At 59.7% G+C, this 114,547-nt stretch carries 100 protein-coding genes and 1 other RNA gene (2 of these 101 cut by a window edge); 41 read left to right on the top strand and 60 right to left on the bottom strand.

Annotation, left to right across the window (positions count from 1 at the left end; translation table 11 throughout):
* From KVG87_RS12965 to prpD, 6 genes are all read left to right on the top strand, one after another.
* Positions 1 to 8, top strand: the final stretch of a protein-coding gene (locus KVG87_RS12965; protein ID WP_177180867.1) for a GntR family transcriptional regulator. 715 nt of this gene lie to the left of the window's left edge; 8 of the gene's 723 nt are visible here — the last part of the coding sequence; the start codon falls outside the window, past its left edge; it ends in the stop codon at positions 6 to 8.
* Positions 5 to 898 carry a methylisocitrate lyase gene (gene prpB, locus KVG87_RS12960; protein WP_024012298.1) on the top strand — a complete coding sequence of 298 codons (894 nt, stop codon included), beginning with the start codon at positions 5 to 7 and terminating at the stop codon, positions 896 to 898. The genes KVG87_RS12965 and prpB overlap by 4 nt, the downstream gene beginning before the upstream one ends.
* Before the next feature lie 51 nt (positions 899 to 949).
* A complete protein-coding gene (gene prpC / locus KVG87_RS12955; RefSeq protein WP_217851015.1) occupies positions 950 to 2,077 on the top strand; it encodes a bifunctional 2-methylcitrate synthase/citrate synthase in 1,128 nt (375 codons plus the stop codon).
* 198 nt (positions 2,078 to 2,275) lie between these two features.
* Positions 2,276 to 4,870 (top strand): Fe/S-dependent 2-methylisocitrate dehydratase AcnD, encoded by a 2,595-nt coding sequence (acnD, locus tag KVG87_RS12950; RefSeq protein ID WP_217851013.1) that lies wholly within the window; start codon positions 2,276 to 2,278, stop codon positions 4,868 to 4,870.
* 52 nt (positions 4,871 to 4,922) lie between these two features.
* Entirely contained in the window at positions 4,923 to 6,113 is a 1,191-nt protein-coding gene (prpF, locus tag KVG87_RS12945) for a 2-methylaconitate cis-trans isomerase PrpF (RefSeq protein ID WP_217851011.1), read from the top strand.
* A gap of 186 nt (positions 6,114 to 6,299) precedes the next feature.
* Entirely contained in the window at positions 6,300 to 7,784 is a 1,485-nt protein-coding gene (prpD, locus tag KVG87_RS12940) for a 2-methylcitrate dehydratase (RefSeq protein ID WP_217851009.1), read from the top strand.
* 133 nt (positions 7,785 to 7,917) lie between these two features.
* On the opposite strand, the gene ppsR is transcribed toward prpD, so the two are convergent.
* Complete coding sequence (gene ppsR / locus KVG87_RS12935; protein WP_016773826.1) at positions 7,918 to 8,736, bottom strand: posphoenolpyruvate synthetase regulatory kinase/phosphorylase PpsR; 819 nt, start codon at positions 8,734 to 8,736, stop codon at positions 7,918 to 7,920.
* Between the two features lie 174 nt (positions 8,737 to 8,910).
* Here ppsR and ppsA point away from each other — a divergent pair, with 174 nt between their 5' ends.
* From ppsA to KVG87_RS12895, 8 genes are all read left to right on the top strand, one after another.
* Entirely contained in the window at positions 8,911 to 11,280 is a 2,370-nt protein-coding gene (ppsA, locus tag KVG87_RS12930) for a phosphoenolpyruvate synthase (RefSeq protein WP_039762994.1), read from the top strand.
* Positions 11,281 to 11,465: 185 nt separating this feature from the next.
* Positions 11,466 to 12,455 carry an alpha/beta fold hydrolase gene (locus tag KVG87_RS12925; RefSeq protein WP_217851007.1) on the top strand — a complete coding sequence of 330 codons (990 nt, stop codon included), beginning with the start codon at positions 11,466 to 11,468 and terminating at the stop codon, positions 12,453 to 12,455.
* A 211-nt stretch (positions 12,456 to 12,666) separates the two neighbouring features.
* Positions 12,667 to 13,158, top strand: a complete 492-nt coding sequence (gene rraA, locus KVG87_RS12920) for a ribonuclease E activity regulator RraA (RefSeq protein WP_039762996.1) — start codon at positions 12,667 to 12,669, stop codon at positions 13,156 to 13,158.
* Between the two features lie 21 nt (positions 13,159 to 13,179).
* Positions 13,180 to 14,175, top strand: coding sequence for a divalent cation transporter CmaX (gene cmaX, locus KVG87_RS12915; RefSeq protein WP_065614908.1), 996 nt, complete (start codon positions 13,180 to 13,182; stop codon positions 14,173 to 14,175).
* A 63-nt stretch (positions 14,176 to 14,238) separates the two neighbouring features.
* Positions 14,239 to 14,487, top strand: coding sequence for a hypothetical protein (locus tag KVG87_RS12910; RefSeq protein WP_003223293.1), 249 nt, complete (start codon positions 14,239 to 14,241; stop codon positions 14,485 to 14,487).
* 2 nt (positions 14,488 to 14,489) lie between these two features.
* Positions 14,490 to 15,314, top strand: coding sequence for a mechanosensitive ion channel family protein (locus KVG87_RS12905; protein ID WP_016773831.1), 825 nt, complete (start codon positions 14,490 to 14,492; stop codon positions 15,312 to 15,314).
* A gap of 90 nt (positions 15,315 to 15,404) precedes the next feature.
* Positions 15,405 to 15,995, top strand: a complete 591-nt coding sequence (gene sigX, locus KVG87_RS12900) for an RNA polymerase sigma factor SigX (RefSeq protein WP_016773832.1) — start codon at positions 15,405 to 15,407, stop codon at positions 15,993 to 15,995.
* 107 nt (positions 15,996 to 16,102) lie between these two features.
* Positions 16,103 to 17,137 (top strand): OmpA family protein, encoded by a 1,035-nt coding sequence (locus KVG87_RS12895; protein WP_016773833.1) that lies wholly within the window; start codon positions 16,103 to 16,105, stop codon positions 17,135 to 17,137.
* Between the two features lie 69 nt (positions 17,138 to 17,206).
* On the opposite strand, the gene cobA is transcribed toward KVG87_RS12895, so the two are convergent.
* From cobA to KVG87_RS12855, 8 genes are all read right to left on the bottom strand, one after another.
* A complete protein-coding gene (gene cobA / locus KVG87_RS12890; protein ID WP_217851006.1) occupies positions 17,207 to 17,977 on the bottom strand; it encodes a uroporphyrinogen-III C-methyltransferase in 771 nt (256 codons plus the stop codon).
* A 13-nt stretch (positions 17,978 to 17,990) separates the two neighbouring features.
* The gene (locus tag KVG87_RS12885; RefSeq protein ID WP_217851005.1) at positions 17,991 to 20,702 is read right to left on the bottom strand and encodes a nitrate reductase; all 2,712 of its coding nucleotides are present in this window, start codon (positions 20,700 to 20,702) and stop codon (positions 17,991 to 17,993) included.
* Positions 20,702 to 21,019, bottom strand: a complete 318-nt coding sequence (gene nirD, locus KVG87_RS12880) for a nitrite reductase small subunit NirD (RefSeq protein WP_016773836.1) — start codon at positions 21,017 to 21,019, stop codon at positions 20,702 to 20,704. The genes KVG87_RS12885 and nirD overlap by 1 nt, the downstream gene beginning before the upstream one ends.
* Positions 21,016 to 23,469, bottom strand: coding sequence for a nitrite reductase large subunit NirB (gene nirB / locus KVG87_RS12875; protein ID WP_016773837.1), 2,454 nt, complete (start codon positions 23,467 to 23,469; stop codon positions 21,016 to 21,018). The genes nirD and nirB overlap by 4 nt, the downstream gene beginning before the upstream one ends.
* A 418-nt stretch (positions 23,470 to 23,887) precedes the next feature.
* A complete protein-coding gene (locus KVG87_RS12870; protein WP_217851004.1) occupies positions 23,888 to 25,558 on the bottom strand; it encodes a bifunctional protein-serine/threonine kinase/phosphatase in 1,671 nt (556 codons plus the stop codon).
* Positions 25,559 to 25,565: 7 nt separating this feature from the next.
* Entirely contained in the window at positions 25,566 to 26,777 is a 1,212-nt protein-coding gene (locus tag KVG87_RS12865; protein WP_016773839.1) for a nitrate/nitrite transporter, read from the bottom strand.
* Between the two features lie 329 nt (positions 26,778 to 27,106).
* Positions 27,107 to 27,682, bottom strand: a complete 576-nt coding sequence (locus tag KVG87_RS12860) for an ANTAR domain-containing response regulator (protein WP_007916390.1) — start codon at positions 27,680 to 27,682, stop codon at positions 27,107 to 27,109.
* A gap of 15 nt (positions 27,683 to 27,697) precedes the next feature.
* Entirely contained in the window at positions 27,698 to 28,909 is a 1,212-nt protein-coding gene (locus KVG87_RS12855; protein ID WP_217851003.1) for a CmpA/NrtA family ABC transporter substrate-binding protein, read from the bottom strand.
* A 218-nt stretch (positions 28,910 to 29,127) separates the two neighbouring features.
* Between KVG87_RS12855 and KVG87_RS12850 the strand changes: the two genes are divergently transcribed.
* Entirely contained in the window at positions 29,128 to 30,147 is a 1,020-nt protein-coding gene (locus tag KVG87_RS12850) for a quinone-dependent dihydroorotate dehydrogenase (RefSeq protein WP_217851002.1), read from the top strand.
* A 299-nt stretch (positions 30,148 to 30,446) separates the two neighbouring features.
* Here the strand turns inward: KVG87_RS12850 and rmf are convergent, their stop codons facing one another.
* Positions 30,447 to 30,662 carry a ribosome modulation factor gene (gene rmf, locus KVG87_RS12845; RefSeq protein WP_003223300.1) on the bottom strand — a complete coding sequence of 72 codons (216 nt, stop codon included), beginning with the start codon at positions 30,660 to 30,662 and terminating at the stop codon, positions 30,447 to 30,449.
* Positions 30,663 to 31,192: 530 nt separating this feature from the next.
* On the opposite strand from rmf, the gene rlmKL reads away from it, so the two are divergent.
* Both rlmKL and KVG87_RS12835 read left to right on the top strand, forming a co-directional pair.
* Complete coding sequence (gene rlmKL, locus KVG87_RS12840) at positions 31,193 to 33,463, top strand: bifunctional 23S rRNA (guanine(2069)-N(7))-methyltransferase RlmK/23S rRNA (guanine(2445)-N(2))-methyltransferase RlmL (protein ID WP_039763005.1); 2,271 nt, start codon at positions 31,193 to 31,195, stop codon at positions 33,461 to 33,463.
* A gap of 144 nt (positions 33,464 to 33,607) precedes the next feature.
* On the top strand, positions 33,608 to 35,992 hold the full coding sequence (locus tag KVG87_RS12835; protein WP_217851000.1) for a sensor domain-containing diguanylate cyclase: 2,385 nt from the start codon (positions 33,608 to 33,610) through the stop codon (positions 35,990 to 35,992).
* A 159-nt stretch (positions 35,993 to 36,151) separates the two neighbouring features.
* On the opposite strand, the gene dacB is transcribed toward KVG87_RS12835, so the two are convergent.
* Positions 36,152 to 37,612: a D-alanyl-D-alanine carboxypeptidase/D-alanyl-D-alanine endopeptidase gene (dacB, locus tag KVG87_RS12830; protein ID WP_217850998.1), complete on the bottom strand. Its 1,461-nt coding sequence runs from the start codon at positions 37,610 to 37,612 to the stop codon at positions 36,152 to 36,154.
* Between the two features lie 234 nt (positions 37,613 to 37,846).
* On the opposite strand from dacB, the gene KVG87_RS12825 reads away from it, so the two are divergent.
* On the top strand, positions 37,847 to 38,191 hold the full coding sequence (locus KVG87_RS12825; protein ID WP_016773843.1) for a YggL family protein: 345 nt from the start codon (positions 37,847 to 37,849) through the stop codon (positions 38,189 to 38,191).
* Positions 38,192 to 38,355: 164 nt separating this feature from the next.
* Here the strand turns inward: KVG87_RS12825 and KVG87_RS12820 are convergent, their stop codons facing one another.
* Positions 38,356 to 39,546 carry a benzoate/H(+) symporter BenE family transporter gene (locus KVG87_RS12820; protein WP_217850997.1) on the bottom strand — a complete coding sequence of 397 codons (1,191 nt, stop codon included), beginning with the start codon at positions 39,544 to 39,546 and terminating at the stop codon, positions 38,356 to 38,358.
* Between the two features lie 273 nt (positions 39,547 to 39,819).
* On the opposite strand from KVG87_RS12820, the gene KVG87_RS12815 reads away from it, so the two are divergent.
* Positions 39,820 to 40,584: a GntR family transcriptional regulator gene (locus KVG87_RS12815; RefSeq protein ID WP_007918375.1), complete on the top strand. Its 765-nt coding sequence runs from the start codon at positions 39,820 to 39,822 to the stop codon at positions 40,582 to 40,584.
* A gap of 249 nt (positions 40,585 to 40,833) precedes the next feature.
* Here the strand turns inward: KVG87_RS12815 and guaD are convergent, their stop codons facing one another.
* From guaD to xdhA, 4 genes are all read right to left on the bottom strand, one after another.
* On the bottom strand, positions 40,834 to 42,138 hold the full coding sequence (gene guaD, locus KVG87_RS12810) for a guanine deaminase (protein WP_217850995.1): 1,305 nt from the start codon (positions 42,136 to 42,138) through the stop codon (positions 40,834 to 40,836).
* 13 nt (positions 42,139 to 42,151) lie between these two features.
* Positions 42,152 to 43,009 (bottom strand): xanthine dehydrogenase accessory protein XdhC, encoded by an 858-nt coding sequence (gene xdhC / locus KVG87_RS12805; protein ID WP_186565761.1) that lies wholly within the window; start codon positions 43,007 to 43,009, stop codon positions 42,152 to 42,154.
* 118 nt (positions 43,010 to 43,127) lie between these two features.
* Positions 43,128 to 45,527, bottom strand: a complete 2,400-nt coding sequence (gene xdhB / locus KVG87_RS12800) for a xanthine dehydrogenase molybdopterin binding subunit (RefSeq protein ID WP_217850993.1) — start codon at positions 45,525 to 45,527, stop codon at positions 43,128 to 43,130.
* Positions 45,520 to 46,974, bottom strand: a complete 1,455-nt coding sequence (gene xdhA / locus KVG87_RS12795; protein ID WP_217850991.1) for a xanthine dehydrogenase small subunit — start codon at positions 46,972 to 46,974, stop codon at positions 45,520 to 45,522. The genes xdhB and xdhA overlap by 8 nt, the downstream gene beginning before the upstream one ends.
* A 268-nt stretch (positions 46,975 to 47,242) precedes the next feature.
* Here xdhA and KVG87_RS12790 point away from each other — a divergent pair, with 268 nt between their 5' ends.
* From KVG87_RS12790 to KVG87_RS12755, 8 genes are all read left to right on the top strand, one after another.
* Positions 47,243 to 47,902, top strand: a complete 660-nt coding sequence (locus KVG87_RS12790) for a GntR family transcriptional regulator (RefSeq protein ID WP_039763015.1) — start codon at positions 47,243 to 47,245, stop codon at positions 47,900 to 47,902.
* Positions 47,903 to 47,904: 2 nt separating this feature from the next.
* Entirely contained in the window at positions 47,905 to 51,393 is a 3,489-nt protein-coding gene (gene smc, locus KVG87_RS12785; RefSeq protein ID WP_217850988.1) for a chromosome segregation protein SMC, read from the top strand.
* A gap of 225 nt (positions 51,394 to 51,618) precedes the next feature.
* On the top strand, positions 51,619 to 52,482 hold the full coding sequence (gene zipA / locus KVG87_RS12780; protein ID WP_016773851.1) for a cell division protein ZipA: 864 nt from the start codon (positions 51,619 to 51,621) through the stop codon (positions 52,480 to 52,482).
* Between the two features lie 86 nt (positions 52,483 to 52,568).
* A complete protein-coding gene (gene ligA, locus KVG87_RS12775; RefSeq protein ID WP_217850987.1) occupies positions 52,569 to 54,926 on the top strand; it encodes an NAD-dependent DNA ligase LigA in 2,358 nt (785 codons plus the stop codon).
* 274 nt (positions 54,927 to 55,200) lie between these two features.
* Positions 55,201 to 56,364: a zinc-binding metallopeptidase family protein gene (locus tag KVG87_RS12770; RefSeq protein WP_217850986.1), complete on the top strand. Its 1,164-nt coding sequence runs from the start codon at positions 55,201 to 55,203 to the stop codon at positions 56,362 to 56,364.
* 131 nt (positions 56,365 to 56,495) lie between these two features.
* Positions 56,496 to 56,592: signal recognition particle sRNA small type (gene ffs / locus KVG87_RS12765), an RNA gene on the top strand.
* A 205-nt stretch (positions 56,593 to 56,797) separates the two neighbouring features.
* Complete coding sequence (locus KVG87_RS12760) at positions 56,798 to 57,286, top strand: hypothetical protein (RefSeq protein WP_217850985.1); 489 nt, start codon at positions 56,798 to 56,800, stop codon at positions 57,284 to 57,286.
* 36 nt (positions 57,287 to 57,322) lie between these two features.
* Positions 57,323 to 59,290, top strand: a complete 1,968-nt coding sequence (locus KVG87_RS12755; RefSeq protein ID WP_217850984.1) for a hypothetical protein — start codon at positions 57,323 to 57,325, stop codon at positions 59,288 to 59,290.
* A 20-nt stretch (positions 59,291 to 59,310) separates the two neighbouring features.
* On the opposite strand, the gene KVG87_RS12750 is transcribed toward KVG87_RS12755, so the two are convergent.
* Positions 59,311 to 60,060, bottom strand: coding sequence for a substrate-binding periplasmic protein (locus KVG87_RS12750; protein WP_217850983.1), 750 nt, complete (start codon positions 60,058 to 60,060; stop codon positions 59,311 to 59,313).
* A gap of 145 nt (positions 60,061 to 60,205) precedes the next feature.
* Here KVG87_RS12750 and dnaX point away from each other — a divergent pair, with 145 nt between their 5' ends.
* The 5 genes from dnaX (at position 60,206) to KVG87_RS12725 (ending at position 66,022) form a co-directional block, all read left to right on the top strand.
* Positions 60,206 to 62,296: a DNA polymerase III subunit gamma/tau gene (gene dnaX / locus KVG87_RS12745; RefSeq protein ID WP_076566949.1), complete on the top strand. Its 2,091-nt coding sequence runs from the start codon at positions 60,206 to 60,208 to the stop codon at positions 62,294 to 62,296.
* A gap of 66 nt (positions 62,297 to 62,362) precedes the next feature.
* Entirely contained in the window at positions 62,363 to 62,701 is a 339-nt protein-coding gene (locus tag KVG87_RS12740) for a YbaB/EbfC family nucleoid-associated protein (RefSeq protein ID WP_003223337.1), read from the top strand.
* 261 nt (positions 62,702 to 62,962) lie between these two features.
* Positions 62,963 to 63,997, top strand: coding sequence for an NADPH-dependent curcumin/dihydrocurcumin reductase (gene curA, locus KVG87_RS12735; RefSeq protein WP_217850982.1), 1,035 nt, complete (start codon positions 62,963 to 62,965; stop codon positions 63,995 to 63,997).
* A gap of 66 nt (positions 63,998 to 64,063) precedes the next feature.
* Positions 64,064 to 64,666 (top strand): recombination mediator RecR, encoded by a 603-nt coding sequence (recR, locus tag KVG87_RS12730; RefSeq protein ID WP_016773861.1) that lies wholly within the window; start codon positions 64,064 to 64,066, stop codon positions 64,664 to 64,666.
* A 207-nt stretch (positions 64,667 to 64,873) separates the two neighbouring features.
* Positions 64,874 to 66,022: an acyl-CoA dehydrogenase family protein gene (locus KVG87_RS12725; protein WP_217850981.1), complete on the top strand. Its 1,149-nt coding sequence runs from the start codon at positions 64,874 to 64,876 to the stop codon at positions 66,020 to 66,022.
* A 110-nt stretch (positions 66,023 to 66,132) separates the two neighbouring features.
* Here the strand turns inward: KVG87_RS12725 and KVG87_RS12720 are convergent, their stop codons facing one another.
* The gene (locus tag KVG87_RS12720; protein ID WP_007918333.1) at positions 66,133 to 66,681 is read right to left on the bottom strand and encodes an adenine phosphoribosyltransferase; all 549 of its coding nucleotides are present in this window, start codon (positions 66,679 to 66,681) and stop codon (positions 66,133 to 66,135) included.
* A 75-nt stretch (positions 66,682 to 66,756) separates the two neighbouring features.
* Positions 66,757 to 67,491: a fumarate/nitrate reduction transcriptional regulator Fnr gene (gene fnr, locus KVG87_RS12715; protein ID WP_016773865.1), complete on the bottom strand. Its 735-nt coding sequence runs from the start codon at positions 67,489 to 67,491 to the stop codon at positions 66,757 to 66,759.
* Between the two features lie 154 nt (positions 67,492 to 67,645).
* Between fnr and KVG87_RS12710 the strand changes: the two genes are divergently transcribed.
* Positions 67,646 to 68,128, top strand: coding sequence for a hypothetical protein (locus KVG87_RS12710; RefSeq protein WP_217850979.1), 483 nt, complete (start codon positions 67,646 to 67,648; stop codon positions 68,126 to 68,128).
* Here KVG87_RS12710 and hemN read toward each other — a convergent pair.
* The 6 genes from hemN to ccoG all read right to left on the bottom strand — a co-directional run bounded on the left by hemN (position 68,125) and on the right by ccoG (position 75,171).
* Positions 68,125 to 69,507: an oxygen-independent coproporphyrinogen III oxidase gene (gene hemN / locus KVG87_RS12705; RefSeq protein WP_217850977.1), complete on the bottom strand. Its 1,383-nt coding sequence runs from the start codon at positions 69,505 to 69,507 to the stop codon at positions 68,125 to 68,127. The genes KVG87_RS12710 and hemN overlap by 4 nt on opposite strands.
* A gap of 197 nt (positions 69,508 to 69,704) precedes the next feature.
* Positions 69,705 to 70,388, bottom strand: coding sequence for a sulfite exporter TauE/SafE family protein (locus KVG87_RS12700; protein ID WP_217850975.1), 684 nt, complete (start codon positions 70,386 to 70,388; stop codon positions 69,705 to 69,707).
* Positions 70,381 to 70,593: a cbb3-type cytochrome oxidase assembly protein CcoS gene (ccoS, locus tag KVG87_RS12695; protein ID WP_039763029.1), complete on the bottom strand. Its 213-nt coding sequence runs from the start codon at positions 70,591 to 70,593 to the stop codon at positions 70,381 to 70,383. The genes KVG87_RS12700 and ccoS overlap by 8 nt, the downstream gene beginning before the upstream one ends.
* 23 nt (positions 70,594 to 70,616) lie before the next feature.
* Complete coding sequence (locus tag KVG87_RS12690) at positions 70,617 to 73,067, bottom strand: heavy metal translocating P-type ATPase (RefSeq protein ID WP_217850972.1); 2,451 nt, start codon at positions 73,065 to 73,067, stop codon at positions 70,617 to 70,619.
* Between the two features lie 135 nt (positions 73,068 to 73,202).
* Positions 73,203 to 73,742, bottom strand: a complete 540-nt coding sequence (locus KVG87_RS12685) for a FixH family protein (RefSeq protein WP_217850970.1) — start codon at positions 73,740 to 73,742, stop codon at positions 73,203 to 73,205.
* A gap of 13 nt (positions 73,743 to 73,755) precedes the next feature.
* Complete coding sequence (gene ccoG / locus KVG87_RS12680; RefSeq protein WP_041479087.1) at positions 73,756 to 75,171, bottom strand: cytochrome c oxidase accessory protein CcoG; 1,416 nt, start codon at positions 75,169 to 75,171, stop codon at positions 73,756 to 73,758.
* Positions 75,172 to 75,654: 483 nt separating this feature from the next.
* Here ccoG and KVG87_RS12675 point away from each other — a divergent pair, with 483 nt between their 5' ends.
* Positions 75,655 to 76,659, top strand: coding sequence for a metallophosphoesterase family protein (locus KVG87_RS12675; RefSeq protein WP_217850968.1), 1,005 nt, complete (start codon positions 75,655 to 75,657; stop codon positions 76,657 to 76,659).
* Between the two features lie 38 nt (positions 76,660 to 76,697).
* Here the strand turns inward: KVG87_RS12675 and KVG87_RS12670 are convergent, their stop codons facing one another.
* The 10 genes from KVG87_RS12670 to ccoN (KVG87_RS12625) all read right to left on the bottom strand — a co-directional run bounded on the left by KVG87_RS12670 (position 76,698) and on the right by ccoN (KVG87_RS12625) (position 84,793).
* On the bottom strand, positions 76,698 to 77,117 hold the full coding sequence (locus KVG87_RS12670; RefSeq protein ID WP_217850966.1) for a type II toxin-antitoxin system VapC family toxin: 420 nt from the start codon (positions 77,115 to 77,117) through the stop codon (positions 76,698 to 76,700).
* A complete protein-coding gene (locus tag KVG87_RS12665) occupies positions 77,117 to 77,371 on the bottom strand; it encodes a type II toxin-antitoxin system Phd/YefM family antitoxin (RefSeq protein ID WP_041479165.1) in 255 nt (84 codons plus the stop codon). The genes KVG87_RS12670 and KVG87_RS12665 overlap by 1 nt, the downstream gene beginning before the upstream one ends.
* Before the next feature lie 524 nt (positions 77,372 to 77,895).
* A complete protein-coding gene (ccoP, locus tag KVG87_RS12660) occupies positions 77,896 to 78,879 on the bottom strand; it encodes a cytochrome-c oxidase, cbb3-type subunit III (protein WP_071171608.1) in 984 nt (327 codons plus the stop codon).
* The gene (locus KVG87_RS12655) at positions 78,876 to 79,061 is read right to left on the bottom strand and encodes a CcoQ/FixQ family Cbb3-type cytochrome c oxidase assembly chaperone (protein WP_016775513.1); all 186 of its coding nucleotides are present in this window, start codon (positions 79,059 to 79,061) and stop codon (positions 78,876 to 78,878) included. Before KVG87_RS12655 ends, ccoP (KVG87_RS12660) begins: the two co-directional genes overlap by 4 nt.
* Before the next feature lie 5 nt (positions 79,062 to 79,066).
* Positions 79,067 to 79,675, bottom strand: coding sequence for a cytochrome-c oxidase, cbb3-type subunit II (ccoO, locus tag KVG87_RS12650; protein WP_007917161.1), 609 nt, complete (start codon positions 79,673 to 79,675; stop codon positions 79,067 to 79,069).
* On the bottom strand, positions 79,675 to 81,117 hold the full coding sequence (gene ccoN / locus KVG87_RS12645) for a cytochrome-c oxidase, cbb3-type subunit I (protein WP_024012334.1): 1,443 nt from the start codon (positions 81,115 to 81,117) through the stop codon (positions 79,675 to 79,677). The genes ccoO (KVG87_RS12650) and ccoN (KVG87_RS12645) overlap by 1 nt, the downstream gene beginning before the upstream one ends.
* Positions 81,118 to 81,598: 481 nt before the next feature.
* Positions 81,599 to 82,552, bottom strand: coding sequence for a cytochrome-c oxidase, cbb3-type subunit III (gene ccoP / locus KVG87_RS12640; RefSeq protein WP_110601384.1), 954 nt, complete (start codon positions 82,550 to 82,552; stop codon positions 81,599 to 81,601).
* A complete protein-coding gene (locus KVG87_RS12635) occupies positions 82,549 to 82,746 on the bottom strand; it encodes a cbb3-type cytochrome oxidase subunit 3 (protein WP_016773878.1) in 198 nt (65 codons plus the stop codon). The genes ccoP (KVG87_RS12640) and KVG87_RS12635 overlap by 4 nt, the downstream gene beginning before the upstream one ends.
* 3 nt (positions 82,747 to 82,749) lie before the next feature.
* On the bottom strand, positions 82,750 to 83,358 hold the full coding sequence (gene ccoO, locus KVG87_RS12630) for a cytochrome-c oxidase, cbb3-type subunit II (protein ID WP_003223389.1): 609 nt from the start codon (positions 83,356 to 83,358) through the stop codon (positions 82,750 to 82,752).
* Positions 83,359 to 83,368: 10 nt separating this feature from the next.
* Positions 83,369 to 84,793, bottom strand: coding sequence for a cytochrome-c oxidase, cbb3-type subunit I (gene ccoN / locus KVG87_RS12625; RefSeq protein WP_217850964.1), 1,425 nt, complete (start codon positions 84,791 to 84,793; stop codon positions 83,369 to 83,371).
* A gap of 90 nt (positions 84,794 to 84,883) precedes the next feature.
* Between ccoN (KVG87_RS12625) and KVG87_RS12620 the strand changes: the two genes are divergently transcribed.
* Positions 84,884 to 85,564, top strand: a complete 681-nt coding sequence (locus tag KVG87_RS12620) for an alpha/beta family hydrolase (protein ID WP_217850963.1) — start codon at positions 84,884 to 84,886, stop codon at positions 85,562 to 85,564.
* A gap of 214 nt (positions 85,565 to 85,778) precedes the next feature.
* Here the strand turns inward: KVG87_RS12620 and KVG87_RS12615 are convergent, their stop codons facing one another.
* The 6 genes from KVG87_RS12615 to KVG87_RS12590 all read right to left on the bottom strand — a co-directional run bounded on the left by KVG87_RS12615 (position 85,779) and on the right by KVG87_RS12590 (position 89,746).
* Positions 85,779 to 86,630, bottom strand: a complete 852-nt coding sequence (locus tag KVG87_RS12615; protein WP_217850962.1) for a DNA cytosine methyltransferase — start codon at positions 86,628 to 86,630, stop codon at positions 85,779 to 85,781.
* Positions 86,591 to 86,791, bottom strand: coding sequence for a Com family DNA-binding transcriptional regulator (locus KVG87_RS12610; protein WP_081932464.1), 201 nt, complete (start codon positions 86,789 to 86,791; stop codon positions 86,591 to 86,593). The genes KVG87_RS12615 and KVG87_RS12610 overlap by 40 nt, the downstream gene beginning before the upstream one ends.
* A 74-nt stretch (positions 86,792 to 86,865) precedes the next feature.
* Positions 86,866 to 87,720, bottom strand: a complete 855-nt coding sequence (locus KVG87_RS12605; protein ID WP_217850961.1) for a glycine-rich domain-containing protein — start codon at positions 87,718 to 87,720, stop codon at positions 86,866 to 86,868.
* The gene (locus tag KVG87_RS12600; RefSeq protein WP_217850960.1) at positions 87,720 to 88,271 is read right to left on the bottom strand and encodes a phage tail protein I; all 552 of its coding nucleotides are present in this window, start codon (positions 88,269 to 88,271) and stop codon (positions 87,720 to 87,722) included. Before KVG87_RS12600 ends, KVG87_RS12605 begins: the two co-directional genes overlap by 1 nt.
* On the bottom strand, positions 88,264 to 89,385 hold the full coding sequence (locus KVG87_RS12595) for a baseplate assembly protein (RefSeq protein ID WP_217850959.1): 1,122 nt from the start codon (positions 89,383 to 89,385) through the stop codon (positions 88,264 to 88,266). Before KVG87_RS12595 ends, KVG87_RS12600 begins: the two co-directional genes overlap by 8 nt.
* On the bottom strand, positions 89,369 to 89,746 hold the full coding sequence (locus KVG87_RS12590; RefSeq protein ID WP_217850958.1) for a GPW/gp25 family protein: 378 nt from the start codon (positions 89,744 to 89,746) through the stop codon (positions 89,369 to 89,371). Before KVG87_RS12590 ends, KVG87_RS12595 begins: the two co-directional genes overlap by 17 nt.
* A gap of 83 nt (positions 89,747 to 89,829) precedes the next feature.
* Between KVG87_RS12590 and KVG87_RS12585 the strand changes: the two genes are divergently transcribed.
* Entirely contained in the window at positions 89,830 to 90,648 is an 819-nt protein-coding gene (locus tag KVG87_RS12585; RefSeq protein WP_217850957.1) for a hypothetical protein, read from the top strand.
* Here KVG87_RS12585 and KVG87_RS12580 read toward each other — a convergent pair.
* From KVG87_RS12580 to KVG87_RS12560, 5 genes are read right to left on the bottom strand one after another with little or no spacing between them, the layout of a single operon-like run.
* The gene (locus KVG87_RS12580; RefSeq protein ID WP_217850956.1) at positions 90,596 to 91,129 is read right to left on the bottom strand and encodes a phage baseplate assembly protein V; all 534 of its coding nucleotides are present in this window, start codon (positions 91,127 to 91,129) and stop codon (positions 90,596 to 90,598) included. The genes KVG87_RS12585 and KVG87_RS12580 overlap by 53 nt on opposite strands.
* 22 nt (positions 91,130 to 91,151) lie before the next feature.
* On the bottom strand, positions 91,152 to 92,186 hold the full coding sequence (locus tag KVG87_RS12575; RefSeq protein WP_217850954.1) for a phage late control D family protein: 1,035 nt from the start codon (positions 92,184 to 92,186) through the stop codon (positions 91,152 to 91,154).
* A complete protein-coding gene (locus tag KVG87_RS12570; protein WP_041478330.1) occupies positions 92,174 to 92,380 on the bottom strand; it encodes a tail protein X in 207 nt (68 codons plus the stop codon). Before KVG87_RS12570 ends, KVG87_RS12575 begins: the two co-directional genes overlap by 13 nt.
* Positions 92,380 to 93,258, bottom strand: a complete 879-nt coding sequence (locus KVG87_RS12565) for a phage tail protein (protein WP_217850953.1) — start codon at positions 93,256 to 93,258, stop codon at positions 92,380 to 92,382. The genes KVG87_RS12570 and KVG87_RS12565 overlap by 1 nt, the downstream gene beginning before the upstream one ends.
* Positions 93,258 to 95,834: a phage tail tape measure protein gene (locus tag KVG87_RS12560; RefSeq protein ID WP_217850952.1), complete on the bottom strand. Its 2,577-nt coding sequence runs from the start codon at positions 95,832 to 95,834 to the stop codon at positions 93,258 to 93,260. The genes KVG87_RS12565 and KVG87_RS12560 overlap by 1 nt, the downstream gene beginning before the upstream one ends.
* Positions 95,835 to 95,852: 18 nt before the next feature.
* On the opposite strand from KVG87_RS12560, the gene KVG87_RS12555 reads away from it, so the two are divergent.
* Positions 95,853 to 96,113, top strand: coding sequence for a hypothetical protein (locus KVG87_RS12555; RefSeq protein WP_217850951.1), 261 nt, complete (start codon positions 95,853 to 95,855; stop codon positions 96,111 to 96,113).
* A gap of 59 nt (positions 96,114 to 96,172) precedes the next feature.
* Here KVG87_RS12555 and KVG87_RS12550 read toward each other — a convergent pair whose 3' ends face one another.
* Positions 96,173 to 96,487, bottom strand: coding sequence for a phage tail assembly protein (locus KVG87_RS12550; protein WP_217850950.1), 315 nt, complete (start codon positions 96,485 to 96,487; stop codon positions 96,173 to 96,175).
* A gap of 166 nt (positions 96,488 to 96,653) precedes the next feature.
* Here KVG87_RS12550 and KVG87_RS12545 point away from each other — a divergent pair, with 166 nt between their 5' ends.
* A complete protein-coding gene (locus KVG87_RS12545; protein WP_041478336.1) occupies positions 96,654 to 96,965 on the top strand; it encodes a hypothetical protein in 312 nt (103 codons plus the stop codon).
* 48 nt (positions 96,966 to 97,013) lie between these two features.
* On the opposite strand, the gene KVG87_RS12540 is transcribed toward KVG87_RS12545, so the two are convergent.
* Both KVG87_RS12540 and KVG87_RS12535 read right to left on the bottom strand, forming a co-directional pair.
* A complete protein-coding gene (locus KVG87_RS12540) occupies positions 97,014 to 97,373 on the bottom strand; it encodes a DUF6124 family protein (protein ID WP_122746585.1) in 360 nt (119 codons plus the stop codon).
* 115 nt (positions 97,374 to 97,488) lie between these two features.
* Entirely contained in the window at positions 97,489 to 97,854 is a 366-nt protein-coding gene (locus KVG87_RS12535; RefSeq protein WP_122692007.1) for a DUF6124 family protein, read from the bottom strand.
* 1,075 nt (positions 97,855 to 98,929) lie between these two features.
* On the opposite strand from KVG87_RS12535, the gene KVG87_RS12530 reads away from it, so the two are divergent.
* On the top strand, positions 98,930 to 99,811 hold the full coding sequence (locus KVG87_RS12530) for a FitA-like ribbon-helix-helix domain-containing protein (RefSeq protein WP_217850949.1): 882 nt from the start codon (positions 98,930 to 98,932) through the stop codon (positions 99,809 to 99,811).
* A gap of 53 nt (positions 99,812 to 99,864) precedes the next feature.
* Here the strand turns inward: KVG87_RS12530 and KVG87_RS12525 are convergent, their stop codons facing one another.
* Positions 99,865 to 100,782, bottom strand: coding sequence for a hypothetical protein (locus KVG87_RS12525; protein WP_217850948.1), 918 nt, complete (start codon positions 100,780 to 100,782; stop codon positions 99,865 to 99,867).
* 190 nt (positions 100,783 to 100,972) lie between these two features.
* Here KVG87_RS12525 and KVG87_RS12520 point away from each other — a divergent pair, with 190 nt between their 5' ends.
* Positions 100,973 to 102,241: a phospholipase D family protein gene (locus KVG87_RS12520; protein WP_217850947.1), complete on the top strand. Its 1,269-nt coding sequence runs from the start codon at positions 100,973 to 100,975 to the stop codon at positions 102,239 to 102,241.
* Positions 102,242 to 102,261: 20 nt separating this feature from the next.
* Here KVG87_RS12520 and KVG87_RS12515 read toward each other — a convergent pair whose 3' ends face one another.
* From KVG87_RS12515 to eruA, 10 genes are all read right to left on the bottom strand, one after another.
* Positions 102,262 to 103,332 (bottom strand): hypothetical protein, encoded by a 1,071-nt coding sequence (locus KVG87_RS12515; protein WP_217850946.1) that lies wholly within the window; start codon positions 103,330 to 103,332, stop codon positions 102,262 to 102,264.
* Positions 103,333 to 103,482: 150 nt separating this feature from the next.
* Entirely contained in the window at positions 103,483 to 104,007 is a 525-nt protein-coding gene (locus tag KVG87_RS12510; protein ID WP_217850945.1) for a phage major tail tube protein, read from the bottom strand.
* A complete protein-coding gene (locus KVG87_RS12505) occupies positions 104,008 to 105,432 on the bottom strand; it encodes a phage tail sheath subtilisin-like domain-containing protein (protein ID WP_217850944.1) in 1,425 nt (474 codons plus the stop codon).
* A gap of 5 nt (positions 105,433 to 105,437) precedes the next feature.
* Positions 105,438 to 105,668, bottom strand: coding sequence for a hypothetical protein (locus tag KVG87_RS12500; protein WP_217850943.1), 231 nt, complete (start codon positions 105,666 to 105,668; stop codon positions 105,438 to 105,440).
* Positions 105,665 to 106,111: a Gp37 family protein gene (locus KVG87_RS12495; RefSeq protein ID WP_217850942.1), complete on the bottom strand. Its 447-nt coding sequence runs from the start codon at positions 106,109 to 106,111 to the stop codon at positions 105,665 to 105,667. The genes KVG87_RS12500 and KVG87_RS12495 overlap by 4 nt, the downstream gene beginning before the upstream one ends.
* On the bottom strand, positions 106,108 to 106,542 hold the full coding sequence (locus KVG87_RS12490) for a gp436 family protein (RefSeq protein ID WP_217850941.1): 435 nt from the start codon (positions 106,540 to 106,542) through the stop codon (positions 106,108 to 106,110). The genes KVG87_RS12495 and KVG87_RS12490 overlap by 4 nt, the downstream gene beginning before the upstream one ends.
* A 3-nt stretch (positions 106,543 to 106,545) precedes the next feature.
* Entirely contained in the window at positions 106,546 to 107,526 is a 981-nt protein-coding gene (locus tag KVG87_RS12485; RefSeq protein WP_122692019.1) for a major capsid protein, read from the bottom strand.
* 12 nt (positions 107,527 to 107,538) lie between these two features.
* Positions 107,539 to 107,907: a head decoration protein gene (locus KVG87_RS12480; protein ID WP_217850940.1), complete on the bottom strand. Its 369-nt coding sequence runs from the start codon at positions 107,905 to 107,907 to the stop codon at positions 107,539 to 107,541.
* Between the two features lie 2 nt (positions 107,908 to 107,909).
* On the bottom strand, positions 107,910 to 108,815 hold the full coding sequence (locus KVG87_RS12475) for a phage protease (RefSeq protein WP_217850939.1): 906 nt from the start codon (positions 108,813 to 108,815) through the stop codon (positions 107,910 to 107,912).
* A gap of 256 nt (positions 108,816 to 109,071) precedes the next feature.
* Complete coding sequence (eruA, locus tag KVG87_RS12470; protein WP_225930863.1) at positions 109,072 to 113,088, bottom strand: NACHT domain-containing antiphage protein EruA; 4,017 nt, start codon at positions 113,086 to 113,088, stop codon at positions 109,072 to 109,074.
* Between the two features lie 950 nt (positions 113,089 to 114,038).
* Here eruA and KVG87_RS12465 point away from each other — a divergent pair.
* Positions 114,039 to 114,547 carry the 5' portion of a HEPN domain-containing protein gene (locus KVG87_RS12465; RefSeq protein ID WP_217850938.1) on the top strand. Its footprint extends 256 nt past the window's final position, so the window shows 509 of its 765 coding nt (coding positions 1–509); it begins with the start codon at positions 114,039 to 114,041; the stop codon falls past the right edge of the window.

Here is a 114,547-nt window from a genome sequence, read left to right as displayed (position 1 = left end):
ATGCATGACTTCCAACCTGAACACGCCGGGCCAGCGCTTCCGCGATGCGGTCGCCAGCGAGCATCCTTTGCAAGTGGTCGGCGCGATCAACGCCAACCACGCGCTGCTGGCCAAGCGCGCCGGTTTCAAGGCGATCTACCTGTCCGGTGGCGGTGTAGCCGCAGGTTCTCTGGGCGTGCCGGACCTGGGCATCACCGGGCTGGACGACGTGCTCACCGACGTACGCCGCATCACCGATGTCTGCGACCTGCCGCTGCTGGTGGACGTGGATACCGGGTTCGGCTCGTCGGCCTTCAACGTCGCGCGCACCGTCAAGTCGATGATCAAGTTCGGCGCGGCGGCGATTCACATCGAGGACCAGGTTGGCGCCAAGCGCTGCGGCCATCGCCCGAATAAAGAAATCGTCAGTCAGCAGGAAATGGTCGATCGCATCAAAGCCGCGGTCGATGCCCGTACCGATGACAGCTTCGTGATCATGGCGCGTACCGACGCACTGGCGGTGGAAGGTCTGGAATCGGCACTTGATCGCGCGGCAGCGTGCATCGAAGCCGGCGCTGACATGATCTTCCCGGAAGCGATTACCGAACTGGACATGTACAAGCTGTTCGCCAATCGTGTGAAAGCACCGATCCTGGCCAACATCACCGAGTTCGGCGCAACGCCGCTGTACACCACCGAACAACTGGCCGGCGCCGACGTCTCGCTGGTGCTGTATCCGCTGTCGGCATTCCGCGCGATGAATAAGGCGGCGGAAAACGTCTACACGGCGATCCGCCGCGATGGCACGCAACAGAATGTCATCGACACCATGCAGACTCGCATGGAGCTCTACGATCGTATCGATTACCACACGTTCGAGCAGAAGCTCGATGCGTTGTTTGCACAGAAGAAAGGCTGAACAAAACCCCACAAGTTTCCCCATACAAATTCAAGAAGATTGGAGAACACAATGGCCGAAGCAAAAGTACTCAGTGGCGCCGGGCTCCGTGGCCAGGTAGCCGGGCAAACCGCACTGTCCACCGTGGGCCAGGCCGGTGCCGGGCTGACCTATCGCGGCTACGACGTGCGTGAACTGGCCGCCGACGCGCAATTTGAAGAAGTCGCCTATCTGCTGCTGTACGGCGAACTGCCGACCAAAGCGCAACTGGCCGACTATCAAAGCAAACTGAGCAAGCTGCGCGACCTGCCGCAAGCGCTCAAGGAAGTGCTTGAGCGCATCCCGGCTGACGCGCATCCGATGGACGTCATGCGTACCGGTTGCTCATTCCTCGGCAACATCGAACCGGAGAAAGACTTCTCCGAACAGCGCGACAAGACCGACCGTCTGCTCGCCGCGTTCCCGGCGATCATGTGCTACTGGTATCGCTTCAGCCACGACGGCAAGCGCATCGACTGCGTCAGCGACGAGCCGACCATTGGCGGCCACTTCCTGCATTTGCTGCACGGCAAGAAACCGAGCGAACTGCACGTCAAAGTCATGAACGTGTCGCTGATCCTCTACGCCGAACACGAATTCAATGCCTCGACCTTCACCGCACGGGTTTGCGCTTCGACCTTGTCGGATCTGTACTCGTGCGTGACGGCGGCGATCGGCTCGCTGCGTGGCCCGTTGCACGGCGGCGCCAACGAAGCGGCGATGGAAATGATCGAGCGCTTCTCGTCGCCGGAAGAGGCGATCAAAGGCACCCTCGGCATGCTCGAGCGCAAGGACAAGATCATGGGCTTCGGCCACGCGATCTATAAGGACAGCGACCCGCGCAACGAGGTGATCAAGGGCTGGGCGAAAAAACTCGCGGACGAGGTCGGCGACAAGGTGCTGTTCCCGGTTTCCGAGGCCATCGACAAGACCATGTGGGAGCAGAAGAAACTGTTCCCGAATGCCGACTTCTATCACGCCTCGGCTTACCACTTCATGGGCATCCCGACCAAGCTGTTCACGCCGATCTTCGTCTGCTCGCGCCTGACCGGCTGGGCCGCGCACGTGTTCGAACAACGCGCCAACAACCGCATCATCCGCCCAAGCGCCGAATACACCGGCGTCGAACAGCGCAAGTTCGTGCCAATCGAACGTCGCTGAAATGGTGGGCTGACCCGGAACCAGAGAACACCGCTAGACCCTGTGGGAGCGAGCCTGCTCGCGAAGACGGACTGACATTCAACATTGATGTCGACTGATATACCGCTTTCGCGAGCAGGCTCGCTCCCACAGTGGACGGTGTGTAACTCAGGTTTCTGGCCCACCCTTTGAAACCACCGTGACCCGAGTCCTGACCCGATGAACACAGAATTCCGCAAGAACCTGCCCGGCACGCCGCTGGATTACTTCGACACCCGCGCGGCGGTCGAGGCGATTGCGCCTGGCAGCTACGACACCCTGCCGTACACCTCCCGCGTGCTGGCGGAAAACCTTGTGCGTCGCTGCGACCCGGCCACGCTGACCGACTCGCTCAAGCAACTGATCGAACGCAAGCGCGACCTCGATTTTCCGTGGTTCCCGGCGCGGGTGGTGTGCCATGACATCCTCGGCCAGACCGCGCTGGTCGACCTCGCTGGCCTGCGCGATGCCATCGCTTTGCAGGGCGGCGACCCGGCGCAGGTCAATCCGGTGGTGCCGACGCAATTGATCGTCGACCACTCGCTGGCCGTCGAGGCGGGCGGTTTCGATGCCCAGGCCTTCGAAAAGAACCGCGCCATCGAAGACCGCCGCAACGAAGACCGTTTCCACTTCATCAACTGGACCAAAAAGGCCTTCAAGAACGTCGATGTGATCCCGCCGGGCAACGGCATCATGCACCAGATCAACCTAGAGAAAATGTCCCCGGTGATTCAGGTGCGCGAAGGCGTGGCGTTCCCCGACACTTGCGTCGGCACCGACAGCCACACGCCGCACGTCGATGCGCTCGGTGTGATTGCCATCGGCGTCGGCGGTCTCGAAGCCGAGAGCGTGATGCTCGGCCGTGCGTCGTGGATGCGTCTGCCGGAAAGCGTTGGCGTCGAACTGACCGGCAAGCTGCAACCGGGCATCACCGCTACCGACATGGTCCTGGCTTTGACCGAGTACCTGCGTAAACAGAAAGTCGTCGGCGCGTGGCTGGAATTCTTCGGTGAAGGTGCAGCAGCGCTGACCCTCGGCGACCGCGCGACCATTTCCAACATGGCCCCGGAATACGGCGCCACGGCGGCGATGTTCTACATCGATCAGCAGACCATCGATTACCTGAAACTGACCGGTCGTGAAGATCAGCAAGTGCAACTGGTCGAGCAATACGCCAAGTTGACCGGCCTGTGGGCTGACAGCCTGAAAGGCGCGCAGTACGAGCGCGGCCTGACCTTCGATTTGTCCTCGGTGGTGCGCAACATGGCCGGCCCGAGCAACCCGCACGCCCGCGTCGCGGTGTCCGATCTGGCAGCCAAAGGCATCTCCGGCCAGTGGGATGACGTGCCGGGGCAAATGCCCGACGGCGCGGTGATCATCGCCGCCATCACCAGTTGCACCAACACCAGCAACCCGCGCAACGTCATCGCCGCTGGCCTGTTGGCGCGCAATGCCAACAAGCTCGGCCTGACGCGCAAGCCATGGGTCAAATCCTCGCTGGCGCCGGGCTCGAAAACCGTGGCGCTGTACCTCGATGAGGCGGGGCTGACCACTGAACTTGAACAGCTCGGTTTCGGCGTCGTGGCGTTTGCCTGCACCACTTGCAACGGCATGTCCGGCGCCCTCGATCCGCTGATCCAGCATGAGATCATCGACCGCGATCTTTATGCGACCGCCGTGCTGTCCGGCAACCGCAACTTCGACGGCCGCATTCACCCGTATGCCAAACAGGCATTCCTTGCTTCGCCGCCGCTGGTGGTTGCCTATGCGATCGCCGGGACCATCCGTTTCGATATCGAGAAGGATGTGCTGGGCGTGGTCGATGGCCGAGAAATCCGCCTCAAGGACATCTGGCCGAGCGACGAAGAAATCGATGCGGTGGTGAAGTCCTCGGTCAAGCCTGAGCAGTTCCGTCAGGTCTACATTCCGATGTTCGCCGTGCATGAAGACACCGGGCCGAAAGTCGCGCCGTTGTACGACTGGCGCGAGATGAGCACCTACATCCGCCGTCCGCCGTACTGGGAAGGCGCGCTGGCCGGCGCTCGTCCGCTGAAGGGCATGCGCCCATTGGCGGTGCTGCCGGACAACATCACTACTGATCACCTGTCGCCGTCGAACGCAATCATGCTCGACAGCGCCGCCGGCGAATACCTGGCAAAAATGGGCCTGCCGGAAGAGGACTTCAACTCCTACGCCACCCACCGTGGCGACCACCTGACTGCCCAGCGCGCGACCTTCGCCAACCCGAAGCTGTTCAACGAAATGGTCGTGGAAAACGGCAAGGTCAAGCAGGGTTCGCTGGCGCGTGTCGAGCCGGAAGGCCAGGTCATGCGCATGTGGGAAGCCATCGAAACCTACATGCAGCGCAAGCAGCCGCTGATCATCATCGCTGGCGCTGACTACGGTCAGGGTTCGTCCCGCGACTGGGCGGCGAAAGGCGTGCGCCTGGCCGGCGTCGAGGCGATTGCCGCTGAAGGGTTCGAGCGCATTCACCGCACCAACCTGGTGGGCATGGGCGTGTTGCCGCTGGAATTCAAACCCGGCACCAACCGCCACACCCTGGCCATTGATGGCAGCGAAACCTACGACGTGATCGGCGAACGCAAGCCGCGTGCGGATCTGACGCTGGTGATTCATCGCAAGAATGGCGAGCGCGTCGAAGTGCCGGTGACCTGCCGTCTCGATACCGCTGAAGAAGTGTCGATCTACGAGGCCGGCGGCGTGTTGCAGCGCTTTGCTCAGGACTTCCTCGAAGGATCGGCGGTCGCCGTTTAAATCAACGTGTGGGCATGGGATTTCAAGTCCCATGCCTTCGGTAAGGAGCACCATGGCTCACGCACCACAAATCAGAATCGCTGCCACCTACATGCGCGGCGGCACCAGCAAAGGCGTGTTCTTCAGCCTCACCGATCTGCCCCAAGCAGCGCAGGTTCCAGGCCCGGCGCGCGACGCTTTGTTGCTGCGAGTGATCGGCAGCCCCGATCCCTACGACAAGCAGATCGACGGCATGGGCGGCGCAACGTCGAGCACCAGCAAAACCGTGATCCTGTCGAAAAGCGCCCGCGCCGATCACGACGTCGATTACCTGTTCGGCCAGGTGTCGATCGACAAGCCGTTCGTCGACTGGAGCGGCAACTGCGGCAACCTCTCGGCGGCGGTCGGTTCGTTCGCCATCAGCAACGGTCTGGTCGACGCCAGCCGCATTCCGCACAACGGCGTGGCGGTGGTGCGCGTGTGGCAGGCCAACATCGGCAAGACCATCATCGCCCACGTGCCGATCACCAACGGCGAAGTGCAGGAAACCGGTGATTTCGAACTCGACGGCGTGACCTTTCCGGCGGCCGAAGTGCAGGTCGAATTCATGGATCCGGCGGCGGAAGAAGAGGGCGGCGGTGGCTCGATGTTCCCCACCGGCAATCTGGTCGATGAGCTTGAGGTCCCGGGTGTCGGCACGTTCAAGGCGACCATGATCAATGCCGGGATCCCGACGATTTTCGTCAACGCCGAAGACATCGGTTACACCGGCACCGAACTCCAGGGCGCGATCAACGGCGATCCAAAAGCGCTGCTGATGTTCGAGACGATTCGTGCTTACGGTGCGTTGCGCATGGGCCTGATCGCCAATCTGGAAGAAGCCGCCAAGCGGCAGCACACGCCGAAAGTCGCATTCGTCGCCAAGCCAGCGGATTACGTAGCGTCGAGTGGTAAAGCGATTGCGGCCAGTGACGTCGATCTGCTGGTGCGCGCGTTGTCGATGGGCAAACTGCACCACGCGATGATGGGCACGGCAGCAGTGGCGATCGGCACGGCGGCGGCTATTTCCGGCACGTTGGTGAATCTTGCTGCCGGCGGCGTCGAGCGCAATGCCGTGCGCTTTGGACATCCGTCCGGGACGTTGCGCGTGGGCGCTGAAGCGACACTGGAGAACGGCGAATGGGTGGTGAAGAAAGCCATCATGAGCCGCAGTGCGCGGGTGCTCATGGAAGGCTATGTCCGCGTGCCCGGCGATTGCTTTTAAGCAACAGCAATATCCTTGTGGGAGCGAGCCTGCTCGCGAAAGCGATGCATCAGACATGCAAATGTTGACTGACGCTCAGCCTTCGCGAGCAGGCTCGCTCCCACAGTGGATTGCATTTCAATCATAAGAAATCGTTAGCCCTGAACCGAGGTCCCATCAACGAACCACTTTACGAGTGAATCGAACATGAGCGCCAACGTCGACCTGAACAACCGTCCCGATTACGACGCAGTCCTGCAGGACATCGCCGACTACGTCCTCACCTTCAAGCCTGAATCCGCCGAGGCGCTGAACACCGCGCGCAACTGCCTGATCGACACGCTGGGCTGCGGTCTGCTGGCCCTGCGTTTCCCCGAATGCACGAAACACCTCGGCCCGATCGTAGAGGGCACGGCGGTGCCGTTCGGCGCACGAGTGCCGGGCACCCGTTACCGCCTCGATCCGGTCAAGGCCGCGTGGGACATCGGCTGTATCGTCCGTTGGCTCGATTACAACGACACCTGGCTTGCCGCCGAATGGGGCCATCCATCGGACAACCTCGGCGCCATCCTCGCCGTTGCCGATCACCTGTCACAGAAACGCGTCGCCCACGGTGAGGCGCCGCTGACGGTTCGTGATGTGCTGGAAGCAATGATCATGGCCCACGAGATTCAAGGCGTGATCGCTCTGGAAAACTCCTTCAACCGGGTTGGACTCGACCACGTCATTCTGGTGAAAGTCGCCTCGACCGCCGTCAGCGCCAGACTGATGGGCGCCAATCGCGAGCAGATGCTGTCGGCGCTGTCCCATGCCTTCGCCGACGGTCAGGCGCTGCGTACCTATCGCCATGCGCCGAACGCTGGCTCGCGCAAATCTTGGGCGGCAGGGGATGCGGCGAGTCGCGGCGTGCGCCTGGCCGACATCGCCATGCGCGGTGAGATGGGCATTCCCGGCGTTTTGAGCGCGAAGCAGTGGGGCTTCTATGACGTTTCGTTCAGCCACACCAACAACGATCTGGCGCTGAAACCCGCGGACAAACGCGCTTTCAGCTTTTCCCGGCCGTTCGGCAGTTACGTGATGGAAAACGTGCTGTTCAAGATCAGTTTCCCCGCCGAATTCCATGCGCAGACGGCGTGCGAGGCGGCGGTGACCTTGCATCCGCAGGTGCGCAATCGCCTGCACGAGATCGACCGCATCGTCATCACCACCCATGAATCGGCGATCCGCATCATTTCCAAGGTCGGCCCGCTGGCCAATGCCGCCGACCGCGACCACTGCCTGCAGTACATGACCGCCGTGCCGCTGGCATTCGGCAATCTGGTGGCGGAGCACTACGAAGACGACTTCCACAAGGCGCATCCGATCATCGATGTGCTGTGCGAAAAAATGCTCATCGTTGAAGAACCGCGCTTCACCCGCGAATACCTTGAGCCTGACAAACGCTCGATTGCCAACGCCGTGCAGGTGTTTTTCAAGGATGGCAGCAGCACCGACAACGTGCTGGTGGAGTACCCGATCGGCCATCGCCGCCGCCGCGCCGAAGGTATTCCGTTGCTGGAGGACAAGTTCAAGGCCAATCTGGCCACGCGGTTTGCCGGGCAGCGTTGCGCGGAGATTTTTGCGCTGTGCGAGGATCAGGCGCGGCTGGAAGCCACAGCGGTGAATCGATTCATCGACCTGTTTGTGATCTGACGGACCGCGTTATCGTTCTTCGCGGGCAAGCCCGCTCCCACAGGGAATGGTGATGAACACAGAAATTGTGAACGCCTTCAGAACCTGTGGGAGCGGGCTTGCCCGCGATAGCGTCAGATCAGGCACCGCAAACCTACTTGAACCGCCGCTCAACCCCTTTTTCCACCAGGATCTTCGCCGAAATCTCCTCGACCGAAAAATGCGTGGAATTGATGTGCGGAATGTTCTCGCGGCGGAACAGGTTTTCCACTTCGCGCACTTCGAATTCGCACTGGGCGTAGCTCGAGTAGCGGCTGTTGGGCTTGCGCTCGTTGCGGATCGCAGTGAGGCGGTCGGGGTCGATGGTCAGGCCGAACAGCTTGTGCTGATGAGCGCGCAGGGCCGTCGGCAGGGTCAGGCGCTCCATGTCGTCTTCGGTCAGCGGATAGTTGGCCGCGCGGATGCCGAACTGCATGGCCATGTACAGACACGTCGGCGTTTTGCCGCATCGCGACACGCCCACTAGTATCAGATCGGCTTTGTCGTAATAGTGAGTGCGCGCGCCGTCATCGTTGTCGAGGGCGAAGTTCACCGCCTCGATGCGCTCCATGTAATTGGAGTTGTGTCCGATGGAATGGGATTTGCCGACGGTGTAGGAAGAATGCTCGGTAAGCTCCTGTTCGAGCGGCGCGAGGAAGGTCGAGAAAATGTCGATCATGAAACCATTGGACGTTGCGAGAATCTCACGGATGTCCTGATTGACGATGGTGTCGAAGATGATCGGCCGAAAGCCGTCGGTTTCAGCGGCTTTGTTGATTTGTTGTACCATGGCCCGCGCTTTTTCCACGCTGTCGATGTAGGGCCGCGTGAATTTGCTGAAGGTAATGTTTTCGAACTGCGCCAACAGGCTTTGACCCAGGGTTTCGGCGGTAATGCCGGTGCCATCGGAGATGAAGAAAGCAGATCGTTTCATTTGCACCTTGGGCCTTAAGCTAGTAACGAATCTTGGATATGATAGGCGCGATTTGCCGGCCGCCATTGGCCCGCATTCTCACTTATTTTCCAGGTCCAGGCCATACAACCGGCCAAGGCTCCCCCGGGCCGCCGGTTTCTGAGCTTTTCCAACACAGTTAGTGGAGAGATCACCTTGGTAGAGTACGTAGTTTCCCTCGATAAGCTCGGCAAACACGATGTTGAGCATGTGGGGGGCAAGAACGCATCCCTGGGCGAGATGATCAGTAACCTGGCAGGCGCCGGTGTTTCGGTCCCCGGCGGCTTCGCCACGACGGCTCAGGCCTATCGTGACTTCCTCGAACTGAGCGGCCTGAACGAGCAGATCCACAAGGCCCTCGACGCGCTCGACGTCGACGACGTCAATGCGCTGGCCAAGACCGGCGCGCAGATCCGCCAATGGATCATGGACGCCGAATTCCCTGAAAAGCTCAACACCGAGATCCGCACCGCGTTCGCCGCGCTGTCCGCCGGCAACCCTGACGTGGCCGTGGCCGTGCGTTCTTCCGCCACCGCCGAAGACCTGCCGGACGCCTCGTTCGCCGGTCAGCAGGAAACCTTCCTGAACATCCGTGGTGTGGAAAACGTAATCCGCGCCGCCAAAGAGGTGTTCGCTTCGCTGTTCAACGACCGTGCGATTTCCTACCGCGTGCACCAGGGCTTCGACCACAAACTGGTCGCCCTGTCGGCTGGCGTGCAGCGCATGGTGCGTTCGGAAACCGGCACCGCCGGCGTGATGTTCACCCTCGATACCGAATCGGGTTTCCGTGACGTGGTGTTCATCACCGGCGCTTACGGCCTGGGTGAAACCGTCGTACAAGGCGCGGTCAACCCGGATGAGTTCTACGTACACAAAGGCACGCTGGAGGCCGGTCGTCCGGCGATCCTGCGTCGCAACCTGGGCAGCAAAGCCATCAAGATGATCTACGGCGACGAGGCCAAGGCCGGTCGTTCGGTCAAGACTGTCGATGTCGACAAGGCCGAGCGCGCGCGTTTCTGCCTGACCGACGCCGAAGTCAGTGAGCTGGCCAAGCAGGCGATGATCATCGAGAAGCACTACGGCTGCCCGATGGACATCGAGTGGGCCAAGGACGGTGACGACGGCAAGCTGTACATCGTTCAGGCGCGTCCGGAAACCGTGAAAAGCCGCACCCAGGCCAACGTCATGGAACGTTACCTGCTGAAAGAGACCGGCACCGTGCTGGTGGAAGGTCGGGCGATCGGCCAGCGCATCGGCGCCGGCAAAGTACGCATCATCAAAGACGTCTCGGAAATGGACAAAGTCCAGCCGGGCGACGTGCTGGTTTCCGACATGACCGACCCGGACTGGGAACCAGTGATGAAGCGCGCCAGCGCCATCGTCACCAACCGTGGCGGGCGTACCTGCCACGCGGCGATCATCGCCCGTGAGCTGGGTATCCCGGCGGTGGTCGGTTGCGGCAACGCCACCCAGCTGCTGAAGGATGGCCAGGGCGTGACCGTATCCTGCGCCGAAGGCGACACCGGTTACATCTTCGAAGGCGAACTGGGCTTCGACATCAAGAAGAACTCCGTCGACGCCATGCCGGAGCTGCCGTTCAAGATCATGATGAACGTCGGCAACCCGGACCGCGCCTTCGACTTCGCGCAATTGCCGAACGCCGGCGTTGGTCTGGCGCGTCTGGAATTCATCATCAACCGCATGATCGGCGTGCACCCGAAAGCGCTGTTGAACTACGACGGCCTGCCGCAGGAAATCAAGGACAGCGTCGACAAGCGTATTGCCGGTTACAGCGACCCTGTCGACTTTTACGTCGACAAACTGGTGGAAGGCATCAGCACCCTGGCTGCAGCGTTCACGCCGAAAAAAGTCATCGTGCGTCTGTCGGACTTCAAGTCCAACGAATACGCCAACCTGATCGGCGGCAAGCTCTACGAGCCGGAAGAAGAAAACCCGATGCTGGGCTTCCGTGGCGCTTCGCGTTACATCAGCGAATCGTTCCGCGACTGCTTCGAACTCGAATGCCGCGCGCTGAAACGTGTGCGCAACGAGATGGGCCTGACCAACGTGGAAATCATGGTGCCGTTCGTCCGTACGCTCGGCGAAGCCAGCCAGGTGGTCGATCTGCTCGCCGAGAACGGCTTGAAGCGCGGCGAGAACGGTCTGCGCGTGATCATGATGTGCGAACTGCCATCCAACGCGATTCTGGCTGAGGAATTCCTCGAATTCTTCGACGGCTTCTCGATCGGCTCCAACGACCTGACCCAGCTCACTTTGGGTCTGGACCGTGACTCCGGGATCATCGCGCACTTGTTCGACGAGCGGAATCCAGCGGTGAAGAAGCTGTTGGCCAACGCCATTCAGGCCTGCAACAAGGCCGGCAAGTACATCGGCATCTGCGGTCAGGGTCCTTCCGACCACCCGGATCTGGCCAAGTGGCTGATGGAACAGGGCATCGAAAGCGTGTCGCTGAACCCGGACACCGTGCTGGAAACCTGGTTCTTCCTCGCCGAAGGTCAGGCTTGATCAGTATGTAATTGGCCCGCACCCCATGTGGGAGCGGGCCTGCTCGCGAAGACGCAGCAACATTCACCATGGATGTTGACTGATACACCGCTTTCGCGAGCAGGCTCGCTCTCACATGGGCCGGGCCTTGAGATTGAAGTAGGGCGGGCTCCATCGGAAGCCGCCCTTTTTTGTGCAAGAGCATTATGCAAAGCAGCAGCAACCTGTTTCCTGTCGCGCTGATCAGCGCCGAGCGGCGCGGCGATCTGAGCGAAGACGTCTATCGATTGAAACCCGGCAACAGCCCGGACTGGTCCGTGGAGATCGCCGTCACCCGTTTGGGCATGGCCGATGACACGGCGCCACGCGGCGTGCCGGTGATTCTGTTGCACGGCAGCTTTTCCAATCGGCGCTTCTGGTTTTCCCCCAAAGGCCTCGGGCTCGGCGCGTATCTGACCCGGCTGGGCTTCGACGTGTGGATTCCGGAAATGCGCGGTCACGGCCTCTCCCAGCGCAACGAAGACTATCGGCGCAACCGCGTGGCCGATTATGCCCGTTACGATCTGCCGGCGATTGCCGCGTTCGTGCGTGAGCAAAGTGGACAGATCCCGCACTGGATCGGCCATTCGCTCGGCGGCATCACCCTGGCGGCGGCGCTCGGTGGCGAATATCTCGGCGAACCGGCCGTGGCCTCGGCGGCGTTTTTCGGCACCCAGGTCAGCCGCACCTACTGGCCGTTGAAAATCCCACCGGTGGAGTGGGGCGGGCGCTTCATTCTCAAGCGTTTCGCGCAGTTGTCTGGCTCACGCCTCAAACGCGGTCCGGAAGACGAACCGATCGGCCTGGCCATCGAAAGCATGCGCTGGTACGGCTTGTTTGGCCGCTTCGGCGACAAGTATAAGGACTGGTGGGCCGGACTTGCCGAGGTGCAGGTGCCGGTGCTGGCGGTGACCGCAGCGGGGGATCATCAGGATCCAGCGTGGGCCTGCCGTAAGCTGTTCGAGCAGATCGGCTCAAAGTGCAAGCAGTTCATCAACCTGGGCCGCGAGCAGGGTTTCTCGGACAATTTCGGCCATGTCGAAATGTTGGTGAGCAAAGCAGCGCAGGCTGAAGTGTGGCCGCTGGTGGCGCGCTGGTTGAACGATCAGCAGACGCCGTTGCTGGCGCAGACGACGGATCTGGCCGCTGCGGTGTGAGGGGCGTTCCGTTCAGCCTGGCTTGCGGCTAAGATATGACGCATTGTGCGGTTCTGGTCATATTTCGTGACTATTTAGCGATAACGTTTCAGCCGCGGTTCAGGTTCGCTCAGCGACCATGGCATGGACTAAGGTAAACAGCGACCGCCGGAACTCGTCTCATCAGAATGCGGCATCCCTTGATCGTCTTCCTTGTTACAGGAGTTTTTCGATGGAACATTACCTTACGCCTGACCTGTGCGACGCCTACCCGGAGCTGGTGCAGGTGCTGGAACCGATGTTCAGCAATTTCGGCGGCCGGGATTCCTTCGGCGGCGAAATCGTGACCATCAAGTGCTTCGAAGACAATTCGCTGGTCAAGGAGCAGGCCGAACTCAACGGCAAAGGCAAAGTGCTGGTGGTTGATGGCGGCGGTTCGCTGCGCCGCGCCCTGCTGGGCGACATGATCGCCGCCAAGGCCGCGCAGAACGGTTGGGAAGGGCTGGTGATCTACGGTTGCATCCGTGACGTCGACGTCATTGCGCAGACCGATCTCGGCGTGCAGGCGCTGGCCAGCCATCCGATGAAAACCGACAAGCGCGGCATTGGCGACCTCAACGTCCCGGTGACTTTCGCCGGCGTGACGTTTCACCCAGGCCAGTACATTTATGCGGACAACAACGGCGTGATCGTTTCGCCGACTCCGCTGAAAATGCCTGAATAAGATTTTCGACAAGGGATGCGGATGTTCGAGGAAGAAAACGCGCAATGGGGGCTGGTGCATGCCCTGGTGCTGGACGGCAAGGGCGGTGCGCGTTCGATAGCCCGGACTGAGCTCGACGATTTGCAGCTGCAGGCCCATGAAAGCCTGTGGCTGCATTGGGATCGCAGCCATCCGCAGACCCGTACCTGGTTGCGCAAGTCCAGCGGGCTCAACGAATTCACCTGCGATCTGCTGCTGGAAGAGAATACCCGCCCGCGTCTGTTGCCATTGCCCGATTCCGAGCTGTTGCTGTTTCTGCGCGGGGTCAATCTCAACCCGGGCGCCGAGCCGGAAGACATGGTCTCGGTGCGGATTTTCGCCTCGGCTCAGCGGGTGATTTCCCTGCGTTTGCGCCCGTTGCGGGCTACGGATGAGTTGCTGGCGCTGCTGGGTGAGGGCAAAGGGCCGAAAACTTCCTCGGAATTGATGCTGTATCTGGCGCAGTTCCTCACCAATAAAGTGCAGGATCTGGTCACGTGCCTGTCGGAAGTGGTGGATGAAGAGGAAGAAAAACTCGACGCCGACGAACGGTATACCCCCGAGCATGGGGCCATTTTGCACATCCGCCGCAGAGCCGCTGGGCTGAAGCGTTTTCTCGCCCCACAGCGGGATATTTTCGGACAGCTGACGCGGATCAAACTGCCGTGGTTCGTCGAAGACGACGCCGACTACTGGAACGAATTGAACAACAGCCTGACCCGTTATCTGGAAGAGCTCGAATTGACCCGAGAGCGCGTGGGGCTTGTGCTGGAGGCCGAAGACCGGCGTTTGAGCGTGCACATGAATCGGACCATGTACCGCTTCGGCATTATTACCTGCATCTTCTTGCCGATGAGTTTCATCACCGGTCTGCTCGGCATCAATGTCGGTGGTATTCCGTTTGCTGAAAGCCCGTATGGTTTCCTGATTGCCTGCTTGACGGTACTCGCCCTGGCGTTCGGTCAGTGGTGGTTGTTCCGTCGATTGCGCTGGGTGTGAACATGGCGCATGTGACCCGAGTAAATCTGCCCGCGTCTTTCACAGACATCACGAGAGGTGCGTATGCACGATCCGTTTGAACAGTCTTTGCGCGACATGCTCAACGCTTCGCCGTCCAGCCGCGACGACGATGCGTGCCTGGGCCGCGTACTCAAAACCGCCAACCGCCAGGTCGGCGCCGGTGATCTGTTCAGCCTGCTGGGCCGCTGGCTGCCCGCGCTGATGATCGCCCTGAACAATGGCTCGGCGCATGTCTCGCCGGTTTCCCGTCTTCGTAAAACTACTGCTCGCACTGCTGATAAGGCTGATTGAATATGGAACTTGATCTCTGGACTCAGAGCCTCGTCACTGCAATGACTGCGTTGTGGACCAAAGTCGCTAATTTCATTCCGAACCTGTTCGGCGCACTGGTTGTGCTGCTGTTGGGTTTCGTCGTGGCCAAGCTGCTCGACACCTTGCTCTCCAAATTGCTCGCCAAACTCGGCCTTGATCGTCTGATGGGCGGCACCGGGCTGACCAAGCTGATGTCGCGGGCCGGGCTGCAGGTGCCGATCTCGACGCTGATCGGTAAAATCGTCTACTGGTTCGTTCTGCTGATTTTTCTGGTTTCCGCGGCAGAATCCCTTGGCCTTGAGCGAGTTTCAGCTACGCTGGACATGCTGGCGTTGTATCTGCCGAAAGTATTCGGCGCCGCGCTGGTGCTGCTGGTCGGTGTCCTGCTGGCGCAACTGGCCAACGGGCTGGTGCGCGGCGCAGCAGAAGGCGTAGGGCTGGACTACGCTTCCGGGTTGGGACGGATCGCGCAGGGGCTGGTGATCATCATCAGCATCTCGGTTGCGATCAGCCAGCTCGAGGTCAAGACCGACCTGCTGAACCATGTGATTGTCATCGTATTGATTACCGTTGGTCTGGCAGTTGCGCTGGCCATGGGTTTGGGAAGCCGGGAAATCGCCGGTCAGATTCTTGCGGGAATCTATGTGCGTGAGCTGTATGAGGTTGGGCAACAAGTGCGTGTTGGCGAGGTCGAAGGCCAGATCGAAGAGATCGGCACGGTTAAAACCACATTGCTGACCGATGAGGGTGAGCTAGTCTCTCTCTCCAATCGGATCCTGCTGGAACAGCATGTGAGTAGCCGCTAAACCGGCAAACCCTGCTAATGTATGCCGCCGCAAAATGCCAGCCGAGGCTGGTTGTGGCGGACATTGACCTGACTGTCGGCACGACTTGTTTTGAATAAAGCCCAACCGCTATCCACGCGCTACGACCCCCGCGAGCTCTCTGATGAGGAGTTGGTCGCGCGCTCGCATACCGAGCTGTTTCACGTAACGCGCGCCTACGAAGAGTTGATGCGGCGTTACCAGCGAACATTATTTAACGTCTGCGCGAGATATCTTGGGAACGATCGCGACGCAGACGATGTCTGTCAGGAAGTGATGCTGAAGGTGCTGTACGGCCTGAAGAACTTCGAGGGGAAATCGAAGTTCAAAACCTGGCTTTACAGCATCACTTACAACGAATGCATCACGCAGTATCGGAAGGAACGGCGTAAGCGTCGCTTGATGGACGCTCTCAGTCTGGACCCTCTTGAAGAAGCGTCTGAAGAAAAGGCGCCGAAGCCGGAGGAGAAGGGTGGGCTTGATCGCTGGCTGGTGTATGTGAATCCGATTGACCGCGAAATTCTGGTGCTACGATTTGTCGCAGAGCTGGAGTTTCAGGAGATCGCAGACATCATGCACATGGGTTTGAGTGCGACAAAAATGCGTTACAAACGCGCTCTAGATAAATTGCGTGAGAAATTTGCAGGCATTGCTGAAACTTAGTTCAGCGCAAATATCTCTTACGTGTAGGCAAGTTCTGATAGACTTGCCGCCGAGTTGTCCCCCGGTTTGCGGGACTGCTTCACAATCACCAGATGGGGATTTAACGGATGAAACTGAAAAACACCTTGGGCTTGGCCATTGGTTCTCTGATTGCCGCCACTTCGTTCGGCGCTCTGGCACAAGGCCAAGGCGCAGTTGAAATCGAAGGCTTCGCTAAGAAAGAACAATTCGACAGCGCTCGTAACTTCAAGAACAACGGCAACCTGTTCGGCGGTTCGATCGGTTACTTCCTGACCGACGACGTTGAACTGCGTCTGGGCTACGACGAAGTGCACAACGTACGTGCCGACGATGGCAAGAACGTCAAAGGCGCTAACACCGCTCTGGACGCTCTGTACCACTTCAACAACCCAGGCGACATGATTCGTCCATACGTTTCGGCCGGTTTCTCTGACCAGAGCATCGACCAGAACGGTTCGAACGGTCGTAACCGTTCCACCTTCGCCAACGTTGGCGGCGGTGCCAAGCTGTACTTCACCGAGAACTTCTACGCCCGTGCCGGCGTTGAAGCTCAGTACAACATCGACCAGGGCGACACCGAGTGGGCTCCTAGCGTCGGTATCGGTGTGAACTTCGGTGGCGGCTCCAAGCCAGCTGCTGCTCCAGTTCCAGCACCTGCTGAAGTCTGCTCCGACAGCGACAACGATGGCGTTTGCGACAACGTTGACAAGTGCCCGGACACCCCAGCCAACGTAACCGTTGACGCTGATGGCTGCCCAGCAGTTGCTGAAGTTGTTCGTGTTGAGCTGGACGTGAAATTCGACTTCGACAAGTCGGTAGTCAAGCCAAACAGCTACGGCGACATCAAGAACCTGGCTGACTTCATGAAGCAGTACCCATCCACCACCACTACTGTTGAAGGTCACACTGACTCCGTCGGTCCTGACGCTTACAACCAGAAACTGTCCGAGCGTCGTGCAAACGCCGTTAAGCAAGTTCTGACCAACCAGTACGGTGTTGAATCGTCCCGCGTTCAGTCTGTTGGCTACGGCGAATCCCGCCCAGTTGCTGACAACAAAACTGACGCTGGCCGCGCTGTAAACCGTCGCGTAGAAGCGCAGGTTGAAGCTCAAGCTAAGTAATTAGCTGCCGCTGATGGAAAAGCCCGGCTCAGGCCGGGCTTTTCTTTGTCTGCGATTTGGCTTTGACGCTTAAAGCGCCTGCACGTTGTACGCCGTCCCGGAGCTGCCGAAGGCTGCGATCTTTTGCTCTTGAGCAACAGCCGCCACCGCACCAATCACCAGAATCGCCGGGCTTTTCAATTCAAACGCCGAGGCATCCTCAGCCATCGCAGTCAGATCACTGCGACATTCACGCTGATGCGCCAAAGAGGCGTTTTCGATCATCGCCACTGGCGTATGCGCCGCCATCCCTCCGGCGAGCAGCTGATCACGAATCTCGCCCAGCTTGGCCACGCCCATGTAAACCACCAGCGTCGTCCCGCCTTGCGCCAACGCCTGCCAGTTCAACTGGCTGTCATCCTGCGTGTGCGCAGTGACCAGCGTCACCCCGCGCGCCACGCCCCGCAACGTCAGCGGAATATCGCATTGCGTCGCCCCGGCCAGCCCGGCAGTGATGCCATTGACCAGTTCCACTTCAACCCCGCGCTCGCGCAACCACTGCGCTTCTTCGCCACCGCGGCCGAAAATGCACGGATCGCCGCCCTTCAGGCGCACCACGCATTTGCCCTGGCGCGCATAACGCAGCATCAGCCGATGGATAAACGCCTGTGGCGTCGAACGGCAGCCGCCGCGTTTGCCGACGGGGATAACCCGCGCAGTCGGGCAGTGTTCCAGCACCGCGTCGTTGACCAGATCATCGATCATCACCACATCGGCCTCGCGCAACGCGCGCACCGCTTTGAGCGTCAGCAACTCCGGATCGCCAGGGCCTGCGCCCACCAGCCAGACTTTCGCATTCATGGTGTTGTCCTCGTTAAATGACCGCGACCGGCCGCGCTTCGGCAGCCAGCAGACGCTTGATTTCCGGCACGCAGGAACCGCATTGCGTACCGCATCGGAGAGTTTTTTTCAGGCCTTGCAGATCCAGGCCCTGGCGAATGCCGGCGCAGACTGCGTTGAGGCTGACGTTTTCGCAATTGCACAAGGTCTTGTCGGTGGCGATCGCTCCGACAGTGCCGGGCGGCGCGCTCATCGGCGCGAGCAGCCAGCGCCGCAGTTGTTGGTCGGCGCGGCCCTCCAGCCACAAGCTCTGCAACCAGTGTTGCGCAAGGGTTTCGCCGGCCAGGCGAATCGCAGTAATACGGCCGTTTTCGATGCGCACCCGCTTGCCAATGGCACGACGCGGATCGTCATAGGCCAGAACCGGGCCATCCAGCAGTGACAGGCATTGGTCGATCTCGCCCAGCAGCTGTGGATCCGGCGCCTGGACGTGTGCAGCGCGTATCAGCAACGCTGGTCGCTCACGCCCGACAAGGCTGAGGCTGACGTAGGAAAACGCCTCGCACAGCGGTCGTAGCGTCTCGAAATGCCGCTGAACATCACCCTCGATCAAAGCGAACAGTTGCCACGGCAGGTTGACTGCCTCCAGACGCACGCCGCTGTGCTTGAGCTCCGGTTGCCTGGACAGCGGATCAAACGCCGGCAAGGTCAGCGTGTTGACGCCGCCCTTGAGATAGCGATCGCCCCAGTGCATCGGCAGGAACGCCTGGCCCGGACGCACGCTGTCGTCGCTGCCGACCGCAACAATCACCGCGCCACGGCGGCTTTTCAGATTGACCAGATCACCGGGCTGCAAGCGGTGCCGACGCATTTCGTCAGGGTGCAGGCTCAGCACGGCTTCGCTGACGTGGCCGAACAATTGCGCGGCGGTGCCGGTGCGGCTCATGCCGTGCCACTGGTCACGCAGGCGACCGGTGATCAAAGTCAGCGGGAAGCGCGCGTCGCGTTGTTCCTTGGCGGCGCGGTACGGATCGGCAATGAACTGCGCGCGGCCATTGGCTGTAGGAAAAATGCCGTCGCTGTACAAGCGTGGCGTGCCTTGGCGGGCGCCGGCAGGGAAGGGCCATTGCTGCGGACCGATCTCGTCGATCAAGGCGTGACTGATTCCGGACAGATCCAGGTCTCGCCCACGGGTCAGCGCTTTGAATTCATCAAACAACTGCGCAGGTTGATCGAAAGCGAACAGGCTCGGCTGCCTGGGGCGCAGACGTTTCTCCAGACGCTGTGCGAAATCCACCGTGATCGCCCAGTCCGGCCGCGCTTCGCCCGGTGCGACAACCGCTTTGCGCACGTGGGAAATGCGCCGCTCGGAGTTGGTCACCGAACCTTCTTTCTCGCCCCAACTGGCGGCGGGTAACAGCAGGTCGGCAAATGCAGCGGTTTCGGTGGTGCGAAAGGCTTCTTGCAATACCACAAAAGGGCAGGCCTCAAGCGCTGCGCGGATTGCGCTCTGATCGGGCATCGATTGCGCCGGGTTGGTACAGGCAATCCACAGTGCTTTGATTTTTCCGCTGCGCAGGTTTTCGAACAGTTCGATGGCGCTCAGGCCCGGCGCCTCGGGCAAGCTCTCGACGCCCCAGTACGCTGCCACCTCGGCGCGATGTTCCGCATTGCCGGCATCACGATGGCCGGGTAGCAGATTGGACAGACTGCCGGTTTCCCGTCCGCCCATGGCGTTTGGCTGACCCGTCAGGGAGAAAGGTCCTGCACCGGGCCGGCCAATTTGCCCGGTGGCCAGGTGCAGATTGATCAGCGCGCTGTTTTTCGCGCTGCCGGCGCTGGACTGATTCAGGCCCATGCACCACAGCGACAGGAAGCTCGGCGCAGTGCCGACCCATTCTGCGCATTGCTGCAGTTGCTCGATGCTGATGCCGCACAGTTGCGAAACCATTTGCGGGGTGTAATCGCGCACCAGGGTTTTGAGTTCGGCGAGGCCTTCGGTGTGCGCCTTGATGAAATCGCGATCGACCCAGTCTTCCCACAGCAGCAGATGCAAAATCCCATGGAACAAGGCGACATCGGTACCCGGAAGAATCGCCAGATGCAGGTCAGCCAAATCGCAGGTGTCGGTGCGACGTGGGTCGATAACGATGACTTTCATCTGCGGGCGACGGGATTTGGCTTCCTCCAGTCGACGGAAAAGTACCGGATGTGCGTAGGCCATGTTACTGCCGACGATCATCACGCAGTCGCTGAACTCCAGATCCTCATAACTGCACGGCGGGGCATCTGCGCCGAGGCTGCGTTTGTAGCCGACCACCGCCGAGGACATGCACAGCCGCGAATTACTGTCGATGTTGTTGGTGCCGACCAGCGCCCGCGCCAGTTTGTTGAAGGCGTAGTAGTCCTCGGTGAGCAACTGCCCGGAGATGTAGAACGCCACGCTGTCCGGGCCGTGTTCGGCGATGGTTTCGGCAAACACGTTGGCGGCGTGTTCCAGTGCCGTATCCCAGTCAGTACGGCTGCGCGCCAGGCCTTTGCCCAGGCGCAGTTCCGGGTACAAGGCGCGGGCGGCGAGGTCGCCGGTCAGGTGCAGCGTCGAGCCTTTGCTGCACAGTTTGCCGAAGTTGGCCGGGTGCGCCGGATCGCCGCTGACGCCGAGGATGCGCTCGCCGTCATGCTCGATCAGTACGCCGCAGCCGACCCCGCAGTAGCAGCAGGTCGAGGCGGTCGTCTGGCGGTTCATCAGATGGCGTCCCGCAGGGCCAGTTGCACCCGGCCATTCTCGACTCGCGCCGGATGGTGATGGGCGCAGCCGATGTCCGGCGCCTGGGCTTCGCCGGTTTCGAGGTCGATCTGCCAGTTGTGCAGCGGGCAGGCGACGCGTTTGCCATAGATCAGACCCTGCGACAGCGGGCCGCCCTTGTGCGGGCAGCGATCATCGAGGGCGAAAACCTCGTCGTCGCTTGTACGAAAAATCGCGATGTCACCTTTCGGCCCGGCAATGATCCGCGAGCCGAGGGCGTTGATCTCTTCCAGCGCACAGATATCGAGCCAGTTCATGCCGGCACCTCCAGGTTTTTCACGGGGATCACGTCGAATTCTTTCTTCAGTTGCGGCTGCGCCAGGCGCTCCTTCCACGGGTCCTGTTCGAACGACAGGGAGAATTGCAGGCGCTCATTCAGGGCCTTGCGCCGCTCGGCGTCTTCGAGCACGTTCTTCTTGATGTGCTCCATGCCGACCCGTTGCAGGTAATGCACGGTGCGTTCGAGGTAGAAGGCTTCCTCGCGGTAGAGCTGCAGGAACGCGCCGTTGTATTCGCGGACTTCCTCGGCAGTTTTCAGTTTGACGAAGAACTCGGCGACTTCGGTCTTGATCCCGCCGTTGCCACCGATGTACATCTCCCAGCCGGAGTCGACGCCGATAATTCCTACGTCCTTGATGCCCGCTTCCGAGCAGTTGCGTGGGCAACCGGACACTGCCAGCTTCACTTTGTGCGGCGACCACATGTTGAACAGGTCGTGCTCGAGTTCGATGCCCAGTTGCGTCGAGTTCTGCGTGCCGAAGCGGCAGAACTCGCTGCCGACGCAGGTTTTCACGGTGCGGATGGATTTGCCGTAGGCGTGGCCGGACGGCATGTCGAGGTCTTTCCACACGCCGGGCAGGTCCTGTTTCTTGATCCCCAGCAAGTCGATGCGCTGACCGCCGGTGACCTTGACCATCGGCACGTTGTACTTGTCGGCCACATCGGCGATCCGCCGCAGTTCCGATGGATTGGTCACGCCGCCCCACATGCGCGGCACCACCGAATAGGTGCCGTCCTTCTGGATGTTGGCGTGGGCGCGTTCGTTGATCAGGCGCGATTGCGGATCGTCCTTGGCCTCGCCCGGCCAGGTGGAAATCAGGTAGTAGTTGAGCGCCGGGCGACAGGTCGCGCAGCCATTGGGTGTGCGCCAGTTCAGGTAACTCATGGTCTCGGCGATGGTCAGCAGGTGTTCCTGACGGATCGCCTGACGAATCTGCCCGTGGTTGAGGTCGCTGCAACCGCAGATGGCTTTTTCGCTTTTCGGTTTGACGTCGGCCGCGCCACCCACCGTATTGATCAGGATCTGTTCAACAAGGCCGGCGCAGGAACCGCAGGAGCTGGCAGCCTTGGTGTGTTTCTTCACTTCATCGACGCTGAACAGACCATGTTCCTGAATGGCCTTGACGATGGTGCCCTTGCACACACCGTTGCAGCCGCAGACTTCGGCGCTGTCGGCCATGACCATGGCTTTGTCCTGGCCCTGATGTCCTACGTCGCCTAGGGCGTTTTCGCCGAACATGAGGTGATCGCGGATCTCGCCGATGGCGTGATTCTCACGAATCTGCCGGAAATACCAACCGCCATCTGCCGTATCGCCGTACAGACAGGCGCCGACCAGCACGTCATCCTTGATCACCAGTTTTTTGTACACGCCGCCAATCGGGTCGGAGAGGGTGATAGTCTCGGTACCTTCGCCGCCCATGAAGTCGCCGGCGGAGAACAGGTCGATGCCGGTGACTTTCAATTTGGTCGAGGTCACTGAACCCTGATAGCGAGCGAAACCCAGTTGCGCGAGGTGATTGGCGCAGACCTTGGCTTGTTCGAACAGCGGCGCAACGAGGCCGTAGGCGATGCCGCGATGGCTGGCGCATTCGCCGATTGCGTAGATGCGCGGGTCGTAGGTTTGCAGGGTGTCGTTGACCAGAATCCCGCGATTGCACGGAATGCCGGCCTTTTCTGCCAGTTCGGTGTTGGGGCGGATGCCGGCGGCCATCACCACCAGATCGGCAGGAATGATGTCGCCGTTCTTGAACTGCACCGAGCCGACCCGGCCATTGCCGGCGTCGTGCAAGGCTTGGGTCTGTTCGCACAGGCGAAAATGCAGGCCACGGGATTCCAGCGCCGATTGCAGAAGCTGGCCGCTGGTCTTGTCCAGTTGGCGCTCCAGCAGCCATTCGCCGAGGTGCACCACGGTGACGTGCATGCCGCGCAGCATCAGGCCGTTGGCCGCTTCGAGGCCGAGCAGGCCGCCGCCGATGACCACGGCGTGCTTGTGGGTCCTGGCGGTGTCGATCATGGCCTGGGTGTCGGCGATGTCGCGATAACCGATCACGCCCTGCAAAGTGTTGCCGGGGATTGGCAGGATGAACGGAGTCGAGCCGGTGGCGATCAGCAGGCGATCGTACTCGGCTTCGGTGCCGTCCTCGGCAATCACTCGGCGTTTGACCCGGTCGATCTCCACCACTTTGCGGTTGAGCAGCAACTTGATGTTGTTTTCCAGGTACCAGTCGAGGTCGTTGAGGACGATCTCTTCGAACGTCTGCTCGCCGGCCAGCACCGGCGACAGCAGGATGCGGTTGTAGTTGGTGTGCGGTTCGGCGCCGAAGACGGTGATGTCGTAGAGCTCGTCGCTCAGCTTGAGCAGTTCTTCCAGGGTACGCACCCCGGCCATGCCATTGCCGATCATCACCAGTTTGAGTTTTTTCATCAGGTTCTCCGGGAGCTGCGGCTGGCCTCTGGTGGGCCGTCGGGCCTTGCTCGACAAATTTTGCGCAAACAAAAAAAGGCGTCCCGCTAGTTGCCTAGCGAGGACGCCTTTGTCCTGGTCCCGTTCTCTCGGGAAGCGCAGCCTTCGTCGTTGAAGGTTGGGCTGTATGTATGGTGAAAAGGGTAATGCAGTGGTTGTGCCAACTCGGGGGGACGCGGATTTATTGGGGATTGGGGTTGTGACAAGAGATTTTTTTGCACCGAATCGAGGCGTGTTGCTCGTTCGTGGCGCGTTAATTCTTGGGGTTATGCGGTGTGAAGCCGAATGCCTTCGCGAGCAGGCTCGCTCCCACAAGGTGTCTGCGAACGACACAAATTCCCTGTGGGAGCGAGCCTGCTCGCGAATGGCGCGGTGCGGTTCAACTGTGAAACAACAAAACCAGCAGCACCACATTCCCGAGCAATGCCAGAAGCGCCATCGTCCGCCAGACCTTCAACGGCTCCCGTTCCAACAAAGGCCGGGGCCGCACACTCAAACTTTGCCGCTCACCCTGTTCCAGCACCAGCAGCCACTCTTCAGCGGTTTCGAAGCGTTGCTGCGGATCGGCGGCAACGCCACGTTCCAGACTTTGCGCCAGCCATTCCGGCAAGTCCGGGCGATAGCGACTGGCACTCACCGGCACGCCGAATCGGGGCCGCTGGAATGCTTCTATTTCGCCGTAGGGAAAATGCCCGGTGAGCAGGTAATAGAGAGTGACGCCGACAGAATACAAATCCTGCTGCGCACTTGGCGACTCGCCGCGAAACGCTTCCGGGGCGATGAAACTAGGCGTTCCCGGCAGGGTCGACGGCGCGTCCTCCGACAATCCCGGGCAATAAGCCAGGCCGAAATCCAGCAGGCGCAGTTCGCCGTCATCCCCCAGCAGCAGGTTTTCCGGTTTGATGTCGCGGTGCAGAATCTGCCGTCGATGCAGCAACCCGACCGCGCGCAACAGCCGCTCGGCGATGTCCTGCCACTGCGCCAAAGGCAACGGGCCGCTGTGTTGAAACACGTCGGCCAGCGTCGTCCCGGCGTATTCGCGCATCACGTAATACAAATGTTGACGCTGAGTGCAGGCATGGATTTGCGGAAAATGCCGGCCGGCCACGCGCTTTAGGAACCATTCTTCCGACAGCAGCGCCTGCCCGGCTTGCGGATCGTCGGCGAGCCGCGTCGGCAAGGTCTTCAACAGCCAAGGCTGGCCCTGACTATCGAGCACGCGATACAGCAATGATTGCTGGCTCTGGCCGATGATGTCTTGCACCTGCCAGCCTTCAAACGCTCGCCCGGGTTTCAGCGCCGGCGGCAGTGGCCATTGCTGCAATTGCACCAGCGCATCGCCGATGCTCGCTTCGCCCAGCGCATCGACGCGCACCAGCAGGGCACTGGCGTTGTCCTGACTGCCGGCCAGATGCGCGGCGTTGACCAAGGTTTGCGCCGCGCTGTGCAGATCCGCTTGATCACGCAGAATCGCCGCGATCGCGGTATCGCCCAAGGTCGACCAGACGCCGTCGCTGAGTAAAACGAAGCTTTCGCCCTCACGCAGTTCGCCGTCGAGGAAATCCAGGACCAGATGCTGATCGAGCCCGAGCGCACGTTTGAGCACGTGTTGCATGCCCGGTTGCTCCCAGACGTGATCCTCGCTGATGCGCTGCAAGCGCTCGGCGTGCCAGCGATAGACCCGGCAATCGCCGACGTGGGCGAGGGTGAAGCGTCGACCGCGCATCACCAGCGCGCTGACCGTGGTCAGCAACGGTTGCCCGCCGCCGTTGGCCTGCAGCCAGCGATTTTGTGCGAGCAGCAGGCGATCCAGCGCCTGGGCCACGCTCCAGGTTTCCGGCGTCGCGTAGTAGTCCAGCGCCAGCGCCTGCAAGGTCGAACGCGCGGCGAGGCCGCCATCGGCGCATTGGCTGACGCCGTCGGCGATGGCGAACAGATAACCCTTGCTCACCGCCAGTGCCGGCGCCGGTGTCACTGAACGCAGGGCGTCCTGATTCTCCGCGCGCGGGCCGGTGGCGCTGGCTTCGGCGAAACTCAGCTGCAGGGCCATTGAGGCCTCAGACCCGCGCCGCCGTTACTGCCGCCGAGCCCCAGGTAGTTCTCCAGCGACGCTTGACGCCGTGCAGGCCAAACCACGCCAACACACCGAGGCTGGCGAACAACCACAGCGCCAATTGATAGCTGCCGGTGCTTTGCTTGATCGCGCCCATACCGGCGGCGAGGGCGAAGCCGCCGATACCGCCGGCCATGCCGATCAGCCCGGTCATCACGCCGATTTCCAGACGAAAACGCTGCGGCACCAATTGGAAAACCGCACCGTTGCCGGCGCCCAAGCCGAGCATGGTGCAGACGAAAAGCGCCAGCGCCGCGTAGGAACTTGGCAGATTGAAGCCCACCGCTGCGATGCAGATCGCAGCGACGGTGTACATCGCCAGCAAGGTGCGGATGCCGCCGAAGCGATCGGCCAGCGCGCCACCCAGCGGCCGCATCAGGCTGCCGCCGAACACGCAGGCAGCGGTGTAATAGCCGGCGGTCACCGGGCTCAGACCGTATTGATCGTTGAAGTAACCGGGCAGGGCGCTGGCCAGGCCGATGAAGCCGCCGAAGGTGACGCTGTAGAAAAACATGAACCACCAGCTGTCGCGATCACCGAGGGCCTTGAAGTAGTCGGCCATCGCTTTCGGTTTTGGCCGCTGCGGGGCGTTTTTTGCCAACAGGGCGAACAGCACCAAGGTCAAAACCAGCGGGATCAGGGCGAAACCGAAGACATTGCTCCAGCCGAACGCGGCGGCAATCACTGGCGCCAGCAGCGCGGCGAACACGGTGCCGGAGTTGCCCGCACCGGCGATGCCCATGGCTTTGCCCTGATGCTCTGGTGGATACCACTGCGAGGCCAGCGGCAGGGCCACAGCAAACGACGCGCCGGCCATGCCGAGGAACAGGCCGAGGATCAGCGCCTGTTCATAACTGTGGATGCCGAGTTTCCACGCACCGAACAGCGCGCAGATGACGATGACCTGGCCGATCAGTCCGGCGGTCTTCGGCGACAAGCGATCGGCGAGCATGCCCATGGCGAAGCGCAACACCGCGCCGGCGAGAATCGGCGTGGCGACGACGAGGCCGCGTTGCTGGGTGGTCAGGTGCAGGTCGGCGGCAATCTGCACCGCCAGCGGGCCGAGCAGGTACCAGACCATGAAGCTCAGGTCGAAATACAGGAAGGCCGCGAACAGGGTCGGGGTATGGCCGGATTTCCAGAAGCTTGAATTCATCGCGCACCTCGGCTGAAAAGAGTCTCGAAAGGAGTCATGCACAGCAGGTGGAGCGCCTCACGGCCGCACCACCGGCCCCGTTCTGTGGGGCCAAAACGCAAAAACGCCGCTACCTGATTCGCCGAGGGGCGAACGGGGTGAGCGACGTCTTTGTCGTAGGTGGGGCAACCGCCGTTGGTTACCTGTGCGGTTTACTTAGCGAGATTTGTGCCAAGAGTTCGTGACCGAGGTGCGGCCATTCGCGAGCAGGCTCGCTCCCACATTGGAATGTATGCCACCTGTGGGAGCGAGCCTGCTCGCGAAGAGGCCCGCACTGACAACACAAAATTTCAGCCCAGCAACTCACTCATGGCAATGATCTGCTCCGCCACTTGAATCAGCTTCTGCTGGCGGCTCATGGCCTGGCGGCGCATCAGCGTATAGGCCTCTTCCTCGTTGCAGTCCTTCATCTTCATCAGCAAACCCTTGGCCAGTTCAATGCGCTTGCGCTCGGCCAGTTGCTGGTCACGGGCCTGCAATTGCGCGCGCAGGGCCTGGTCACTCTCGAAGCGCGCCATCGCCACGTCGAGAATCGGCTGCAACCGTTGTGCGTGAATGCCTTCGACGATGTAGGCACTGACGCCGGACTTGATCGCCTGACGCATCACCCCCGGGTCATGTTCGTCGGTAAACATCACGATCGGCCGGGGCTGGTCGCGGCTGACCAGCACCACTTGCTCCATGACATCGCGGCTCGGTGACTCGGTATCGATCAGGATCACGTCCGGGCGCACCGTTTCGACGCGCGCGGGGAGGTCGATGGTCAGGCCGGACTCGTCGATCACTTCGAAGCCGGCCTCGGTCAGTGCCGCTTTCAGGCGTCCGACTTTTTTCGCGGTGTCGTTGATCAGCAGAATGCGCAACATGTTCGCGGTCTCCTGTCAGCGCTGGGCGAGAAGAGGTGCATCGTCGTTCAACGCGTGCAGTTTGAAACTGCGCGCATAACCCGCCGGGTCGCTGCCGTCCCAGACCTTGCCGTCGAGCAACTGGCTGCTGCGCAGGTCTGCGTACGAAGTCGCAACGCCGACCGCGCTGGCAGCCTCGCGATACAGATCCAGACGCTGAACCTGACGGGCGACGGCCAGATAATCCGGATCCTCGCGCAACAGACCCCAGCGACGAAACTGGGTCATGAACCACATGCCGTCGGAGAGGTACGGCAGATTGACCTCGCCACCGCCGTGAAAACGCAGCGCATGCGGGTCCTGCCAGCGATTGCCGAGGCCGTCGGCGTAGTCGCCCATGAAACGCGGCTCGATGCACGGGGCGGGGGTGTCGAGGTATTCGGCGGCGCTGAGCAATTGCGCGGTGCTGCGGCGGTTTTCCGGGCTTTCTTCGATGAAGCGACTGGCCTCAAGAATGGCCATGACCAGCGCCCGCGCGGTGTTGGGATATTGCTCGACGAATTCCCGGGTGCAGCCGAGGACTTTTTCCGGGTGATCGGGCCAGATGCTCTGGCTGGTCGCCAGGGTGAAACCGAGATTCTGCTGCACGGCGCTGGCCGCCCACGGTTCGCCGACGCAAAAACCGTCGATGCGCCCGGCTTGCAGGTGCGCGACCATTTGCGGCGGCGGCACCACCACACTGTCGACGTCCTGCAACGGATGAATGCCCTGGCTTGCCAGCCAGTAATACAGCCACATCGCGTGAGTGCCGGTGGGAAAGGTCTGGGCGAAGGTCAGTTTTGCGCGGCTTTGGTGCACATGCCGATCGAGCGCTTCAGGACTGTTCACGCCAGCCTGTTGCAAACCATGGGACAGGTTCAGGCTCTGGCCATTCTGGTTCAGGCCCATCAGCACCGCCATGTCGGTCGGGGCGACGCCGCCGATGCCCAGGTGCACCGCATAAATCAGCCCGTACAGGCTGTGCGCGGCATCCAGTTCGCCGCTGACCAGTTTGTCGCGCAAGTTGGCCCATGACGCCTGACGCTTGAGGTTCAGGGTCAGGCCGTAGGGCTGGGCGAAGCCCTGAGTGGCGGCGACCACCACCGAGGCGCAGTCGCTCAGCGCCATGAAGCCGAGATTGATCGCGCTCTTTTCCGGCGCATCGCTGCCATTGACCCAGGCCAGAGGCCCCAAGGACGTTTCGTTCATACGCTACCTCAAAAAAAACGTCGTCCCGGATTCTGCGCAGGCAAAACCCGGGGACGACGCCATTGTCCTGGCCTGCGCGCCGTCATTGGTCGGCAGACTGATGAGCGGGGTGGTGCAAGGCATATGCCAGCGGCTTGTTTTGTCCAGGCGCCTCGCGCCGGGGGACGATGCCCGGCTATAATCGCCGCCTCTTTTCGCCGCCCGAGTCATTGCCGCCCATGTACACCCTGGCCCGTCAGCTGTTGTTCAAACTTTCCCCGGAAACCTCCCACGATCTGTCGCTGGATCTGATCGGCGCGGGTGGACGTTTGGGCCTCAACGGCTTGCTGTGCAAGGCGCCGGCGAAAATGCCGGTGACCGTCATGGGGCTGGAGTTCCCGAACCCGGTGGGGCTGGCGGCAGGTCTGGACAAGAACGGCGCGGCCATCGACGGCTTTGCGCAACTGGGTTTCGGTTTTGTCGAAATCGGCACCGTTACCCCGCGTCCGCAGCCGGGTAACCCGAAACCACGGATCTTCCGCCTGCCGGAAGCCGAGGCGATCATCAACCGCATGGGCTTCAACAACCTCGGTGTCGATAACTTGCTGGCGCGGGTCGCTGCGGCAAAATACCAGGGCGTGCTGGGCATCAATATCGGCAAGAACTTCGATACCCCGGTCGAGCGTGCGGTCGACGATTACCTGATCTGCCTGGACAAGGTTTACGCCCACGCCAGCTACGTCACCGTCAACGTCAGCTCGCCAAACACCCCGGGCCTGCGCAGCCTGCAGTTCGGTGATTCGCTCAAGCAATTGCTCGCTGATCTGGCCACCCGTCGCGCAGAACTGGCCCTGCGTCACGGCAAACATGTGCCGCTGGCGATCAAGATTGCGCCGGACATGACCGACGAAGAAACTGCGCAGGTTGCCCAGGCGTTGATCGAAACCGGCATGGACGCGGTCATCGCCACCAATACGACTTTGAGCCGTGTCGGTGTCGAAGGCATGGAGCATGGCGACGAGGCGGGTGGTCTGTCGGGTGCGCCGGTGCGTGAGAAGAGCACCCATACCGTGAAAGTGCTGGCGGGCGAATTGGCCGGACGCTTGCCGATCATTGCTGCGGGCGGGATTACCGAGGGCAAACACGCGGCGGAGAAAATCACTGCTGGCGCGAGCCTGGTGCAGATCTATTCGGGCTTCATCTACAAAGGCCCGGTGCTGATTCGTGAATCGGTAGACGCCATCGCCGCGTTGCGCTGAGGATTGCCGAAGCCTTGTGGGAGCCTTTGTGGCGAGGGGATTTATCCCCGCTGGGCTGCCCAGCAGTCCCAAACCTTGCACAGTGATATGCCAGGTAGATTGAAGTTCGGACTTCGCGACTGCTGCGCAGCCGAGCGGGGATAAATCCCCTCGCCACGTGGAACCCGGTTAACCCTTTTTGCAGGCAATAAAAAGGGCTCCTCGAAGGAGCCCCTGGGCCGTAGCCCGCCGTCCGGGAAGGACGTGCGTGGTTAATTCATTGCAAATTCAGATTGTCGTGTCGGAATAAATGCCCTGTGTCAGCCGACGGCGTGAAGTTCGTTGAGTCTGTGGATTCCCGCAGTGCCGGTCATACCGTCCCAGTTGTCGCCGCGTCCTTCTCGCCAGCCGTTGATCCAGGCTTGACGTACCGACGGTAGAGTAAATGGGCAAAGCTCACGGGATTTGCCACCAACGCCATATTGATATCCGCGCAAAAATGCTCTTTCCAACGGATCACGCTTAAGTCTTCTCATAGGGTGTTTCCCTCACTTGTTGACTGTAGTGTCGCGTTGACCTCAATTGAGGTCTGGCAGAAAAAACCTGCCATCGTGCGGCTCGCTGCCGGCGTGGCGAGCCAAGGTGTTGACGCCGTTGCGACGTCAACCTGTGCTCAGTTCTAACCAATGAGTCACACCGAGGGAATGATCGTTTTGTCATAAGCACGTAACGTAAAGGATGCTATGGCGATAAGTAACCGCGTATTTATTCAACGTTCAATGCGCAAACCCCGGTATGATCGGCGCCCCGCTGACTCAGGGGGTTAATCCTTTAGTGAGAATGACCCACGTTTGCGCTTGGGTAATATTCGACGAAGGGTCGCTTTCAGTCTTTTTGTTGCACCAACTTTTTTATCTGTCCCGGCATCTAAGCTCTTTTAACCCGAGCAGCGGGGATGGAACGGCACACCTTCGTGCCACGCGGGCGCTCTTTCAGAAAAGCGCCTGATTGAAAACCGGGTCGGCAATGCGTTGTCGGCCCACTAGCCAAAGGCTCTGGAATTACCATGTCCGATCGTTTCGAACTCTTCCTCACTTGCCCCAAAGGCCTTGAAGGCCTGCTCATCGAGGAAGCCGTCGGGCTTGGCCTTGAAGAAGCGCGCGAGCACACCTCCGCCGTGCGTGGCATGGCGACCATGGAAACCGCCTATCGCCTGTGCCTCTGGTCGCGTCTGGCCAACCGCGTGTTGCTGGTGCTCAAGCGTTTCCCGATGAAGGACGCCGAAGACCTTTACCACGGCGTGCTCGACATCGACTGGCAGGATCACATGCTCAGCGACGGCACCCTGGCCGTCGAATTCAGCGGCCACGGCTCGGGCATCGACAACACCCACTTCGGCGCGCTGAAAGTCAAAGACGCCATCGTCGACAAACTGCGCACGCCGCAGGGCGATCGTCCATCCATCGACAAACTCAACCCGGACCTGCGCATTCACCTGCGTCTGGATCGCGGCGAAGCGATTCTGTCCCTCGACCTCTCCGGCCACAGCCTGCACCAGCGCGGCTACCGCCTGCAGCAGGGCGCGGCGCCGCTGAAGGAAAACCTCGCCGCCGCCATCCTGATTCGTTCCGGCTGGCCGCGTATTGCCGCCGAGGGCGGCGCGCTGGCTGACCCGATGTGCGGTGTCGGTACGTTTCTCGTTGAAGCGGCGATGATCGCCGCCGACATGGCGCCGAACCTGCGTCGCGAGCAATGGGGCTTTACCGCGTGGCTCGGTCACGTGCCGGCGCTGTGGAAAAAACTCCATGAAGAAGCCGTTGAACGTGCCGCCGCCGGTCTGGCCAAGCCACCGCTGTGGATTCGTGGTTATGAAGCCGACCCACGTCTGATTCAGCCAGGCCGCAACAACGTTGAACGTGCCGGCCTGAGCGAATGGATCAAGATCTACCAGGGCGAAGTGGCGACATTCGAGCCGCGTCCGGATCAGAACCAGAAAGGTCTGGTGATCTGTAACCCGCCGTACGGCGAGCGTCTCGGTGACGAAGCGAGCCTGCTGTATCTCTACCAGAATCTGGGCGAGCGTCTGCGTCAGGCCTGCCTGAACTGGGAAGCGGCGGTGTTCACCGGCGCGCCGGATCTGGGCAAGCGCATGGGTATCCGCAGCCACAAACAGTATTCGTTCTGGAACGGCGCGCTGCCGTGCAAACTGCTGCTGATCAAGGTTCTGCCCGATCAGTTCGTCACTGGCGAACGTCGCACTCCGGAACAGCGTCAGGCCGAGCGCGAGCAAGCGGCTTACGATCAGACCCCGGACGAGCCGCAAGAGCGCAAGTTCAACAAGAACGGCAACCCGATCAAGCCGACGCCGGCACCGGCGCCAGTGATCGAACAACCGCGCCTGAGCGAAGGCGGGCAGATGTTTGCCAATCGCTTGCAGAAAAATCTCAAGGCGATGGGCAAGTGGGTCAAGCGTGAAGGTATCGATTGCTACCGCGTCTACGATGCCGACATGCCGGAATACGCGATGGCCATCGACCTGTACCACGACTGGGTGCACGTTCAGGAATACGCCGCGCCGAAATCCATCGACCCGGAAAAGGCTTCGGCGCGTATGTTCGACGCCTTGGCGGCAATCCCACAGGCGTTGAATGTCGACAAGAACCGTGTCGTCGTCAAGCGCCGCGAGCGGCAGAGCGGCACCAAGCAGTACGAGCGTCAGGCTGCGCAGGGCAAGTTCGTCGAGGTCAATGAGGGTGGCGTGAAGTTGCTGGTCAACCTCACCGACTATCTCGACACCGGCCTGTTCCTCGATCACCGTCCGATGCGCATGCGCATTCAGAAAGAGGCGGCCGGCAAGCGCTTCCTCAATCTGTTCTGCTACACCGCGACCGCCAGCGTGCACGCGGCCAAGGGCGGCGCGCGCAGCACCACCAGCGTCGATCTGTCGAAAACCTATCTGGACTGGGCGCGGCGTAACCTGTCGCTGAACGGCTTCTCGGACAAGAATCGTCTGGAGCAGGGCGATGTGATGGCGTGGCTGGAAAGCAGCCGCGACGAATACGACCTGATCTTCATCGACCCGCCGACCTTCTCCAACTCCAAGCGCATGGAAGGCATCTTCGATGTGCAGCGCGATCAGGTGCAGTTGATCGACTTGGCGATGGCGCGGCTGGCACCGGGTGGCGTGCTGTATTTCTCCAACAACTTCCGCAAGTTCCAGTTGGAGGAAAACCTCGCCGAGCGTTATGCGGTCGAGGAAATCAGTGCGCAGACCATTGATCCGGATTTCGCCCGCAATACCAAGATCCACCGCGCCTGGAAAATCACGGCTCGTTGACGCTTTAACTGGTTGGATCCACAGAGCCTTGATTTTTAACGGCTCGGTGGATCCAGCGGTGCTAGCTAAATTAGTGGCTAATAGCTATAACTCACACACCGCCAATGGGGTTTTCCCGCAAATCTGGCGGAGTGAGTCGTGCTTATGCCGTTGCACCCCGTGCGCCCGAAAATCCTCGGTTTCATCAGTGAAGACGTCTCAGCCTGGCTGGTCGCTTTGCTGGTGTTGCTTGCCGGCGGGATTCTCACCGGGCTGCTCGCATGGGGCACCTTCAACCAGTTTCAGCAACAATCGCGTCAGCGTTTCCAACTGCTGGCCAACGAACGCTACAGCCGCATCGCCGAACGTTTTCAGGATCAGGAGCAACGTCTCGATGGTCTGCGGCGGTTCTTCGCCAACTCCGAATCTGTGTCCCGCGCCGAATTCGACGGCTACTCCCGCCCTTTATTGCTGCGCACCCAAGCCTATACCTATGCCCCGAGAGTCAGTGGTGCCGAGCGGGCCGCGTTCGAACAGCAGGTGCGTGATGAGGGCCTGAGCAATTTCACCATTCGCGAACTGGACGCCAAGGGCGAGCTGCAACTGGCGGCGCCGCGCGAGGAATACGTGCCGGTGCTGTACACCCAGACCCAAAGCCGATTGGCGCCACCACTGGGTTATGACTTGCTCGCCCAACCCATGCGCCGCGAGACCCTGCAACGCGCCGACCAGCTCGGCAGCATGGCGGTGTCGCAACCGATGCATCTGGTCGGGATTGAGCCGTCCTACGCGCGTGGGGTGTTGCTGCTGGCGCCGGTCAGTCGCGCCGGAGAATCGCAGCCGTTCGGCTATGTGATGGCGGTGATCAGCATGCGCCAGTTGCTCGCCGACGGACTGCCCGATGCCCTGCACGATTATCTGTCGGTGCGCATTCTCGACCTTTCGACCCAAGGTCAGCACGAGGCGCTGTTCGAATCGACCAACGAAGCGGTGCCCGGCGATCTGGCGGCGACGCGCTTGCTACGCATGGCCGATCACGACTATCAGGTCGATATCCTGCCAAGCTACGCCTTCATGCAGGCCAACCATTCGTCGGTGGGCAGCGTGATCATTCTGGGCGGCTTGCTCAGCGCACTGCTCAGCGCCTTGCTTTACGTACTGGTCAGCCAGCGTCAGCGCGCGGTGCGCCTGGTCGAGGTGCGCACCCAGGAACTGCATGAGCGCGAGCAGGAGTTGCGCGGCACCCATGGTCAGTTGCGCGGCGTGCTGAATGCCGCCACTCAGGTCGCGATCATTGCCACCGACCTGCGCGGGGTGATCAACACGTTCAATCCCGGCGCCGAGCAAATGCTCGGCTACAGCAGCGCCGAAGTGGTCGGGCGCATGACCCTGGAGAACCTGCATTTGCCACGGGAACTGGCGGCGCGTTCGGCCGAGTTGAGTGCGCGCTACGGCAAAAACATTCCGACTTGCCACGCGATGCTGGTCGAGGGCGGCGAAGTCGGCGGTCATGAAGCACGCGAATGGACGCTGGTGCGCAGCGATGGCAGTCATCTGCCGGTGAACATGCTCGCCACCCCGGTGCTTGACGAGCAAGGCCTGTGGGTCGGTCATCTGGCGATCTGCATCGATATCACCGAACGCAAACGCGTGCACGAGGTGCTGGCAGCACGCGACACATTGCTGAAGAAGCTCAGCGCCCATGTTCCCGGTGGCATCTACCAATTCAAGATGGAATTCGACGGACGCTTCAGCGTGATCTACGCCAGCGATGGCATCCGCGAAATCTACGAGCTGGAGCCGGATGTGCTGCTGCTCGACTCCGAGGCGATCTTCAGTCGTATCCACCCGCAGGATGCGATTCGCGTGCGCAGCTCGATCCGCGAATCGGCGGAAAACCTCAGTCCTTGGCGCGAGGAGTACCGCGTGCAACTGCCCGAGCGCGGTCTGCGCTGGGTGCGCGGCGAGGCGACACCGGAAGAGCTGCCGGGCGGCGGAGTGCTGTGGCACGGTTATATCTCGGATATCTCCGATCTCAAGCGCGTGGAAGAAGAATTGCGCGCGTTGTCGATCACCGACTCGCTGACCGGCATTCACAACCGCCGCTATTTCCAGGAACGCCTGACCACCGAAATGGCCCGGGTCGAGCGTGGCGGGGGTGAGTTGTCGGTGATCATGCTCGACATCGACCACTTCAAACGCATCAACGATCAGTTCGGCCACGCCGTCGGCGACCGCGTGCTGCAAGCAGTTTGCGAACGGATCGGCCATCGCTTGCGCCGCACCGACGTGTTCTGCCGTCTGGGCGGCGAAGAGTTCATGGTGCTGTGCCCGGACATCGACGGCGAACACGCCTACATGCTGGCGAGGGAATTGTGGGAAGGTTTGCGCGGCGCGCCGGTGGACGTGGTCGGCGTAGTCACCGCCAGTTTCGGCATCGCCAGTTGGCGCCCGGGCGAGGGCGCGGATGCGCTGTTGCTGCGTGCTGACTCAGGGGTTTATGCAGCGAAGCAGAATGGCCGGGACCGGGTTGAGCGGGAGATGAGCTGATTCGAACCTGACACCTGAACCTGTGGGGCAGAGGGGACCTGGCGCTGATTTTCTGTGGGAGCGAGCCTGCTCGCGAAAGCGGTGTGACAGTCACTGAACATGCTGACTAAACCGACGCCTTCGCGAGCAGGCTCGCTCCCACAAATGAATCTGCCGCGCTTACAGCATCGAAGCGGTCTGCGGCAGTTTCGGCTGTTTGTACAGATCCAGCAGCACCTGATCGAGCACCGACGAGGCGCCGAACGGGGCCTTGTCGTTGAGGATTGCCACCACCGCCCAGGTATTGCCATTCACATCACGGCTGAAACCGGCAATCGCGCGCACGGTGTTCAGGGTACCGGTCTTGACGTGGGCTTCGCCGCGCATCGCCGTGGTTTTCAGACGTTTGCGCATGGTGCCGTCGGTACCGGCAATCGGCAGCGAGCTGATGTACTCGGCGGCGTACGGGCTGTGCCAGGCGGCCTGCAGCATGTTGGCCATCTCACGCGCGCTGACCCGCTCGGCCCGCGACAAACCAGAGCCATTCTCCATCACCAGATGCGGCGCGGTGATGCCTTTCTTCGCCAGCCACTGCCGCACTACGCGCTGCGCAGCCCGGGCGTCGTCACCGTCGGCATCGTTGCGGAAACGCTGGCCAAGGCTGAGGAACAGCTGCTGGGCCATGGTGTTGTTACTGTATTTATTTATGTCGCGGATGATCTCGGCCAGATCCGGCGAGTACGCGCGGGCGAGCAGTTTGGCGCTGCTCGGCGTCGGTGCCAGACGATCCTTGCCCTGGATGCTGCCACCCAGTTCCTTCCAGATCGCCCGCACGGCGCCAGCCGTGTAGGTCGCGTGGTCGAGCAGCGACAGGTAAGTCTGCGAGCTGCAGCCTTCGCCCAACTGACCGCCGACGGTTACGGTCACGCTGCCATCGGCTTGCGGCACCGGGTTGTAGCGCACGCCGCCGGTGCATTGCTTGGACGGCAGCGCCTTGACGGTGTTTTCGATGCGGATGCTGGCAATCGGCGGCTCAACCGAAATCAGTACGCGGCCACCGTCATTGCGCGCAACAAAGCGCAGGGCCTTGAGGTTGACCAGCAATGAGTCGGGTTTGACCAGGAACGGCTTGTTGTCGTCGTTGCCGTCATCGTTGAATTCCGGCAATTGCGGCTGCACGAAGAAGTTGCGGTCGAGGATCAGGTCGCCGGTGATCTGCGTGACGCCGTTGGCGCGCAGGTCGCGCATCAACAGCCAGAGTTTCTCCATGTTCAGCTTCGGGTCACCGCCGCCCTTGAGGTAAAGGTTGCCGTTGAGAATGCCGCCGCTCAGGGTGCCATCGGTGTAGAACTCGGTTTTCCACTGATGGTTGGGGCCGAGCATTTCCAGCGCCGCGTAGGTGGTGACCAGTTTCATCGTCGAGGCCGGATTGACCGAGACGTCGGCGTTGAACACCGTCGGCGTACCCGGACCGTCGAGCGGCACCATCACCAGCGACAGCGCAGTGGGCTGCAGCTTGCTGGCCTTGAGGGCTTTTTCGACGTTCGGGGTGAGGGAAGTGTTGATGGTGGCAGCGGAGACAGGCAGGGCCAGAGGCAGAAGAAGGCCGGCGAGAAACAGTGGACGCAACGATTTGATCATATGCAATAAAACCCTGCAAAAGAGGGGGAAAAAGACGAGGACATGGATGAAAAGGCCCTCAGTGGTCATGAAAGTGTCGGCATTATGCCCCAAGCTGTAACAGCTTGTGCCGTGTCAGGCCCGGCCAATTGCTTATTTTTTTACAGGCGGTCGGCCGCAGCGACCAGAGAGTCGGGCAATCGCCGGCTTAAACTGGTAAAGTGCCGGCCGTTATTACTTAAGAGGATTGTTCCAATGGCGACTAACCGTTCCCAGCGTCTGCGCAAAAAACTGTGCGTTGATGAATTTCAAGAGCTGGGTTTCGAACTGAACCTGGACTTCAAAGAAGACTTGTCCGAAGAAGCCATTGACGCTTTCCTCGAAGCATTCATCAAAGAAGCCATGGAAGCCAACGGTCTGGGTTATGTTGGCGGCGACGACTTCGGTCTGGTGTGCCTGCAGAAGCGTGGCTCGGTCAACGAAGAGCAGCGCGCTGCCGTTGAAGCCTGGCTGAAAAACCGCTCCGAGCTGACCAAGTACGAAGTCAGCCCGCTGCTGGACGTGTGGTATCCGGAAAAGCCGATCAACGCGGCCAAGTGATACTGAAAAAAACGGCGACCTGAGGGTCGCCGTTTTTTTTATGCCTGCCTGCCAGGGTTGTCGTCCTGCAGGACGCATTCGCGAGCAGGCTCGCTCCCACACGATTCACCTGAGCGACTCGACTTACCTGTGGGAGCGAGCCTGCTCGCGAAGCTTTTATACCGTCAACGCTTGTTCCAGTTCAAAATCACCAGCGTCACTACCCCCGCCACGATCCCCCAAAACGCCGAACCAATGGAAAACAGCGTCAGCCCCGACGCCGTGACCATAAACGTGATCAACGCCGCCTCACGCTCCTTCACCTCGCTCATGGCGATGCTCAAGCCATTGATGATCGAGCCGAACAGCGCCAGCGCGGCAATCGACAGCACCAGTTCTTTCGGCAACGCGGCAAACAACGCCGCCAACGTGGCACCGAACACCCCGGCAATCCCGTAGAACACCCCGCACCAGACCGCTGCGGTGTAACGCTTGTTGCGATCTTCATGGGCGTGTGGCCCGGTGCAGATTGCCGCGCTGATTGCTGCGAGGTTGATGCCGTGGGAGCCGAACGGCGCCAGCAGCAGTGAGGCGATGCCGGTGGTGGTGATCAGTGGCGAGGCCGGGACGTTGTAGCCATCGGCGCGCAGCACGGCGATGCCGGGCATGTTCTGCGAGGTCATCGCCACCACGAACAGCGGAATGCCGATGCTGATGGTAGCGGCCAGGGAGAAGTGCGGCGTGGTCCAGACCGGGGTGGCCACTTCCAGGTGAAAGCCGCTGAAATCCAGCAGCCCCATGAAGCCCGACAGCGCGGTGCCGATCAGCAGCGCCGCGAGCACCGCATAGCGTGGTGACAGGCGCTTGACCAGCAGATAAGTGAAGAACATCCCCAGCACCAGACCGGTACGGTGTTGCGCGGCGACGAAGATTTCGCTGCCGATCTTGAACAGGATCCCTGCCAGTAAGGCCGCCGCCAGAGAGGCCGGGATCTTTTTCACCAGCCGTTCAAAGCTGCCGGTCAGGCCGCAGATCGTCACCAGTACCGCGCACGTGATGTAGGCGCCGATCGCCTCGCCGTAACTGACGCCGCCCAGGCTGGTGATCAGCAATGCCGCGCCGGGTGTCGACCAGGCGATGGTGATCGGTGTGCGATAGCGCAGCGACAGGCCAATCGAACACACCGCCATGCCGATAGAAATCGCCCAGATCCACGAGGAAATCTGCCCGCTGCTCAGGCCGGCGGCTTGCCCGGCCTGGAACATCAGCACCAGCGAACTGGTGTAGCCGGTCATCATCGCGATGAAACCGGCGACAATGGCGGAAGGCGAGGTGTCGGCCAGAGGGCGCAGGCGAGCGTGGGTGGCGTCGGTCATGACGGCGGTGTTCCTTATAGCAATGGAGATGTCCGCCACAACACAGAACCTCTGTGGGAGGATTGCGGTCATGCAGCGGATTCTGCGATCAAGCCTAAACTCAAACCTGACAAACCGTTGCAATACAGCCGCAGGCGCAAACAGCCGTACAGTCGTGTTGCCACCATTCATTGTGTACAATCGCGCTGTTTTTTACGCGATACTTGCCAGCGACCTACTGTGCCGTATTACAGTCACGGTCTATTCGCCGCAGTTTTCCCGACTCGAGTGCCCATGAACGAACAGTTGCAACCCCTCAAGAAACAACCGCGAGCAGGCAAAGCCGGCCGCAGCGGAACCCAGGACGATATTGTCTACGCGCATATCTTCGAGGCCATCCTCGAACAGCGCCTGGCGCCCGGCACCAAGTTGAGCGAAGAAGCGCTGGGGGAAATCTTCGGGGTCAGCCGCACCATCATTCGCCGCGCGCTGTCGCGTCTGGCCCATGAAGGCGTGGTGCTGTTGCGGCCGAATCGTGGCGCCGTTGTCGCCAGCCCGAGTGTTGAAGAAGCGCGTCAAGTGTTCCTCGCCCGGCGTCTGGTCGAACGCGCGATCACAGAGCTGGCCGTGCAACACGCCACCGCCGAGCAGATCGCCGAATTGCGGCAGATGGTCAACGACGAGCGCGACAGCTTCTCCCGTGGCGATCGCGGTGCTGGTATCCGCCTGTCGGGCGAATTCCACTTGAAACTTGCCGAAGCGGCGATGAACGCTCCGTTGATCAGCTTCCAGCGCAGCCTGGTGTCGCAGACCTCGCTGATCATCGCCCAGTATGAAAGCGGCAACCGCTCGCACTGCTCGTACGATGAACACACGCAGCTGATCGACGCCATCGAAAAGCGCGACGGCGAACTGGCGGTGAACCTGATGATGCATCACATGGATCACATCGACAGCAAGCTCAACCTCGACGAGGAAGGCGCGTCGGATGATCTGCATGCGGTGTTCTCGCATTTGTTGCAGACCAAGAAGCCGGGGCGTCCAGCGGCCAAGCTCTGATCTGAAACCGAGTCGCGGCTTTCGCGAGCAGGCTCGCTCCCACCGGGGAATGCATTTCAAAGGTGGGAGCGAGCCTGCTCGCGAAGACAATCTGACCGGCAACAAAAATCCTCCGTGGTAAACACCACCGGGGATGATCGTTCCCACGCTCTGCGTGGGAACGCCTCTAGGGACGCTCCGCGTCCAGTGACGCGGAGCGTCACGGGCTGCATTCCCACGCAGAGCGTGGGAACGATCAGTGCGAAGAGGTTAGCGCTGATGAACCAGCGTCCCCGCAGCGTAAGTCTGCTGCACCGTCCGGTCATCGCCCAAGGTCATCAACACAAACAGCGTCTCGGCAATGTTATTGGACTGCTTCAAGCGATAGCTCAGCAGCGGCGTGGCGTTGTAATCCAGCACCAGGAAGTCGGCATCGGAGCCCGGTTGCAGGTTGCCGATCTTGTCTTCCAGGCGCAGCGCCCGCGCACCCCCGAGGGTTGCCAGGTACAGCGACTTGAACGGGCTCAACCGCGCGCCTTGCAGTTGCATCACTTTGTACGCTTCGTTCAGCGTCTGCAGCAGGGAGAAACTGGTACCGCCGCCGACGTCGGTGCCGAGGCCGACATTGAGCTTGTGCTTTTCCGCCATCGGCAGGTTGAACAGGCCGCTGCCGAGGAACAGGTTCGAGGTCGGGCAGAACGAGATTGCCGAGCCGGTTTCCGCCAGTCGCGCGCATTCTTCGTCACACAGGTGCACGCCGTGGGCGAATACCGAGCGTTCGCCAAGCAACTGGTAGTGATCGTAGACGTCGAGGTAACCCTTGCGCTCCGGGAACAGCTCTTTGACCCACTCGATTTCCTTGAGGTTTTCGCTGATGTGGGTCTGCATGTACAGATCCGGATATTCCGTCAGCAATTGCCCGGCCAGGGTCAGTTGTTCCGGGGTGCTGGTGGGGGCGAAGCGCGGCGTCACCGCATAGTGCAAGCGACCCTTGCCGTGCCAGCGCTCGATCAGCGCCTTGCTGTCGACGTAGCTGGATTCGGCGGTATCGGCCAGATAGTCCGGGGCGTTGCGGTCCATCATTACCTTGCCGGCGATCATGCGCAGATCAAGCTTTTCCGCCGCTTCGAAAAACGAATTCACCGATTGCGGGTGCACGCTGCCGAACACCAGCGCCGTGGTGGTGCCGTTGCGCAGCAGTTCCTTGATGAAAATATCGGCCACTTCGTCGGCGTGGGCCTTGTCGCCAAACTGGCTTTCGCAGGGGAAGGTGTAGGTGTTCAGCCAGTCGAGCAGTTGCTCGCCATAGGAACCGACCATGCCGGTTTGCGGCAGGTGAATGTGTGTGTCGATAAAGCCCGGTGTGATCAGCGCATCCTGATAATGGTTGATCTCGATATCTGCCGGCAGGGTTGGCAGCAGTTCGCTGGCGTGGCCGAGGGCGCTGATCTTGCCATCGTCGATCACCAGCAGGCCGTCCTCGAAATATTCATAGGAGGCTTCGATGCCGACTTCGGCAGGGTCGGCAATGCTGTGCAGAATGGCGGCGCGGTAGGCTTTGCGAGTCAGAGGCATGAGGGTTCTCTAATCAGTTTGAGGCTTTGAGTTTGGCGGCCTGACTGCGGCGCGAAGCGGGCAGCAGTCGGGCAATCGGTTCGGCGCGGGCGCTGTGCTGGCCGAAATTGGCGTTGTAGGTGGCGATGATTTCGCCGGCGATGGAAATGGCGATTTCCACAGGCAGTTTGCCTTTGACTTCGCCGATGCCCATCGGGCAGCGCATGCGCTGCACCACGCTCGGGTCGAAACCACGATCACGCAGGCGGTGTTCGAATTTGGCGCGTTTGGTTTTCGAGCCGATCAGGCCGAACCAGGTGAAATCGTTGCGCTTGAGAATTGCGGCGGTCAGCTCCAGATCGAGCTGATGGTTGTGGGTCATGACGATGCAGTAGCTGCCGGCGGGCAGATCATCGACTTCGTCCACTGGCTCTTCGCTGACGATTTTACGCACGCCGTGGGGGATGTGTTCAGGAAACTCGGCCTCGCGCGAATCGATCCAGCGCACCCGGCAGGGCAGACTGGCCAGCAGCGGCACGAGGGCGCGACCGACATGGCCGGCACCGAACACGGCAATCTGCGCCTGCACCTGGCCCATCGGTTCGAACAGCAACACCGTAGCGCCACCGCAGCACTGGCCGAGACTGGCGCCGAGGCTGAAGCGCTCCAGATGGGTGTCCTGCTTACCGCTGGCGAGCATCTCGCGGGCGATCTGCATGGCTTTGAATTCCAGATGCCCACCACCGATGGTGTCGAACATCCGGTCGGCACTGACGACCATTTTCGAGCCGGCGTTGCGTGGCGTCGAGCCGAGTTCTTCGATGATCGTCACCAGCACACAGGGCTCGCCCTGATTCTGCAGGTCGGCGAGGGCGTCGATCCAGTTGTACATGTTCACCTCGACATCTTCGTTGTCTGTGCCGGCCTCTTCGCGAGCAGGCTCGCTCCCACATTGGCAATGCATTCCAAATGTGGGAGCGAGCCTGCTCGCGAATGGCCGCGCCTCGGTCCTAGAGCGGAGCCAGCTCGGTTTCAGCTTCGACAGCCTTCACCGCTTTGAGCTGGCGCATCTGCTCACAGCCCCACAACACCCGCTCCGGCGTGGCCGGCGCATCGATCTTCGGCTGATGCTGATAATCACCGAGGCTCGCCACCGCGTCCTTGATCGCGCACCAAGCGGCGATGCCGAGCATGAACGGCGGTTCACCGACGGCTTTGGAATGGAACACCGTGTCTTCCGGGTTCTTGCGGTTTTCCACCAGTTTCACCCGCAGATCCAGCGGCATGTCCGCCACCGCCGGGATCTTGTAGCTGGCCGGGCCGTTGGTCATCAGCTTGCCCTTGTTGTTCCAGACCAGCTCTTCCATGGTCAGCCAGCCCATGCCCTGGACGAAACCGCCCTCGACCTGACCGATGTCGATCGACGGGTTCAGCGAGGCGCCGACGTCGTGCAGGATGTCGGTGCGCAGCATCTTGTACTCGCCGGTCAGGGTGTCGACGATCACTTCGCAGCAGGCTGCGCCGAAAGCGAAGTAATAGAACGGACGCCCACGGGCCTGACTGCGGTCGTAGTAGATTTTCGGGGTCTTGTAGAAGCCAGTGCTCGACAGCGAGACCTGATTGAAATACGCCTGCTGGATCAGCGCTTCGAAGGTCAGGATCTGCTCGCGCACCCGCACGTGGCCGTTGCGGAATTCGACGTCTTCTTCGCTGACTTTGTAGTGCCGCGCGGCGAATTCGACCAGGCGTTGCTTGATGGTCTGTGCTGCGTTCTGCGCGGCTTTGCCGTTCAGGTCGGCGCCGCTGGAAGCAGCGGTCGGAGAGGTGTTCGGTACTTTGTCGGTGTTGGTCGCAGTGATCTGCACACGGTCGATTTCCACCTGGAACACTTCCGCCACGACCTGCGCGACTTTGGTATTCAGGCCCTGACCCATTTCCGTCCCGCCGTGGTTCAAGTGGATGCTGCCGTCGGTGTAGATGTGGATCAGCGCACCGGCCTGATTGAGGAAACTGGCGGTGAAGGAAATACCGAATTTCACCGGGGTCAGCGCCAGGCCTTTTTTCAGGATCGGGCTGTTGGCGTTGTAGCGGCGGATCGCTTCGCGGCGCTCGGCGTACTGGCTGCTTTCTTCCAGCTCGGCGGTCATCTCTTCGAGCATGTTGTGCTCGACGGTCTGGTAGTAGTGGGTGACGTTGCGCTCGGTCTTGCCGTAGTAGTTGGCCTTGCGCACCGCCAGCGGGTCGAGCTTCAGGTGCCGGGCAATCGCGTCCATCACTTCCTCGATGGCGACCATGCCTTGCGGGCCACCGAAGCCACGATAAGCGGTGTTCGACGCGGTGTTGGTCTTGCAGCGGTGACCGTTGATGGTCGCATCGCCGAGATAGTAGGAGTTGTCCGAGTGGAACATCGCCCGGTCAACGATCGAGGCGGACAAGTCCGGCGAGCAGCCGCAGTTGCCGGCCAGCTCCATGTTGATCCCGTGCAGACGGCCGCTGCTGTCGAAGCCGACGTCGTATTCAACGTAGAACGGGTGGCGCTTGCCGGTCATCAGCATGTCTTCGACACGCGGCAGGCGCATCTTGGTCGGTTGGCCGGTGAGGTGCGCGACCACTGCGCACAGGCACGCCGGACTCGCGGCCTGGGTTTCCTTGCCACCAAAACCACCGCCCATGCGGCGCATGTCGACGACGATCTTGTTCATCGACACGTCGAGCACTTCGGCGACCAGTTTTTGCACTTCGGTCGGGTTCTGCGTCGAGCAGTAGACGATCATGCCGCCGTCTTCGGTGGGCATCACCGAGGAGATTTGTGTCTCCAGATAGAAGTGCTCCTGGCCGCCGATGTGCAGCGTGCCCTGAATGCGGTGTTCAGCCGTGGCCAGTGCAGAGGCCGAGTCGCCGCGCTGGTGGGTGTGGCTGTCGAGCACGAAATGGCGCTTGCGCAGGGCTTCGACGACGTCGAGCACCGGTTCCAGGTCTTCGTATTCGATGATCGCTGCCATCGCTGCCTTGCGCGCGGTTTCCAGATCTTTCGCCGCGACTGCCAGCACCGGCTGGCCGACGAACTGCACATCATCGATGGCCAGCAGCGGATCGCCCGGCATCAGCGGGCCGATGTCTTTCAGGCCCGGCACGTCTTCGTGGGTAATGACAATGCGCACGCCTTCGAAGGCGTAGCACGGCGACGTGTCGATGCTGAGGATTTTCGCGTGGGCGCGGTCCGACAGGCGCGCATACAGATGCAACTGGTTGGGGAATTCCAGGCGATCGTCGATGTACTGCGCTTCACCGGACACATGCTTGGCGGCGCTGTCGTGCTTGACGCTGCGGCCGACACCGGTGGTCAGGTCCTGGGCAAACAGTTCGGCCAGTTCAGCCTGGGTCTTCTCTACGGCGTGATGGTTAGACATAAGCGGTCACCCGAGTCTCGATGTGCGGTGTTTGCAGTTCGATGAAGTATTTGCGCAGCAGGTTTTGCGCGCTGAGCAGGCGATATTCCTTGCTGGCGCGGAAGTCCGAGAGCGGTGTGAAATCCTCGGCCAGCGCGGCGCAGGCACGTTCGATCACGGCGTTGTTGAACGGCGCACCTTGCAGCACGGCTTCGCAATGCGCGGCGCGTTTGGGGATTGCCGCCATACCGCCGAAGGCCACCCGGGCGTCGGCGATCACGCCATTTTCCACACGCAGATTGAAGGCAGCGCAGACGGCGGAGATGTCGTCGTCCAGGCGCTTCGACACTTTATAGGCGCGAAACAACTGCTCGGCGCTGGCGCGCGGCACGATGATTTTTTCGATGAATTCGCTTTCCTGGCGCGCGGTGACGCGGTAGTCGATGAAGTAATCTTCCAGGTTCAAGGTGCGGCGGGTTTCGCCTTTGCACAGCACGATCTGCGCGCCAAGGGCGATCAGCAGCGGTGGCGAGTCACCGATCGGCGAGGCGTTGCCGATGTTGCCGCCGAGGGTGCCTTGATTGCGGATCTGCAACGAGGCGAAGCGATGCAGTAATTCGCCGAAGTCCGGGTACTCGGCATTCAACGCCTCGTAGCAGTCGGAGAGGGCAGTGGCGGCGCCGATTTCGATGCGGTCATCGAAGGTTTCGATGCGCTTCATCTCGGCGACGTTGCCGACGTAGATCATCACCGGCAGAGTGCGGTGGAACTGGGTGACTTCCAGCGCCAGATCGGTGCCGCCGGCGAGCAGCCGCGCTTGTGGATAAGCGTCGTAGAGATCGGCCAGGTCAGCGACGGTCAGCGGCACCAGGCAGCGCTTGTCGCCGCTGTTGAGTTCGCCGATATCGGTCGGCGCGATGGCCTTGAGGCGGGCAATGGTCTCGGCTTCGCGGGCGTCGAACTGATCCGCAGGCTTGGCGCAGCAGGATTGTTCGGCAGCGGCCAGAATAGGGCGGTAGCCGGTGCAGCGGCAGAGGTTGCCGGCCAGCGCTTCGTGAGCCTTGGCCTGATCCGGCGCGTCGCTGTTCTTTTGCAGGGCGAACAACGACATGACGAAACCGGGGGTGCAGAAGCCGCACTGCGAACCGTGGCACTCGACCATGGCTTTCTGCACGCTGTGCAGTTCGCCCTTGTGCTTGAGGTCTTCAACGCTGATCAGTTGCTTGCCGTGCAATGACGAAACGAAGGTCAGGCACGAGTTGAGGCTGCGATAGCGAATGTGCTCACGCCCGCTGTCATCGGTCTGCAACTCGCCAACCACCACGGTGCAGGCGCCGCAGTCGCCGCTGGCGCAACCTTCTTTGGTGCCGGGCTTGCCCACATGTTCACGCAGGTAATTGAGCACAGTCAGATTCGGGTCCAGGGCGTGCTCGCTACGGAGTTCCTGGTTAAGTAAAAACTGGATCACGGAAGGCCTCGCAGACTCATTATTGTTGTTAACCGACGTGAACCGAATTTAGCAGGTCTGACTTTTCGGTCAATGGTGTTCTGACTTAAAGGTCAGGAAAATCCGTCTCGTCGATCAACAGCGTGTCTATTCAGTATTGACCTTCATCGGTCACCGCGCTTTTTTGCGGGATTCGTGCCAAAAACCGCTGAGTGGGCACTCCGCCATGACCGTGCATTTGCGCTACACTGCGCCGCTTGTGCAGATCGATAGAGTTTGAAGGACAACCATGACGTTCAAGGCGCCGGACAGCCTCGCCGAGCAAATCGCTCACCACCTCGCCGAACGCATCATTCGTGGCGAAATGAAGCCGGGAGAGCGCATCCAGGAACAGAAGGTCACGCTGGCGCTCAACGTCAGCCGCGGTTCGGTCCGCGAAGCCTTGCTGATCCTCGAGCGCCGTCACCTGATCGCGATCCTGCCGCGTCGTGGCGCCCACGTTACCGAGCTGACGCCGCACAAGGTGCAGAGCCTGTGCACGCTGATGAGCGAGTTGTACATCCTGCTCGGCAATTCGGTGGCCAATGGCTGGCAAGTGCAGTCGGACATGGCGCCGTTCGTGCAGATCCAGCAGCGCCTGACCGCCAATTACGAACGCGGCGATATCCGCAGCTTCGTCGATGACAGCTTCGCGGTGATGCGCGCCGCCTATCCGTTTGCCAACAATCCGTACCTGCAAGAAACCGTCGAGAACCTCCAGCCGGCGATGAGCCGCGCGTATTTCCTCGCCCTCGAACAGCGCAAGGCGGAAATGAGCGAATTCCTCGAACTGTTCGAACGCTTGCTCGCCGCCGTACTCGCCCGTGATTTGCCGCAGATCCGCATCGTGCTCACGGCGTATGCCCAGCGCAGCTGCGATCTGGTGGTGTCTGCGCTGACGGTTGCCTGAGCGTGCGGCTGAAGTGCATCAAACTGGCGGGGTTCAAATCCTTCGTCGACCCGACCACGGTGAACTTCCCCAGTAACATGGCGGCGGTCGTCGGGCCGAACGGTTGCGGCAAGTCGAACATCATCGACGCCGTGCGCTGGGTGATGGGCGAAAGTTCGGCGAAGAACCTCCGTGGCGAGTCGATGACCGACGTCATCTTCAATGGCTCGACCAGCCGCAAACCGGTGAGCCAGGCCAGTATCGAACTGGTCTTCGACAACTCAGACGGCACGCTGCTCGGCGAATACGCGGCCTATGCGGAAATTTCCATCCGCCGCAAAGTCACCCGCGACAGCCAGACCACCTATTACCTCAACGGCACCAAATGCCGTCGGCGCGACATCACCGATATTTTCCTCGGCACCGGCCTCGGTCCGCGCAGCTACTCGATCATCGAACAGGGGATGATCTCCAAGCTGATCGAATCCAAGCCCGAAGACCTGCGTAACTTCATCGAAGAAGCCGCCGGCATCTCGAAATATAAAGAGCGCCGCCGCGAGACCGAGAACCGCATCCGTCGCACCCACGAAAACCTCGCCCGCCTGACCGACCTGCGCGAAGAGCTGGAGCGCCAGCTCGAGCGCCTGCACCGTCAGGCCGAGGCGGCGAAAAAGTATCAGGAACTCAAGGCCGAAGAGCGTCAGCTCAAGGCGCAACTGTCGGCCCTGCGCTGGCAGGATCTCAATGAGCAGGTCGGTCAGCGCGAGTCGATCATTGGCAATCAGGAGGTCAGTTTCGAAGCGCTGGTCGCTGAACAGCGTAACGCTGATGCGGCCATCGAACGCCTGCGCGACGGTCACCATGATCTGTCCGAGCGCTTCAATCTGGTGCAGGGCCGCTTCTATTCGGTCGGCGGCGACATCGCCCGGGTCGAGCAGAGCATCCAGCACGGCCAGCAGCGGTTGCGCCAGTTACAGGACGATCTGAAAGAAGCCGAGCGCGCGCGTCTGGAAACCGAGTCGCATCTGGGCCACGACCGCACGTTGCTGCTGACCCTCGGCGAAGAACTGGACATGCTCACCCCCGAGCAGGAAGTCACCAGCGCCGCCGCCGAGGAAGCCGCTGCGGCCCTCGAAGAAGCCGAAACCACCATGCACGGCTGGCAGGAGCAGTGGGATGCTTTCAACCTGACCGCTGCCGAACCGCGGCGTCAGGCTGAAGTCCAGCAATCGCGAATCCAGCAGCTGGAAAGCAGCATGGAGCGTCTGGCTGACCGACAGAAGCGCCTCGCTGAAGAGCGCGCGTTGCTGTCCGCCGACCCGGAAGACGCGGCGATCATGGCGCTCAACGAGCAGCTCGCCGAGTCTGAAGCGACCCTGGAAGATTTACAGACCAGCGAAGAAGCGCAGGTCGAAAAGCTCGAACAACTGCGTCAGGAATTACATCAGGCGTTGACCGCGCAGCAGCAGGCGCAGGGCGATCTGCAGCGGCTCAATGGGCGTCTGGCGTCGCTGGAAGCCTTGCAGCAAGCGGCGCTCGATCCGGGCACCGGCACCGCCGAATGGTTAAAGGAACACAACCTCGCCGAGCGTCCGCGCCTGGCCGAAGGCCTTAAGGTCGAGGCCGGTTGGGAACTGGCGGTGGAAACCGTGCTCGGCGCCGATCTGCAAGCGGTGCTGGTCGACGATTTCAGCGGCTTCGATCTGTCCGGTTTCACTCAAGGCGATTTGCGCCTGCTCAGCCCGGCCAGCGATGGCGTGCGGGTGGCGGGCAGCCTGCTGGACAAAGTCGAGGCGCAGATCGATCTGTCGCCGTGGCTCGGCCAGGTCAAACCGGTCGACAGCCTTGAACAGGCGCTGGCCTTGCGCGGCCAGTTGAGCGCCGGGCAGAGCCTGATCAGTCGCGATGGCTACTGGGTCGGTCGACACTTTTTACGCGTACGTCGCGCCAGCGAAGCGGAAAGCGGCATGCTCGCCCGGGGCCAGGAAATCGAAGACTTGCAGCTTGAGCGCGAGGAGCGTGAAGCCACGGTCGAGGCCATGGAGACCCGCCTGCAAACCCTGCGCGCGCAACAGCGCCAGCAGGAAAACGGCCGCGAACATCTGCGCCGCTTGCTGCAGGACGAAGCGCGCCAGCAAGGCGAACTGAAAGCGCAGTTGTCCGCCGGTAAGGCCAAAGCCGAACAGCTGACATTGCGCCGCACCCGTCTCGATGAAGAACTGGTCGAGCTCGCCGAACAGCGCGAGCTTGAGCACGAGCAGGTCGGCGAAGCGCGCATGAATTTGCAGGAAGCGCTGGATTCCATGGCGCTCGACACCGAGCAGCGCGAGTTGCTGCTGGCCCAGCGCGACAGCCTGCGCGAGCGCCTTGATCGCGTGCGTCAGGAAGCCCGGCAGCACAAGGATCACGCCCATCAATTGGCCGTGCGTCTCGGCTCGCTGCGTGCCCAGCACGATTCCACCCGGCAGGCGCTGGAGCGTCTGGAAATGCAGGCCGAGCGCCTGACTGAAAAGCGCGAGCAGTTGAGCCTGAATCTGGAGGAGGGCGAGGCGCCGCTGGAAGAGCTGCGTCTGAAACTCGAAGAGTTGCTCGACAAGCGCATGACCGTCGATGAAGAACTCAAGACCGCGCAGATCGCCCTGGAAGACGCCGATCGTGAGTTGCGCGACGCGGAAAAACGCCGCACCCAGGCCGAGCAGCAATCGCAGTTGATTCGCGGCCAGCTCGAACAGCAACGCATGGAATGGCAGGCGCTGACCGTACGGCGCAAGGCTTTGCAGGATCAATTGCTCGAAGATGGCTACGATCTCAACGGCGTGCTCGCCACATTGACCGCACAAGCCAGTGAACGCGAGGCCGAAGAAGAACTCGAACGCATCAATGCGCGGATTCAGCGCCTGGGTGCAATCAACCTCGCGGCCATCGATGAATACACGCAACAATCGGAGCGTAAACGTTATCTGGATGCGCAGGACGCCGATCTGGTCGAAGCGCTGGAGACCCTGGAAAACGTCATCCGCAAAATCGATAAGGAAACCCGCAACCGTTTCAAAGATACCTTTGATCAGATCAACGGTGGTTTGCAGGCACTTTTCCCGAAAGTTTTCGGTGGCGGGCGCGCGTATTTGGAACTGACGGGCGAAGATCTACTCGATACAGGGGTGACGATCATGGCGCAGCCGCCCGGGAAGAAGAACAGCACCATCCATTTGCTCTCCGGCGGCGAAAAAGCCCTGACTGCACTGGCCCTGGTTTTTGCCATCTTCAAGTTGAACCCGGCGCCGTTCTGCATGCTCGATGAGGTTGACGCGCCACTGGATGACGCTAACGTTGGACGCTACGCACGCCTGGTCAAAGAGATGTCGCAGACCGTGCAGTTCATCTACATCACCCACAACAAGATCGCCATGGAAATGGCCGAGCAGTTGATGGGCGTGACGATGCATGAGCCGGGCTGCTCGCGACTGGTGGCGGTGGATGTCGAGGAGGCGATGGCGATGGTGGACGCCTAGCGGCGCAGCTGCGGGTTACAAGCTCCAAGCTGCAAGTGGACGGCTTGTGGCTTGGAGCTTAAAGCTTGTAGCTGCGAAGCCTTTGATCGTGCTAGTTTAATGTCAATTTTTCGTATACGTGGGCAAAACGCCTGTCAGAACATAGAGTTGGCGCCACGTTTTAAAGCGGTTTACGCAGTGTAAACCCCTTATTTTTCAGCATTTTTTATAGAGGCACGGGATTACATGGAAATCGGTCTGCGCGAGTGGCTGATCGTCATCGGCATCATTGTGATAGCCGGTATTCTTTTCGATGGCTGGCGCCGTATGCGTGGCGGCAAGGGAAAGCTGAAATTCCGTCTCGACCGGAGCCTGTCCAATCTGCCGGACGAGGACACCAGCGCCGAGCTGTTGGGCCCGGCCCGCGTCCTGGACACGCACAAAGAGCCGCAACTGGACGAGCACGATCTGCCGTCGGTGAGCATGCCCAACCGCGAAGCCCGCGAGCCGCGTGAATCCGGTTCGAAACGTGGCAAGCGCGGCAGCAACGGCCCGGCGCAGGGCGACTTGAACCTCGACCTCGACCTGGACGGCGGCCCGAGCTTCAGCAGTCGCGATGATGACTTCGCCGAAGACAGCAAGCCTGCAGCGGCCGTGGCGGAAAAAGATCAGCCGCAAGCCGAAGAAGTCCTGGTGATCAGCGTGATTTGCCGCGACCCGGCCGGCTTCAAAGGCCCTGCGCTGCTGCAGAATATTCTCGAAAGCGGCCTGCGTTTCGGCGAGATGGACATTTTCCACCGCCACGAAAGCATGGCCGGCAACGGCGAAGTGCTGTTCTCCATGGCCAACGCGGTCAAGCCGGGTATCTTTGATCTGGACGACATCGACCACTTCAGCACCCCGGCGGTGAGCTTCTTCCTCGGTCTGCCAGGCCCGCGTCATCCGAAGCAGGCTTTCGACGTGATGGTCGCGGCAGCCCGCAAGCTGTCCCAGGAACTGAACGGCGAGCTGAAAGACGATCAGCGCAGCGTACTGACCGCGCAGACGATCGAACACTACCGTCAGCGCATTGTTGAATTCGAACGCCGCGCATTGACCCAGAAGCGTTGATACAAAAGGTCGTTCCTGTTTAACAAGACGATCGGCAAAATAATTGAGCAGCCTCGGCTGCTCTTTTGCTTTATGAGAGAACACCCATGACCGCCGCCAAAACCCGCATTCTAGAGCTGCGCGCTGAGCTGGATCAGCACAACTATCGCTATCACGTTCTCGACGAGCCGAGCATTCCCGATGCCGAGTACGATCGCTTGTTCCACGAGCTCAAGGCACTGGAAGCGGCCAACCCGGAACTGATCACCAGCGACTCGCCGACCCAGCGCGTCGGCAGCATGGCGTTGACTGCGTTCACTCAGGTGCGTCACGAAATCCCGATGCTCAGCCTCGGCAACGCCTTCGAAGAGTCCGACATGCGCGAGTTCGATCGCCGCGTCAACGAAGGCCTCGACGTGCCGGCCGGCGATCTGTTCGGTGGCGGCGCGGCGGTGGAATACAGCTGCGAGCCGAAGCTCGATGGCCTGGCGGTCAGCCTGCTGTATCAGGACGGTCTGTTGGTGCGCGGCGCCACCCGTGGCGATGGCACCACCGGCGAGGACATCAGCGTCAACGTGCGTACCGTGCGCAATATTCCGCTGAAGCTGCACGGCGAAGGCTGGCCGGCGACGCTGGAAGTGCGCGGTGAAGTGTTCATGTCCAAGGCCGGTTTCGAGCGCCTCAATGCTTCGCAATTGGAAATCGGCGGCAAGACCTTCGCCAACCCGCGCAACGCGGCAGCAGGCAGCCTGCGCCAGCTCGACTCGAAGATCACCGCCAACCGGCCGCTGGAATTCTGCTGCTATGGCATCGGTCAGGTGTCTCACGATATCGCCGACACCCACATCGGTAACCTCAAGCAGTTGCAAAAGTGGGGCATGCCGATCAGTCACGAACTGAAGCTGGCCAAGGGCATCGATGAGTGCCTGGAGTATTACCGCGACATCGGCGAGCGCCGTAACTCGCTGGCCTATGAAATCGATGGCGTGGTGTTCAAGGTCAACAGCATTGCCGACCAGCGTGAACTGGGCTTCCGCGCCCGCGAGCCGCGCTGGGCGATCGCGCACAAATTCCCGGCGATGGAAGAACTTACCGAGCTGCTCGACGTGGAATTCCAGGTCGGCCGCACCGGTGCGGTGACTCCGGTGGCGCGTCTGAAACCGGTGAAGGTCGCCGGCGTCACCGTGGCCAACGCCACGTTGCACAACATGGACGAAGTCGCGCGGCTGGGCCTGATGATCGGCGACACGGTGATCATCCGCCGCGCCGGTGATGTGATTCCGCAAGTGGTGCAAGTGATCACCGAGCGTCGCCCCGATGACGCGCGCCCGGTTGCCATTCCTCAAAGCTGCCCGGTGTGCGGCTCGCACGTTGAACGCACGCAACTGGTCAAGCGCAGCAAGGGCAAGGAAACCTTCAGCGAAGGCGCGGTGTATCGCTGCGTCGGCCGACTGGCCTGTGGTGCGCAACTGAAACAGGCGATCATTCACTTCGTCTCGCGCCGGGCCATGGACATCGAAGGCTTGGGCGACAAGAGCGTCGAGCAACTGGTCGACGAAGGTCTGGTCAGTTCCCCGGCCGATCTGTATGCGCTGAAATTCGACGACATCGTCGATCTGGAAGGCTTCGCCGAGGTATCGAGCAACAAGCTTCTCAAAGCCATCGAGGACAGCAAGCAACCGAGCCTGGCACGTTTCATCTACGCCCTCGGCATTCCCGATGTCGGTGAAGAAACGGCCAAGGTGCTGGCGCGCTCGCTGGGTTCGCTGGAGCGCGTGCAACAGGCCTTGCCGCATGTGCTGACCTACCTGCCGGATGTCGGCCTGGAAGTGGCGCACGAGATCCACAGTTTCTTTGAGGATGCGCACAACCGGCAGGTCATCAGCGAATTGCTCGGCCATGGTTTGCAGATTCAGGATCAGGGCGAACTGGGCGCCGAATTCGCCGCCAGTACCACGCTGGGCGGCTTGCTCGACAAACTGCACATTCCCTTCGTCGGCCCCGGTGGTGCGCAGAAACTGGCCGATCGGTTTGGCTCGCTGGATGCAGTGATGAACGCTGACTGGCTGGACATGCGTCAGGCATTGCCGGAGAAGCAGGCCAACTCCGTGCGCGAGTTCTTCGCCTCGGCTGAGCATCGGCAACTGGCCGAGCAGGCCGAGCAGCAATTGCGCGATTTCGGCATGCATTGGCAGAGCGAGAAAAAAGTCGTCGAAGGTCTGCCGCTGTCCGGCGAAACCTGGGTGCTGACCGGCAAGGTCGAATTGATGAGCCGGGATGTGGCCAAGGATCATCTGGAAAGCCTGGGTGCCAAGGTCGCCGGTTCGGTGTCGGCGAAAACCCATTGCGTGGTCGCAGGCCCGGGGGCCGGCTCGAAACTGACCAAGGCCAACGAACTGGGGGTGAAGGTCATGGACGAGGAAGCGTTTATCGCCTTCCTCAAAACCCACGGCGTCGCTGTCTGACCGGATGAACCCCTGTGGCGAGGGGATTTATCCCCGTCCGGATGGACACCTGTGGCGAGGGGATTTATCCCCGCTGGGTTGCGCAGCGACCCCAAAACCCTGCGACCGATCATTTTATCTGTATCGCGTGTACGGTTTTTTGCGACTGCTGCGCAGTCGAGCGGGGATAAATCCCCTCGCCACAACGGCGGTGTCACTCAGGAGCGGGCTATATTCGGGAACGATGTTGTCTTCCGGATGATCTAGTCTTGGCCAGTCCCAGGGAGAGATCGCCATGCACCGCTTTTTCGAGCAGCTCAGTTCCCGCATCATCGCGCCGTTCGTGGCCGGATCCTCGCGCAACAGCAAAGTCTGGCCGTGCCGTTGCGGCCAGTCGCTGTTCTTTCGCAACAGTCAGTGCCTGGCCTGTAACGCCTTGCTTGGCTATCAACCTGAAGAAAGTCGCCTTACCTCGCTGCAGCCGGGGCCGGAAGAGGGCACCTGGACGCTCGACGCCGATCCCGACGCCGGACTGTTCCGCCGCTGCGCCAACCTCGACATGCCCGCCGCGTGCAATTGGCTGCTGCCGGCCACCGATCACGACACCTTGTGCATCGCTTGCAGCCTCAACCGCACCATTCCCGACCTGTCCGTCGCGGAAAATCCCGAACGCTGGCGCAAAGTTGAAATCGCCAAGCGTCGACTGGTCGCGCAACTGATCACCCTCGGCTTGCCGGTCATCCCGAAAACCGTCGACGAAGAAACCGGATTGGCTTTCGACTTCATCGGTGTCGACCTCGAAGGCAACGAGCCGATGACCGGCCACGCCAATGGCCTGATCACCCTCGACATCAAAGAGGCCGACGACGCTCACCGTGAGCAGGTCAGGGCGGCGATGCACGAACCTTACCGCACGCTGCTCGGGCACTTTCGCCATGAGGTCGGCCACTACTACTGGGATCGCCTCATCGCCAATGGCCCTTGGCTGGACGCGTTCCGCAATCTGTTCGGCGACGAGCGCGCGAGTTACGCCGAGGCGCTGGACCGGCATTACCAGCAAGGCGCACCGCTGGACTGGCCGCAGCACTACGTCAGTGCCTACGCGACCATGCACCCGTGGGAAGACTGGGCGGAAACCTGGGCGCACTACCTGCACATGATGGACGCCGTGGATACCGCGCTGGGCTTTGGCATGAGCGCGCGGGAAATGGACTTCGACTATCAGCCATTTCCCACCAGCACCCTGTACGACCCCGAGCATCCCGGCGGTGGCGCTTTCCTGTCATTCGTCAATGCGTGGATCGAACTGGCCGGCATGCTCAACGAACTGTCGCGCAGCATGGGCCAACCGGATTTCTACCCGTTCGTACTGCCGGCGGCGGCGATCGCCAAGTTGCACTTCATTCATCTGGTGATCCAGCAGGCGGGCGGCAGGGCGGATGAGGTGCTGGCCTTGTAGGTGTCGCAGGCCGTGATGTTTATGTCCTTGAAGCCGTTCAGGTTTTTTATCTGCAACCAACGGTTGTAAGTTCATCTCAGACAGGTACAATGGCGCGGCTCGCCGACAGGCAAGCGTCGTTATGGTGACCCCATCGGTCCCCCCGCAACGATTACCCGTGAACCTGGTCAGATCCGGAAGGAAGCAGCCACAGCGGGAACATTGTGTGCCGGGGTGTGGCTGGTGGGGGCACCACCTTAACGAACCTACCGAGAATTCAAAGAGAACTGCATGGGTTTCGCCCACTGCGGTTTTTTTATGCCTGCGATTTGGCTAGTGGCGTTGATCCGCCATCAGAAACGCGCGGATCAGCAGCGCAGCGTCCCGGTGCCCGTGCGGCTGTCGACCGCGAACAGTGGCATACTCCCTCGCCTGGCATTGAGAGGTAAGGCAAGTGGGTGAAATCGACGATCTGACTCGTGAAAAACTGCGCGAATGGCAGATGCGGCGTCTGGAAGTCAAAACGCAGATGCAGGATCAGCCCGAGCGCACGCTGGAGTTGTCGCGAGTGCTCGACCTGATGGATGAGGAGCACGCCGCGATTCTGGCGGCTTCGACCGTGTTCAACGCGGCTGAAGAAACTGCGCAGCCGCTCGCGGTGCAGGACCAGCCCGTCATCACTGAATCGGTGGCCGGCCAGTACGACCTGCAGCTGCAAGCCACCGCTCAAAACCCTGAACACCTGCGCAAACTGCTGGAAATGGCGCTCTACGAAGTGCAGGCGCAAATCGATGCAGGCCCGCTGGCTAGTGGAGCAGATCGACGCGGCATGTCCGGCACGCTCGGCGGTTACTCCTTCGAGCTGCGGATCAGCCCGGAGGCCAGCCGTGAGGGAAACTTGCCGCAGTCCCATGAAATGCACGACGAGAATGACCAGGACTGATCTGGTGTTGTATTAAGGCCCAGGCGGCGAGGTTGTATGCACCCGGAACATTTTGATTTGGCCACCCCGGTATTTCTGCCCATCACCCATGATGTGTGTACGGCGCTGTTGCAGCCCGAGGGTGACGCGACACTCGCCAACCTGAGCGACTCGGAACTGGCGGCGGTGCTGGTCATCCAGAACCTCGCCCAGGCCACGGAACAGGACCTGAGCGCCAGCGCAGCGGAGAAAATTCTCGCCAGACTCATTGACTGGTCTGTCACCTCCCGGCGCTCCGGATCGGCGGGACTGCTTGCAGAGGCGCGGCGTCTGTTCGATTCGCGCAAACTGTATTTCGGCCTCAATGCGCTCAAAGGTCTGAACCTGCGCTTTCTCATGGCCGATGAAGTCACAGCGCAGGAATACCTGTTACCCGGCGGGCAATGGGATGTGGACTACAAAGTCCGCCACCAGCAACAGAACAACCCGTTTCGCCAGCAAATGGTTACGCCACGCGAGCGCGAGCACTGGTTGAGCGCGGCGCAGGACAAACTGCTGCGAACCTTCCGTGCCAACCTCGACGAAGACCTGCACGTGCAGGGTTATGCGGGCATCGGCAAGAGCTACATGCTCAGCGCGCTGATCGAATGCCTGCGCTCGAAACGCACCCTGGTACTGGCGCGCACCCCGGCGAAACTGGCGACGTTGCGCAAGCACATCGCCCAAGTACACAACACTGAGATCGGTCAGACGTTTTTCGACTTTGCCCAGGCCCAGCTGCTTGGCCCCCGCTTTCATATGGCCAAGGCGCCCGCGCGGATTCCGAGCAAGCCGGCGCTGGCGCAGGAGTTGAATATCTTCGGCTTTCGTCACCACGACGGGCCAGGCACCCTCGAAGTTTGCCTGCGCGTGCTGGAGCTGTATTGCGCCTCCAGAGACCACACGCTGTCCGCTAGGCATCTGCCGCACTTCCAGCAGCCATTGACCGGCGCAGACTCGCAAGCGCTGCTGGAATACTCCAGTCGCCTGTGGGTGTATCTGGAGGCCAACCCGGCCTGGGCCAGCCAGAGCGGTTTTCCGACGTTGCTCATGATCAAGCGCGCCAGTCTCGCCGGTTGCCGCGTCCCGCCGCGCTACACCCATGTGATCATCGACGAAAGCCAGGACGTGCCGGCGTCGCTGCTGCAAATCATCGAGCGCGGGCAGCAGGTGCTGATCACCCTCGGCGATGAATATCAGCAGGCCACGGGCGAGGCGCCCAAGCGCAAGCGTGAAGTCCGTCAGAGCGATATCTGCTATTCGGTGCGTTCGGGGCGCAATGTCGAGCGCCTGGTCAATCCGCTGATCTCGCGCCACACGCAGAAGAGCAAAGTGCCGTTTGAAGGCGCTCGACACGCTGACGTCGATATCGAGTACTACCCGCAATCCTTCGTACCGCCCGAAGGTTGCGTGGTGCTGACCGCGTCACCGTGGGACACGATGATGTGGGCCATCCATCTGCACGACTCCAGTTGCGCCTTCAGTTTTCCCGACCGGGAAGCGCAGGACGACATCAAGCATTTCATGACCACCGCCATCGAACTGTTCCGCCGCGATTTCTACAACGCCGGGTCCAGCGAAAAGGGGCCGCATCCGTATTTCAGCGACATGGCCGATTGGCGGCAAGTGCGTGAGGCCAACCGTTTCGATGAAGCTTTTTTGTGGATCGAAGCGCAACTGCAAAACGGCTTCATGATTGCCGACCTGACGCGACTGAGCCAAAAGATCATCGAGCCGGGCAAAGCCTGCCTGTTGATGATGGCCGAGCGGGCCGGCGGCATGGAGTTCAAGCGCGTGCTGTTGACCCGGACGTTGCTCAGTAACGAGAAATTCAAGGATGCCTACGAGTTCGATCAGCGCATCTGTGCCGTGTACATCGCCGTGTCCCGTGCCCGGCAGCAGCTTTATCTGCCTTACGACGTGGTCGAGTGGATCGATTATCACCACAGCCGCGAGCCGAAATTCCGCGAATCGCACGGTTATTGACCCGGCCAACCCTGTGGGAGCTAGGGTGTGGTTGAAGAGGCGCCGGTATACAGGCGGATAATGTCGTCGATCTCGCCGGACATTTTCATCCGCAGCAACGTGCGCAGGATCCGCTGCACCGGCACGTTCGGGTCGTTCCTCACGTAGCAGCCGATATTCTGTTCCTGCAGCACCGCGACCCCTTGCAGCTGCTGCTCCGGCAGCAGGCGCTGATTGATCCAGTCCAGTGTCCACTGATTGCTCACCGCATAGCGGTATCGCCCGGCCAGCAGCTTTTCCAGTACCTGTTCCTGATTGCGCGCGTCTTCGCGTTGCAACTGGTCAGCGTCGAACAGCGGTTGCAGGGTAGGGTAGCTGTAACCGAGGACGGTGCCGATGGCCTGGCGCGGCAGCCGGGCGGGATCGATCTGCGCCGGTTGCTCCTTGCGGCTGACCAGCAGGTCGCGCTGAAACCACAACGGCACGCTCCAGATGTAATCGCCGGACTGATTCGGCAACCACGACTGTGCGGCATAGCAGCGCACATCGATGTCGCCGTGTTCCATGGCGCTCTGTACCCGCGCGCGCGGCAGGACGACGAATTGCGCTGGCGCACCAACCTGGGTCGCCAGGCTGAGCAGGGCGTCGTGCAGGATGCCCTGGGTCGGTCTGCCGCCTTGCAGTTGCACCATCGGCATCGCCCAACTGTCCGGCACGGCGAAGCGCAACGGCGCTTGCGCTGCCATCGCGTTGAGGCTGATACCCAGCAATGCCGCCACGGCCCACCGCATAGACGCTCCGGTAATTCCTCGTCCCGAGCTGATAAAAGCCTCTGCTGATGCAGCTTAGCCATATTAGACGAGGACACCGGATGCAATTTTGCCCTTGCTCCGCTAGCATTAGCCGCTTCTGCTTCCTTCGCTGCGACGGTTTTCGATGAGTTATCAGGTTCTTGCACGTAAATGGCGTCCACGCTCGTTCCGCGAAATGGTCGGCCAGACCCATGTGCTCAAGGCTCTGATCAATGCCTTGGACAGCCAACGGCTGCACCACGCCTACCTGTTCACCGGGACGCGCGGGGTCGGCAAGACCACCATCGCGCGGATCATTGCCAAGTGCCTGAACTGCGAGACAGGTATCACCTCCAGCCCCTGCGGCGAGTGTTCGGTATGCCGCGAGATCGATGAAGGCCGTTTTGTCGACCTGATCGAGATCGACGCCGCCAGCCGCACCAAGGTCGAAGACACCCGCGAACTGCTCGATAACGTGCAGTACGCGCCAAGCCGTGGGCGCTTCAAGGTCTACCTGATCGACGAAGTGCACATGCTTTCCAGCCATTCCTTCAATGCGCTGTTGAAAACCCTTGAAGAGCCGCCGCCCTATGTCAAGTTCATCCTGGCGACCACCGATCCGCAGAAACTTCCGGCAACGATTCTTTCGCGCTGCCTGCAATTCTCCCTGAAGAACATGACGCCCGAGCGTGTGGTCGAGCATTTGACCCACGTCCTGACCGCAGAAAACGTACCGTTCGAAGACGACGCACTGTGGCTGCTTGGTCGCGCTGCTGACGGTTCGATGCGCGACGCCATGAGCCTGACCGATCAGGCCATCGCGTTCGGTGAAGGCAAGGTCCTCGCGACCGACGTGCGGGCCATGCTCGGCACACTGGATCACGGTCAGGTCTATGACGTGCTGCATGCGCTGATCGAGGGCGATGCCAAGGCGCTGCTCGAAGCCGTGCGTCACTTGGCCGAGCAAGGCCCGGACTGGAACGGCGTGCTCTCGGAAATTCTCAACGTGCTGCACCGCGTGGCCATCGCTCAGGCGCTGCCGGAAGGCGTCGACAATGGCCACGGCGACCGTGATCGCGTATTGGCCCTGGCCCAGGCGCTGCCGGCCGAAGACGTGCAGTTCTATTACCAGATGGGTCTGATTGGGCGCCGTGACTTGCCGCTCGCGCCGGACCCGCGTGGCGGTTTCGAGATGGTCTTGCTGCGGATGCTCGCGTTCCGCCCGGCGGATACGGCGGACGCGCCGAGGCAACCGCTAAAGCCAGTGGGGATCAGCCAGGCCACAGTTGATTCCGCAAACTCAGTGGCTGCCGCGCCGAAGCCTGCGCCGGTGGTCGCTGCGGCTGCGGCTGCTGCGCCAGCACCCGCGCCCGCACCGGTAGCAGCGCCGGCTGCCGAGCCAGAACCTGTGGCGCCGGTTGTCGAAGCGCAACCGGAGCCTGAGCCAGTCGCCGTCGAAACCGTGGTCGACTTGCCATGGAACGACCCGGTGGAAGCCGAGCCCGAGCCGGCACCAGTACAGCAACCCGCCGTCGAACCGGTGCTGGAAACTGCTGGCGAGCAGCCTGAATTGCCGCCGATGCCGCTGCCAACCCCGGACAGCGTGGTCCCGGATGCGCCGGAGTGGGCCGCTGCGCCAATTCCCGAGCCGTCCGTCGCCGACGTCGATGCCGCTACGCCGGGCATGGACATGGACGACGAACCGCCGCTGGATGAAGACTACATCGAGCCGGACATGGATTCGGCCTACAGCTACCTCGACGAACTGGCCAGCGAACACGCCGCCGATCCCGAGCCTGAGCCCGAGCCGGAACCTGCCGCCGCGCCGGCCACCGGTCTGGCCCTGCAATGGCTGGAGCTGTTCCCGAAGCTGCCGATTTCCGGCATGACCGGCAGCATCGCCGCCAACTGCACATTGATTGCGGTCGATGGCGATCACTGGCTGATGCACCTCGATCCGGCCCACAGCGCACTGTTCAACGCCACGCAACAGCGTCGTCTCAACGACGCGTTGAACCAGTTCCACGGGCGCACGCTGACGCTGACCATCGAGCTGATCAAGCCCGAGCAGGAAACCCCGGCCCAGGCCGCCTCCCGCCGCCGCGCCAATCGCCAGCGTGAGGCGGAGGAATCGATCCACGGTGATCCGTTCATCCAGCAGATGGTTCAGCAGTTCGGCGCGGTGGTGCGAAGCGATACTATTGAACCTGTCGACGCCTTGGTCACCCAAGGCTAATAACTGAAGGTGCTCGGCCAAGATGGCCGGGCGCTGTTTTATCCAAGTACGTTTGAGGTGATTCCCATGATGAAAGGTGGCATGGCCGGCCTGATGAAGCAGGCGCAGCAGATGCAGGAAAAAATGGCCAAGATGCAGGAAGAACTGGCCAACGCCGAAGTCACCGGCAAGGCCGGCGGCGACATGGTCACCGTGGTGATGACCGGTCGTCACGACGTCAAGAGCGTGAGCATCGACCCAAGCCTGGTCGAAGGCCTGAGCGAAGACGACAAAGAGATGCTGGAAGCCGTGGTCGCCGCCGCCGTCAACGACGCCGTGCGCAAGATCGAAGCCAACAGCCAGGAAAAAATGGGCAGCATGACCGCTGGCATGAACCTGCCAGCGGGTATGAAACTGCCATTCTGATTCGCCTTTGGGCGGCAGATGAGCTACACAAAATGCCAGGCATTGCGCCTGGCATTTTTGTTTCTGCCTGATGGGCATGTGCCGCAGACTGACGCCTTCGCGAGCAGGCTCGCTCCCACACGTGGAAATGCAATCCCTGTGGGAGCGAGCCTGCTCGCGAAGGCGGCGCCTCGGTCAAAACTGCAGAAACATCGAACACACCACCGCTACCAAGGTCTGCTCCCTATACACCGAATTCCCCCATTCACAGGAGACGCTGACATGTCCGACCCTCTCACCCTCAATCAACGCTTCGTCCTCGCCTCGCGCCCGACCGGCGCGCCGACTCCGGAGAACTTTCGTCTCGAGCGCGAGGCGCTGCCGGATCTGCAGGACGGTCAGGTGCTGCTGAAAACCCTGTACCTGTCGCTCGACCCGTACATGCGCGGGCGTATGAGCGACGCTCCGTCCTACACTGCGCCAGTGCAAATCGGCGAAGTCATGACCGGTGGTGCGGTCAGCCGGGTCGAGCAGTCCAATCATCCGAAATTCCACGTAGGTGATCTGGTGGTTGGCGCCACCGGTTGGCAGAGCCACAGCATCAGCGACGGCCGCAACATCATGCCGATCCCGGCCGGCCTGCCGAGCCCGTCGATGGCCCTCGGGGTGCTGGGTATGCCGGGCATGACCGCGTACATGGGCCTGATGGACATCGGCCAGCCGAAAGAGGGTGAAACCCTGGTAGTGGCTGCGGCGTCCGGCGCCGTCGGCTCGGTGGTCGGGCAAGTGGCGAAGATCAAAGGTCTGCGTGCGGTCGGCGTGGCCGGTGGGGCCGAGAAGTGCAAATACGTGGTCGAGGAGCTGGGTTTTGATGCCTGCATCGACCACAAGGCCGATGACTTTGCCGAGCAACTGGCCAAGGCCTGTCCCAACGGCATCGACATTTACTACGAGAACGTCGGCGGCCATGTCTTCGATGCCGTCGTGCCGTTGCTCAACCCCAAGGCGCGCATCCCGTTGTGCGGCCTGATCGCCGGCTACAACGCCGCCGAGGCGCCGACCGGCCCGGATCGCCTGCCGATGCTGCAACGCACTTTGCTCACCAAGCGTGTGCGTATTCAGGGCTTCATCGTCTTCGACGATTACGGTGATCGTCAGCCGGAATTCATCAGCCACATGGTGCCGTGGGTACGCGACGGTAAGGTGAAATTCCGCGAGGACGTGGTCGAAGGCCTGGAGCAGGCGCCTGAGGCGTTCATCGGTCTGCTGGAAGGGCGCAACTTCGGCAAACTGGTGGTCCGGGTCGCCCAGGACTGAGGATTTGACGCTGGCCAGAGGCGCGGGTATAAACCGCGTCTCGTTGTTTAGTCGGACTGTTTACCCATGAGCTTCAGCCCTTTGATTCGCCAACTGATCGACGCCTTGCGCACCTTGCCAGGCGTGGGTCAGAAAACCGCTCAGCGCATGGCGTTGCAGTTGCTCGAACGTGATCGCAGCGGCGGCACTCGTCTGGCCCAGGCCTTGAGCCAGGCCATGGAAGGCGTCGGCCATTGCCGCCAGTGCCGCACGCTGACCGAAGACGACCTCTGCCCGCAATGCGCCGACCCGCGCCGCGATGACACGCTGCTCTGCGTGGTCGAAGGGCCGATGGACGTTTATGCGGTGGAGCAGACCGGCTTCCGTGGCCGCTATTTCGTGCTCAAGGGGCACTTGTCGCCGCTGGATGGCCTGGGGCCTGAAGCGATCGGGATTCCGCAACTGATGGCGCGGATAGAAGAGGCGGGGACCTTCACTGAAGTCATCCTCGCCACCAACCCGACCGTGGAAGGCGAGGCGACCGCGCACTACATCGCGCAGTTGCTCAACAACAAAGGCCTGGTCGCCTCGCGGATTGCCCACGGCGTGCCGCTGGGCGGTGAGCTGGAGCTGGTCGACGGCGGCACGCTGGCGCATTCGTTTGCCGGGCGTAAACCTATCTCCCTGTAAGTCTCTATCGCCCTTTCGGGCCACATCGCTGGCAAGCCAGCTCCCACAGTGTTGGATGTGACCCACAGCATATGTGTCCACACCGAACCCTGTGGGAGCTGGCTTGCCAGCGATGGCCGCGCCGCGGTCCATCTGATTCACACAATTTCATTGGTAACCAAGCAAGCGCTCGGTTAACGTCGGCGAACCCTTCCGTGGAGCTCGCCCATGCCTGCCTTTCAGGAATACTTCGACCTCAGCCACCAATTGGTCCGTGACAGCGTCAGACGTTTCGTCGAACGCGAGATCCTGCCGGACATCGATCAGTGGGAAGAAGCCGAAAGCTTTCCCCGTGAGCTGTACCTCAAGTCCGGTGCGGCGGGCATTCTCGGTATCGGCTATCCCGAAGCGCTCGGCGGCAGCCATGAAGGCGATCTGTTCGCCAAGGTCGCTGCCAGTGAAGAGTTGATGCGCTGTGGCTCAGGCGGGCTGGTGGCGGGGTTGGGTTCGCTGGATATCGGTCTGCCACCGATCGTCAAATGGGCGCGGCCTGAGGTGCGAGAGCGGGTCGTCCCCCAAGTGCTCAGCGGCGAAAAGATCAGCGCCCTGGCGGTGACCGAGCCCGGCGGCGGCTCCGACGTCGCCAACCTGCAAACCCGCGCCGTGCGTGACGGCGACTGCTTCCGGGTCAGTGGCAGCAAAACCTTCATCACCAGCGGTGTGCGCGCCGATTTCTACACGGTCGCGGTGCGTACCGGTGCGCCGGGGTTTGGCGGCATCAGCTTGTTGCTGATCGAGAAGGGCACGCCGGGTTTCAGTGTCGGTCGGCAGTTGAAGAAAATGGGCTGGTGGGCGTCGGACACCGCTGAGTTGTTCTTCGACGATTGCCGCGTGCCGGCAGGCAACCTGATCGGCGCCGAGAACATGGGCTTCGCCTGCATCATGGGCAATTTTCAGAGTGAACGGCTGGCCCTGGCGCTGATGGCCAACATGACTGCGCAATTGGCGCTGGAGGAGAGCCTGAAGTGGGCGCGCGAGCGTGAGGCGTTCGGCAAACCCATCGGCAAGTTTCAGGTGATCAAACATCGCCTCGCCGAAATGGCCACGGCGCTGGAAGTGTCGCGCGAGTTCACATATCGGCAAGCTGCAAAAATGGCGGCGGGGCACAGCGTGATCAAGGAGATTTCCATGGCGAAGAACTTCGCCACCGACACCTCGGACCGCATCACCACCGAAGCCGTGCAGATTCTTGGCGGGCTCGGTTACATGCGTGAAAGCCTGGTGGAGCGGCTGTATCGGGATAACCGCATTCTGTCGATTGGCGGCGGGACGCGGGAAGTGATGAACGAAATCATCAGCAAGCAGATGGGGCTTTAAATCTTGCGGTGTAGCTGAAGGCCCCTTTGCGAGCAGGCTCGCTCCCACAGTTGTAATGCATTGCCCTGTGGGAGCGAGCCTGCTCGCGAAAGCGGCCTGTCAGACGCTGCTTATTTATCGGTCAAAGCAAACTGCGTCAGGCAAAAGGTAGGAATGCCCATGTCCTCAAGACGCTGCGAACCTTGCAGCTCCGGCAGATCAATGATCGCTGCCGCTTCATGTACCCGCGCGCCCATGCGGCGAATCAGGTTGGCTGCTGCGATCAGCGTGCCGCCGGTAGCGATCAGGTCATCGAACATCACCACCGAATCGCCTTCACACAGGCTGTCGGCGTGCACTTCCAGAAACGCTTCGCCGTACTCGGTGGCGTAACCTTCGGCCAGTACGTCCGCCGGCAGTTTGCCTTGCTTGCGGAACAGCACCAGCGGCTTGTTCAACTGATAGGCCAGTACCGAACCGATCAGAAAACCACGGGCATCCATGGCGCCGATGTGGGTAAAGTCGGCTTCGACGTAGCGATGGGCGAAGCTGTCCATCACCAGGCGCAGGGCCGTCGGCGACTGGAACAGCGGGGTGATGTCGCGAAAGATCACGCCCGGTTTCGGGAAGTCGATCACGGGGCGGATCAGGGATTTGATGTCGAAGGAGTCGAAGACCATCGGGGTGTCCTGGCAGGGCTGCAAACGGCGCAGTATACCCGCGGCTGAAACGATTCGCTCAACCGCGGGTCGTGATCAGCCTTCGATCGAACCGCCGGCCAACGCACACAGCTGGATCGGGTCGAGGATGTGAATCTCTTTGCCCTCGGCGGCGATCAATTCGTTCTGCTGAAAACGGGTGAACACCCGCGATACGGTTTCCACCGCCAGGCCCAGGTAATTGCCGATTTCATTGCGCGACATGCTCAGGCGGAACTGGTTGGCCGAGAAGCCGCGAGCACGGAAGCGTGCCGACAGGTTGACCAGGAAAGTAGCGATGCGCTCGTCAGCGGTCTTCTTCGACAGCAGCAGCATCATTTGCTGGTCGTCACGAATCTCGCGGCTCATCACCCGCATCAACTGGCGGCGCAGTTGTGGCAATTGCAGCGCGAGTTCGTCGAGGCGCTCGAAAGGGATTTCGCAGACCGAAGTGGTTTCCAGCGCTTGGGCCGAGACCGGGTGTTTTTCGGTGTCCATGCCCGACAGTCCGACCAGTTCGCTCGGCAGGTGGAAGCCGGTCAGCTGTTCTTCGCCGGCATCGCTCAGGCTGAAAGTCTTCAGGGCACCAGAGCGGACTGCATAAACGGAATCAAAGGTGTCGCCTTGGCGGAACAGGAACTCACCTTTCTTCAGCGGGCGGCCGCGTTTAACGATTTCGTCGAGCGCATCCATGTCTTCCAGATTCAGAGAAAGTGGCAGGCAGAGCGGGGCCAGGCTGCAATCCTTGCAGTGGGCCTGGTTGTGAGCGCGCAGTTTGACTGGCTCGGACATTTCTTCAATCCTTGTGGGAAAACACACATAAGCCGTAAGGGTAACCCACGGAAGGACATTCAGGCCAGCACGCGGCGGCGTTGTCCTACAGACATAAAGCCGCAGCACCGCCGGCCGATAACCCACTATCAGTACTCATCCAAGGAAGGCCCCGATGACCGCCATTGGCACGCTAAGCCCCGGTAGCAGCGGCATTGCTGCTTCGCCGGAGATGGCCAGCACCGACGCTGCAATCGATCGCGATGAAGACTTGTCGCACACGGCAACCCCGACCTTGGTCGAGGGCGTCAAAGTGTCGCTGTCCGGCGCGGCCATCGCCAAATCCGCCGCTGTCGGTGGCGAAAACAGTGACATCGACAACAGTGGCTTGCCGGAGAACATCCAGCAGTTGCTGAAGATGATTCGCAAGATCCAAAAAGAAATCATCGAGAAAAAAGCCCGCATGGCGGCGGTCATGTCAGACAGAACCCTCTCCAACGAGGAAAAGATCAACAAGCTCGCCGCATTACGTGGCGCCATCGCCGCCCTCAACAGCGGCCTGATCACCGCCAACCTTTCCTTGTCGAAAGTCATGAACCAGTCGGCGCTCAACCCTGATCAGAACCTCAAGGTCGGCTCGTTGCTGACCAAGCCTTAAATCACTCGGGAGAAACGCTGGCGGTTCTGCTGCTCCAGGTACGCATCGAACACCATGCACACCGAGCGCACCAGCAATCGGCCCGCCGGCAGCACCTCGATGCGCTCGCGCTCGAGCCTGATCAGGCCATCCTCGGCCATACCTTGCAACTGCGGCCACAGCGCGCCGAAATAGCCTTGGAAATCGATGTTGAACTGCTGCTCGATCTCGGCGAATTCGAGTTTGAAATTGCAGATCAGCTGCTGAATCACCGCGCGGCGCAAACGGTCGTCGGCGTTGCACACCAGGCCGCGACTGGTCGCCAGCTGCGCGCTGGCCAGGCTGTTCTGATAGGCAGTGAGGTCGCTGCTGTTCTGGCAGTACAAATCGCCGATCTGGCTGATCGCCGACACGCCCAGACCAATCAGGTCGCAATGGCCGTGGGTGGTGTAACCCTGAAAGTTGCGTTGCAGGGTGTGTTCTTCCTGAGCGATCGCCAACTCGTCATCGGGCAGGGCGAAGTGATCCATGCCGATGTAGCGGTAGCCGGCAGCGGTCAGTTGCTCGATGGTGCGCTGGAGCATCTCCAGTTTGTGCGCAGGGCTCGGCAAGTCGCCGCTGTTTATTCGCCGTTGCGGCATGAAGCGTTCCGGCAGGTGCGCATAGTTGAACACCGACAGGCGATCCGGTTGCAGGCTGATCACTTCTTCGACGGTGCGGGCGAAATTGTCGGGCGTCTGCTTTGGCAGGCCGTAGATCAGATCGATGTTGATCGAGCGAAATTGCAGGGTTCGCGCCGCATCGATCACCGCGCGGGTTTCTTCCAGACTTTGCAGGCGATTGACCGCACGCTGCACCGCCGGGTCAAGGTCTTGCAGGCCAATGCTGACCCGATTGAAACCCAGTTCGCGCAGCAGGCCCATGGTCGACCAGTCGGCCTCGCGCGGGTCGATTTCGATGCCGTAATCGCCCGAGTCATCGTTGAGCAGATTGAAATGCTTGCGCAGGTGCGCCATCAACTGACGCAACTCGTCGTGGCTGAGAAAGGTCGGTGTGCCGCCACCGAAATGCAGTTGCTCGACGGTTTGCGCCGGGTCGAGGTGGCAGGCAATCAACTGGATTTCCTGCTCGAGCCGTTGCAGATACGGTTGCGCACGGCCGCGATCCTTGGTGATGACCTTGTTGCAGGCGCAGTAGTAGCAAATGTTCGCGCAGAACGGCACATGCACGTACAGCGACAACGGCCGCTGCGCCTTGCGGCTGTCGCGCAGGGCATGGAACAGGTCGAAAGTGCCGACCTGACCGTGAAATTGCACGGCGGTCGGGTACGAGGTGTAGCGTGGCCCCGCCAGATCGTAGCGGCGGATCAGATCAGAGTCCCAACGAATGGCGTCGAGCATGCGGGCATTCCCCCGGATAGGCTGGCAGTGTGGCGAGTCTAGGGGAGGGCGTTACAGGGCATCTTGATTTGCATCAACGGCGAGGATTTGTGTTGTTCGTGCGGGCGTCTTCGCGAGCAGGCTCGCTCCCACATTGGATTTGCAGCGTACTCAAGACCTGTGGGAGCGAGCCTGCTCGCGAAGGCCTCCCCACACATTTAATGGCCCATGAGCCAATGCTGATGCGGCCCGGGCAAGGTCCACAGGCCAAACACAATCACCAGCAAGCCACCCGCCATGCGCACGCTGCGTTTGCGCAGGATCGCCGTGACCCGTTCAGCCGCCAGCCCGGTGGCGAGCAGCACCGGCCAGGTGCCGAGGCCGAAAGCGAGCATCAGCAACGCACTGTCCAGCGCATTGCCCTGACTCGCGCTCCACAGCAAGGTGCTGTAAACCAGCCCGCACGGCAGCCACCCCCACAGCGCACCGAGCAGCAAAGCACGCGGCAGGCTGGAAACCGGCAGCAAGCGATTCGCCACGGGTTGAATAAAACGCCACAAGCCACGCCCGAGCGCTTCGATACGGGTGAGCACGCTCCACCAACCGGCCAGGTACAAACCCATGGCGATCAGCAGCAACCCGGCCAGCACACGCATGAACAGCGCCGCCGGGCTGTTGGCGACTGCCCAGCCGGCCAGACCGATGAGCAGTCCCGCCGTGGCATAACTGAGAATCCGCCCCAGGTTGTACGCCAGTAACAGGCGAAAGCGCCGGCTGCGCTGCTCCTTGGGGATCGCCAGGGTCAGCGCGCCCATCAGGCCGCCGCACATGCCCAGGCAGTGGCCGCCACCGAGCAGGCCGAGGATCAGCGCCGAGACCAGCAGGGGCGCCATTTCAAGCATGGGGCGGCGCCTTGTCGTCCGGTTTGCCGGCGTTGGCTTCGTCCACCGCAGCGGTGTGGTTGGGATCCTGATCGTCAAAAAGGATGCTGTGCGCCGGGCCGTCGAGGTCGTCGTACTGACCGCTGTCCACCGCCCAGAAGAAGATGTACACGGCGATGGCGACGATGAGCAAGGCAGCGGGAATCATCACATAGAGAGCTGGCATCGGTAACTCCAGGCCCGCGCGGCTCAGGCCGGCAGCGGGCGGGTTTGGGTCGGGCTGCTGGCGGCCGGCGCGCTCGGCAGACGAGTCAGGCGCAGGGCGTTGAGCACCACGGTCAGCGAACTGATCGACATGCCGACCGCCGCCCACACCGGAGTGATCCAGCCGAGGGCGGCGAACGGCAACATGAGGCCATTGTACAGCGCTGCCCACAGCAGGTTTTCGATGATTACCCGGCGCGTGCGTCGCGCCAGCGTGAAAGCTTGCACCAGAGCGTCGAGGCGATTGGACAGCAACACTGCATCGGCGCTGGTTTTCGCCAGGTCGGTGGCCGAGCCCATGGCCACGCTGATATCGGCCGCAGCCAGCACCGGCACGTCGTTGACGCCGTCGCCGAGCATCAGCACCTTGCGCCCTTCCTTGTGCAGTTGTTGCAGCACTTGCAGTTTGTCATCGGGGCGCAAGCCGCCACGGGCCTCGTCGATGCCCAGTTCGGCGGCGACACTGGCGACCATCGGCGAACTGTCGCCGGACAACAACAAGGTGCGCCAGCCCCGCGCCTTGCAGGCCGCGAGCAGGGCGGGGGCATCGTCACGCAGGCGATCGTCGAGGACGAACCATGCCAGCGGCCCCTGAGTGTCGGCGAGCAGCAACCATTGTCCGGCCTCATCAGGCATTGACGGCAGTGCCGCGCCGCTCAGGGCACAGGCGAACGGCGCCTGACCGATGCGCAAGCGTTGCTCACCGACCACGCCTTCCAGGCCCAGACCGGGTGTGCTGTGCACGTCCTCGGCGGCCAGCGGCGCACGGCCGAAAGCGCGGGCGATCGGGTGTTCCGAACGGTTTTCCAGCGCAGCGGCAAGGCTCAGGCATTGCTCGCTGTCGAGCGCGCCGAGCGGGCGGATCGAGCGCAGCACCAAGCGGCCTTCGGTGAGCGTGCCGGTCTTGTCGAAAATCACCGTGTCGATCTGGTTCAAGCCTTCCAGCACATGGCCGCGTGTCAGCAGCAGGCCGAGTTTGTGCAGGGTGCCGGTGGCGGCGGTGAGGGCGGTCGGCGTCGCCAGTGACAGCGCGCACGGGCAGGTCGCCACCAGCATGGCAAGGACGATCCAGAACGCCCGCGCTGAGTCCAGTTGCCACCACAGCACGCCGATCATTGCTGCGGCAATCAGCGACAGCAGCAGGAACCATTGCGCGGCGCGGTCGGCGATTTCAGCCAGACGCGGTTTCTCCGCCTGAGCGCGATCAAGCAGGCGCACGATCGCGGAGAGGCGCGTGTCCTGTCCCAGCGCCTGCACTTCGACGGTCAATGCGCCTTCGACATTGAGCGTGCCCGCAGTTACTGCATCGCCGAGCGTGCGTGGCTGTGGCAGGTATTCGCCAGTCAGCAGCGATTCGTCGATGCTCGACTGACCGTCGATGATCTTGCCGTCAGCCGGCAGAATCGAGCCCGGCTGCACCAGAATCCGCTCGCCCACACGCAACTCGCTGAGCAGGATGCGTTCACTCTGGCCATCACTATCCAGGCGCAGGCACGAGGCCGGTAACAGATTGACCAGTTGCGCGGTGGCAGCAGCGGTGCGTTCGCGGGCGCGGCGTTCCAGATAACGCCCGGCGAGCAGAAACAGCGCGAACATGCCGACCGCATCGAAGTACAGCTCGCCGACCCCGGTGATCGATGTCCAGATCCCGGCCATATAAGCGCTGCCGATCGCCAGTGAAACTGAAACGTCCATGGTCAGGTGGCGGGTGCGCAAATCGCGCATCGCGCCTTTGAAGAACGGCGCGCAGCTGTAGAACACGATGGGTGTGGTCAGAAACAGCGCGACCCAGCGCAGGATCGTGTGCAGCTCGGGACTGAGGTCGATGTTGAATTCCGGCCAGGTGGCCATGGTCGCCATCATCGCCTGAAACCACAGCAACCCGGCGACGCCGAGCTGGCGCAGGGCCAGGCGATTCTCGCTGGCCAGTTGTTCGCTGGCACGGTCGGCCTGGTACGGGTGGGCGGCGTAACCGATGTGGCGCAGCTCGGCGAGGATCTGGCTCAGCGGCAATTGTGCGTCGGCCCAACGCACGTGCAGGCGATGGTTGGAGAGGTTCAACCGCGCTTCGGCGACGGCGGGCAGGGTGCGCAGGTGTTTCTCGATCAGCCAGCCGCAGGCGGCGCAACTGATGCCTTCCATCAACAAGGTGGTTTCGGCCAGATCGCCTTCATGGCGCACGAAGGGTTGCTGCACGTCGGCGCGGTCGTACAGCGCCAGTTCATCAGTCAGTTGCACCGGCAGCGCTTCGGGATTGGCCGACGCTTCGCTGCGATGCTGGTAATAACTTTCCAGCCCCCCGGCGACAATAGCTTCGGCCACCGCCTGACAGCCCGGGCAGCAGAACTCGCGGGCCTGCCCGAGGACGACGGCGGTGAAGCGGCTGCCGGACGGGACGGGCAGGGCGCAGTGGTAGCAGGGGATTGGACTGGTCATGGTGCGTGTTCCGATGATCGTTCCCACGCTCCGCGCGGGAATGCCTCCCCGGACGCTCCGCGTCCGCTTCGGCTGGGACGCGGAGCGTCCCTGGCTGCGTTCCCACGGAGAGCGTGGGAACGATCAGAGTAAGGCTTAGTTTTTCAGGTCTTCCGCACCCTGCAATGGCTCATCACCCAGCAGCAGTTCCTTGTCATGACTGACCAGCTCTTCTTCGAACATGCGCCACACGTGCTCATCCTGGCTGCCGAGCAACTCGACAAAGCGCCGCCCTTCGACCTTGTCGCTCAACTGGCCGATGTAGCGCCCGCTTTCGCTTGCACTGCGGGTCAGCACGATCTTGCGATCCTTCTCCGGCTGGGTCGGCGAGATCAGGTTCAGTTCCAGCGTTTGCGGCTGGCTGTCACCGTTCAAGCGCAAATCGACTTCCCCGGTTACGTCATCCAGATGCACCACTGCACGCAGTTTCAGGGTTTGTGCCAGCAGCTCGCGATCCAGTGAACGGTTGATGCCTTTGCCCGCCTCGTAATAGTTGTCGTTGACCAGATTGTCCGGGTTGTTCACCGCGATGGTAACCATGGACAGGGTCAAGGCCACCGAGCAGGCCAGAATCGCGATGATGATCCACGGCCAGAGGTGCTTGTACCAGGGACTTGCGGCGTTTGCAGCGGGCATGTTCAAAATTCTCTCAACGGATTTGTGGGCCGATGAATCGGCTCTTGGCTTCAACGTGGACGCTGTTGTCATCGGCGTCCTTGAGGATGAATTTCACCTCGTTGGTGCTCGATGGCAGTTGTTCCGGTGCGCTGGACAACTCGACCGGCATGCTGACGATATCGCCGGCGGCAACCTTGATCTCTCGCTTGCCTTGCAGGCGCAGGTCCGGCAGGCCCTCGGCTTGCAGCAGGTAAGTGTGGTCGCGCTGATCCTTGTTCATGATCTTCAGGCTGTAGACGTTCTCGATCCGGCCTTCGGCGTTTTCGCGGTACAGCACGCGGTCTTTGCTGACGTCGAAGCCGACCAGTGAACGCATGAAGAACGCAGCGACCAACAGGCTGATCATCGCCAGCAGCACCACGGCGTAACCGATCAGGCGCGGTCGCAGTTTATGGGTTTTCTGCCCGGAGAGGTTGTGTTCGGTGGTGTAGCTGATCAGCCCGCGCGGGTAATCCATCTTGTCCATGATGCTGTCGCAAGCGTCGATGCACGCAGCGCAGCCGATGCACTCGATCTGCAGGCCATCGCGGATGTCGATGCCGGTCGGGCAGACCTGCACGCACATCGTGCAGTCGATGCAGTCACCCAGCCCCAGCGCCTTGTAGTCGATGCCTTTCTTGCGCGGCCCACGGCTTTCGCCACGGCGTGGATCGTAGGAAACGATCAGCGTGTCCTTGTCGAACATCACGCTCTGGAAGCGCGCATACGGGCACATGTAGATGCACACCTGCTCACGCAACCAACCGGCATTGCCGTACGTGGCGAGGGTGAAAAAACCGACCCAGAAATACGACCAGCCATCAGCCTGGCCGGTGAAGAACTCGATGACCAGTTCGCGGATCGGCGAGAAGTAGCCGACAAAGGTCATGCCGGTGACAAAACCGATCAACAGCCACAGCGAATGTTTGGCCAGCTTGCGCAGGAATTTGTTGGCGCTCATCGGCGCCTTGTCGAGCTTGATGCGCTGGTTGCGGTCGCCTTCGGTGACCTTCTCGCACCACATGAAAATCCACGTCCACACGCTTTGCGGGCAGGTATACCCGCACCAGACGCGCCCGGCGTAGACAGTGATGAAGAACAGGCCGAACGCGGCAATGATCAACAGCCCCGAGAGCAGGATGAAATCCTGTGGCCAGAAAGTCGCGCCGAAGATGAAGAACTTGCGCTCCGGCAGGTTCCACCACACCGCCTGGTGACCGCCCCAGTTCAGCCACACCGTGCCGAAATACAGCAGAAACAACGCCGCACCGCCGAGCATCCGCAGATTGCGGAACAGGCCGGTGAAGGCGCGGGTGTAGATTTTTTCTCGTGAGGCATAAAGGTCGACGCTGTTGTTCGCGTTCTTGCTCGGCGGCGTGACGTCGTGTACCGGAATCTGATTGCTCATCATTGCATCCCACGGCAGTGGAAAAATGCCTCGGTCGATACGTGCCAACCGAGGTCAAAAAGGCTGTTGCAGTAGCGCGATGATACGCCTGCCGCTCTGGCTCAAGGGTGCGACCTTTGGTCGCGTTGGGTAAAAAATGCGGATGGTGTAGCGATTGCGCAAAAGCCTGACGCAGATCAATTGACTTGTTGAGTATGGACGCTTTTGCCGAAGTGGCTAGTTCATCCTTTCAATTGTTTGTTCACGCCGCTACCGTTGATTTCGCAAGTTGAATAACACCCGTGATTGTTTTCGTCCAGGCGACAAGTCAGGCCGGACGTTACGGGTTTTTATTGATTCGTATGTTGTAAGTTGTTGGGTCTGAAATATATTCACTCGATTGTTGTAGGTGAAGGCTTTGAAGTTTTCGCTGTATTCGAATAAGTTCTGTTCGCGCGAAACTTCTTTTGCGTACCGAAAATTAATTGAAATGGAATTTCAAGCATGGCTTTGAATAAATTCATGAGCACCTTTATGGGTGCTTGTCTGGTAGCTTCGGCTATTACCGCTCAGGCTACAACTGGCATGCCGAAACATATGGTCTTTGCTTCGGATACTCAATATCCGTGGACAGACAAGACCGATATCCGCGAACCCGAATCGGATTCAGAATTCACGGCGCGCTCGAAATGGCTGATTGAAACCCAACTTGCGAGCATTGCCGAATTCAGAAATCAACACGGCTCTCAAGCGCAGGTTCCTTTGATGATCAATGGCGATATAACCGCTTTTGGTCATGGCTGGCAGCGCTCGTTCATGAAGGATTCGCTGAACAGGCACTTCAAGGGTGAATATCTTTACGGCTTGGGCAATCACGACTATGAAAACAATGTTGATGATTGCTTTACCAATAACTGTGCTGCAGGAAGTATTGTCGAGTTCAAAGAACATCATGAGGGTAAAGTAGATAACTTTGATCTGAAAATCACGGACGGTTTTTTGAGCAAGACGTATGCCGGTAGTCTCGCCTATTCGAAAAATATCGGCGAAGTGCATATGGTTCAGCTCAATAACGAGCCGACCTACACTACCCGGATTGCTCATCCGTTGAACCCGACGACGTTCGAAATCAACGACGCACTGGACTGGCTCGAGACCGATCTGCGACTGGCGCGAGCGTCGGGCTACGCCATCATTATCAATATGCATAAACCCTTGCGGCATCAAGGCAGCCCCGAGCAAAAGAAGCGTTTCCATGACATGGTCAACAAGTACCAGGTGACGGCCATTTTCGCCGGCCACCTGCATACCGAGGGAGGAAGTTCCTACTGGGAGGGCAGCGTCCCCATGTATCTCAGCGGAAGCACCTCTCAGCAAACCTACCTGACTGCGAATTTCACCGAGGATCGCAAGCAGTTGCAGGTCTATCTGGTGAAGAACAACCAGTGGCGTGAGCGGACGCTGATCGATACTACGGTTGTGCATTCAATCTTTGCCCAACGCCCATGAAAAAAGCCCCGCTGGTGATAAGGCGGGGTGTTCAGCACTCAGTTACTGGCAGCGATCCATGGGTTGATCAGATTGACGCCGCTGAGTTGAAAGTCCGCAATGTTGCGAGTTACCAGCGTAAGCCCGTGCACAAGCGCGGTGGCGGCGATCAAGGCGTCGCATTCACTGCTGCGGTCGGGAACATGCAATCGTGCGCACCGGGTGGCGACGTTGGTATCGACCGGCAGGATTCTTCCAGAGAACGCCGGTTTGACGTGGTGTTCCAGCCAGTTGCGCAGCAGCTGGCCTTGTGAAGGGGCACGACGTTCGATACGCAGGACGCCCGTTTCCAGTTCCAGCACAGTGATTGCGGATAGATACAGGCTGGCTGGGGAAACGCTGTTTGCCCATTTCACCACATGCTTGTCGGCTTGGTTTTTCCGCAGCTCGGAAACTACATTAGTATCCAGTAGAAACATCAGGAAAGGTCCACGCTGCGAGGATTGATGACAGCGCGCTCGGGTTCGAATTCGATTTCAAGCGCATTCGGCATCGCCAGCAGCTCAACGATGCTGGTCTCGCAACCGGTCAGTTTCTGGTACTCCTCGATGCTGAGCAATACGTGGGCAGGCCTGCCTCGGTCAGTAATGATTACTGGACCTTGACGCGTGGCTTTTTTGGCTGCACTGGTGTCCTGATTGAACTCGCGGCTGGAAATAGTGGTGATGGCCATCATGTTTGGCCTCCAGAAATTCTGATGTAGGAACGTTACTATTTTGAGATTTTCCCCGCAATCGGAAAGGCAGGTCGGGGACGATCGGTTTGTCAATTTCATAAGGGCACCGGCGAAGGCGCCTCTCGCCAAGGCGCGAGGCGCTGGATATAGGGCGTAAATTCGGTGTTCTTGCTGCCCTTGTCAGAGCAATCTACCGCCGCCGAGGCCGTCGAGTCCGCCACCGTGGCCGGGGCTGTTCATGGTTTGCTGCGATACCTTGAGTAACGGTTTCACAGGTGTTCGTTCGAACCCTGCCCTGTGGGTAGAGCCGGGTTGAGGCTGATTTTGCAGTGTGCTTTGGTGATCTTTCGACATTGGGGCTTCATCCTTGAAGTGGACCCGATAGGCTTATCGGGCGAAAAAACCTACCGTGCATCGCAGCTCAGGTCCATTGAGCAAGCGTTTCGAATCATGAATGCGAGCATGCAAAAAGGCCCCGCCAATTCTCATTGGCGGGGCCTTTTTTGCTTCAAGCGTTGGCCTTACTCAGCCTTCGCCTCCGGCGCTTTTTCACCATGGGACAAGCTGTAAACATACGCCGCCAGCAGGTGCACCTTGTCGTTACCCTGCAGTTGTTCCTGCGCAGGCATCTGGCCCTGACGGCCGTAACGGATGGTCTGCTGCAGTTGCGCGAAGCTCGAGCCGTAGATGAATGCGCCCGGATGGGTCAGGTCAGGCGCACCCATGGCCGGCGTGCCTTTACCGGCAGGGCCGTGGCAAGCCACGCAGTTGGCGGCGAAGAGTTTCTGGCCGTTGGCCGGGTCGGCCTTGGTGCCTTCCGGCAATTTACGGCCATCGAGGTTGGTCACCACGTAAGCAGCCACATCGGCCACGCCTTGCTCACCGATCACTTCAGCCCATGCCGGCATCACCGCGTGGCGGCCGCCCATGATGGTGGTCTTGATGGTTTCCGGCTCACCGCCCCAGCGCCAGTCGGCGTCGGTCAGGTTGGGGAAGCCATAGGCACCCTTGGCGTCGGAACCGTGGCACACCGAGCAGTTGGACGCGAACAGACGGCCGCCCATCTTCAGTGCTTGCGGATCCTTGGCGACTTCTTCGATCGGCATCGCCGCGAACTTGGCGAAAATCGGACCGAAGCGCGCGTCCGAACGGGCCATTTCCTTTTCCCACTCGTGGACGCCGGTCCAGCCGGTCTGGCCGTTGGCGAACGCGGTCTGCTTCTCGGTATCCAGATAGTTGTAGCCCGGCAGCAGACCTTTCCAGTTGCCCAGGCCCGGGTACAGCACCAGATAACCCAGGGCAAAAATGATGGTGCCGACGAACAGCATGAACCACCATTTCGGCAGCGGGTTGTCGTACTCCTCGATCCCGTCGAAGGAGTGGCCGACCGTCTCGTCCGTCTGTTCGCTGCGCTGGCCCTTGCGGGTCGACAGCAGCAGCCAGGTCAGGGCGAAGATCGTACCGAGACTGAGGACTGTGACGTACAGACTCCAGAATGTAGTCATTCTTTGTTACTCCTAGAAGCTTGCTCGACGTGCTTGATGGCTTCGGGATCATCGGCAAAAGGCAGCATGGTCGCGTCGTCGAACTCCGACTTGCGCTTGGGGCTGAACACCCACAAGGCCAGACCGATGAAGGCCACCATCACGACCACGGTGCCCAGGCCTCGAATCATCCCGATATCCATCAGATTCACCGTTTGCTTTTGATGATGGTGCCCAGGCCTTGCAGATAGGCCACCAGCGCGTCCATTTCGGTTTTGCCCTTCACGGCATCCTGTGCACCGGCGATGTCTTCGTCGGTGTACGGCACGCCGAGGGTGCGCAAGACTTCCATTTTTTTCGCGGTTTCCTTGCCGTCGAGCTTGTTTTCCACGAGGAACGGATAAGCCGGCATTTTCGACTCGGGGACCACGTTGCGCGGGTTGTACAAGTGCGCACGCTGCCAGTCATCGGAGTAACGACCGCCCACACGGGCCAGATCCGGGCCGGTACGTTTGGAGCCCCACAGGAACGGGTGGTCCCAGACGCTTTCACCGGCAACCGAATAGTGGCCATAGCGTTCGGTTTCAGCGCGGAACGGGCGGATCATCTGCGAGTGGCAGCCGACACAACCGTTGGCGATGTACACGTCGCGGCCTTCCAGTTCCAGCGCCGAACGTGGCTTCATGCCCTCGACCGGCTTGTTGGTGACGTCCTGGAAGAACAGCGGAACGATTTGGGTCAGGCCACCGACGCTGACGGCGATGACCATGAAGAAGGCCAGCAGGCCAATATTCTTCTCGACAGCTTCATGCTTCATCAGTGAGCTCCAACGACGGCAATCTTGGCGGCGGCTTCGGCTTCAACCGGATCCGACGCACGGACGGTGCGGTACACGTTGTAAGCCATCAGCAACATGCCGCTGGCAAAGAAAGCACCGCCCAGCGCACGGACGATGAAGCCCGGGTGGCTGGCCTGCAGCGCTTCGACGAACGAGTAGGTGAGGGTGCCGTCATCGTTGATTGCACGCCACATCAGGCCCTGGGTGATGCCGTTGACCCACATCGAGGCGATGTAAAGCACGGTGCCGATAGTGGCAAGCCAGAAGTGCGCATTGATCAGCCCGGTGCTGTGCATCTGCGCCCGGCCGAACAGTTTCGGGATCATGTGGTAGATCGCGCCGATCGAGATCATCGCTACCCAACCGAGGGCGCCGGCGTGTACGTGGCCGATGGTCCAGTCGGTGTAGTGCGAGAGCGAGTTGACGGTCTTGATCGCCATCATCGGCCCTTCGAAGGTCGACATGCCGTAGAACGCCAGCGACACCACGAGGAAGCGCAGGATCGGGTCGGTGCGCAACTTATGCCAGGCGCCCGACAGGGTCATCATGCCGTTGATCATGCCGCCCCAGCTTGGCGCCAGCAGAATTATCGACATCGCCATGCCCAGCGATTGTGCCCAGTCCGGCAGGGCGGTGTAGTGCAGGTGGTGCGGGCCGGCCCAGATGTACAGGGTGATCAGCGCCCAGAAGTGCACGATCGACAGACGATAGGAGTAGATCGGGCGTTCGGCCTGTTTCGGCACGAAGTAGTACATCATCCCGAGGAAACCGGTGGTCAGAAAGAAGCCCACCGCGTTGTGGCCATACCACCACTGGATCATCGCGTCAGTGGCGCCGGAGTAGGCCGAGTACGACTTGAACAGGCTGACCGGCAGCGACATGTGGTTGACGATGTGCAGCATCGCGGTGACCACGATGAACGCGCCGTAGAACCAGTTGCCGACATAGATGTGCTTGGTTTTGCGCTTGGTGATGGTGCCGAAGAACACCAGACCGTAGGTGACCCAGACAATGGCCAGCAAAATGGCGATCGGCCATTCCAGCTCGGCGTATTCCTTGGTGGTGGTGTAACCCAGCGGCAAGGTAATGATTGCGCCGACGATGACCGCTTGCCAGCCCCAGAAGGTGAAGGCCGCGAGGCTGTCGGAAATCAGTCGCGTCTGGCAGGTTCGCTGCACGACATAGTAGGAAGTGGCAAACAGTGCACAACCGCCGAAGGCGAAAATCACCAGGTTTGTGTGCAACGGGCGCAAGCGTCCAAAGCTCGTCCACGGCAGACCGAAGTTCAGTTCCGGCCAGACCAGTTGCGAGGCGATGAAGACACCGAGCCCCATGCCAAGGATCCCCCAGACCACCGTCATGATGGCGAACTGGCGGACTACCTTATAGTTATAAGCAGTCGGACTGATTGCTGTGCTCATTCTAAGGTTCCACGGTTTGGGTATTTTTATAGGGATAAAATCGGCCGCAAGTATGTATAAAGCAGGGGGTCATTGCAACGCGCCATGACCTGGGTCAATGCTTTCCAACGCTGATTCTGCGGCCTTTCCATGCGCCGCGTAGGGTCAAAAATGGCCTCTGACAAAATGTCGCAGTGCGCGTAAAAAGCTCGCAATCCGGATCGCCGTCAACGGTGCCCGTTCACAGGTCGTGATCGGGAAATTGCGGGCAATCGGCGCAACAGCCGTTATCTACCTGCGTTTGCGGCGAATCCATCAGCCGGTTCACGGCGCGCATCGTTCGGGATTGATCGGGAAACCGACTTCAGCCGGTCCGCTTCGATGAAGCGTAGACCCGAATCCGGGGTTCCGAAAGGAGAGGATCCAAGGGGTGCGACAATGCGTCGCAAAGGGGCGGGAAACTGCCGCAGCGAGAAAGCTGCGGCAGTGGTGTGCGCAATTGCTATTTCTTGTTGTCTTCAGTTATCAGTTTTTCTGTGTTCAATCCGTGGCTCAGGCTGTACACATAAGCGGCAAGCAATTGCACTTTATCGTTGCCCAGCAACTCGTTCTGCGCTGGCATATGCCCCTGACGACCATGGCGGATGGTCTGTTCCAGTTGGGTCAGGCTGGTGCCATAAATGAAGCCGGCCGGGTGGGTAAGATTCGGTGCGCCCATGGCAGGGGTGCCTTGGCCAGTTGCGCCGTGGCAAGCCACGCAAGTGGTACTGAACGCTTGCTGCCCGGCTTGCAGATCTGCTTTGCTGTCGGCAGGTAGCGGCAGGCCCGCCAGTTCGTGGCGCACATACGCGGCAACGTTTTTCACCCCGGCCTCACCGAGCACTTCGCCCCAGGCCGGCATCGCCGCCATGCGGCCGCCCATGATGGTGGTCTTGATCGTCTCGGCATCGCCGCCCCAGCGCCAGTCGCTGTCAGCAAGGTTAGGGAAGCCAAACGCGCCCTTGGCATCCGAGCCGTGGCACACCGAGCAATTGGAGGCGAACAGACGACCGCCCATTTTCAGCGCCTGCGGATCCTTGGCCACTTCTTCCAGCGGCATCGCCGCGAATTTGGCGAAGATCGGCCCGAACCGTGCGTCGGCCTTGTTCATTTCCTTTTCCCATTCGTGCACGCCGGTCCAGCCATCCTCATAGCCGGGCAGGATGCCTTTCCAGTTGCCCAGGCCCGGATAGAGAATCAGATAACCCACCGAGAACACCAGCGTGCCGGCGAACAGCATGAACCACCACTGCGGCAGCGGATTGTCGTATTCCTCGATGCCGTCGAAGCTGTGGCCCATGGTCTGGTCGACGCTGCCCTTGGTCTCGCCCCGACGGGTGCCGATCAGCAGCCAGGTCAGGCCGATCAGGCTGCCAATGGTCAGTACGCAGATCCACGTACTCCAGAAGGTGGTCATGGCCGGGTACTCCTTGTTTCAGGGGCTGAAATTGTTTCGGGTAGTGGCTCGTCGGCGAATGGCAGCAGGCGTGCTTCGGCGAATTCCGGGGTGCGCTTGCGGTTGAACACCCACAAGGTCAGGCCGACGAAGGCGACGAACACCACGACCGTGCCGAGGCCGCGAATCAGGCCAGCACTCATTTCAATGACCATGGTTCACCTCTTGCTCTTGATTGCAGTGCCGAGCACTTGCAGATAGGAAACGAGGGCGTCCATTTCGGTCTTGCCCTTGAGGCTGGCGACCGCGCCGCTGATGTCGTCGTCGGTGTAAGGCACGCCGAGGGTGCGCATGGTCTTGAGCTTGGTTTCGGTGTGGCTGCTGTCGACCGCTTGGGTGACCAGCCACGGGTAGGCCGGCATCTTCGACTCCGGCACGACGTTGCGCGGGTTGTACAAGTGCGCGCGGTGCCAGTCATCAGAGTAACGCGCGCCGACCCGGGCCAGATCCGGACCGGTACGTTTTGAACCCCACAGGAACGGGTGATCCCAGACGCTTTCACCGGCCACCGAGTAGTGCCCGTAGCGTTCGGTTTCGGCGCGGAACGGGCGGATCATCTGCGAATGGCAACCGACGCAGCCTTCGCGGATGTAGATGTCGCGACCTTCCAGTTGCAGCGCGGTATAGGGCTTCATACCCTCCACCGGTTTGTTGGTGACGTCCTGGAAGAACAGCGGGACGATCTGGGTCAGGCCGCCGATGCTCACGGCGAACACCATCAGCAGCATCAGCAGGCCGACGTTCTTTTCAATCGTTTCGTGTTTCATGGCGGACTCCTCAGGCCATCTGCGCGGCAGCGACGACGTCGGCAGGCTGCGAGGCCCGCACGGTGCGCCAGGTGTTGTAAGCCATCAGGAACATGCCGCTTAAGAAAATCGCCCCGCCGATCAGTCGCACGACAAAGCCCGGATGGCTGGCCACCAGGGTTTCGACGAAGGAATAAGTCAGCGTGCCGTCCTCGTTGACTGCGCGCCACATCAGGCCTTGGGCGATGCCGTTGACCCACATCGAGGCGATGTAGAGCACGGTGCCGATGGTTGCCAGCCAGAAGTGCGCGTTGATCAAACCGACGCTGTGCATCTGCGCTTTGCCGAAGATTTTCGGGATCATGTGGTACAGCGCGCCGATCGAGATCATCGCCACCCAGCCGAGGGCGCCAGCGTGAACGTGGCCGATGGTCCAGTCGGTGTAGTGGGAGAGGGCGTTGACGGTCTTGATCGCCATCATCGGACCTTCGAAGGTCGACATGCCGTAGAACGCCAGCGACACCACGAGGAAGCGCAGGATCGGGTCGCTGCGCAACTTATGCCACGCGCCCGAGAGGGTCATCATGCCGTTGATCATGCCGCCCCAGCTCGGTGCCAGCAGAATCAGCGACATCACCATGCCCAGCGATTGCGCCCAGTCCGGTAGCGCGGTGTAGTGCAAGTGGTGCGGGCCGGCCCAGATGTACAGGGTGATCAAGGCCCAGAAGTGCACGATCGACAGGCGATACGAGTACACCGGACGCTCGGCCTGTTTCGGCACGAAGTAATACATCATGCCGAGGAAGCCGGCGGTGAGGAAAAAGCCTACGGCGTTGTGGCCATACCACCATTGCACCATCGCGTCGGTTGCACCGGCGTACACCGAGTAGGACTTGGTGAAACTCACCGGCAACTCGAGGTTGTTGACGATGTGCAGAATCGCCACGGTGATGATGAACGCGCCGAAGAACCAGTTGCCCACATAGATGTGCTTGGTCTTGCGCTGCATGATCGTGCCGAAGAACACGATCGCGTAGGCGACCCAGACGATGGTGATCAGGATGTCGATCGGCCATTCCAGTTCGGCGTATTCCTTGGAGCTGGTGTAACCCAGCGGAAGGCTGATCGCCGCCAACAGGATCACCAGTTGCCAGCCCCAGAAGCAGAACGCGGCGATTTGCGGCGCGAACAATTGCGTCTGGCAGGTGCGTTGCACCGAGTAGAAGGAGCTGGCGAACAGCGCGCAGCCACCAAAGGCGAAGATCACCGCGTTGGTGTGCAGCGGGCGCAGACGGCCGAAACTGGTCCAGGGCAAATTGAAGTTGAGTTCCGGCCAGACCAATTGCGCCGCGAGAAAAACCCCGAGGCCCATGCCGACGATGCCCCACACCACCGTCATAATGGCGAATTGGCGGACCACCTTGTAGTTGTAGGCGGTACTGATAGAAGTGTTCATGGTTCCCCATCCACGGTTCAGCCGAAGTGAGCGCGCAAACGGCGCGAATCCTTCGCCTGGAGTTATAGGCAGACTAAAAGCGAGGCAAGCATGGACAAACAGCACAAGGCCAGTATTGACGGGGATCAATGGGCGCAGTGTGTGCTCGATCATGGGTGGCTTTGGGATGCCGCTGTTGGTGAGGCTTCGGCAACGCTGATTCTGGCCCACGGGGCGGGGGCGCCGATGGATAGCGACTGGATGAACGACATGGCTGGGCGCCTTGCCGGGCTTGGGGTCAACGTGTTGCGCTTTGAGTTTCCGTATATGGCGCAGCGGCGGGTGGATGGGGTGAAGCGGCCGCCGAATCCTGCTGGCAAGTTGCAGGAATGTTGGCGGGAGGTGTTTGCGGTTGTGCGGCGTCATGTCGCTGGGCCGTTGGCGATTGGCGGTAAGTCGATGGGGGGGCGGATGGCGAGTCTGGTGGCGGATGAGTTGGGGGTGGATGCGTTGGTGTGTCTGGGGTATCCGTTTTATGCGGTGGGGAAGCCGGAGAAGCCTCGGGTTGAGCATTTGGCTGGTTTGAAGACTCGGACGTTGATTGTGCAGGGGGAGCGGGATGCTCTGGGGAATCGCGAGGCGGTTGAGGGGTATTCGTTAGCGCCGGGGATTGAGGTGTTTTGGTTGGTGGCGGGGGATCATGATTTGAAGCCGTTGAAGGTTTCTGGGTTTACGCATGAACAGCATTTGGCCAGCGCCGCGCAGAAAGTATCCGAGTTTCTCAAGGGTTAACCGAGATTCTGTTTTCCATGAAGATCGGCTCCCTTTCCCACTCGCCCCCTTGGGGGAGAGGGTTGGGGTGAGGGGGTAGCTGTTGATCTTGCTTTTGGTGATGCCGCGCGCATAAAACCATGACCATTGCGCGCGGTATTTGGGGTTTGGTTCTTTTGCACGGGGTGCAAAGGAATTGCAGGATGGTAGCGGGATTTTGATTCCCGCTGTGGGGTTAGTGGGTTTTGATTAGTTTTTCGGCGATCCATTGCGCGATTTGCGGGACGACGGCGTTTCCGGCAGCGAAAGCTTCTGCAAGGTTGGACGCATCCAGTCCGAGGCAAAGCCCATCATCGTCAGACGTTCGCTGCCGCTCAACCATCTGATGCCATCCGTTCGGGTGAGCGACGAAAGTGGTACAGCCCATAGCGATCTGGGAGCCGGCTTTGTTTGCCAATAGAGTATTGGCAGCCCATGCATCCGCGGGCCGTGGCCAGGGTTGCGATTGAGACGCTGGAGGTATTGCGTCCACTGGCGCGGCGTCAGCCAGCAGCTCGATGGGGGGCATTCGGTGATGACCGGCGACCAGGAATATTCGGCGACGTTGCTGGGGGACTCCGAAATATTGAGCATTAAGCACTCGCCAGCATCCCACATACCCGCTGTCCGCAAGGGCCCGGATGACTGTTTGAAAGTCTCGGCTATCGTTGATAGCGAGCAAGTTAACGACGTTCTCAAGGACCACCCAGCGAGGTTGTGTTTCTTTGAGGATGCGTATGACTTCCCAAAACAGGCCGCTGCGCTGGCCTTGCAGGCCTCGGGTGTGTTGGTTGCCGGGGCGGCTGCCGGCGTTGCTGATGTCTTGGCAGGGAAAGCCTGCGGTGATGATGTCAACGGATTGCAGGTTGTGTGCGCCGCAGTGGCGCACGTCTTCGTGTTGGATGGCGTGCGGAAATCGGTCGGCAAGGACAGCCCGGTTGGTGGGGTTGAGCTCCACTTGCCAGGCGGTGCGGTAGCCTGCTTTTTCGAATCCTTCATCAAAACCTCCTATGCCTGCGAACAGGCTTCCAATGGTGGGCTGGGGCACGTCTGCGCTCTTGTGGGCAGATGCTCAGGGCATTCGGATAGGAGGCTCGGGGCCTTCAGGTGATTGAGTGTCCGGCAGCGCGGGCACTTGATTTGCAGTTCGGTGAAGCTTTGGGCGGCGGCGAGTTTGCGGTGGCATTGGCCACAGCGGATGTCTTGCATACGTTTATATCCCTCTGGCTGTGCGCCGACGCTGGTCATTAATCTTGGGGGCGCTGATGACCCACTCCCGCTTATCACCACTGAATGGTTACGCGTCCGTCCGCGCCATCTGGTGCTGCACTTGCGCCGCGGCCTCCGCCGCCGTGTCCTGGCGTCACGGGTTTGCGCGGATCGTCCCATGAGGCGCCCGACTCACCGCCTCCGCCAGCGCCACCTATGAATCCAGTGTTTTTAGAGCCGCCAACCGGGTGGCCTGCTGTGCCGATACACTCATTTTCGTCCCCGCCATGACCAATGCCGCCATGAGGCGCCTTACCGTCGAGCCGCCCACCTAGTCCTGCCGTGGCGTACACAAAGTTCCCGAAAAAAGACGCGCCGCCCGCGCCTCCGGTAGTGTCCAATTCAGTGGCCCCTTTACCGCCGGCCCCAACGGTTATTTCCACCGTGGTCACGCCTCGTAGGTCGACGAGTTTTCTAGCAATGCCGCCACCCGAGCCGCCAGAGGGGCCAGGTAAAGTGATCGATCGCGCGCCACCGCCGCCGGCTCCAATAACGACAACCCAGGCCTGGGTTACGCCTGAAGGGACCTTCCAGGTATATATCTCGGGTTCAGAAAAGACCGCGCAACCGCGGAACGGGAACAAGCTGGCGAGGTGTTTGGGCGTCACGGTTGTACCGGTTTCGGTACCCGCTTTGACCGCTGCCTGGGTTGCGATGCGCGCTATCCCGGCGGCTTTTTCGGTGGCCTGAACGACTTTGTCGGCGATGGTTTTCAGTGATTCGAATTTGCCTTTGAGCCACACCGTGCGGTTGGTTAGTTGTTTGATGGGCAAATTGGTCACGCCCTCGGGGCCGCCGACGACGGGGTCGGAGGTCTCGATCTGGTAGACGCCGGGCGTCCATTGGTTGGTTTCGGGTAGGTCGGCCATTAGCTGCTTCCGTGGTTGTATTGGCCGTCGTAACGGGCGACTGCGTTGTAGCGGATGGCGACAGCTTGGTAGTCGAGTGAGACCAGCCGGCAGCGCGCCGGGGCGACGGACAGGAGGACGCGGCGCAGGAGCACCGCTTGATCGTTGGTGATGCTGCGTTTGAGGATGACGCGGTATAGCGGCCACAGGGTTGGCGGGCTTGGCTGGTTGTCGGCTTTTGTTTGCGGCCCTTCTTGCAGGGTGACTTCGCCGAAACCGAGCAAGTAGATGACTTCGCGGATCGCCCACGGGGTGCCCTTGAAACGGTGCAGTTCGATGGCGTTTTTGATGAGGTTGCGCTTGGCTTGCTCGGACTCGGCCAACTGCCACGCGGCTTCGTCCAGCAGTGAGAACTGGTCGGCCAGATGTGGCAGCAGCCTGGGTTTTACCAGGTCGATCAGGTAGACGAGCATGGCGTTGAGGTCGAGGTCGGCAAGTGACTGGTCGAGCAGTTCGCACAACAGCGTGAAGCGCGCGTCGCCGGCCAGCGCAGGGGTTAGCGGGTCAGCCATCGGCGACGCCGGCGTCAGTCAGCTTGATGGCGCTGCAATGTGCCCATTGGTTGCTTTGAAGCTCACGCAGGTTGACCGGTTTCCTTACGTCCGCGCGGTAAACGCCGGGCACTTGCAGCGCGGCGGTGAGTTGTTCCGGGACGAGATCGTGCCCCAGCGCGGCGCTGCATCTTTGGGCATAGCGTGTTGCGGCGGCTTTTGCTGCCGCCATCACGGCGCTGCGGTCGGCGTTTGCATACAACGTGAGGTTGGCAGTGATCTGGTAGCGGACCTCTATGGGAGCGGCCGCGATTACGGTGTCGCACAGCGGGCGCAATTTTTCACCGCTGATTTGCTCTGTGATGTCTTCCAGCAGTTGCGGCGTCGGCAGGCCGTCGGCGGTCAGCGGATAGAGCGCAACGTGACCGTCGGGTTGGCCTTCGTCGGGGCCGTGGACGGCGACATCGATGATGGATTGGTGCACGGCCAGCGTGTGATAGCGGTACGCGGCGCGGCTGCCGGCGTTGCTGAAGGCCTCGGGCGCCAGGATGATGCGCTCGCGGTAGCGATCGTCGTTTTCGTCTTCGGCACCGTTGGCCGTGTTGGTTGTGTTGCTGGCCGTGAGGCTTGGGTCTGGCGGGTTGATGAGCGCGCTGATCTGGCCGAGGGTCCAGCCGTTGCCTTGCTCGCCCACCGTCTGGCACGTGGCGGTGACGGACACTTCGGCCTGATCGGCAGGCAGCGTTACATCGCGGTCGGTGGTGAAGACCACTTTGGCGTCTTGGGTGCTGACGCGTGTGCCTACCGGGATGAGTAACGCTTGAGCGGTCGCGGTAGGCAGGCTGAAACGCAGGGTGCACCGGGCGGCTTTGGCCAGCAGACGCGGCGTGGCAACCAGTTCGCCCAGATAATCGAGGATCGGGCCGCGGGCGAAGCGCACCAGCAGTTGTTCGCCAGCGTGTTGAATGCTCATCTGCAAGCGGGACACGGCGTAGGCGATTTGATCGATGTAGAGCCGTTCGATCTGTGCCGGGTACAGGGTTTTGCCGGATGCTTTTTCGTAGCGGGCGATCAGATCCGCCTCCAGCGCGGCGGGGTCGATCTTGATGAATTGGGGTTTAGGCAACGCGCGCATACGGCACCTCGGTGAGCTGCTGGCGCTGGCCGGTGATGCGCCATTGCACGCGGGCCGTGATGTGGTGGGCGCTGATCTGGATGTGGACTAGATCGACCGAGACGCGCGGCTCCCACTGGCGCACGGCGTCGAAGGCTTCGCGCACCAAGTGCGGCGTGACGCGATCGGTGGGCCAGTCAAGGTAACGGTGGAGGTTGCTGCCGAACTCGGGACGGTGCGGGTCGCTGCCTTTCGGTGTGGTGAGGATGATGCGCAGAGATTGGTCGATATCACGCAGGCCTTCGACGATCTCGCCGGTGGTGCCGAGTGCGGGTTGCCAGTGGGCTGCGGTGATGTGGGTGTGGGGGATGGAGTTCGTCATGGGCCCGATGGTGAGCGAGGTCAGCAATCGGCGCTTTTAAACAGGTTTAAGGCTGCGGTAGTCATTAGGAATGAGGCAAAATCATGGAAATATCGAAAGGAGTCGCGTCAATGTCTGGAATATCAAAGGAAACAGTACTTCAAGTCATCCGGGATTTTTGGATTCCGTTCGTTTTGGCCTGCGGATGGACGGCGTACTCAGTCTTGGGACAAGAAATCACGGTTAAAACTGTGTTTTCTACGTTGGGGCCGTCATTCTTTATGTTCAGCTGGCTGAGCGGACAGCTCATCAGGGTCCGTAAGCAGGCTGGAGTTGAAAAGAGCTTCAATCAGTTGCAATCGCGTATGGGAGAAATGATCGAGGAATTTCAGGGCAAGGCACTGGCGACCATTGACCACATCACCGGAGGCGACAGCTACTGTTACGCCGAACCACAGTTGTCTCGGCCAACGTATTACCCTATTCAATGGATGGTGAGAAACGCGGGCGATTATCCGATGTATCAAGTTGCGGTGAGAATAGATGACTTGAGCTCAAGAGAGATCTTCTTACCAGGCGCAATCCATATGGACTCAAAAGACGTGGTGCTCGGAGATATCCCTTGCAAAGTTGCGCGACATTTTGACTGGAGCCATGTTGGGCAAACCGAATCTCGTCATTTCACTCTTACGTTTGAGGCAAGGAACGGCATCCTGATTCAGGACCTGATAATTAGAAGGATAAATGGTGAGCTTGGCTTTGCTTACAGACTCAAGAAAAACGACGAAAAATTGACCGTCATTAAAGAGATTGTACCTGCGAATTTTCCCAGAGATGAGAACGGGGAATTTGATTGGAGCGAGCCTCCCGTCAGTGACTATGATGGTTTGAGTTTCCGTTCAAATCGAGGACAGCACCTGTAGCGTTGATATCTCCATTGATCCGCAGATCACCATTGATCGTGAGCTGCGGTATATCCAGCGTAGTAGCTGGCGCCTTCACAGTAATCGGTTCAGTTGCTTCAATTTTCATGCCCCCACCGCATTTCAGTACCACCTCCCCAACACACTCCAACCTCATCACCCCCGCCACCCGGTCATACGCCACCACCGTCCCATCGCTATAGCGCACAAACTCCGTGTCCTCATCCACCACCGGTGGTGGCTCCGCCGTCGAATAAATCCCGCCCAAACAAACCCCGCCCACGCCATCCCCATCCAGCAGCACCGCCACCTGTTCGCCGATCTCAGGCATCAGTCGTCGGCGTTGTGTGCCTTGGGTGTTGCGTTGGGGGATGTTGAGCCAATAAGTCTGGACGCCGTCACGGTCGTCGAGGCGTACGCGCAGGCGGCAGGTTTGGTGGTCCAGGGCGGTGACTTCGCCGTATTCGAGTTGGGTGGGCATGGGTTCTGCCTTCAGTGAATGGTTAATGGTTTGAGATGCGGGCGACCTGTTGGGTCGTGGTGTAGCCGGATTGGCGGGTGATGCGGTGGGCGGATGAGGTGATGAGGTAGCGGCCGTTGAGTTGGCCGGTGGTGAGGAGCCGGATGACGTTGCCGCTGGTGAGGTGCGGTTGGCCTTGAGTGGTCCATTGGCCGGTGGTGCGTTGGCGGTTGGCTTGGGCGAGTTCGGCTTTCGCTTTGGCCTGGGCCTGTTCGGTGGTGGCGCTGCGCTGGCGGCTTTTGTGGGTGTCGGCACTGGTGGTGGTTTGGCTGGCGCTGCTGGGGGCGGCGACGGTTTGGTTGTTGACCAGCGTGTAGGTGATGAGCTGTTTTTTGGCCGGGTCTTTGTGTTTGATTTCGATGGCCTTGGGTACCGTTTTGATTTGGTCGCGCAAGTTGATATTGGCCAGGTCTGTAAGGCGATGCGTGGCGACGGGCGCGGCCTGCGCCAATCGTTGGATGGCGTGGAAGACCAGTTGCCGGCCGGTGATTTTGAAGGCGTAGTCGTAGGTGGCGGCGAGGTTGCGCAGGAACGTCAGGTCGGTGTCTTGCTGGGTCAGGCGGTCGAGTGGAATGGGCTCGATGTGGCCGACCAGAGTGAGGCCTTGGCGGGTGGCGATCTGTTGAGCGATGGCGGCCAGTGTGAGGTCTTCGTAGGCGCGGTGTTCGACGGTGCGCAACGGGCCGTTGATGCCGGTGGCCAAGGCATGAATGGTGATGGTCGAGGGTGGGCCGTTGAGTTCGACCTCGTCAATTTCCAGTCGGCCGAGGGTTCGCAACGGCGCGCCTTGCCAGCCGATCGCCAAGGTCAGCGTATCGCCGTGGCCAGGGTACCAGGCATCGCGCCAGCGGCCTTGGGTGTCTTCGAGTTCGACCTCCAGACTGTCGGCGTTGCCGGTCAGGTGGTCGGTGTAGGTCAGTGACAGCAAATGCTCGCTGACATCGCGGGTGATGTTGCGCTGCTGATAGGTCAGCACAAAGCGCGCCTGCAAAACGTGTTGCGGGTTTAGCGCATCCATGGCGGGACGTCCTGAGCGGTGGGCAATGCTTCGAGTAGTGGAATGGCCAAGGTCAGGCCCGAAGGCAACGTAGCGCTCAGCGGGACGTTCGGGTTGGCTTCGACGATTGGAAAGTAGCGGTGAGCGTCGCCGTAATAACGCCAGGCCAACTGATCCCAGCGCTCGCCTTCGGTGGTCAGGTGCAAGATGAACATCAACGCCTCCGGGTCAGAATGTCGGCGGCCAGCCCGGCCAAGCGATCGCTGGCGCCGTCCAGTACCGTGACGGCTTCATCGAGGGATGCTTGTGATGCGCCGAAGCGATTGATGATGCTGGCAAGGTCGACGGGATTCAGGCAATCGCGGGCACCCATGACACTGCCCAGCACGTCTTCGCCCAACCGGGACAGGTCAGCGCCGTCACGCAGCAACCCGGCAGCGCCGGCGAGACCTCGCAGTGGCTCGATGGCCTGCGCGGTGACGCCGAGCAACTGCGGGACCTGGCCGAGAATGGCCGCTGGGTTACCGCTCCTGGCGGCGTGGTAAAGGGTTTGGCCTTGGCGCAAGACGGTGCCGGCGGTTTTGGCGTGGCGAATGACGTTCTGTGCCGTACTGGGCGCCGCCGCTTGGCGCGAGATGACGCCGGGTGAATCCATGGCCGGCGCGCTGTCGCGGGCTGTGGGATCGAGCAAACCGGGCGCGTGAACCTTGCGAATAAACGCGCCGGTGTACTCGCGCAGGCTGATCTGCAACGTGGCGGCCAGCAACTGCCCAGTGGCCGAGGTGCGGCGGATGACGTTGCTCAAATGGGTGATGACGTACGGGCCCAGGTATTCACCGCTGCCCATCACCCACGCCAACGGCTGGTGTTGAGTTTTGGCCAGACGCAGCGCGCGCAAGCGCTGCTCCGGTTCGCCCAATAGCGGGTGCAACTCGAGCGTCAGTTGGCACTCATCGAGCCCTTCGCCGACCCACTCCAGCAACGGTTTGCCCTGCATACGCGGGTGCTCGGCCCAGTCGGCGGCGCCGCTGTGTTCAATGGCACTGACGCCGCCGGCCACGGTGAATTCGATGTCGCCGAGAATGGCAAACATCAGAATCCACCTTGGGCTGACGGCCCGTAGCTGCGACGGCGAGCATCATGAAGGTAGCGTTCCATCATGCGCGTCCACTCACCGTACGCGGCTTGCAGCCCTTGGTTGATAGCTTCAGCCCCGGCGCCAGCGGGCACGTTGATCTGCGGCGAAAAATGGAAGGTCATGCTGGTCGCCGCGCTGGTGGCCGAAGCGCTGTCGCCGCCCATGCGGCTGGCCCTGGACACCTGCTGAAGGTCCGGCGGCGCGATGTCGACGCGGCTCTGCTCGGCCATGCCCAGCGCGGCCTGCTTGACCAGCCCCGCATGGGCAGCAATGCCCAACGCCGCGCCCTGGCTGATGTTGGCACCGTAACCGATGAACACGCGGCTGGGCGACTCGATGCCCAGGGTTTCAGTGAACCAGCCTTTGATGGCCGAGCCGATGCCGACCACGCTGTCTTTCACCGCGCCGAGGCTGTTACGCAGGCCATCGACCAAGCCGCTGATGAGCATGCCACCGAACTCCGTGAACGTGCCCGGCAACTCGACGCCCAAGTAATTCATCACCCCGGCAAACGCACGGTAGATCAAACCCAACGGCGAGAAGTTGATCAGCAGCGCCAAGATGCCCGTCAGCCCGCCGTCAAAACCGGTTTTGACCTCCGACCACAACCCGGTGAAAAACGCTTTGATCGGCTGCCAGTGTCGGTAAATCAAATACGCCGCCATCGCGATCCCGGTGATCAACAGACCGATGGGGTTCATCATCAAGGCTCGGCCCAGCCAAAGAACGGCTTGGCCTGCCAGCTTCAGGCCAAACAGCAACGTACCGCCCAACACCTTGCCCAATAACAAGGCACCGTGCGCCATCAGTTTGAGCGGGCTGGCCAGCGCCATGAGCAGGCCGCGCGTGAACAGCCCGGCGTACCTTCCCACTGCTAGCAGGCCCGTACCCAGTCGCTTGAGCCCCGACATCAACGGCGCAAATCTGCCCATCTGCCACGCACTGCGCAGCAAGGTGAAACGCGCCGACAGCGCCGTCACCGTCGTAGACATCGCCACCAACGGCGCGACGACCAGATTGGCGCCGTACGCCAGGCCGATAAACGCCAACTTGCCAAGCAGCAGACCGCCGACCAAACCGACGACGCCTTTGATCAACGCCGGGTGCTCACCGGCCCATGCCGAAAACCCCCGCATCAGCGGCACCAGCGCTTGGCTGATCTCGACGATCGCTGGCAGCAACGCGTTGCCGACAGAAATACCGATGTCGGCCAGGTTGATGCGCAGCGCTTTCAATTGCTCCTTGGTGCTGCCCATGCGTTTGATCCAGTCGTCATCGAGCACGCCCTGGTCGGCGGCATTGCGGCTGCCTTGCTCAATGCCGGCCATGTCGTGCTGATTGGCCAGTGCCGGCCGGATGAACGACAAGACCTGCTGATCGGCAAACAGCTCACCTAACTTGTAGGCCTGATCCAAGCGCGCCAGCGCCGTTTGCCGCTCCTGCTGGTCGTTGATGGCCAGCGCCTTGCCGTACTGCGCGGCGGCGTCGGGAGCGTCTTTGCCCAAATGCTGGGTGAGGATGCTGAGCATGGCTTGCGCTGGCGACAAACCTTCGCTGACCAGATTGTGCAGGCTGCCTTTAAGGTCGATGCCTGCCTTCTCGAAGGCCTTGAGGGTGTCGGGCGACGTGAGCTTGGAGAGGAAGTTTTTGAAGTTGTTGGCGGCCTCGTCATTGCTGCCGGCACCGCGCCGGGCGATCTGCAATGACGCGCCGATCTGCGCCACCGCGCGCTCGCCGGTGATGCCGAGTGCGGCGAACTGCGGCGTTAATTGCGGCAGCCACTTGGCCATGTCGGCCAGCTCGAATTGCCCGCTTTTACCGGCAAAGGCCAACATGTTCATCGAGCGCTCAAAGCCTGCCGCGCCGATGTTCAGGTTGTCGTTCAGGGCGATGGCCACCGCGCCGAGGTGCTCCATGCTGGCGCGCGTCGCGGTGGCGGTTTTGGCCAGCACCGGCGCGTAGTCCGTGAGCGCCTGGAGGTTGTCGATGCCGCCGGCGACCAACACGGCGGTGCCGTTGGCGACGTCGGTTTGGGTCTGATTCCAGGCCAGCGCGGCGCCGCGCATGGCCATGCTCAAGCGTTGCTCTTGCGCCGGGTCGAAACCGCCGCCAATGGCGATGTCGCGGGTCTGATCCTGAAAATTAATGGCGGTTTTTATCGACTGCACAATGGGCGCGCCCAACGCCGCGCCGGTGCCAATCGTCTCCATGGCTTGGCCGCGCAACTGGCTGCGCTGACTTCTGAGCGCATGACCGCGCGCCAAACTGGCGTTGAGCTGCTGTTGTTTTAGATGCAATTGATCAAGGGTATGGCCGACCGCGTCGTACTGGCGACGCAACTGGCCGATGCCGGCGCCGCCACGGGCCAATGACGCCGCCAACTCGTGGCCCAGCTGTTGCTGCTTGAGCGTGAGCCCATCGACGGCGCGGCCCAAGTGGCGCACGGTGGATTGCGCCGAACCAAACGCAGCGTTGAGGCTGCCGGAGACGACGGCGCCGATTTTTAAACCGATGAGGACTTCGTTGGCCATCGTTGCTACGCTTTGGTCATGTTTGAAAAAACCGCGTTACGCACTGCCCACACCCTCTATGCACTGGCCATTGGTGCCGGTGTGATCGGCCTTGCCTGGGTGTGCCTGGTGCATTTGCCGTGGTGGGCGGCAATGGCGGCGTTCTGTGTGGGCTTGCCCGTACTGGCCATGGCCGCCGTCCCTTTGGCGGCGGGCGGTGCGCTGGTGGCGGGCGTGGCAGTCGGTTTGCTGGCAGTGGTCAGCGGCGCGCTGGCTCGGCGTGTTCGAGCCGGCGATTGATCTCGCGCTGACAGACCTCGACCCATCGCCAGTACTCGACCATGTCGAGCCGTTCGATCTCAGACGGCGGCAACCTCAGCACCAGCAGCAGCGCTTCGTCCCAAGACTGGAGCAAGGTCTCGGCCGGCTGCCATTTCCCGCAACACCTCGGTGGCGAGCGTTGAGTCGGCAATGTCGAGCTCACCCAGATCTTCAAGGGTGATGCCCAACAGCTTGGCGACCAGCAGGTCTTCCATGGCGCCTTCGTCTTTGGTGACCGCTTGCGCGGCGCTGATGTCTTTGCGTTTGAGGCGTCTGATGGGCAGCGACGACAGGAGCTCGCCGCTGGCGCTGGTGAAGGGGAATTTGAGGGTGAAAGTGTGGGTGTCGGTCATCGTCATGGCTCCGGGGTCACTACGGCTTTAATCCGTGAAGACGTGATCTTGGAGCGGTATTGAGGCACAGGCTTTTAATTGGATTTATAGAGCCCGTGATAGGCGGAAATCTTGGCTATGATCATCCCGCCAAGGCGCAACTCTGCGCCCAAAAGGAGAAGGCAGCATGAGCGTTGATAACAAAGCAGAATTTAATGTGCTGGTGGGTAAGATTTTAAGGATGCTGGCAGAGGCGTGCCCTGCACAGGTCAAACTGGATGCCGAGACCTTCAACCTCGAAGCCGGCTCTTACGACACACCAAGTGGCATCATTGGAGTGTTCTACAACGCGTCGCCACAGGAGCAATTCCTGACCGATACGCTTCAATGGCTAGTCGACGAGGGCTATATCCGAGGTGAGTCCAACCGAGGCTATTACGTTGCGACGTTCCAAACCTTAAAACTTTACGGCTCCGTTCCTAACGCGCTCACCAACTAAGGAAAGCAGTCAGTCGCCAGACTGACTGCTTTTGCGTTCGCATTGGCTCTAGGACGTGGGCACAACGTTATCCAACGCTTTGTTCACGGCCAACTCCCCCAACATCACTACCTGCGCAATGCCCAGCAAAGTATTGCGCCGAGAGCCCTCCAGCATCCCGGCGAAATCACCGAGCATCACCGTGGCCGATGCCAAAGATTCGCAAGCGTTGACCAGCAAGGATTCGGTGTCGGATTCCGGGTTGACCATAAACAGCGTGTTGGGACTGTAAGGCGTGGCGTTGATCTTGGCCGGCGCGAGGTAATGGTCGAGCGCGCGCTCGGCGGCGTCGTGCAGTTTTTTAGAATGGAAGGATTCATAAGGCGATACCGATTCGGTGACCGGCGGATGGGACGGTGTCTGTGACATCAGCTGAAACTCCGATGAGCGCCGCTTGAGCGTCTGGATAAGAGGATGCCGCGCCACGGCTGTGGCGCGTCCGCTGGCAGTGAGGGAGCACGCCCCCTCCTGCCTGGGTTGCCGGCTAGTTCGACACGCGTCGGCTGTCGAGCACGCGATTGACGATGAGCTCACTCAACATGATCACCTGCTGCAACATCAGCAGCGATCGACGCTGTGGGTGGTCAATCACGCCGCCGATTTCGCGGGCCATGTCATTGGCGGCTGCCAGCGATTCACAGGCTTCGACGAGCAACGTTTCCTCGTCCACCGTGGGATCGATGAGAAAGATCCTGCCCGGCTGGCGCTTGGGAATGGTGGTTTTGAGCGTCTGAGGGTCGAGGTAAAAGTTGATGGCGCGAGCGGCCGCATCTTTTATCCGCTGAGGTTCGAGCGCGGGGTCGTACGGAATTGAATCGTCGGCTGGCGGGTTTGGCGTTACTTTGAACATAGATGAATCTCGTATCGAAGTAGATAAGGAGCCATCACCCACGCTACCAAACGATGGGTGGCGGCCATGCGCGGGTTGGTAGACCGGTCGATACGCAACCCGGCGCTCACGAATGAGCCCCACGCATGCCCACCATATAAAGCTCAGCCACAAAAATGGGGCTGAATAAGGTGGCGCCTTGCGGCGATATCGGAGCGGGCTACCAAACCCGATCACTGTTTTGCAGTGACAGGGAAACGATATAGCCCAACCGATAGCCGTGTAAGCCGGCGGATTCTGAAGTACCCGTAGGCAGCGGCGCAAGGCGTTGTAGGCTTTTTGGAGTAACAGTTGGTGTAATTTAAACGTGATTGCCAAATCGCGTTTATGCCCTGCACGCGCCTGACTCATCTCATCTCTTTGGGATGTAGCAGATTCCAGATCTTGCGGCTGTCGAGTCGCGTTGTTGCGGGCGCGTATGAACGCAGGGGATGAGCAAAAAAGTTCGCCGTTCGGCCAAGAAAACGGGAGCTGAATGCCCGCGGGGCTTGATGAGTTGGCCGTTTGTTGACCGACTATGAAAGGCGGCAGCTGTGCACAGATTAGTAGGCCGGCAGGAATTAGGGAGACCGGCGCGCCCGAAAGCGCCCTGCGCACAGCCACCAAACACGGAAGTGACCGAAAAGAGACGACTGCAAACCAACGATCAAACCTCGGATCTGCTCAATCCAGAAGCCTTCACGCCGGCCCGCAATCGCCATAAAGGTCAGGCAGGAACAACCTGTTTTTCTCGGGAAATCGACTTTAATTGCCCCAGATTGCCCTGCCTGGTCACATGGGCGGTGACAGGACATACGATACCGGTGAGCTGACAGATGCGCTGCCGGGGGATTCGGCCTTTTCTGTAGGCAATTGCATCGATATGAGTAGTATCGCGAGTGAACAAACCACAGTGACGTCGCGGCGCGGCTTGCACTCGAACGTTTAATCATGAATAGTGCGTCTATATGCCCTCAATAGTAGGGCATTTTTTCGATATCTTGACGTCATTTTGGCGTCTAAATGACTTATTGGATTGCAAGGTGGGTCGTCACAAATGGGTAGGATTAACATTCGGGAGCTCCCGGAGCACATTCACAAAGCCATCAGTGACTCGGCGGAAAGGAACAATCGCTCAACTGAAGGCGAAGTTCGCTCGATTCTGCAGGCTTATGTTGCCAGCTTAGAAGAAAAGCCCGCACCGATTGAGACGCTCCGCCAGAGTTGGCAAAAAGGCGTCGGACAGCGACTGGACCAGCTCTTTGCCTGTGTGCGAAGAGATCAGGTCTTTGGTTACGGTGATCGTCAGAGCTTGGTGGGAATCGCGCGAACTATCGGCGAGGATACCCCAGCGCACTTGCTCGATTGTATGGAAGGGATCGCGTCGCCTTCATTTGAGATGCTTGATCGCGTAGTGGCGTGGTCTGCCGGATCATACGAATGGCTGGTCAGCGGCGTAGGAACGGTATTTCCCGTGGAAAGCTTGGGCAGCCACTATCGAGACTTCTTTTTGCATGATCGGCAAAACCGCAACATTACCTTCCACCTGCTACGCGTCTGCGGCGGGCGATTGGATGGGATGATTTTATGCATTCGGCACGATAGTGATAAGCAGACCTATGCCTGTGGACAAATGTATTCCAACTTTCATTTGAAGGCTGGCATGGGGTCAGGAGGCCACGGTAACCTCAATCGGTTTATCCGCTTCCTGAAAACTAACTGCGGAGATCGCTCATTCAAATGCTACGCATATGAAGAAGCCGAAATGACTACGGAGCCAGGTAGCCACCATCCTCTCTACTACCTCCGCGCAGCCACTCCGGCCAACTGGTTAACCATGCTGTTCGATGGAAAAGATCCTGATAACTGGCTTGAAGGGTATTCATCGAGCTGGAAAGAGGTTGGCGAATTGTCGTTTGGGAATGGTGAGGCTGAGTGAGCTTAGAGCTAGGTCCGGTTTATCTCGCATTTCGGCAGAGAACCGGACGCGCTCTATGATCGCATTGTTTCACGGTTCTCCTCCCGTTTCGTCCTGATCAACACTACTGCTTTAGGGGGGGCGGCATCACCTATATACCGCATTGGGTTTTGTCCCTCCGCATCTATTCCAAGCTCGAGGCCCATGAGCAGTTCGCGCGGCAGATCTGAGTCGGGATAGGCGTCGCGCAGTGACACGAGGACCTTAGCCAACCAGCCGCGCATTGGAATTCCTGTAGAGCCGGTTAAAAGCGGTCGGATCGGCGTTCCAATAAGATTTTTCTCCAAAGCACCTCCAAAGGTGTGAAGACAACAGGTACCTGTTATCTCCTCGTGCCCGGCGATCGTGCGTATTGCATTCAGGGCGTGCTTCCACTGGAGTGTTCCCTGCCGGCTAGGGCTCACAGCTATCGGAGATAGTTCGCTTGCGACGAAATAAGCAAAGTCGTATCTATTGTGAACCGGGTAAAAGACACCAAATGTGCCTACTGATGGAAGAACGGCACTGGATAGCAGGTCTCCTGGTGGATGAAATGTTTTTGTGGCTGGGCGTATTGGCGGACAGTTGGAAAGCAGGTCCCATTGTTCCATGTTTGCCTTAAAACTTTGATGGCCGGGTGCTTTTAATGGAGCAGAGCACCCGAGTGAATTTGTGGTAACTTTAGCTTGATTGAACGTCATCCGTGCAGCGCTCGGGCTACCTTCCTGGTAGTGCACAATCAGCACATCGCATAGCTCGCAGCGGGGAAATGGTCGACCAGCGCCACGCCCCTGGTTAAACGTTACTTGATAACGACTGCCGTGATACTCCAGAGCCAATGCATCCGGGCCAAGGGCGCGGAAGGCTCGAATGAATGCTCTGAACAGCTGAATTTCACCACGAGCCCCTTTCGATTCTCTAGCAAAGGCCCGCTGAAGTTTTCTTCCAGTCACCGGTAACTACTCCTTGTTAGTTTTGATGCCAAATTAAGCGCAGTTTTGTCACTCGCTTCTGTATAGAGCGATCAATTTTCAATGCCGCTTCAGGAAGCGCAGCCGTGAACTGGCCAAGTGCTACGCTACGAAGCGTGTTGATCGGCTCGCAGGATAAGGCTTATCACTTCATTCGTATAGGAAATCGTTAATGGGCAGCTCCATCATTTACACGAATAGTTCAGGCCAAGATCAGGTACAGAAACCCTATACAGCTTATATGGCTAGGGCGTCGAGAATTAGGATTGCGGTTCCGTACTTCACCCGCGAACTTGAAATTATGCAAGCTGCGGCTCGTGGCGCAAGCATTGAATTACTAGTTGGGCTTAATAGGATTACAAATCCTTCAGCGCTCCGTCGCGTTCTCGATACGCCAAATTGCTCAGTACGATATTTTACTGATGGTTTTCATGCGAAAATTTTTCTTTTTGATGACGTAGCCATGCTTGGATCGGCCAATCTTACTGAAGGCGGAATATCGAGCAACCGGGAGGCGGTTGTCGTGTTTGATCAGCTTGGTGACGAGGAACGTATGCTCAGTTTGGAAATTTTCTTCGCCCAAGTTTGGGAAAGCGCCGAAGTGCTAACGCAACAAGTTTTCAAGCAGTTTAGGGATGCGTGGGATAAAGCTTCCCGCTTGGGAAGTCCAGATGCTCCATTCCAAGTACTGCGTGACGTAGAGCCGCCCTCGGTGCTCGCGGGTAGCGAGAAAAAATCCGCCCGGCAATATTTCCTTAGTAATTTACAAAAGTCGATTTATGAGCAATACCGCCCGGCTTTCGCCGAAGTTTCTGAGATGCTCCATAATCGAGGGTCACAGCGAGCTGAATTTGTCGGTTTTGATCCAGCTTTCGAGACGAATCGCTTTCTGAACTGGGTGCGTCTTGAACACGCTGTCGGAGATGCGTCTTGGCAAGACGCACCCCTGCGGTCTGAGAAAGATCGACGACATTTAGTTGGGAGTTTTGTCGAGCATTGGATCAGTACCACTACGCCCCACATCCCGGAGGACTATTTTCAGATGCTCGCGCAATTACAACGCGTTATGGGGAAGCCCGAAAGTATAAGTGCGAGCAGCCAGGAGCAATTAGCTCATGCTTTAATTTGCGTGCACGCGTTCAAACAACAGTTGCGGTTTACCTTGGGTGGAGAGGAAGCACTGCCTGAAAAGTTCTGGGAACTCAATCATGGAAATCTACTGCGTGTTAAAAGTTCATTGATCAATTTGGTACATGGGGACGACGACTTTGCCGAGCGCATCTGCTCAGTGCTCTATGATCAGAGGTGCAAAATTGGTGGTTTCGGTCGATTTTGTGCGCTGGAGTTAGTTGGAACTATAAAGCCTGAGCAGGTACCACCGATCAATGGTCGCATGGCTAAGGCTTTAAGGTATTTAGGTTATGATGTGTTGGCGACCTGAATCGAACGGCGCCCCACTGATCAAGACTGCGTTAGCTTATGTAGCATCGTTATTTCATTGATGCAATTCGTAAGATTGGAGCGAAGGGTTTTATTTTCTCCCGTTTTTTGAAAGCCTGCACTGCCTTCTTGATATCCCAAATTCACTAAGCTCGTCACAAATTCTCGGCTGCGTATTTGCTCAAGTGACTCTCTACTTCTCAATACACCCTCGAGCCTTCTATAAGTGTTAGGCATTATCCACATGTCATCCATGCCCCGAAGCAGGTCAGTAGAGAACAGAAGCCTTTCTATTATCTCAAGCCCCGGGATGGTTTTTCTAACAGAGATTCCATCTCGTAAATAATGTTCACCATTAAAGAACTTAATAAAAGCTTCTCGCATATAGCGAGAGCAACCTTTATCTAGGTTTTCATAAGCATCATTACCGGTATAAAAAAGCAAGGAGTTATAGATGGCTTTTATTCGATTTAGGGACTCCTCAATCGAATAGATGTTTATCCCACTGTTTTTCCCCAAGTAAAAGACGTCTCCATCAAATGGGCTACCCACCCATTTGCAGTGAAGATCTCCAAATAATCTTATCAGGAGCGTAACGGCGCGAATAATATCTTCGTCGCTCCATTGATTCATGTTAAGCATCTGATCTAGTTGGGTTAGTTGACTGCCAAGACGTCCGATCAGGTTTTCGTCAGACTCAGCTTGCCGAGGCTTAACGATAAACTCCACATTTGTCGGTCGGTTATTTTGGAAAACTTCATTGTAAAGCGTTTCTTTATTTGAAAATTCTAATTGACTTTCGAAATTTATTTGGAGTGCTTCAAGTCGTTCCATAAACAGCTTGCGATGATTTATATACTGTTCGAATGTTATGGCGCTAATTTGTGCGGAGATAACTTTCTGTTGTTCCTGATTTTGTTTATTCAAGAAAAGGAGTGTGGCGATTGTAGCTACAGTTCCAGTGAGGGTAAAAAAGCCGGCGAGCAGAGAACCGAAACTGCTCCAAGCGGCATGCTCATGTGAAAGGGCGCCAAGAGAATGGCCATACAAAGTGAACAATATACATCCTAGAATTGCCAGGATCGCTCCCATGCTTATCCAGATCCAATGCAGATGGTTATCTTTTCTCTCAGGTATCACGAAAGTCGCCCTCAAATCGTAATAGTGGCATCGTACCAGCAGCCTCAGTATTTTGCTTTGGGAGTTTAACGGGGCAACAACCGTTTGGCCGTTTCTAAGATTTCAGGAAATGCCCACATTCTTGCTAAAATTACTCAACTGATCCTCACCCCCCACTCGAAAAATATTCGCCAAATAATCCAGCAACACCACTTCTTCACCATTGAGCATCTGCCTTACATAGGTGGCAGAAAACGGCGTCTCATACTTCGTCGGATCCCGTGGTTTATGCGTGCCCAACTGGTACTCCTTACCCGTGATGGTCATGGTCGTCACCAACGGCACTTCATTGACCAGCCCGCCGTTATTGAACACCTGCACGTTCGAGCGGCACTGCAACTGCACGCTCTTGAACGGGGTGACGAGCTTTCGCGCTGCTTCGACGTATAGGCTGTTCCAAGTAATCTTCCCTTCCAGTTTGTCGATGCCATCCGGCAATTCGATCAGCCCGACCATGCCCAGCCCCTGAAAGTCGCTCATGACGGTTTTGATCGTGCCCAGGTCGATCTCTTCGCATTTGCCGAAGAAGCTGGCGCCGTCCAGGTAGAGGTTGGCGTTGGAGATGCGGTGTGCGCTAAAGCCTGCCATTTACAGAGCCCCCAGGTTGACGAGGTAGTCGCCGGTGATTTCGGTTTCAAAGGTGCCGCGTTCGAACGGTGGCGGCACGCTGAGTTTGTAGTTGAACAGTGCGTGACCCTGCGCCAGTTGGGCGCTGAGGTTGCGCGCCGGGTCGTACCAGCATTCGCCGCCGAGCAAGGCGCCGTCGCCGATGAGTTTGCGCAGGAACAGGTTGACGCTTTCGGTGACGCTGGTGATCAGTGCGGTGGTGATCGGCTGGTCAACAAATTGCAGTGCGCTGTAGCGGATGGATTCGTCGACGACGTCTTTGGTGCGGCGCACGTTTTCGAAGTTGCGCAGGTGGGTGACGCTGGGCCATGCGGCGGTGCGGTTGCCCCACAGGCGCAGGCCGGTGCCGAAGGCGTTGAAGACGGTGGTAATGCCGTTTTCGTTGAGCAAGTTGACTTCGCTGTTGGCGTCGTCGATGCGCGCGGTCAGTGGCCGCTCCAAACCGATGACGCCGAGCAGCGGCTGGTTGGAGCTGCTCCACCAATAACCCAGATCATGGTCGACTTTGGCGCGCAGGCCGGCGGCGCGGATGGATAACGGCTGCAAGCGTTCGCCATTGGTGGGCGCGTCGTAGACCCTGACGTGCGGGTAGCACAGGCGCACGCGATCGCTGCTGGTGTTGAAGTTGATATGGCCTGCCGGCCCGCGCCCGGCGAGCACTTGCTGGACGGTGGCGCCGATCGGTGCATCGACGTAAGCGACGCCACCGACCTGGCCGGCCGCAACGGCCAGGGCCGCCGTAACCCCGCCCAGGGTGCTGAAGCCCGGGGCGATGAATATTTTCGGGAAGAAGCCCAACTGGTTGTAGCTGTCTTGAAAGGCGCTGAGTCCCGTGCGCCGCCCCGCTGGGTTGAGGGCACCGATAATGTCGGCCGGGGTGACTTTGCCCGGGTCGGTGTAGCGGTATTCGGCGTTGATATGGGCATCAAGCGGAATGCTGCCGGTGGGCAGCCGTGTGACCTGGCCGCTGTGCAGCGACACGGTGTAATCAATGCCGGCCTGGTAGGTTGCTGCGCCATCGACGGGGGTGAGTTTCAGGCTTTGCAGGTCGCCGTGTTGCAGTTGCAGCGTGTTGTTGTCGGCGAACGATTTGAGCGATTCGGTGACGGTGCTGTGGTGAATAGCCGGGTCAAGCACGTTGACGACCAGCACGGTGCCGGTGCCAAAGTCATAGATGCCCTGCAGGGCTTCGGGGATGCTGTAGCCGGCCGTGTGCGGGCCGAACTGGGCGGCGTGGGTGTCGTTCAGGCACAGGGTCAGTTCGTTGATCGGCCCGGTGGGCGCTGTGCCGACCAGGGCGATGACGGCCGATTTGACGACGCGTATGGGGCGCGGGCCGCGTTCGACTTCGGTGGTTTCAATGCCGTGCAGGTAGTTGGCGGGCATGGGCGTCAGTCCTTGGCGAGTGATAGCGGCTTCGGCGTCTTGCCGGCCGGTCTGGTTGGGGTGGGCAATGGTTGCAGATGTTTGAGCGCCAACAGCACGCGGGTGTAGTCGTGGGCAGCGGGCAGCTCGACCGGTTGGCCGGGGTGCAGTTGCACGTCCAGCGTTTCACGGTGTTCATTCAGGCGCAGGGTCACGCCGCTGGGCGGCCCGGTGTAGAGGTAGCGGGACAGGTTCATGGGCAGCCCTCGTAGGCTTGCAGTTGGGTGGCGCGGGTGGCGTAGTCCTGGGCGTATTGCCAGACGCCGTTGCTGTGGCCGATGAAATGCTCGGCCAGCGGACGGCAGGCCTGGTCGGCGTGTGGCGGACACCACCCGGTGAGGCTGGTGCGCAGGCGGTCGAGGTAGCTGATCACGCCATCGGCGCCGTTGAGCTGACGAAAGATCAACGTCAGGCGCAGCACCAGCTGACGCGCCTGGAAGACCGCCCCCATGCTCTCGCTGTGGCCGAACGTGGATTTGCCGTAGGCCAGCAACACGGCGCCGCGTGGGTGGTTGAGGCGGTAGAGCTGCGGATTCTCAGGGAAGCGCTCGACCAGCAGCTGTTGGCCAAAACTGGCTTGCAGGCGATCGAGCATGGCGTCCATCAGTTGTTCGGTTTGGCTGTTGGTTGACGCGCTCATCGGTAACCCGCCCAGAGCTGGGCGCTGAAGTGCGGCGGACGTGCGCGCACGCGGATCTCACCGGGCTCCGGCACGGCGTGTCCCGTGGGCAGGCCGAGGGTGATGACGCCGTCGCGGATGCTTTCGAGCAGTTTGAGCGTGTCTTTGCGTGCGCTGATGACCGCGTCGGGCAAGGCGCCTTCGGGGCGGCGCTGGTAGAGCCAGTGGCGCGCTAGGTAGATGACGGCATCGCGCAGGACAGTGGGCACCGGATCGAGTGGCAGGTGGTAGCGGCCACGCAGGTAGCCGTCGACCAGTTCTTCGGCCTGGCGCACGCTGCTGGCGATGACGTGTTCGTCGGGCTGGCGCGCGCCCGGGTCGTCGTTGGACAGCTGCGTCAGTGTCATCAAGGGAATGGCGTTGCCGAGGTCTTCGCGGGTGCAATAGCGCATGGCTCAACCCGCCTTCAATTCGACCAGTGCTTCGGGAAACAAGCACAGGGCCAGCGGGTTGGCCTGGGCTTCGAGGTCCCAGCCTTTGCCCATTTTGCGCGGCTCGGCCTTGCTATAGAAAGGCTGGCCGAGGGTGTTGACGGTTTCGTTGTAGTTGGCCGGCGCGTTGAACAGACGGAAGACACCGCGCGCAACCGGAAAGACCTGGGCGACGTCGGCCGGGATAAAGCGCTGGCCGCTGACGGTGACGTCGTATTCGATGAACTCAATGCCGCCGAAGGTGAAGCCTGAGCGCAGGTCGCCACCGAGCCGATCTTGCGCTTCTTGATAGTGGGCGAAGGCTTCTTTGACTTTGGCGTGGTCGGTGAAGGCGTCGAACCAGTCCGGCCCACAGAACGAGCGAAAGCCGGTGACCATGACGCCGCCGAGTTTGGACTCGGCGTGACGCTTGGCGTCGAGGCAGGCTTTGCGCACGTTGGTGCCGGCGCTGCTGAGGGCGACGGTGACGCTCTTTTGCTCGACGGCAAACTCATCGAACAGGTCGAACAGCACCGAGCCATCGGCGTCGAGCAGTTTGCCGCGCAGTGCGCCGACGCGCTGAAATTCGCGCGTGGTTTCGATGCTGTTTTTGAGGTCTTGCAGGTGGTCGTTGATGACGGTGGCCATGGGCGCGGTGGCGCTCTCCTGACCGAAGGCGGCGATGCCCTGCAATTGGCTGGGCAGCAGTGGCCGGCTGATGGGCAGGTGCAAGGTTTCGAAGGTGCGGCGCTTGCGTTTGTTGCCTTTGACCGGCGCGGGATCGTCGTTGCGTGAGGTGTTCGGCACCAGGACCAAACGGCCCTCGCGCTCATCGATGATGACGCTGGTGCTGGTGACACCTTTTTCATCGAACAGGCCCATGGCGCCGACCTTGCCGGGAATGGCCGGGAGTTTGTTAACGGCGGCGGTCAGGTTGGCGACGGTGAAGAGGTCTTGCAGGTTCATGGGGTGGCTCCGTTAAAGGGTGGCACGGGCGACGATGCCGAGGGCGTTGAGCTCGTCGAGGGCAGCGGTTTGTTGCGGCTCGGTGATGCCGGCCGGCCAGACCAGTTCTGCCAGCGCCACGACAGCACCCCGGGCGATGACCACGGCGGGCGCATCGCCAGCGCTCGCGTCGACGCGTTCGGCCAAGACAGCCACGGCTTTTTTCGCCGGCCCCGCACCGCTGGGGTCAAGGACCTGGTACTTGTAGGCAACCTTGGCGAGCACTTGGCCCAGGGCGTAATCACTGCCGCCCAGCAGCGTGACGCGGTCTTTGCTCCACCCGGGGCTGACTTGCGCCAGCAGCAAGTCGCCGAGGTCTTTGGGCTGGTTGAAAGTGGCCATGGTCATTGCCCCCGCTGGGTGCGGGCTTCGGCATCGGCCAGCAACGGGTTGGTGCTTTGCGCGACGGTTTGGCCGGCGCGCTGCAAGGTGGCGACCTCGCTGAAGCTGATGGCGCCGGTGAGGTCTTTGAACAGGCTTTTGAGGCCATCGCTCAACGGCTGACGCTGCTCGCCCTCACCAAAGTGCAACGGCGTTGCACTGAGCTGCGCAGCATCAAGGGTGGCGATGACCACCGGCGCGTGCAGCGGCTTCATGCCGGCGGCAACGAGTTGCTCGGCGTAAGCGACGCTGGCGGTGTGGACAGCCTGCTGCACAGCAACACGTGAGGACTGGTCGCGTTGGGCGAGTTCGTTTTTTAGGCGCAGGTTCTCGGCCTGGAGGGTGTCGGTGTCGGGTGCGGTGATCGGCGGCGTTTGCGGCGCAGGCTGAGGTGCCGGTGCCGGTGCCGGTGCCGGTGCTGGGGCGGCTGGCGCGCCTTCGCTGAAGTGGATGACGCCGGGCTCTGCTTCGACGAGCTCGATCGGGCGCAAGCCTTTGACGGCTGGCGGCTGGGCACCGAGGAAGCCAACGTGGCGCAGGTAGTAGACGCCGGGTACCGGATTGTTGGGCGCGGTTGGGTGGTAGAAGGACGCGGAGATCTTTTTGTAGCTGCCGGCCGCCAGTTGCTCGGCGAAGGCCGGATCGATTTGTTGCGGGGTGGCGATCAGGCCTTCGGCGGTGGCGCTGAGGGACTGGACCCAGCCGGCTGCGGGGGCGTCGTGTTGGGGGTGGCCGATGACTAAGGGTGCTTCGTGGAGGGTTGGATTGTAGGCGGTTACGGTGGCGGATAGGTCGGAGGCGGTGAAGTTTAGGGTGGTGCCGCAGGATGCGGTGTGGAGGCCGGGTTTGAAGATGTGGAGGGGGTTCATGGTTTAGCGCTGCGTTGGGGAGATATGCAGAGCTTGGGCTTGATGATGGGTTTGGGCTTTTAATCGGATTTAAAGGGTGGACTGCGTGGATTGCTGATGATGTGGCGGAAACTACGTACGCGTATGGCGGCCTGCTTGTTTATAAAGCATTTACCGCTGATGCCCCGCGCAACCTTGAGCGGTTGCGGGGAGCACGGTGTTCTGTGCCTGCTAGGCCTTTGTGTATAGCCTTCGTTCCCATGTTTCAGTTGCCGGTTTAGGGCGTCGAAACATCCAAAACGAAAACATCGATCAGCCCAACTAGTTCTGGTGGTAGCGTCTGCTGAATACTCTCTTTCAGTTCTTGGGCAGTCTTTATAGTCGTATTTTTGAGGCCTGCGACCTTTTCACCAGGGCCGAACCAGATTGCAAGATAAATGCCCTGCTGTTCTGCATCTGGGTGGATGGAGTAGCGATCATAGAGTTGCGCGGATGCAGCCGTGTATAGCTCTTTATGCCACTGACCTTTTACTTCCGTCACAAGCAGCCGTCTTTTGCCACCGATGAATTTGGTCGCAGTGAAATCGCTGCGGTTTGCACTTTTTAGCTGATGCTCTGGCGTGATCGCGATGCCTTGAGGCTCAAGTCTTAGATTGAGACGCTCTGCAATGATTAAAGTCGCTGGGACCTCACCAAGTCGCTCACCTTTCTCGTAAAAGCGACTTGCGGTGTCGAATTCTCCACCATCTATAGCTTTCTGAAAATCTTGAAGTTCTTGGAGGACGAGTTGGCGCAACCCCTCCACGTTCACAACGGTATCGCGATCAAGTCGACTGACGATGTCTTGGGGAGTCGGCGGTTCAAAATCTCTCAGCGCTTTTTGTCTAACTTTACCAGCAAGCATGCTCTTAAGGTCGTTATGCATTTCTATATAACGCGCATCAGCAAGAAGGCGATTTAGCACACCAATAGCCTCGTCAGATTGTTCCGAATATATTAAACCGACTATGTCAGTAAGAAATCGATACGCGACCTCTTCTTCAGGGCTCTCCGTCCCCCAATGACTTGGTAGGTAAACCTTAGGCCATTTGTCAATAAAGGCATCGAGGATTGCCTCTACTTTTTTTGCTGTAAGTATGGGCCAGTAGGTATTCTCGCCGTGATTGAAACGGCCGGAGCGAGCATTAAGTGAGAATACTGTATTCTTGTCTGATTTGAGCCAATTCCAGTATGCATTAGGGGTTTCTTCTATAAAGTAAAACGCCCGCACGAACCAGAATATGCGTTTTTGTTCAAGATCCTCATCCGTTGTGGGTGATGGCCAGTCTGTCATAAAGCTTGCACAACGCTGCGCAATTATCTCTTGGAGAGCACTACGATCGCCAAATTGAGTAGCAATCTCAAAAAGCGTTTCCAGCGGATCAATAGCTAACTCAGGGAAGCAACGAAGCCACTCTACGGATAGGTTTGCTCGTAAATGACTAAAAATTTCATCGCCGCGTAAAAGCCACATATCTGGGTTCTTACAGGCCTTCCGTGACAGTTGAGGCTCTAGATACTGTCGGAGGTAATTCTCGGCACTTGATGGCTCTGCAAAAACGAGTCGATCAATTTCAGACTTTAATGTGTTACGTTCCTCTTCGATAGCCGAGCTATAATGGCGATCAATACTGGTCCGTAGTGCGGTCAATAAACGTAAGTTTACGCTCTCCAAGCTACCGTCGACACGCATGATTTCAAGGCAAGCCGCTAGTAAAATCCACTCTGAGTACAAAAATTTTCCTGAACAGTGTAACTCAGAAAATTTTGCTAATTCGGGGATCGACGAATCTATGAAATCTAGACAATTTCTGAGGGCCGCACAAACTAATGATGCGTCACCAACACTCTCCTCAATTCGATCAGGTCTCATGAGGGACAATTCGGCAAAATGGACAAGACTTTGCCAGTCTCTACCACTCTCGATTATTACTCGGTTGTTCTGGTAATGCAGGATATTCGCAGCGCGTACGTCGTCCCGTTGCCGTTGACGGCGCTTCGCTTTGCGATTCAATCGTGGCATTTGAGTGCTTTTCGCCACTCGTCTATATGCTTTATTTGATCTGGCCCACGCGATCATGAATTGGGGCTTTGCTAATGCCTGTTCCCGCATGTGGCGTCTTAGAGGATTTGTTCCTGGTTGTGTTTTATGGTGATACCGCTGGTGTAGGGCAATAAAATTTTCCCACAGCGCAGAGTTGTCTAACTCAAATGCCAAGTTCACTATAAATTCGTAATCGTGCGCTTGAAATTGCAGGCCTGAGTGCGCGTAAAATTCAAATTTCTCCACTTTTGTTTTGAATATTTTATCGGCATCAGTCAGCGTTCCGAAAACGTGCGCAATAATTCCTTGGCGTAATATGTCGTCATTCTTAAGCGTTTCAACTGCGGTGCTATAACTCGCTTCTTTTTGATGATGAAAGTTTAAATTTTCGAGCCACTGCCAAACGCGTTTAAAATCAAAAGGACCCGAGCTCAACTCAAAATATCTATCCAGCATTAAGCCAATGATCTTGCTGATACCATTTCGACAGTTACATTCGTAGCATTTCTTACCGCAGTTGCATACCGTATGCCAAGACAATTCATCTAGAAGTGGTTCAATTAAGTTCAAGTCTAAATTGCCGACAAACTTCTTTATAAAATAGCGCGTTCCTACTGTCCGTTCATAAGGTTCTTTTGGTGCAGGATAAAGCTTCGAACAAGTGAGAAAAATATCCGACAGGTAAACCGGGCCAAATGTTTCTGGGCCCAAGGCTGTTATGATATTTATTGCAATCTTGAGCGAGATATTGCTGGCTTCATCAACCAGAACCGCTAAATCGGCACGATGATCATGTCTGGTAAGATCGAGTAGGCATCTGCTGGCGAGCAATCGAGTGTGTTCGCTTTGGCTTGGTTCGCAAAGGAGCCTAAGCAATTCATCTGTCAAATGCGCAATCGCCGGTGAACCCGTCAGAAGCTCAAGAATCAGGTCACGCAAATGCCCATCATTTCCGGAAGTAAGTAGGGGTTTTATTTCCTTCATGACATCTTCCGTGAAGAACCCTGCAGCACTAAATCTCCTCCAAGAATCTCCTCGCCGGAAATAGGGATCTTTGCTTTCCACGTCTTTCAAACGCAGTATCAGTAGGCGTTTAGAGGAGTGTTCAAGTTGAGACGGATCACCGTTCGCTAGTACTGCATAGGGATCAAGCTCGATTGCTGACTCCTGAATGGACTTGTTGCCTAACGCGGCCAACCAACCTAATAGCCCCCGCAATTCGTCCCGTACAGTGGCGTTCGGAGCGATGATAGGTAGACATTTCTGGATCGTCAGATGGTCCGCTGGGTCAGCTATTCGTTTGGCCAAGTAGTCCGCCGCACAGTATTCAGCAACGATCTTGTGCACCGGCCGATGCTGATCCGCACTGTCCCCTGGCTTAAAAAGTCGAGTTGCCAAAATGCTGTCAGCGACCGTGGGCGTGTCAAACAGTGACGCTAGCAAAGGATAGATCCGGTCTGCGGTTGCTTCACTCGTTCCTATGCCTTCTGCACCTGAAAGCAAAAGCTTGGCAAATACCTCGGAAGACAGATCCACCTTTTGTGCGATCGAGAGGGGCTGGCCGGTCTTCGCTACAGTAGTGTTAGCCTCCTTCGCAAGACGCTCGACGGCTTGGGAGAATATATTTCGTTTGTCCGTGAAGCGTCGGCCGCTTTCGATGAAGGCATCTGCGAACATCTTCAAAAACTGGGGATTAGGGAGTAGCGCTCCTAAGTCGAATCGGGCTACTTCCGCTTGGAACGTCGCGAAATCCTCACCTTGAACATGATGATGGAAAATAGCCCGCTGTTCTTCTTCGTCAAACTCGACCAGTCTGACCACAAGTGGTGAGCATCCGAGGTACTCCCCGAATGCACTCGTGGCCGCGCTGCTCCATTCGCTGGACCGGCTCGAAATGATGACGTGGGTTGGCTTTGCTTTACTGGCGTTAGCCAGAAGGCCATGTATCCCCGATTGATCCAGTTTGGCCAACTCATCAAACGCATCGATGACAAGCGGTGAATGCTCAACGTCGGTGCCTACGTGTTTGAATTTGTTTGCGGTGACGGTAGAAATGCCTAGCTGTCGGGCTAGGCTTCCCATGAGCTCAGTTTTCCCGCCGCCTGGCTCGGCTAAGACAACGACGTAATTTGAGGCGGCCAGTAGCGCCTCCTCAGTGAAAGTACTGTCTTGATTGACGAGTCTGCGCGGAAGATAAAAATCTGGATTCATGGTAAAAAATCGAAATGGATAGTGATTAACTGCACCCGTTTTCAGGCGCCATTTTATTTTAGTTCGACCGCTTCACTGGCTTTCTTTCTGAAGATATTACGTCATTTCGCGATCAGCGTAAGCGTCCCCTACGTGCCAATTATGTTCATTTTAGGAAACGTTGGAGCGCAGTGGAAAGGCGCAGACACCAAAGGTGTCATACGATCAATAAAATTTATCAAAGCCCTTGACGCCAGCGTTGTAAGAAACTACGGTCAACTGGTCCTTTCTGATTTTCAGCAAGCTGACATAGCTTTCCTACTTAAGCTGAGTCTTATAGACATTGCACAAAGTGCCTATTGACTCGTGTATACACTCTCTCCTCGGAGACTGATTCCTGCTTGGAGGATCTCGGAAGTTTCGATGCTTACTTAAATAGTTGCAAAATAACTTGGGACGACTGTTTGGCAGGCTGCTGGAAGAGCTTTCATCAGGCAACTTTTCGAGCGCATCAAATGAAAAATTTATCCGGACTACCTGAACAAGTTCGGGAATTGAGCAAATAGTAATTTCAGTTGAAATGGTCGACGACCAGCGAGTTGGGATAATGACGAGAAGGTAATTCAAAAGAGTTCAATCTGCATCGAGATACAGTGTGCATATCATGAAATGCTAAGAGCCGTTCAAAAGAAATCTGAAAAAACTATGAAAGGCGGAGTCATTGATGCTCGAATTCGGCATCAATTGAATTTGCTTATGGGAGGAATTCGAAGCCTCAATAAGCTCACCCAAAATATGTCATTGCGACAATGGGGGTGTCGGTTCGAGAGATGCGTTAAAATGGTGCAAACACCCTGGTTTCGAACCAGGAACTCCTCCTTCCAAATAAACTCTGAAACAAAGGTTATTAAGAATTTCTCGGGGTATGTTACCAATTACACCAATGTTTGCGTAAAGGACTATAGCAGAGCATGATTACTAATACAAACGCTTTTTTTATTCTCAAGCAGCAAATTCAGTCCTCAATTGACTTTTCTGTTTTGTGTTGTCAAGCAGTCCCCGCACTAAAAGCATATATAAAAGCTGTTGAAAAAGGCTCCGCGCCGAAATTGCCTGACGCAGACCACTTCAAAGGTGACCCTAACTTTGACCAACTCAAAGGATACATTCCAGAGTACAGAAAAAATCTCGGAAAGTTGATGTTTATTAATTCCTTCAGCTATTTTGAGGCGTATTTTAAATCTCTGATTGCAGAGGTGCTTGAGTTTCACGGGGGCAAAGATGCGTTTGTTGATCGTGCAAAAAAAAGGCAACACCAACACTTGGTTTTCGCAGAAGGCACAGATACAAAAAAATCTGCAAATAAACTAAGAGAGTATGCAAAGCCAAGTAAGAGCTTTAAGTACATTAAATACACTAATAAGATCGAGCATACAGACTTTCGGTTCCCATCTGAACTCTTCGCGGCTTTTGGGATATT

The organism is Pseudomonas siliginis (genome assembly GCF_019145195.1).
GTDB lineage: Bacteria > Pseudomonadota > Gammaproteobacteria > Pseudomonadales > Pseudomonadaceae > Aquipseudomonas > Aquipseudomonas siliginis.
This window is presented reverse-complemented; position numbering and strand designations above follow the sequence as displayed.

Excerpts from the sequence above, each read along its gene's own strand:
- prpB (WP_024012298.1), top strand. The coding sequence starts at position 5 with ATGACTTCCAACCTGAACACGCCGGGCCAGCGCTTCCGCGATGCGGTC.
- prpC (WP_217851015.1), top strand. The coding sequence starts at position 950 with ATGGCCGAAGCAAAAGTACTCAGTGGCGCCGGGCTCCGTGGCCAGGTA.
- acnD (WP_217851013.1), top strand. The coding sequence starts at position 2,276 with ATGAACACAGAATTCCGCAAGAACCTGCCCGGCACGCCGCTGGATTAC.
- prpF (WP_217851011.1), top strand. The coding sequence starts at position 4,923 with ATGGCTCACGCACCACAAATCAGAATCGCTGCCACCTACATGCGCGGC.
- prpD (WP_217851009.1), top strand. The coding sequence starts at position 6,300 with ATGAGCGCCAACGTCGACCTGAACAACCGTCCCGATTACGACGCAGTC.
- ppsR (WP_016773826.1), bottom strand. The coding sequence starts at position 8,736 with ATGAAACGATCTGCTTTCTTCATCTCCGATGGCACCGGCATTACCGCC.
- KVG87_RS12925 (WP_217851007.1), top strand. The coding sequence starts at position 11,466 with ATGCAAAGCAGCAGCAACCTGTTTCCTGTCGCGCTGATCAGCGCCGAG.
- rraA (WP_039762996.1), top strand. The coding sequence starts at position 12,667 with ATGGAACATTACCTTACGCCTGACCTGTGCGACGCCTACCCGGAGCTG.
- cmaX (WP_065614908.1), top strand. The coding sequence starts at position 13,180 with ATGTTCGAGGAAGAAAACGCGCAATGGGGGCTGGTGCATGCCCTGGTG.
- KVG87_RS12910 (WP_003223293.1), top strand. The coding sequence starts at position 14,239 with ATGCACGATCCGTTTGAACAGTCTTTGCGCGACATGCTCAACGCTTCG.
- KVG87_RS12905 (WP_016773831.1), top strand. The coding sequence starts at position 14,490 with ATGGAACTTGATCTCTGGACTCAGAGCCTCGTCACTGCAATGACTGCG.
- KVG87_RS12895 (WP_016773833.1), top strand. The coding sequence starts at position 16,103 with ATGAAACTGAAAAACACCTTGGGCTTGGCCATTGGTTCTCTGATTGCC.
- cobA (WP_217851006.1), bottom strand. The coding sequence starts at position 17,977 with ATGAATGCGAAAGTCTGGCTGGTGGGCGCAGGCCCTGGCGATCCGGAG.
- KVG87_RS12885 (WP_217851005.1), bottom strand. The coding sequence starts at position 20,702 with ATGAACCGCCAGACGACCGCCTCGACCTGCTGCTACTGCGGGGTCGGC.
- nirD (WP_016773836.1), bottom strand. The coding sequence starts at position 21,019 with ATGAACTGGCTCGATATCTGTGCGCTGGAAGAGATCAACGCCCTCGGC.
- nirB (WP_016773837.1), bottom strand. The coding sequence starts at position 23,469 with ATGAAAAAACTCAAACTGGTGATGATCGGCAATGGCATGGCCGGGGTG.
- KVG87_RS12870 (WP_217851004.1), bottom strand. The coding sequence starts at position 25,558 with ATGGCCCTGCAGCTGAGTTTCGCCGAAGCCAGCGCCACCGGCCCGCGC.
- KVG87_RS12865 (WP_016773839.1), bottom strand. The coding sequence starts at position 26,777 with ATGAATTCAAGCTTCTGGAAATCCGGCCATACCCCGACCCTGTTCGCG.
- KVG87_RS12860 (WP_007916390.1), bottom strand. The coding sequence starts at position 27,682 with ATGTTGCGCATTCTGCTGATCAACGACACCGCGAAAAAAGTCGGACGC.
- KVG87_RS12855 (WP_217851003.1), bottom strand. The coding sequence starts at position 28,909 with ATGAACGAAACGTCCTTGGGGCCTCTGGCCTGGGTCAATGGCAGCGAT.
- KVG87_RS12850 (WP_217851002.1), top strand. The coding sequence starts at position 29,128 with ATGTACACCCTGGCCCGTCAGCTGTTGTTCAAACTTTCCCCGGAAACC.
- rmf (WP_003223300.1), bottom strand. The coding sequence starts at position 30,662 with ATGAGAAGACTTAAGCGTGATCCGTTGGAAAGAGCATTTTTGCGCGGA.
- rlmKL (WP_039763005.1), top strand. The coding sequence starts at position 31,193 with ATGTCCGATCGTTTCGAACTCTTCCTCACTTGCCCCAAAGGCCTTGAA.
- KVG87_RS12835 (WP_217851000.1), top strand. The coding sequence starts at position 33,608 with ATGCCGTTGCACCCCGTGCGCCCGAAAATCCTCGGTTTCATCAGTGAA.
- dacB (WP_217850998.1), bottom strand. The coding sequence starts at position 37,612 with ATGATCAAATCGTTGCGTCCACTGTTTCTCGCCGGCCTTCTTCTGCCT.
- KVG87_RS12825 (WP_016773843.1), top strand. The coding sequence starts at position 37,847 with ATGGCGACTAACCGTTCCCAGCGTCTGCGCAAAAAACTGTGCGTTGAT.
- KVG87_RS12820 (WP_217850997.1), bottom strand. The coding sequence starts at position 39,546 with ATGACCGACGCCACCCACGCTCGCCTGCGCCCTCTGGCCGACACCTCG.
- KVG87_RS12815 (WP_007918375.1), top strand. The coding sequence starts at position 39,820 with ATGAACGAACAGTTGCAACCCCTCAAGAAACAACCGCGAGCAGGCAAA.
- guaD (WP_217850995.1), bottom strand. The coding sequence starts at position 42,138 with ATGCCTCTGACTCGCAAAGCCTACCGCGCCGCCATTCTGCACAGCATT.
- xdhC (WP_186565761.1), bottom strand. The coding sequence starts at position 43,009 with ATGTACAACTGGATCGACGCCCTCGCCGACCTGCAGAATCAGGGCGAG.
- xdhB (WP_217850993.1), bottom strand. The coding sequence starts at position 45,527 with ATGTCTAACCATCACGCCGTAGAGAAGACCCAGGCTGAACTGGCCGAA.
- KVG87_RS12790 (WP_039763015.1), top strand. The coding sequence starts at position 47,243 with ATGACGTTCAAGGCGCCGGACAGCCTCGCCGAGCAAATCGCTCACCAC.
- zipA (WP_016773851.1), top strand. The coding sequence starts at position 51,619 with ATGGAAATCGGTCTGCGCGAGTGGCTGATCGTCATCGGCATCATTGTG.
- ligA (WP_217850987.1), top strand. The coding sequence starts at position 52,569 with ATGACCGCCGCCAAAACCCGCATTCTAGAGCTGCGCGCTGAGCTGGAT.
- KVG87_RS12770 (WP_217850986.1), top strand. The coding sequence starts at position 55,201 with ATGCACCGCTTTTTCGAGCAGCTCAGTTCCCGCATCATCGCGCCGTTC.
- KVG87_RS12755 (WP_217850984.1), top strand. The coding sequence starts at position 57,323 with ATGCACCCGGAACATTTTGATTTGGCCACCCCGGTATTTCTGCCCATC.
- KVG87_RS12750 (WP_217850983.1), bottom strand. The coding sequence starts at position 60,060 with ATGCGGTGGGCCGTGGCGGCATTGCTGGGTATCAGCCTCAACGCGATG.
- dnaX (WP_076566949.1), top strand. The coding sequence starts at position 60,206 with ATGAGTTATCAGGTTCTTGCACGTAAATGGCGTCCACGCTCGTTCCGC.
- KVG87_RS12740 (WP_003223337.1), top strand. The coding sequence starts at position 62,363 with ATGATGAAAGGTGGCATGGCCGGCCTGATGAAGCAGGCGCAGCAGATG.
- curA (WP_217850982.1), top strand. The coding sequence starts at position 62,963 with ATGTCCGACCCTCTCACCCTCAATCAACGCTTCGTCCTCGCCTCGCGC.
- recR (WP_016773861.1), top strand. The coding sequence starts at position 64,064 with ATGAGCTTCAGCCCTTTGATTCGCCAACTGATCGACGCCTTGCGCACC.
- KVG87_RS12725 (WP_217850981.1), top strand. The coding sequence starts at position 64,874 with ATGCCTGCCTTTCAGGAATACTTCGACCTCAGCCACCAATTGGTCCGT.
- KVG87_RS12720 (WP_007918333.1), bottom strand. The coding sequence starts at position 66,681 with ATGGTCTTCGACTCCTTCGACATCAAATCCCTGATCCGCCCCGTGATC.
- fnr (WP_016773865.1), bottom strand. The coding sequence starts at position 67,491 with ATGTCCGAGCCAGTCAAACTGCGCGCTCACAACCAGGCCCACTGCAAG.
- KVG87_RS12710 (WP_217850979.1), top strand. The coding sequence starts at position 67,646 with ATGACCGCCATTGGCACGCTAAGCCCCGGTAGCAGCGGCATTGCTGCT.
- hemN (WP_217850977.1), bottom strand. The coding sequence starts at position 69,507 with ATGCTCGACGCCATTCGTTGGGACTCTGATCTGATCCGCCGCTACGAT.
- KVG87_RS12700 (WP_217850975.1), bottom strand. The coding sequence starts at position 70,388 with ATGCTTGAAATGGCGCCCCTGCTGGTCTCGGCGCTGATCCTCGGCCTG.
- ccoS (WP_039763029.1), bottom strand. The coding sequence starts at position 70,593 with ATGCCAGCTCTCTATGTGATGATTCCCGCTGCCTTGCTCATCGTCGCC.
- KVG87_RS12690 (WP_217850972.1), bottom strand. The coding sequence starts at position 73,067 with ATGACCAGTCCAATCCCCTGCTACCACTGCGCCCTGCCCGTCCCGTCC.
- KVG87_RS12685 (WP_217850970.1), bottom strand. The coding sequence starts at position 73,742 with ATGCCCGCTGCAAACGCCGCAAGTCCCTGGTACAAGCACCTCTGGCCG.
- ccoG (WP_041479087.1), bottom strand. The coding sequence starts at position 75,171 with ATGAGCAATCAGATTCCGGTACACGACGTCACGCCGCCGAGCAAGAAC.
- KVG87_RS12675 (WP_217850968.1), top strand. The coding sequence starts at position 75,655 with ATGGCTTTGAATAAATTCATGAGCACCTTTATGGGTGCTTGTCTGGTA.
- KVG87_RS12670 (WP_217850966.1), bottom strand. The coding sequence starts at position 77,117 with ATGTTTCTACTGGATACTAATGTAGTTTCCGAGCTGCGGAAAAACCAA.
- KVG87_RS12665 (WP_041479165.1), bottom strand. The coding sequence starts at position 77,371 with ATGGCCATCACCACTATTTCCAGCCGCGAGTTCAATCAGGACACCAGT.
- ccoP (WP_071171608.1), bottom strand. The coding sequence starts at position 78,879 with ATGACTACATTCTGGAGTCTGTACGTCACAGTCCTCAGTCTCGGTACG.
- KVG87_RS12655 (WP_016775513.1), bottom strand. The coding sequence starts at position 79,061 with ATGGATATCGGGATGATTCGAGGCCTGGGCACCGTGGTCGTGATGGTG.
- ccoO (WP_007917161.1), bottom strand. The coding sequence starts at position 79,675 with ATGAAGCATGAAGCTGTCGAGAAGAATATTGGCCTGCTGGCCTTCTTC.
- ccoN (WP_024012334.1), bottom strand. The coding sequence starts at position 81,117 with ATGAGCACAGCAATCAGTCCGACTGCTTATAACTATAAGGTAGTCCGC.
- ccoP (WP_110601384.1), bottom strand. The coding sequence starts at position 82,552 with ATGACCACCTTCTGGAGTACGTGGATCTGCGTACTGACCATTGGCAGC.
- KVG87_RS12635 (WP_016773878.1), bottom strand. The coding sequence starts at position 82,746 with ATGGTCATTGAAATGAGTGCTGGCCTGATTCGCGGCCTCGGCACGGTC.
- ccoO (WP_003223389.1), bottom strand. The coding sequence starts at position 83,358 with ATGAAACACGAAACGATTGAAAAGAACGTCGGCCTGCTGATGCTGCTG.
- ccoN (WP_217850964.1), bottom strand. The coding sequence starts at position 84,793 with ATGAACACTTCTATCAGTACCGCCTACAACTACAAGGTGGTCCGCCAA.
- KVG87_RS12620 (WP_217850963.1), top strand. The coding sequence starts at position 84,884 with ATGGACAAACAGCACAAGGCCAGTATTGACGGGGATCAATGGGCGCAG.
- KVG87_RS12610 (WP_081932464.1), bottom strand. The coding sequence starts at position 86,791 with ATGCAAGACATCCGCTGTGGCCAATGCCACCGCAAACTCGCCGCCGCC.
- KVG87_RS12605 (WP_217850961.1), bottom strand. The coding sequence starts at position 87,720 with ATGGCCGACCTACCCGAAACCAACCAATGGACGCCCGGCGTCTACCAG.
- KVG87_RS12600 (WP_217850960.1), bottom strand. The coding sequence starts at position 88,271 with ATGGCTGACCCGCTAACCCCTGCGCTGGCCGGCGACGCGCGCTTCACG.
- KVG87_RS12595 (WP_217850959.1), bottom strand. The coding sequence starts at position 89,385 with ATGCGCGCGTTGCCTAAACCCCAATTCATCAAGATCGACCCCGCCGCG.
- KVG87_RS12590 (WP_217850958.1), bottom strand. The coding sequence starts at position 89,746 with ATGACGAACTCCATCCCCCACACCCACATCACCGCAGCCCACTGGCAA.
- KVG87_RS12585 (WP_217850957.1), top strand. The coding sequence starts at position 89,830 with ATGGAAATATCGAAAGGAGTCGCGTCAATGTCTGGAATATCAAAGGAA.
- KVG87_RS12580 (WP_217850956.1), bottom strand. The coding sequence starts at position 91,129 with ATGCCCACCCAACTCGAATACGGCGAAGTCACCGCCCTGGACCACCAA.
- KVG87_RS12575 (WP_217850954.1), bottom strand. The coding sequence starts at position 92,186 with ATGGATGCGCTAAACCCGCAACACGTTTTGCAGGCGCGCTTTGTGCTG.
- KVG87_RS12570 (WP_041478330.1), bottom strand. The coding sequence starts at position 92,380 with ATGTTCATCTTGCACCTGACCACCGAAGGCGAGCGCTGGGATCAGTTG.
- KVG87_RS12565 (WP_217850953.1), bottom strand. The coding sequence starts at position 93,258 with ATGTTTGCCATTCTCGGCGACATCGAATTCACCGTGGCCGGCGGCGTC.
- KVG87_RS12560 (WP_217850952.1), bottom strand. The coding sequence starts at position 95,834 with ATGGCCAACGAAGTCCTCATCGGTTTAAAAATCGGCGCCGTCGTCTCC.
- KVG87_RS12555 (WP_217850951.1), top strand. The coding sequence starts at position 95,853 with ATGTTTGAAAAAACCGCGTTACGCACTGCCCACACCCTCTATGCACTG.
- KVG87_RS12550 (WP_217850950.1), bottom strand. The coding sequence starts at position 96,487 with ATGACCGACACCCACACTTTCACCCTCAAATTCCCCTTCACCAGCGCC.
- KVG87_RS12545 (WP_041478336.1), top strand. The coding sequence starts at position 96,654 with ATGAGCGTTGATAACAAAGCAGAATTTAATGTGCTGGTGGGTAAGATT.
- KVG87_RS12540 (WP_122746585.1), bottom strand. The coding sequence starts at position 97,373 with ATGTCACAGACACCGTCCCATCCGCCGGTCACCGAATCGGTATCGCCT.
- KVG87_RS12535 (WP_122692007.1), bottom strand. The coding sequence starts at position 97,854 with ATGTTCAAAGTAACGCCAAACCCGCCAGCCGACGATTCAATTCCGTAC.
- KVG87_RS12530 (WP_217850949.1), top strand. The coding sequence starts at position 98,930 with ATGGGTAGGATTAACATTCGGGAGCTCCCGGAGCACATTCACAAAGCC.
- KVG87_RS12520 (WP_217850947.1), top strand. The coding sequence starts at position 100,973 with ATGGGCAGCTCCATCATTTACACGAATAGTTCAGGCCAAGATCAGGTA.
- KVG87_RS12515 (WP_217850946.1), bottom strand. The coding sequence starts at position 103,332 with ATGGGAGCGATCCTGGCAATTCTAGGATGTATATTGTTCACTTTGTAT.
- KVG87_RS12510 (WP_217850945.1), bottom strand. The coding sequence starts at position 104,007 with ATGGCAGGCTTTAGCGCACACCGCATCTCCAACGCCAACCTCTACCTG.
- KVG87_RS12505 (WP_217850944.1), bottom strand. The coding sequence starts at position 105,432 with ATGCCCGCCAACTACCTGCACGGCATTGAAACCACCGAAGTCGAACGC.
- KVG87_RS12500 (WP_217850943.1), bottom strand. The coding sequence starts at position 105,668 with ATGAACCTGTCCCGCTACCTCTACACCGGGCCGCCCAGCGGCGTGACC.
- KVG87_RS12495 (WP_217850942.1), bottom strand. The coding sequence starts at position 106,111 with ATGAGCGCGTCAACCAACAGCCAAACCGAACAACTGATGGACGCCATG.
- KVG87_RS12490 (WP_217850941.1), bottom strand. The coding sequence starts at position 106,542 with ATGCGCTATTGCACCCGCGAAGACCTCGGCAACGCCATTCCCTTGATG.
- KVG87_RS12485 (WP_122692019.1), bottom strand. The coding sequence starts at position 107,526 with ATGAACCTGCAAGACCTCTTCACCGTCGCCAACCTGACCGCCGCCGTT.
- KVG87_RS12480 (WP_217850940.1), bottom strand. The coding sequence starts at position 107,907 with ATGGCCACTTTCAACCAGCCCAAAGACCTCGGCGACTTGCTGCTGGCG.
- KVG87_RS12475 (WP_217850939.1), bottom strand. The coding sequence starts at position 108,815 with ATGAACCCCCTCCACATCTTCAAACCCGGCCTCCACACCGCATCCTGC.
- eruA (WP_225930863.1), bottom strand. The coding sequence starts at position 113,088 with ATGAATCCAGATTTTTATCTTCCGCGCAGACTCGTCAATCAAGACAGT.